At 70.7% G+C, this 87,295-nt stretch carries 70 protein-coding genes, 1 tRNA gene and 3 pseudogenes (1 of these 74 only partly in view); 34 read left to right on the forward strand and 40 right to left on the reverse strand.

Features of this window, described 5'->3' with window-relative positions:
- From ACZ4EF_RS17900 to ACZ4EF_RS17915, 4 genes are all read left to right on the forward strand, one after another.
- A protein-coding gene (locus ACZ4EF_RS17900; protein ID WP_401306004.1) for a cytochrome ubiquinol oxidase subunit I crosses the window boundary here: on the forward strand, positions 1 to 434 show its end. 1,069 nt of this gene lie to the left of the window's left edge; the window shows 434 of its 1,503 coding nt (coding positions 1,070–1,503); the start codon falls outside the window, past its left edge; its stop codon occupies positions 432 to 434.
- A 43-nt stretch (positions 435 to 477) separates the two neighbouring features.
- Entirely contained in the window at positions 478 to 1,488 is a 1,011-nt protein-coding gene (gene cydB, locus ACZ4EF_RS17905; RefSeq protein WP_401851274.1) for a cytochrome d ubiquinol oxidase subunit II, read from the forward strand.
- Positions 1,489 to 1,551: 63 nt separating this feature from the next.
- On the forward strand, positions 1,552 to 5,193 hold the full coding sequence (gene cydD / locus ACZ4EF_RS17910) for a thiol reductant ABC exporter subunit CydD (RefSeq protein WP_467505234.1): 3,642 nt from the start codon (positions 1,552 to 1,554) through the stop codon (positions 5,191 to 5,193).
- A 36-nt stretch (positions 5,194 to 5,229) separates the two neighbouring features.
- Positions 5,230 to 7,101 (forward strand): sensor histidine kinase, encoded by a 1,872-nt coding sequence (locus tag ACZ4EF_RS17915; RefSeq protein ID WP_467505236.1) that lies wholly within the window; start codon positions 5,230 to 5,232, stop codon positions 7,099 to 7,101.
- A gap of 37 nt (positions 7,102 to 7,138) precedes the next feature.
- On the opposite strand, the gene ACZ4EF_RS17920 is transcribed toward ACZ4EF_RS17915, so the two are convergent.
- Positions 7,139 to 8,050, reverse strand: a complete 912-nt coding sequence (locus ACZ4EF_RS17920; RefSeq protein WP_391042094.1) for an HAD family hydrolase — start codon at positions 8,048 to 8,050, stop codon at positions 7,139 to 7,141.
- 386 nt (positions 8,051 to 8,436) lie between these two features.
- The gene (locus ACZ4EF_RS17925) at positions 8,437 to 8,850 is read right to left on the reverse strand and encodes a DUF6344 domain-containing protein (RefSeq protein ID WP_467505238.1); all 414 of its coding nucleotides are present in this window, start codon (positions 8,848 to 8,850) and stop codon (positions 8,437 to 8,439) included.
- A 190-nt stretch (positions 8,851 to 9,040) separates the two neighbouring features.
- Between ACZ4EF_RS17925 and ACZ4EF_RS17930 the strand changes: the two genes are divergently transcribed.
- Entirely contained in the window at positions 9,041 to 9,952 is a 912-nt protein-coding gene (locus tag ACZ4EF_RS17930) for an amidohydrolase family protein (RefSeq protein WP_467505240.1), read from the forward strand.
- Here ACZ4EF_RS17930 and ACZ4EF_RS17935 read toward each other — a convergent pair.
- The 6 genes from ACZ4EF_RS17935 to ACZ4EF_RS17960 form a co-directional block, all read right to left on the reverse strand.
- On the reverse strand, positions 9,949 to 10,623 hold the full coding sequence (locus ACZ4EF_RS17935) for a TetR/AcrR family transcriptional regulator (protein ID WP_467505242.1): 675 nt from the start codon (positions 10,621 to 10,623) through the stop codon (positions 9,949 to 9,951). The two genes, ACZ4EF_RS17930 and ACZ4EF_RS17935, sit on opposite strands and share 4 nt — an antisense overlap.
- The gene (locus ACZ4EF_RS17940; protein WP_467505244.1) at positions 10,620 to 12,116 is read right to left on the reverse strand and encodes an MFS transporter; all 1,497 of its coding nucleotides are present in this window, start codon (positions 12,114 to 12,116) and stop codon (positions 10,620 to 10,622) included. The genes ACZ4EF_RS17935 and ACZ4EF_RS17940 overlap by 4 nt, the downstream gene beginning before the upstream one ends.
- A 224-nt stretch (positions 12,117 to 12,340) precedes the next feature.
- Entirely contained in the window at positions 12,341 to 13,207 is an 867-nt protein-coding gene (locus ACZ4EF_RS17945; RefSeq protein ID WP_467505381.1) for a TauD/TfdA dioxygenase family protein, read from the reverse strand.
- A 302-nt stretch (positions 13,208 to 13,509) separates the two neighbouring features.
- A complete protein-coding gene (locus ACZ4EF_RS17950; RefSeq protein WP_391043497.1) occupies positions 13,510 to 14,265 on the reverse strand; it encodes an ABC transporter ATP-binding protein in 756 nt (251 codons plus the stop codon).
- Positions 14,266 to 14,416: 151 nt separating this feature from the next.
- Positions 14,417 to 15,496: a taurine ABC transporter substrate-binding protein gene (locus ACZ4EF_RS17955; RefSeq protein ID WP_355336612.1), complete on the reverse strand. Its 1,080-nt coding sequence runs from the start codon at positions 15,494 to 15,496 to the stop codon at positions 14,417 to 14,419.
- Between the two features lie 156 nt (positions 15,497 to 15,652).
- Positions 15,653 to 16,414 carry an ABC transporter permease gene (locus ACZ4EF_RS17960; RefSeq protein ID WP_467505383.1) on the reverse strand — a complete coding sequence of 254 codons (762 nt, stop codon included), beginning with the start codon at positions 16,412 to 16,414 and terminating at the stop codon, positions 15,653 to 15,655.
- Between the two features lie 483 nt (positions 16,415 to 16,897).
- On the opposite strand from ACZ4EF_RS17960, the pseudogene ACZ4EF_RS17965 reads away from it, so the two are divergent.
- Positions 16,898 to 17,068: pseudogene (locus ACZ4EF_RS17965) on the forward strand (LLM class flavin-dependent oxidoreductase); the annotation flags it as partial.
- A gap of 69 nt (positions 17,069 to 17,137) precedes the next feature.
- Here the strand turns inward: ACZ4EF_RS17965 and ACZ4EF_RS17970 are convergent.
- The gene (locus tag ACZ4EF_RS17970) at positions 17,138 to 19,609 is read right to left on the reverse strand and encodes a tetratricopeptide repeat protein (RefSeq protein ID WP_467505246.1); all 2,472 of its coding nucleotides are present in this window, start codon (positions 19,607 to 19,609) and stop codon (positions 17,138 to 17,140) included.
- A gap of 254 nt (positions 19,610 to 19,863) precedes the next feature.
- Between ACZ4EF_RS17970 and ACZ4EF_RS17975 the strand changes: the two genes are divergently transcribed.
- The 3 genes and pseudogenes from ACZ4EF_RS17975 (at position 19,864) to ACZ4EF_RS17985 (ending at position 20,816) form a co-directional block, all read left to right on the forward strand.
- Positions 19,864 to 20,067 (forward strand): hypothetical protein, encoded by a 204-nt coding sequence (locus ACZ4EF_RS17975; RefSeq protein ID WP_467505248.1) that lies wholly within the window; start codon positions 19,864 to 19,866, stop codon positions 20,065 to 20,067.
- A 173-nt stretch (positions 20,068 to 20,240) separates the two neighbouring features.
- A pseudogene (locus ACZ4EF_RS17980) lies at positions 20,241 to 20,489 on the forward strand (LLM class flavin-dependent oxidoreductase); the annotation flags it as partial.
- A 147-nt stretch (positions 20,490 to 20,636) separates the two neighbouring features.
- The gene (locus ACZ4EF_RS17985) at positions 20,637 to 20,816 is read left to right on the forward strand and encodes an LIM domain-containing protein (protein WP_467505385.1); all 180 of its coding nucleotides are present in this window, start codon (positions 20,637 to 20,639) and stop codon (positions 20,814 to 20,816) included.
- Positions 20,817 to 20,856: 40 nt separating this feature from the next.
- On the opposite strand, the gene ACZ4EF_RS17990 is transcribed toward ACZ4EF_RS17985, so the two are convergent.
- Positions 20,857 to 22,476 carry an endonuclease NucS domain-containing protein gene (locus ACZ4EF_RS17990; protein WP_467505250.1) on the reverse strand — a complete coding sequence of 540 codons (1,620 nt, stop codon included), beginning with the start codon at positions 22,474 to 22,476 and terminating at the stop codon, positions 20,857 to 20,859.
- A gap of 190 nt (positions 22,477 to 22,666) precedes the next feature.
- Positions 22,667 to 23,794 carry a DUF4062 domain-containing protein gene (locus tag ACZ4EF_RS17995; RefSeq protein ID WP_467505252.1) on the reverse strand — a complete coding sequence of 376 codons (1,128 nt, stop codon included), beginning with the start codon at positions 23,792 to 23,794 and terminating at the stop codon, positions 22,667 to 22,669.
- Positions 23,795 to 23,860: 66 nt separating this feature from the next.
- On the opposite strand from ACZ4EF_RS17995, the gene ACZ4EF_RS18000 reads away from it, so the two are divergent.
- Positions 23,861 to 24,334 carry a hypothetical protein gene (locus tag ACZ4EF_RS18000; RefSeq protein ID WP_467505254.1) on the forward strand — a complete coding sequence of 158 codons (474 nt, stop codon included), beginning with the start codon at positions 23,861 to 23,863 and terminating at the stop codon, positions 24,332 to 24,334.
- Positions 24,335 to 24,501: 167 nt separating this feature from the next.
- Here the strand turns inward: ACZ4EF_RS18000 and ACZ4EF_RS18005 are convergent, their stop codons facing one another.
- From ACZ4EF_RS18005 to ACZ4EF_RS18020, 4 genes are all read right to left on the reverse strand, one after another.
- Positions 24,502 to 25,407 carry an LLM class flavin-dependent oxidoreductase gene (locus tag ACZ4EF_RS18005; RefSeq protein WP_467505256.1) on the reverse strand — a complete coding sequence of 302 codons (906 nt, stop codon included), beginning with the start codon at positions 25,405 to 25,407 and terminating at the stop codon, positions 24,502 to 24,504.
- 78 nt (positions 25,408 to 25,485) lie between these two features.
- Positions 25,486 to 27,033 (reverse strand): HsdM family class I SAM-dependent methyltransferase, encoded by a 1,548-nt coding sequence (locus ACZ4EF_RS18010; RefSeq protein WP_467505258.1) that lies wholly within the window; start codon positions 27,031 to 27,033, stop codon positions 25,486 to 25,488.
- Entirely contained in the window at positions 27,030 to 28,343 is a 1,314-nt protein-coding gene (locus ACZ4EF_RS18015; RefSeq protein WP_467505260.1) for a restriction endonuclease subunit S, read from the reverse strand. Before ACZ4EF_RS18015 ends, ACZ4EF_RS18010 begins: the two co-directional genes overlap by 4 nt.
- A gap of 158 nt (positions 28,344 to 28,501) precedes the next feature.
- Entirely contained in the window at positions 28,502 to 32,098 is a 3,597-nt protein-coding gene (locus ACZ4EF_RS18020; RefSeq protein ID WP_467505262.1) for a DEAD/DEAH box helicase family protein, read from the reverse strand.
- A gap of 327 nt (positions 32,099 to 32,425) precedes the next feature.
- Between ACZ4EF_RS18020 and ACZ4EF_RS18025 the strand changes: the two genes are divergently transcribed.
- Together ACZ4EF_RS18025 and ACZ4EF_RS18030 are read left to right on the forward strand one after the other, a co-directional pair.
- Positions 32,426 to 33,763, forward strand: coding sequence for a hypothetical protein (locus tag ACZ4EF_RS18025; RefSeq protein ID WP_467505264.1), 1,338 nt, complete (start codon positions 32,426 to 32,428; stop codon positions 33,761 to 33,763).
- A gap of 18 nt (positions 33,764 to 33,781) precedes the next feature.
- Positions 33,782 to 34,489: a 2'-5' RNA ligase family protein gene (locus tag ACZ4EF_RS18030; protein WP_401851838.1), complete on the forward strand. Its 708-nt coding sequence runs from the start codon at positions 33,782 to 33,784 to the stop codon at positions 34,487 to 34,489.
- On the opposite strand, the gene ACZ4EF_RS18035 is transcribed toward ACZ4EF_RS18030, so the two are convergent.
- The gene (locus ACZ4EF_RS18035; protein WP_467505266.1) at positions 34,479 to 34,946 is read right to left on the reverse strand and encodes an ATP-binding protein; all 468 of its coding nucleotides are present in this window, start codon (positions 34,944 to 34,946) and stop codon (positions 34,479 to 34,481) included. The genes ACZ4EF_RS18030 and ACZ4EF_RS18035 overlap by 11 nt on opposite strands.
- A gap of 282 nt (positions 34,947 to 35,228) precedes the next feature.
- Here ACZ4EF_RS18035 and ACZ4EF_RS18040 point away from each other — a divergent pair, with 282 nt between their 5' ends.
- The 10 genes from ACZ4EF_RS18040 to ACZ4EF_RS18085 all read left to right on the forward strand — a co-directional run bounded on the left by ACZ4EF_RS18040 (position 35,229) and on the right by ACZ4EF_RS18085 (position 45,676).
- Positions 35,229 to 35,915, forward strand: coding sequence for an HAD family hydrolase (locus ACZ4EF_RS18040; protein ID WP_467505387.1), 687 nt, complete (start codon positions 35,229 to 35,231; stop codon positions 35,913 to 35,915).
- Entirely contained in the window at positions 35,912 to 37,603 is a 1,692-nt protein-coding gene (locus tag ACZ4EF_RS18045) for a hypothetical protein (protein WP_467505268.1), read from the forward strand. The genes ACZ4EF_RS18040 and ACZ4EF_RS18045 overlap by 4 nt, the downstream gene beginning before the upstream one ends.
- Positions 37,600 to 38,550, forward strand: coding sequence for a thymidylate synthase (locus tag ACZ4EF_RS18050; protein WP_467505270.1), 951 nt, complete (start codon positions 37,600 to 37,602; stop codon positions 38,548 to 38,550). The genes ACZ4EF_RS18045 and ACZ4EF_RS18050 overlap by 4 nt, the downstream gene beginning before the upstream one ends.
- Positions 38,547 to 40,271: a carbamoyltransferase family protein gene (locus ACZ4EF_RS18055; RefSeq protein WP_467505272.1), complete on the forward strand. Its 1,725-nt coding sequence runs from the start codon at positions 38,547 to 38,549 to the stop codon at positions 40,269 to 40,271. The genes ACZ4EF_RS18050 and ACZ4EF_RS18055 overlap by 4 nt, the downstream gene beginning before the upstream one ends.
- Entirely contained in the window at positions 40,268 to 41,317 is a 1,050-nt protein-coding gene (locus tag ACZ4EF_RS18060) for a glycosyltransferase family protein (RefSeq protein ID WP_467505274.1), read from the forward strand. Before ACZ4EF_RS18055 ends, ACZ4EF_RS18060 begins: the two co-directional genes overlap by 4 nt.
- A gap of 45 nt (positions 41,318 to 41,362) precedes the next feature.
- Positions 41,363 to 41,878, forward strand: coding sequence for a P-loop NTPase family protein (locus ACZ4EF_RS18065; protein WP_467505276.1), 516 nt, complete (start codon positions 41,363 to 41,365; stop codon positions 41,876 to 41,878).
- 43 nt (positions 41,879 to 41,921) lie between these two features.
- The gene (locus ACZ4EF_RS18070; RefSeq protein ID WP_467505278.1) at positions 41,922 to 42,767 is read left to right on the forward strand and encodes a class I SAM-dependent methyltransferase; all 846 of its coding nucleotides are present in this window, start codon (positions 41,922 to 41,924) and stop codon (positions 42,765 to 42,767) included.
- Positions 42,764 to 43,540: a phosphotransferase gene (locus ACZ4EF_RS18075; RefSeq protein WP_467505280.1), complete on the forward strand. Its 777-nt coding sequence runs from the start codon at positions 42,764 to 42,766 to the stop codon at positions 43,538 to 43,540. Before ACZ4EF_RS18070 ends, ACZ4EF_RS18075 begins: the two co-directional genes overlap by 4 nt.
- A 147-nt stretch (positions 43,541 to 43,687) precedes the next feature.
- Entirely contained in the window at positions 43,688 to 44,686 is a 999-nt protein-coding gene (locus ACZ4EF_RS18080; RefSeq protein ID WP_467505282.1) for an NAD-dependent epimerase/dehydratase family protein, read from the forward strand.
- A 150-nt stretch (positions 44,687 to 44,836) separates the two neighbouring features.
- Positions 44,837 to 45,676 (forward strand): 3-deoxy-manno-octulosonate cytidylyltransferase, encoded by an 840-nt coding sequence (locus ACZ4EF_RS18085; protein WP_467505284.1) that lies wholly within the window; start codon positions 44,837 to 44,839, stop codon positions 45,674 to 45,676.
- Here the strand turns inward: ACZ4EF_RS18085 and ACZ4EF_RS18090 are convergent.
- The 6 genes from ACZ4EF_RS18090 to ACZ4EF_RS18115 all read right to left on the reverse strand — a co-directional run bounded on the left by ACZ4EF_RS18090 (position 45,622) and on the right by ACZ4EF_RS18115 (position 53,381).
- Positions 45,622 to 47,844 (reverse strand): mobilization protein, encoded by a 2,223-nt coding sequence (locus ACZ4EF_RS18090; protein ID WP_467505286.1) that lies wholly within the window; start codon positions 47,842 to 47,844, stop codon positions 45,622 to 45,624. The two genes, ACZ4EF_RS18085 and ACZ4EF_RS18090, sit on opposite strands and share 55 nt — an antisense overlap.
- Entirely contained in the window at positions 47,844 to 48,545 is a 702-nt protein-coding gene (locus ACZ4EF_RS18095) for a MobC domain-containing protein (protein ID WP_467505288.1), read from the reverse strand. Before ACZ4EF_RS18095 ends, ACZ4EF_RS18090 begins: the two co-directional genes overlap by 1 nt.
- Before the next feature lie 257 nt (positions 48,546 to 48,802).
- Positions 48,803 to 49,738, reverse strand: a complete 936-nt coding sequence (locus tag ACZ4EF_RS18100; protein ID WP_467505290.1) for a DUF2637 domain-containing protein — start codon at positions 49,736 to 49,738, stop codon at positions 48,803 to 48,805.
- Between the two features lie 207 nt (positions 49,739 to 49,945).
- Complete coding sequence (locus ACZ4EF_RS18105; RefSeq protein WP_467505292.1) at positions 49,946 to 50,887, reverse strand: hypothetical protein; 942 nt, start codon at positions 50,885 to 50,887, stop codon at positions 49,946 to 49,948.
- Between the two features lie 460 nt (positions 50,888 to 51,347).
- On the reverse strand, positions 51,348 to 51,536 hold the full coding sequence (locus tag ACZ4EF_RS18110) for a hypothetical protein (RefSeq protein ID WP_467505294.1): 189 nt from the start codon (positions 51,534 to 51,536) through the stop codon (positions 51,348 to 51,350).
- Positions 51,537 to 51,947: 411 nt separating this feature from the next.
- Positions 51,948 to 53,381, reverse strand: coding sequence for a recombinase family protein (locus tag ACZ4EF_RS18115; RefSeq protein ID WP_467505296.1), 1,434 nt, complete (start codon positions 53,379 to 53,381; stop codon positions 51,948 to 51,950).
- Between the two features lie 28 nt (positions 53,382 to 53,409).
- On the opposite strand from ACZ4EF_RS18115, the pseudogene ACZ4EF_RS18120 reads away from it, so the two are divergent.
- Positions 53,410 to 54,090, forward strand: a pseudogene (locus tag ACZ4EF_RS18120) (LLM class flavin-dependent oxidoreductase); the annotation flags it as partial.
- Positions 54,091 to 54,122: 32 nt separating this feature from the next.
- Here ACZ4EF_RS18120 and ACZ4EF_RS18125 read toward each other — a convergent pair.
- Positions 54,123 to 55,073: a MerR family transcriptional regulator gene (locus ACZ4EF_RS18125; RefSeq protein WP_391158902.1), complete on the reverse strand. Its 951-nt coding sequence runs from the start codon at positions 55,071 to 55,073 to the stop codon at positions 54,123 to 54,125.
- 28 nt (positions 55,074 to 55,101) lie between these two features.
- Positions 55,102 to 55,995, reverse strand: coding sequence for a metal-dependent hydrolase (locus tag ACZ4EF_RS18130; protein WP_391158904.1), 894 nt, complete (start codon positions 55,993 to 55,995; stop codon positions 55,102 to 55,104).
- Here ACZ4EF_RS18130 and ACZ4EF_RS18135 point away from each other — a divergent pair.
- Positions 55,994 to 56,125: a hypothetical protein gene (locus tag ACZ4EF_RS18135; RefSeq protein WP_467505299.1), complete on the forward strand. Its 132-nt coding sequence runs from the start codon at positions 55,994 to 55,996 to the stop codon at positions 56,123 to 56,125. The genes ACZ4EF_RS18130 and ACZ4EF_RS18135 overlap by 2 nt on opposite strands.
- A 13-nt stretch (positions 56,126 to 56,138) precedes the next feature.
- Here the strand turns inward: ACZ4EF_RS18135 and ACZ4EF_RS18140 are convergent, their stop codons facing one another.
- Positions 56,139 to 58,058, reverse strand: a complete 1,920-nt coding sequence (locus tag ACZ4EF_RS18140) for an SDR family oxidoreductase (RefSeq protein ID WP_467505301.1) — start codon at positions 58,056 to 58,058, stop codon at positions 56,139 to 56,141.
- Positions 58,055 to 59,098, reverse strand: a complete 1,044-nt coding sequence (locus tag ACZ4EF_RS18145; RefSeq protein WP_467505303.1) for a M24 family metallopeptidase — start codon at positions 59,096 to 59,098, stop codon at positions 58,055 to 58,057. The genes ACZ4EF_RS18140 and ACZ4EF_RS18145 overlap by 4 nt, the downstream gene beginning before the upstream one ends.
- A gap of 226 nt (positions 59,099 to 59,324) precedes the next feature.
- On the opposite strand from ACZ4EF_RS18145, the gene ACZ4EF_RS18150 reads away from it, so the two are divergent.
- The 5 genes from ACZ4EF_RS18150 to ACZ4EF_RS18170 all read left to right on the forward strand — a co-directional run bounded on the left by ACZ4EF_RS18150 (position 59,325) and on the right by ACZ4EF_RS18170 (position 63,921).
- Positions 59,325 to 60,398, forward strand: a complete 1,074-nt coding sequence (locus ACZ4EF_RS18150; protein WP_467505389.1) for an ABC transporter ATP-binding protein — start codon at positions 59,325 to 59,327, stop codon at positions 60,396 to 60,398.
- Positions 60,399 to 60,402: 4 nt separating this feature from the next.
- Positions 60,403 to 61,326 (forward strand): ABC-2 transporter permease, encoded by a 924-nt coding sequence (locus ACZ4EF_RS18155; protein ID WP_355336761.1) that lies wholly within the window; start codon positions 60,403 to 60,405, stop codon positions 61,324 to 61,326.
- Complete coding sequence (locus tag ACZ4EF_RS18160) at positions 61,323 to 62,240, forward strand: ABC transporter ATP-binding protein (protein ID WP_355336602.1); 918 nt, start codon at positions 61,323 to 61,325, stop codon at positions 62,238 to 62,240. The genes ACZ4EF_RS18155 and ACZ4EF_RS18160 overlap by 4 nt, the downstream gene beginning before the upstream one ends.
- Before the next feature lie 82 nt (positions 62,241 to 62,322).
- On the forward strand, positions 62,323 to 63,042 hold the full coding sequence (locus ACZ4EF_RS18165; protein ID WP_355336760.1) for an ABC transporter permease subunit: 720 nt from the start codon (positions 62,323 to 62,325) through the stop codon (positions 63,040 to 63,042).
- A 198-nt stretch (positions 63,043 to 63,240) separates the two neighbouring features.
- Positions 63,241 to 63,921 carry a rhomboid-like protein gene (locus ACZ4EF_RS18170; RefSeq protein WP_391158912.1) on the forward strand — a complete coding sequence of 227 codons (681 nt, stop codon included), beginning with the start codon at positions 63,241 to 63,243 and terminating at the stop codon, positions 63,919 to 63,921.
- Between the two features lie 82 nt (positions 63,922 to 64,003).
- On the opposite strand, the gene ACZ4EF_RS18175 is transcribed toward ACZ4EF_RS18170, so the two are convergent.
- From ACZ4EF_RS18175 to ACZ4EF_RS18215, 9 genes are all read right to left on the reverse strand, one after another.
- Positions 64,004 to 64,789, reverse strand: a complete 786-nt coding sequence (locus ACZ4EF_RS18175) for an HAD family hydrolase (RefSeq protein WP_391043506.1) — start codon at positions 64,787 to 64,789, stop codon at positions 64,004 to 64,006.
- Between the two features lie 164 nt (positions 64,790 to 64,953).
- Positions 64,954 to 66,240 carry a serine--tRNA ligase gene (serS, locus tag ACZ4EF_RS18180; RefSeq protein ID WP_355336600.1) on the reverse strand — a complete coding sequence of 429 codons (1,287 nt, stop codon included), beginning with the start codon at positions 66,238 to 66,240 and terminating at the stop codon, positions 64,954 to 64,956.
- 643 nt (positions 66,241 to 66,883) lie between these two features.
- Complete coding sequence (gene pheA, locus ACZ4EF_RS18185) at positions 66,884 to 67,813, reverse strand: prephenate dehydratase (protein WP_355336599.1); 930 nt, start codon at positions 67,811 to 67,813, stop codon at positions 66,884 to 66,886.
- Positions 67,814 to 67,892: 79 nt separating this feature from the next.
- The gene (gene efeB / locus ACZ4EF_RS18190) at positions 67,893 to 69,212 is read right to left on the reverse strand and encodes an iron uptake transporter deferrochelatase/peroxidase subunit (protein ID WP_467505392.1); all 1,320 of its coding nucleotides are present in this window, start codon (positions 69,210 to 69,212) and stop codon (positions 67,893 to 67,895) included.
- 41 nt (positions 69,213 to 69,253) lie between these two features.
- Entirely contained in the window at positions 69,254 to 71,302 is a 2,049-nt protein-coding gene (locus tag ACZ4EF_RS18195; RefSeq protein ID WP_467505306.1) for a copper resistance CopC/CopD family protein, read from the reverse strand.
- 68 nt (positions 71,303 to 71,370) lie between these two features.
- Positions 71,371 to 71,919, reverse strand: a complete 549-nt coding sequence (locus tag ACZ4EF_RS18200; protein ID WP_467505308.1) for a copper chaperone PCu(A)C — start codon at positions 71,917 to 71,919, stop codon at positions 71,371 to 71,373.
- A complete protein-coding gene (locus ACZ4EF_RS18205) occupies positions 71,916 to 72,662 on the reverse strand; it encodes an SCO family protein (protein WP_467505310.1) in 747 nt (248 codons plus the stop codon). The genes ACZ4EF_RS18200 and ACZ4EF_RS18205 overlap by 4 nt, the downstream gene beginning before the upstream one ends.
- Before the next feature lie 284 nt (positions 72,663 to 72,946).
- Positions 72,947 to 73,696, reverse strand: a complete 750-nt coding sequence (locus ACZ4EF_RS18210) for a YcnI family copper-binding membrane protein (protein ID WP_391042121.1) — start codon at positions 73,694 to 73,696, stop codon at positions 72,947 to 72,949.
- Between the two features lie 297 nt (positions 73,697 to 73,993).
- Positions 73,994 to 74,860, reverse strand: a complete 867-nt coding sequence (locus ACZ4EF_RS18215) for a hypothetical protein (RefSeq protein ID WP_355336594.1) — start codon at positions 74,858 to 74,860, stop codon at positions 73,994 to 73,996.
- 205 nt (positions 74,861 to 75,065) lie between these two features.
- Between ACZ4EF_RS18215 and ACZ4EF_RS18220 the strand changes: the two genes are divergently transcribed.
- Positions 75,066 to 75,509, forward strand: coding sequence for an ATP-binding protein (locus ACZ4EF_RS18220; protein WP_355336593.1), 444 nt, complete (start codon positions 75,066 to 75,068; stop codon positions 75,507 to 75,509).
- A 44-nt stretch (positions 75,510 to 75,553) separates the two neighbouring features.
- On the opposite strand, the gene ACZ4EF_RS18225 is transcribed toward ACZ4EF_RS18220, so the two are convergent.
- Together ACZ4EF_RS18225 and ACZ4EF_RS18230 are read right to left on the reverse strand one after the other, a co-directional pair.
- On the reverse strand, positions 75,554 to 76,966 hold the full coding sequence (locus ACZ4EF_RS18225; protein ID WP_355336757.1) for an aminopeptidase P family protein: 1,413 nt from the start codon (positions 76,964 to 76,966) through the stop codon (positions 75,554 to 75,556).
- Between the two features lie 450 nt (positions 76,967 to 77,416).
- Positions 77,417 to 79,318 carry a PP2C family protein-serine/threonine phosphatase gene (locus ACZ4EF_RS18230; RefSeq protein WP_467505313.1) on the reverse strand — a complete coding sequence of 634 codons (1,902 nt, stop codon included), beginning with the start codon at positions 79,316 to 79,318 and terminating at the stop codon, positions 77,417 to 77,419.
- A gap of 450 nt (positions 79,319 to 79,768) precedes the next feature.
- On the opposite strand from ACZ4EF_RS18230, the gene ACZ4EF_RS18235 reads away from it, so the two are divergent.
- Positions 79,769 to 80,482, forward strand: coding sequence for a bifunctional DNA primase/polymerase (locus tag ACZ4EF_RS18235; RefSeq protein ID WP_355336591.1), 714 nt, complete (start codon positions 79,769 to 79,771; stop codon positions 80,480 to 80,482).
- A gap of 203 nt (positions 80,483 to 80,685) precedes the next feature.
- Positions 80,686 to 80,961, forward strand: coding sequence for a hypothetical protein (locus ACZ4EF_RS18240; RefSeq protein WP_467505316.1), 276 nt, complete (start codon positions 80,686 to 80,688; stop codon positions 80,959 to 80,961).
- 922 nt (positions 80,962 to 81,883) lie between these two features.
- Here the strand turns inward: ACZ4EF_RS18240 and ACZ4EF_RS18245 are convergent.
- From ACZ4EF_RS18245 to ACZ4EF_RS18255, 3 genes are all read right to left on the reverse strand, one after another.
- Positions 81,884 to 82,846: a DUF5926 family protein gene (locus tag ACZ4EF_RS18245; RefSeq protein WP_188281531.1), complete on the reverse strand. Its 963-nt coding sequence runs from the start codon at positions 82,844 to 82,846 to the stop codon at positions 81,884 to 81,886.
- 190 nt (positions 82,847 to 83,036) lie between these two features.
- Entirely contained in the window at positions 83,037 to 83,891 is an 855-nt protein-coding gene (locus ACZ4EF_RS18250; protein WP_467505319.1) for an ATP-binding protein, read from the reverse strand.
- A 228-nt stretch (positions 83,892 to 84,119) separates the two neighbouring features.
- Positions 84,120 to 85,037 carry a glycerophosphodiester phosphodiesterase family protein gene (locus tag ACZ4EF_RS18255; RefSeq protein WP_467505321.1) on the reverse strand — a complete coding sequence of 306 codons (918 nt, stop codon included), beginning with the start codon at positions 85,035 to 85,037 and terminating at the stop codon, positions 84,120 to 84,122.
- Positions 85,038 to 85,226: 189 nt separating this feature from the next.
- On the opposite strand from ACZ4EF_RS18255, the gene ACZ4EF_RS18260 reads away from it, so the two are divergent.
- A complete protein-coding gene (locus ACZ4EF_RS18260) occupies positions 85,227 to 87,041 on the forward strand; it encodes a S1C family serine protease (protein WP_467505323.1) in 1,815 nt (604 codons plus the stop codon).
- Positions 87,042 to 87,077: 36 nt separating this feature from the next.
- Positions 87,078 to 87,164: transfer RNA gene (locus ACZ4EF_RS18265), tRNA-Ser, on the forward strand.
- Positions 87,165 to 87,295 lie beyond the last annotated feature (131 nt).

Below are 87,295 nucleotides of genomic sequence, written 5' to 3' on the forward strand. Positions count from 1 at the left end.
TCTGGCTCGCGCCCGCGCACCGCACGGGCGACGACGAGGTCCCGCACCTGATGCTCACCAGGAACGGGCAGATCGGCCCCCGGCTCACGCGCTGGTACTGGTGGATCGCCCTGTGGACCATGGCCTTCCCGCTGATCGCCAACTCCTGGGGCTGGATCTTCACCGAGACCGGCCGCCAGCCCTGGGTGGTCTACGGCGTGCTGCGCACCCGCGACGCGGTCTCCCCCACGGTCTCCACCGGCGAGGTCTTCACCTCCCTGATCGTCTTCACCCTCCTCTACGCGGCTCTCGCCGTCGTCGAGGTGCGGCTGCTCCTGAAGTACGCCAAGGCGGGGCCGCCGGAGCTCACCGACGACGACCGCCGCTCCCCCACCCGGATCGGCGGCGACGACGACGGCGCGGACGCCGACCGCCCGATGGCCTTCTCGTACTGAGCGTCCGTACCGACTGTTCCGTACCGACTGAGAGGAGTGCGACATGCATCTGCACGACGTCTGGTTCGTCCTCATCGCGGTCCTGTGGACCGGCTACTTCTTCCTTGAGGGCTTCGACTTCGGGATCGGCGTCCTGACCAAGCTGCTGGCCCGCGACCGTACCGAGAAGCGGGTCCTGATCAACACCATCGGCCCGGTCTGGGACGGCAACGAGGTGTGGCTGCTCACGGCGGGCGGCGCGACCTTCGCGGCCTTCCCCGACTGGTACGCCACCCTCTTCTCCGGCTTCTACCTGCCGCTGCTGATCATCCTGGTCTGCCTGATCGTGCGCGGCGTCGCCTTCGAGTACCGCGCCAAGCGCGACGACGAGCGCTGGCAGCGCAACTGGGAGAATGCGATCTTCTGGACCTCCCTGGTCCCGGCGCTGCTCTGGGGCGTCGCCTTCGCGAACATCGTGCGGGGCGTGAAGATCGACGCGAACAAGGAGTACGTCGGCAACTTCTGGGACCTGCTCAACGGGTACTCGATCCTCGGCGGACTCGTCACCCTGAGCCTCTTCACCTTCCACGGCGCCGTCTTCGCCTCGCTCAAGACCCTCGGCGACATCCGCGACCGGGCCCGCGCGCTGGCCACCCGCGTCGGCGTGCTCACCGCGCTCCTCGCGCTGGCCTTCCTGATCTGGACCCAGGCCGCGCACGGCGACGGCCGCAGCCTGCCCGCGCTGATCGTCGCCGTCGTCGCCCTGGTCGGGGCCCTCGGCGCCAATCTCGCGGGACGCGAGGGCTGGTCGTTCGCGCTGTCCGGCGTCACGGTCGCGGCGACCATCGCCATGTTCTTCCTGACGCTCTTCCCCGACGTCATGCCGTCCTCGCTGAACGACGCCTGGAGCCTGACCGTCACCAACGCCTCCTCCACGCCGTACACGCTGCGGATCATGACGTGGTGCGCGGGCATCGCCACGCCCCTCGTCCTGCTCTACCAGGGCTGGACGTACTGGGTCTTCCGCAAGCGCATCGGCACCCAGCACATCGCGGGCGCGGCGACCGGTCACTGACGCGACCGATCACTGAGGGCCGATCGCTGACAGCCGGTCACTGACCGAAGGGAGATGTTCCACGTGAAACCTGTCGATCCGCGACTGCTGCGGTACGCGCGTACGACCCGGGTCTTCCTCGCCGGGGCGGTGCTGCTCGGGCTGGCCGGGGCGGGGCTGATCATCGCCCAGGCGGTGCTGATCGCCGATGTGGTGGTCGGCGGGTTCCGGGACGGGGAGGGTGTCGGGGAGCTGCGCGGGACGCTCGCGTGGCTGGTGGCGGTCGCCGTCGGGCGGGCGCTGGTCGGCTGGCTCACCGAGCTGTGCGCGCACCGGGCGGGGGCGGCGGTGAAGTCGCAGCTGCGCGGGCAGCTGCTGGAGCGGGCCACCGCGCTGGGCCCCGGCTGGCTGACCGGGCGGCGCAGCGGTGAGCTGACCACGCTCGCCACCCGCGGGATCGACGCGCTGGACGACTACTTCTCGCGGTATCTGCCGCAACTCGGCCTCGCGGTGGTCGTGCCCGCGGTCGTGCTGGCCCGGATCGTCACCGCCGACTGGATCTCGGCCGCCACCATCGCGGTGACGCTGCCGCTGATCCCGCTGTTCATGGTGCTGGTCGGCTGGGCGACCCGCGAGCGGATGGACCGGCAGTGGAAGCTGCTGGCCCGGCTGTCCGGGCACTTCCTCGACGTCGTCGCGGGGCTGCCCACGCTCAAGGTCTTCGGCCGGGCCAAGGCGCAGGCCGACAACATCCGCGCCATCACCGGCGAGTACCGGCGGGCCACGCTCAAGACGCTGCGGATCGCGTTCCTGTCCTCCTTCGTCCTCGAACTGCTCGCCACCATTTCCGTCGCGCTGGTCGCGGTCGGGATCGGCATGCGGCTCGTCCACGGCGAGCTGTCCCTGCGGACGGGCCTGCTGGTGCTGATCCTCGCGCCCGAGGCGTATCTGCCGCTGCGGCAGGTGGGCGCGCAGTACCACGCGGCGGCCGAGGGGCTGGCGGCGGCGGAGCAGGTCTTCGAGGTGCTGGAGACCTCGCCGCGGACCGGGGCGGGTGCGGTACGGGGGCGGGCCGCCGCGCCGGATCCGCGGGGTGCCGCGATCACGGTCGAGGGGCTGGTCGTACGGGAGGGCGGGTCGCTGGCCGCGACGACGTTCACCCTCGCGCCGGGTGAGACGGTGGCCGTCACCGGGCCCAGCGGGGCCGGGAAGACGACCCTGCTCAACGCGCTGCTCGGCTTCGTTCCCGCCGCCGAGGGGCGGATTCTGGTCGGCGACACCGACCTCGCCGCGATCGACCCGGCCGACTGGCACCGCTGGATCGCCTGGGTCCCCCAGCACCCGCACCTGTTCGCCGGGACTGTCGCCGACAACGTACGGCTCGCCCGGCCCGACGCCGACGACGCCGCCGTACGTACCGCGCTCGCGGACGCCGACGCGCTCTCCTTCGTCTCCCCCGCCACCGTCCTCACCGAGGACGGCGCGAACCTCTCCGCGGGTCAGCGCCAGCGCATCGCCCTGGCCCGCGCCTTCCTCGCCGACCGCCCCCTGCTTCTCCTCGACGAGCCCACCGCCAACCTCGACGGCGCCACCGAGGCCGAGATCGTCACGACCCTCCACCGCCTCGCCGCCACCCGCACCGTCCTCCTCATCGCCCACCGCCCCGCGCTCCTCCCCCTCGCCACGAAAGTCCTCCCCCTCCGCCCGCCCCGCATCTCCGCCGTCGACGGCGACCCGACCGCGGCGGGGGACGGGGCGTCGGCGGCGACGGGCCGGGTGCCTGGCGGCACGGTGGTCTCCGCGGGGGACGTCACCCCGTCCGAGCCCACGCCTGTCGTGGCGGCGGCTCGCGCGGCGGCGACGGCGACGCCTGTGGTGGGGGATGGCGGGGTTCTCTGGCGGGTGGGGCTGCGGGTGCGGCGGGCGGCTGTGGGGGTGGTGGGGCGGTCCGGGCCGGAGGCGCTTCGCGTTCGTGGTGGCGGGGCGCGGGGGCGGTTCGTGGGGGCCGTCGGGCTGGGGGCGGCGGCGTTGCTGTCGGCTGTGGGGCTCATGGCGACGTCGGGGTGGCTGATCAGCCGGGCGTCGCAGCAGCCGCCGGTGCTGTATCTGATGGTGGCCGTGACGGCGACGCGGGCGTTCGGGATCGGGCGGGCCGTGTTCCGTTACGGCGAGCGGCTGGTGGCGCACGACGCGGTGTTCCGGGCGCTGGCCGGGGTGCGGGTGGCGGTGTTCCGGCGGCTGGAGCGGCTGGCGCCCGCGGGACTCGGCGGGACGCGCCGCGGTGACCTGCTCTCGCGCCTGGTCGCGGACGTGGACGCCGTCCAGGACCACTACCTGCGGTGGCTGCTGCCCGCGCTGACCGGCGGCCTCGTGTCCGTGGCGACCGCCGCCTTCACCGGCTGGCTGCTGCCCGCCGCCGGGCTGATCCTGGCCTGCGGGCTGCTCGCCGCGGGCGTGGCCGTCCCCGCGCTGTCGGCAGCCGTCGCCCGCCGCACCGAGGCGCGCCTCGCGCCCGCCAGGGGCGAACTGTCCGCCCGCGTCCTCGGCCTGTTCACCGGCACCGCCGAACTGACCGTGGCGGGCGCCCTCCCGCGCCGCCGCGCCGACGCCGCGCGCGCCGACCGTACGCTCACCCGGATCGCGGCCCGTTCGGCCGCCGCGACCGCGCTCGGCGCCGGACTGACCGCGCTGGTCAGCGGGGTGACGGTGACGGCGTGCGCGTACGTCGGCGTCCGGGCCGTCAGCGGCCACCACCTCCAGGGCGTCGCGCTGGCCGTGCTCGTGCTGACGCCGCTGGCCGCCTTCGAGGCCGTCGCCGGGATGCCGCTCGCGACCCAGCAGCGGCAGCGGAGCCGGCGCTCGGCGGCGCGGGTGAGCGAGGTGCTGGACGCGCCGCTGCCCGTACGCGAGCCGGAGCGGCCCGCGCCCCCGCCCGCGTCACCGTTCCCGCTGGTCGTACGGGAGGTGACGGCCCGCCACCCGGGCCAGGACGCACCGGCGCTGGACGGCGTCGGCCTCACCCTCACCGAGGGCCGCAGGATCGCGGTCGTCGGCGCCTCGGGCGCGGGCAAGACGACCCTCGCCCACGTACTGCTGCGGTTCCTGGACACCGAGTCGGGCACGTACACGCTGGCGGGGCAGGACGCGGCGGGCCTGGACGGCGACGACGTACGCCGCCTCGTCGGCCTGTGCGCCCAGGACGCGCACGTCTTCGACAGCACCGTCCGGGAGAATCTGCGGCTCGCCCGCCCCGGCGCGGACGACGGCGAACTCCGGGAGGCGCTGGCCGCCGCCCGGCTGGACATCGACCTGGACACCCTCGTCGGCGAACACGGCGCCCGGCTGTCCGGCGGCATGCGCCAGCGCCTGGCCCTGGCCCGCGCGCTGCTCGCCCGTTTCCCCGTCCTCGTCCTGGACGAGCCCGCGGAACACCTCGACCTGGCCACCGCCGACGCCCTGACCGCCGATCTGCTGGCCGCCACGCGCGGCCGTACGACGCTGCTGATCACCCACCGGCTGGCCGGTCTCGCGGGCGGCGCGGTCGACGAGATCGTGGTGCTGGAGCGGGGACGGGTCGTGCAGCGCGGCGGCTACGAGGAACTGGCGGCGGCCGAGGGGCCGTTCCGCCGCACCCTGGAGCGGGAACGGCTCGCGGACACGGCTCTGGCGGGGGCCACGGCCGCCGCCTCGGGACCGCGTTCGCTCGTGGGCACGGGCACCGCCTGACTTTCCCGGACATACGCCACCAAATAACCTCGGCTCATGGCCTCAGACAGCGAGACGCCCGGCGGGACGCCCGAGGAAGCGCGCCAGGAGACGGCCGGGGCGGCCCCGAACGACAAGGACGCCCCGGCCTACGCCCCGGCATACGTCCCGGCCTACGACGCGGCACCCCCCGCGGGACCGACCTCTTCCGGAGACGCTCCGGGCGACGGGGAGACCCCCGAGCCGACCACCCTCAGCTTCCAGGGCATCGCCTCCCAGATCACCGTCCGGCTGCCGGAACTGCTGGAAGCGGTCGTCTCGGTCGGCACCGGCATCGAGCTGCACACCACGCTGCGCCGCATCGTGGAGACGGCGGCCGAGCTGGCCGGGGCGCGTTACGCCGCGCTCGGCGTCCTCGACGCGGACGGCTCGGGACTCGCGGACTTCATCACGTACGGGATCAACGAGGCCGACGCCGAGCGGATGGGCGCACTGCCCGACGGCCACACCGGGCTGCTCGGCGAGCTGATCCGGCACCCGGTGCCGCTGCGGCTGGCCCACCTGTCGGACGACGCCCGCGCGGTGGGCCTGCCGCCCGGCCACCCGCCGATGAGCAGCTTCCTGGGCGTCCCGATCCGCGTCCACACCGAGATCTTCGGCAATCTCTACCTCACCGAGAAGCGTGGCGGCCGGCAGTTCACCGACGAGGACACCGCCATGCTGCGCATCCTCGCCATGGAGGCCGGGATCGCGATCGGCAACGCCCGGCAGTACGAGGCCACCCGGCAGCGCGAGCACTGGATCAGCGGCGCCGCCGCCGTCACCACGGCCCTGCTCACCGGGGACGGCACCAGCGACGCGCTCGACGTCGTCGCGGTGTGGGCCCGCAAGCTCGCCGAGTCCGCCGCCGCGCTGGTCATGCTGCCGAGCCTCGACGAGAACGGGGCCGGGGACGGCGGCCTCGAGGTCGTCGCGGCCTCCGCCGCCGAGCCGGCCGGCATGGTCGGCACCGTCATCCCGCCGCAGAATCCGATCGCGGCCCAACTCCTCAACGGCGAGGCCGTCTTCGTGGCGGACGCCGCCTCCGACCCGCGCACCACCACGCGGCTGGCGGAACGCTTCGGGCCGACCATGATGCTCCCGTTGCGGAGCAACGACCGTGTCATCGGCATCCTCGCGCTGCCGCGCGAGCCCGGCGGCCGTCCGTTCACCGAGGCCGAACGCGTACTGGCCACCCAGTTCGCCGCCCAGGCCGCGCTCGCCCTCGTCCTGGCCGACGTGCAGCGCGACCGCGAACGCCTCGCCGTCTACAAGGACCGCGACCGTATCGCCCGCGACCTGCACGACCTCGTCATCCAGCGGCTCTTCGCCACCGGCATGATGCTGGAGGGCGCGGGGCGCAGGGCCCGCACGCCCGAGGTGCGCGAGGGCATCGGCCACGCCGTCGACGAACTCGACGCCACCATCCAGGAGGTGCGCACCGCCGTCTACGCCCTCCAGCAGGCGCCCGACGACGCCCCCTCAGGACTGCGCGCCCGCGTCCTGCGCGAGGTCGGCACCGCCGCCGTCCCGCTCGGCTTCCAGCCGTCCGTACGTTTCATCGGACCGGTCGACGCGCTGGTGGGCGAGCCCACCGCCAAGAACCTCGTCGCGGCGCTGCGCGAAGTCCTCTCCAACGCCTTCCGGCACGCCCGCGCCTCGCGCATCGACATCACCCTCGACGCCACCGCCACCCTTCCCGGCGGCGGCGACGCGGTCCGCCTGACCGCCACCGACGACGGCGTCGGCATCCCCCCGGCCGGCCGCCGCAGCGGCCTGCGCAATCTCTCCCGCCGCGCCCAATCGCTGGGCGGATCGAGCCAGTTCGGGCCGGGCCCCGAGGGTGCGGGCACGACGGTGCGGTGGGAGGCGCCGCTGCGTACGGACTGACCGGGCGGTGCGGTGCGACTGGCCGTCCCCGTACAAGCTAGGGCCTGTCCGCGTGCCGGGCGGCGATGATCCGCTCGATGACGCGGGCGACCCCGTCGTCGTTGTTGGACTCGGTACGGTGCGTGGTCGTGGCCAGGACGCGGGGATGGGCGTTCGCGACGGCGTACGACGTACCGGCCCATCCGAGCATCGCGAGGTCGTTCGGCATGTCGCCGAAGGCGACGACCTCGGCGGCGGACACCCCGCGCTCGGCGCAACATCGCGCCAGCGTCGTGGCCTTGCTGACGCCCTCGCCGCTGATCTCCAGCAGCGCGCTGTCGCTGGACCGGGTGATCTCGCCGTGCTGTCCCGCCACGCTCAGCCCGATGGCGAGGAATTCGTCCGGGTCGATGGACGGGTGCTTGGCGAGCAGCTTCAGCAGCGGCTGGCGCGGGTCGCGCACGGCGAGCAGTTCCTCGATCGGGGCCGTGGGGCCGAAGTCCGGCTCGATGACGCGGGGGTAGTCCGGCTCGCGGTAGAAGGTGTCGGCGCGTTCGACGGCGAAGGTCGTGCCGGGCACGGCGGCGCGCAGCGCGTGCGCGACGGCGAGGGCGTCGTCCTCCGGCAGCGGGAACGCCTCGATCAACTCGCCTTTGTGCAGGTCCCAGACGGAGGCGCCGTTGGCCAGGATGGCCATGCCGTGCCCCGCGAGGTGGGCCGCGACGGTGTCCATCCAGCGTGCGGGGCGCCCGGTGACGAAGAAGACCTCGATGCCCGCGGCCTCGGCGTCGGCGAGCGCCGCGACCGTACGCGGGGACACCGTCTTGTCGTCGCGCAGCAGCGTGCCGTCCAGGTCGGTGGCGATCAGCCGCGGCGGAGGGGCGGTGTAGGAGGCGGCGGACGACACGTCCGCTGATCGATGCTGCCCGCTGGGCTCATTGGCTGAGGTCACGGGCCCATCCTTGCGCATCCTTGCCCCGCCCGCACAAAGGTGCGGATACCCGCTCAGCCGAGCCCGTTTCGGCCGCGATTCCGGCTTGATCCCATCGCTCCCGGGGGCGTCACAGGGGCGCGGGTCACGCGATCACGGCAGGGGTACGGGCTGACGGACTGGCAGCGGATACGGCTGACGGTACGACTGGCTGGTGCGGCCGCCGGCGCGGCTGCTGGTGCGGCTGCTGGTGCGACGAGGGTGAGCGCTGCGCTTGTGGGGCGCAGAAATCTGTGGGGTTGGTGCGGTGCTGGTCGTACAAGAAGCTTGTACGGAAGGGGAGTTCGTGCGGGGACTGCGTCCCGGAAGTTCCTGCGGGATCTCCGTGCGGGGACCACGTACGGGATCGTCGTACGCGGTCCGGCTCAGCGGACGAGCACCGCTTCGTCCGCGGTGCTGGTCAGGGCGTGGTCCGCGAGGGCCGGACTGGCGGGGTAGGGCAGGGCCTCGCCGGTGTCCGGGGCGATGCTGCGGGCGGAGGGGGAGGAGCCGTGCGCCTCGGCCCTGATGCGCTGCTTCATCGTGGGCGGCAGCGAGCGGCTGCTGGGGCGCGGGGCCGGCAGCAGTGCGGCGCAGGACGGTGTCCTGGTGGGTGTCGGCGTGGCGCGCGTACCGTTCGCCGCGGCGACGGCCGCGGCCGGGACGGTGGCGGCCTGGGCGGCGGCGGTGTGGACGCGGGCGGTGCGGGCCGGAGTGGCGAAGCCGAGCCCGGCGACGAGCTTGAGGAGCACGCCGACGAAGGCGCTCCAGAAGGCGGTGACGTTCTTGAAGACGTTCATGACCTCTCGATTCCTTGGTGCGGAAATCTGACTTCTCCGATCATGAGGAAGACGGCACGGAATCGTGGGAGCCGCACCCCGGATTCGCGGATATACACATAAACGCCACTCATTCGGACCAAGGGGGTCCTGTGAAGCCCCGCGCCGACGGGGCCGCGGCCGGTCCTGAGGCGCTGGATAAGGTGGCGGCGTGTCCCCTCCCGAGGAGCCGCCCCGGCGCGGCGAACAGGCCGAGGTCGCCGCGTTCCGCCAGGCCCTGGGCCTCGACGCCCTCATCGACGTGCACACCCACTTCATGCCCGAGCGCGTCATGGCCAAGGTGTGGGCGTACTTCGACGCGGCCGGTCCGCTCGTCGGCCGCGCCTGGCCGATCGCGTACCGCGAGGAGGAGCGGCGGCGTGTCGAGACCCTGCGCGGCTTCGGCGTCCGGGCCTTCACCTCGATGCTCTATCCGCACAAGCCCGGCATGGCGCGCTGGCTGAACGACTGGGCCGCCGAATTCGCCGCCCGCACCCCGGACTGCCTGCACACCGCGACGTTCTTCGCCGAGCCCGGCGCCCCCGACGACGTACGCCGCGCCCTCGCCCAGGGTGCGCGCGTCTTCAAGTGCCACCTCCAGGTCGGCGGCTACGACCCCAACGACCCGCTGCTCGACGACGTCTGGGGCCTGCTCGCCGACACCGGCGTTCCCGTCGTCACCCACTGCGGCTCCGGCCCGGTCCCCGGCCCCTTCACCGGCCCCGCCCCCGTCGCCGCCCTGCTCGCCAGGCATCCGCGGCTGCGGCTCGTCGTCGCCCACCTGGGAATGCCGGAGTACGAGGACTTCCTCGGCCTCGCCGAGCGGCACGAGCGGGTCCTGCTCGACACCACCATGGCCTTCACCGACTTCAGCGAGTCGGCCGCCCCCTTCCCGCCCGCGGCCCTGCCCCGCCTGTCCGCCCTCGCCGACCGCGTCCTGCTCGGCACGGACTTCCCCAACATCCCCTATTCCTACGCCCACGCCCTCCACGCCCTGGAATCCACCGGCCTCGGCGCCGCCTGGCTCCGCGCCGTCTGCCACGACAACGCCGCCCGCCTCTTCGCCCTCCCGGCCCTCCCCTAGCGGGCGGAGTCGGGGTCAGGGGCCGGGTCCGGGCTGGGGGCCGGGTCCGGGCCGGGTTCCGGGTCGGAGTCGGGGTCCGGGCTCGGGGCTTGGGGGGTCAGCATCTGGAGGAGGAGGGTGCGGAGCTCGGCGTCGGGGAGGGCGGGGAGGCGGGTGAAGGCGCCGGAGCCGCGGGCCAGGACGACGCCGATGAAGGCGGCGGCGATGAGTTCGGCGCGCAGGGCGGGGTCGGGGGTGCCCTCGGCGAGCAGGCGCCGGTGGAGGGGGTCCACGACACGGCGGTGCAGCTCCGCGCGGGTGGCCTGCTGACCGGCCGGGTCCTCGTGGGGGCGGACGGCGACCTGGTAGACGGGGTTGGGGCCGTGGCGCCGGGTGCGGTCGAGGATGGTCGCCAGACGGTCGGGGTCGAGGAGGTCGACGATGTCGTCCGGGCCGTCGTTGGTGCGCAGCGTGGCGATGTAGAGCTGGGCCTTGCCGCCGAAGTAGCGGGCGATCATCGCCGGATCGACTCCGGCGCGGCTCCCGATGGCCCGCGCGGTGGTGCGGTCGTACCCGTGCTCTGCGAACAGCTCGCCCGCGGCCTTCAGCAGGCGATCGCGGCTGCCCGCCGCGTCGCGCCGGTGCTGGGCCGCCCCGGCGGGCCGTTCGTCGGCCGGTGTCGTTCCACTCATTCCGCGGCCGTTCCGTCCAGTTCGTGGAGGTCGTCGTGTTCGCCGGGCCGCGCCCGCACCCGGGGGCTCGCCTGGGCCGCCACCGCGGGCCGTGCCGACGAACCGGGCCGTGCCGACGAACCGCGTCGGCGCCACGGCACGGCCACCGCCACCACGGCGGCGGCGAGCCAGACGCCGCAGCTCAGCAGCCCCACCGCACTGTACCCACCGGACGTGGGGAACGCCGCGCCTTCCGCGGTGTGCGCTTCGAGCACGGCCGCGCTCAGCGCGCTGCCGACCGCGTAACCGATGTAGCGCAGCACCTGGTTGAAGCTCATGGCGCTGCCCGTCTCGTGCGCGGGCACCGCACGGACGAGGAAGCCCGGCACGACCGCGAAGATGACCCCGACGCCGAGGCCCGCGACGAACATGACCGCCATGATCTGCGCCATGTTCCCGCGCCATGCGGTGAACAGGGCCATCGCGGCGAGCAGCACCAGGCAGCTCATCGGCAGGACCCGCTGGGGCGAGATCCGGCGGACCAGTACCGGGGTGAGCCGGTTGGCCAGGAAGCTGCCCAGGGAGAACGGCGTCAGGGCGAGACCGGCCACGACCACCGTCCGGCCCAGCCCGTACCCCGTGGTGGCGGGCGTCTGCACCAGCCTGGTGACGGTGGACAGCAGCAGGTACATGCCGACGCCCGCGAGCACCGCCGCGACGCTCGCGGTCAGCACCGCCCGGTCACGTACCAGCCGCAGTGTGACCAGCGGATGATCCGTACGCAGCTCCCACCACACCCAGCTCGCGAAGAGCAGGACGGACGCGGCGACCATGCCGTCCACGCGCGCCGAGGCCCAGCCCCAGCTCTCGCCCTCGCTGATCGCGACCAGCAGCGACGCGGTGGCCACGGCCAGCAGCACCGCGCCGACCCCGTCCAGCCGGACGCGGGCGCGATGCCGCGCGGCCGGGACGACCCACGCGGCGGCGGCGAGGCCGAGCACGCTGACGGCCACGCCGAACCAGTACGCCGCGCGGACGCCGCCGCCCTGCGCGATCAGACCGGTGAGCGGATAGCCCAGGCCCACCCCCGTCACGGCGGTGATCGACAGCAGGGCGATCACCGGAACGGCGCGGGCGGCGGGCAGTACGTCCCTGGCCACGGCGATGGTCAGCGGCGTGAGCCCGAGACCGATGCCCTGGAGGGCGCGGCCGACGAGCAGCGCGGCGAAGCCCAGGGGGAGCGCCGCCAGCACGCAGCCGACGACGACCAGCGCGAGGGTGCCGACGACGACGGTCCTGCGGTGCGGCCCGTCACCGAGCCGCCCCATCACGGGCGTGGCCACCGCCGCCACCAGCTGGGTGATCGTCAGCGACCACTGCGCGTCGGTTACGGACACGTGGTCCATCGAGGCGATGGACGGGATGAGCGGTGCCCCGAGGCTGCCGATCACGGCGGTGACCAGGCATATGAACGCCAGACAGGGCACCAGTGCCCGCGACCGTGCCGACTCCATCGTGCTCCTCGCGCCCGGGCCCTGAGGCACCGTGTGATGCGTGCGCCCGACAGGGGCGGACCGATGCCTACAGCCGATGTCTACATGTGATGTCTACACCTGATGATAAGCAGAGGTGATCGGCGTGATCAGCCCCGCCCCCGGGGTCCGGGGCCCGGGGGCGGGGGGCGGGGCGGGTTTGGTGCGGGCGGCGCGGGCCGGAGCGGACTTCCCGGTGCCGCCCGTCAGCCCACGGCTCCGGTTCCTGCTCCTACTCCTGCGACGGGGCCGACCGGCGTGTCCCCGCTCAACGTGATGCGGTGCATGACGCGGTGCTGGTCGCCGTAGTCGCGGTTGGCGTAGTGGGCGGTGCTGCGGTTGTCCCACAGGGCCACGTCACCGGCGCTCCACCGGTGGCGTACGAGGTGCTCGGGCTTGGTGAGGTGGGCGTAGAGGATGTCGAGCAGCCCCCGGCTCTCGTGGTCCGACACCCCGAGAACGTGCGAGGTGAAGCCCGGGTTGACGAAGAGCCCCTTGCGCCCGCTCTCGGGGTGCACCCGCACCACGGGGTGCTCCACCGGCTTCAGCTCGGTGTACTCCTCTCCCTCCCACACGTTCCCGCGGCCCTTCCTGCGCTGGGCCAGGTAGTACCCGAACTCGCGGGTGCCGTCGTGCACCGCCGTCAGCGAGTCGGCCCACGCCCGCAGCCCCGGCGACAGCGACTCGTAGGCGAGCTGGCTGTCGGCCCATGTCGTGTCGCCGCCGTTGGGCGGCAGCAGCACCGCGCGCAGTACGGAGATCGCCGGCGGGCGCCGTACGAACGTCACGTCCGTGTGCCAGACGTCCGCGAAGCCGTTGTCCTGGCTGTCGACGGCGTACACCTCGGGGGCCACGTCGCCGGAGTCGTGGATCGGGTGCCCGGTGGTGACCTCGCCCAGGCGGCGGCCGAACTCGATCTGCGCCGCGTCGTCGATGTCCTGGCCCCGGACGAAGAGCACCTTGTGCTCCACGAGGGCCGCCCTGATCGCGGTGACCTGGTCGTCGTCCAGCCGGCCGAGGTCGATGCCGTGGATCTCTGCGCCGAAGCGCGGGCCGAGCGGGGTGATCGGCAGACGGGACGCCGTTGACGACGGGGTCGCCCTCGGCGACGGGGACGACGGGGACGGCGTTGAGGACGGGGTCGCCCGTGACGACGGGGACGGCGTTGAGGACGGGGACGGCCTTGACGACGTCGTCGGACGGTCGGCGTCGGTTACGGCGGGCTGCTCGCTGGTGATGCTCACCTGTGGTTCCTCCTCTGTCGCGGATGGTGTGGGTGTCGCGGGTGCCGCGGGTGTCGCGGGTATCGCGGATGTCGTCGATACGGAGCGCGGGTGTCGTGGATGGAGAGGTCGTGAGGACCGGGGACCAGGGATCAGGCCGCCGCGGCCTTCACGGTGTGCGCGACCCGGGCGCGCAGCTCGGCGAATTCCTCGCTGTCGCGCAGCGCGTCGGCGTCGATGTCGCCGCGCGGCAGCGGGATCGGCAGGTCGAGGGCCACGGTGCCCGGCCCCTTGGTCAGCACCACGATGCGGGTGCCGAGGAAGACCGCCTCGTCCGCCGAGTGCGTGACGAAGACGGTGGTCCGCCCGGTCTGCGCGGTCACCAGGCGTACGTCCTCCTGGAGCCGTTCGCGGGTCAGCGCGTCGAGCGCCGCGAACGGCTCGTCCAGCAGGAACAGCGGGTGGTCGGCGGCCAGGGCGCGGGCGATGGCGACGCGCTGCTGCTGGCCGCCGGAGATCTCCCAGATCCGCCGCTTCTCGGTGCCCTCCAGGCCGACGCGCGCGAGGAGTTCCGCACGGCGCCGGGGCCACTGGTCCCGGTCGACCCCGGCGTAGCGCAGGGCCAGGTCGATGTTGCCCTTCACCGTGCGCCACGGGAAGAGCCGGGGCTGCTGGAACACCACGCCGGCCGCCTTGCCGGGCAGCGGCTCGACGCCCGACACCCGTACCGAGCCGTGGGCGGGCCGCTCGAATCCGGCGATCAGCCGCAGCAGCGTGCTCTTGCCGCAGCCGGACGCGCCGACGAGCACCAGGAACTCGCCCGCGGGCACGGTCAGATCGACCGGTCCCACGGCGGTGACCGCCTCCTCGCCCTTGCCGTACCGGTGGGTGACGCGGTCGAGCGCGATGACCCCGGCGGCGGGTGTGGCGTCGGCACGGTTGGTGTCGGAGCGGGGGGCGTCGGAGCGGGTGGTGTCGGCACGAGTGGCGTCGGCAGCCGCGGCAGCCTCGGGCCCGGTGGTCTTGTCGGCCGTCCGGCCAACGGTCCCGCTCGCCGTCTCACTTGAGGACATCGGGCAGCCCCTTCAGATACAGCGCCTTGCCGACGACGTCCTCGGACGGCGCGGCGTCGATCTGCTTCTGGTCGGCCAGGAACCGGGCGGTGCCGGTGAGATACGTCGCGAGCTTGCCCGGCTGCCCCTCCGTACCCAGCCACGCGGCGGAGGCGACCTCGTCGGGGGTGAGGAACACGCCCTGCGCGAGTTGCTTCCTGGCGTCGTCCGCGCTGATGTTCAGCTCGGCGGAGACGGCCTTGACCGTGCCCTCGGGGTCGGACTTGAGCAGCCCGAGCGCCTGCGCCTGCGCCTTGCGCCACACGTCGATCGCGTGCGGGTCCTTGGCGATCAGCGCGTCCGAGACCACGGCCAGGTCCAGCGTCGGCTTGCCGCCCGCGCTGATCTCCTTGCTGCTGATCAACTGCGTTCCGGTCTTGCGCAGTTCGTCCAGGGTTGGCAGCCACACATACGCGGCGTCGATGTCCCCCCGCTGCCACGCGGCGAGGATCGCCTGCGGCTGGAGGTCGACGAGCTTGACGTCCGACGCCTTGAGGCCCGCCGCGTCCAGCGCCGCCAGCAGGCTGTAGTGCGAGGTGGAGGCGAACGGCGTCGCGACCGTCTTCCCCTTGAGACCGGCCACATCGGATATGCCGGTGCTCTTGCGGGCCACCAACGCCTCGTTCTCGCCCGCGACATCGAGGATGAACGCGGCCTTGTACGGGATCGGCGAGGAGCCGGAGATCCCGCGCGCGAAGGGGCTGGAGCCGAGGGCGCCGATGTCGAGGGACTTGCCCAGGAACGCCTGGTTGACGCTGGCGCCCGAGTCGAACTTGATCCAGGTGATCTTGTAGTCCGGCAGCGCCTTCTCCAGCAGCTTGTGGTTCTTCACGAGCAAGTCGCCGCTGGGGAAGGCGAAGTAGCCGATGCGCAGCCGCTTGGAACCGCCGGACGAGCTGCCGCCGTCCGAGCCGCAGGCGGTGAGGGCGACGGAGGCCGCGGCGGCCAGCGCACCGCCGAGCAGCAGGCGGCGCGAGGGTCCTTGGGCGGCGGTGCCGACGGGAACTCGGTGCTTCCAGGCAGACATGGGGAGCCGTTTCTGTGCGAGGAGGGGACGGGCGGGGCGAAGGGCGTACGGGGTACCGGTTGCGGGTTGCGGGTTACGGGGGCCCGGAGCCGCGGGCTGCTCGCTGCTGGCTGCGAGGGACCGGGCCACGGACGGGGGCGGGCGGGCGGCCGGGAACTAGGAACGGCCGCGCCACGGCACGACGCTGCGCTCCAGCCACAGCAGCAGACCGTCGATGACGAGCCCCGAGACGCCGATGGTGAAGATGCCGACGAGCACCACCGGCGTGTTGTTGTAGTTGGCGGCGTCCTTGACCATGCCGCCGATGCCGGGCAGCCCGTTGACCAGCTCGGCGGCGACGAGGGAGGAGTACGTGACCCCGACCGCCAGCCGGACGCCGGTGAGGATCTCCGGCAGCGCCGACGGGGCGATGACGTCCCGCATGACGTCCCACCGCGACCCGCCGAGCGCGTGGGCCGCTTCGACAAGGCCGCGCGGCGCGGCGGCGACGGCCGCGGTGGTCGACACCGCCACGGGCGGGAAGGCGGCGATGGCCAGCAGGGTGATCTTCGGTTCCTCGTTGATGCCCAGCCAGATGATCAGCAGGGAGAAGTACGCCAGCGGCGGCAGCGTCCGCAGGAAGGTGATCCAGGGCTCGAACAGCGAGCGCACCCAGCCGACCGTGCCCATGAGCAGGCCGAACAGCACTCCGAGGGCGATGCCGATACCGCCGCCGATCGCGATGCGGCGCAGGCTGATGGCCAAGTGGTCGATGAGAGTGGTGCCGTTGTAGCCCCGCACGCCGTCGTGGGTCGTGGACACGTCGATGAACGCGTCCCACACCTTGGCGGGGGGCGGCACCAGCGTCTCGCTCCACTTCCCGCTCGCCGCCAGCAGTTGCCACAGCACGAGGAAGAGCAGGAGCGAGCCGAGCGGCAGCGCGAGACGGCGTACGCGCGCCCAGACGCCCTTCGCGCGAGGACGGCCGCGCCCCGGCGGCTCGGCCGGATCGGTCGGCTCGTCGGATATCGCGGCGGGACCGGCTTCTGGCAGGCGTGAGGTGGCGGACAACGGACTGCCTCCATGGGGGTGCCAGGGCAGGCGCGGTCGACGTCAAGCGACAGCGGCGACTGTCCCCGAGCGAGAGCAGAAGGGGAAAAGGGCAGAGCCGAACGCCCCACGACGGGGTGGGCTCAACGAAGTTCGGGAAAGGGGCCGCGCCGGGTCGAGGACCGAACGGCGGGCGGCGTCAGAGACGCGTGATCAGCGACAACACGAAACCGGGCGTCGGCACAGGTCGATGACCAGGCGTCGCACCAAAAGATCGTGATTCATGGGTCATATTTGTACAGCAGACCCGTCCCCGCACCAAGAGTCCGTCCACCCTCTGGTACAAACCCCTCCGCCCCGCCCCCCCCTGACGCGCCCGGCCTGGGGTTCGGGACCGCCTATACGTATGACCATCTGTCCTGGCGGAGCTTCCGGGACAAGCCGTGGTACGGCGCGGTGCCGACCCTGACCGCCGCCGCGGTCACCGCCCGGATGCGCCTGGGCACCCTGGTGACGTCGGCCAAGCCGCGTTCATGCATCACGAGCTGACCTTGGACTATTCGTCATCTGGGCACACCCGGACCGACGATCGGATGATCCGCAGAGAGCAACCTAATGCCGCACCACATACCGGAACCCGTAGAAGGTGATGCGCTCCAGTTCGTCGTATTGGCCGTCCAGGACCGATTCGTGCAGGGCGCGTTCCCATAGGGTGACGTCCGCGCCCCGGCAGCCTGTGATGTGCTCGGTTGCGGTCTCCTGGAGAAGCGACGGGATCTTGGTTGCCTCGGGTCGGCCCTGGGCCGCGTACGCCTCCTGCGCCTGCCGAAGCGCCGCAGTACCTGCTGCCGTGTCTCCCCGGACGAGGTGGGCACGGCCCAGAGTGAGCAGAGCGCCAGCCGCGACGACGGGGTCGCCGCCGTCTTCGGACAGCGCGAGCGCGCGGATCGCGCAGTCCAGGGCCGGTTCGGCGTAGCACTTGGGACAGACGGCGAGATAGAGAGCGGCGAGATCGGTCAGGATGATGAGCTGGCTGACCCGGTCCCCGCGTTCGAGGGCGATCCGCAGTGCATGGCACAAGTGCCAGATACCGCAGTTTCCATAGGTCACCGCGTTCCAGTCCATGAGGGTGAGCGCGAGGTTCACGTGCGCGTTCTGCTGTGTGTCGGTGCGGCTGCCGCGGGCACCGTGGCGGCTGGTGCTCAGCACGGAGAGCGCCGTCACCAATGTGTCGGCGGCCTCGGAGTGCCGACCGAGCTTGCGCTGTGCGTCGCCTAGGGCGACGAGCGCCTGAACCGCTCCCAGCTCGTCTCCTTGGGAGCGGCAGATGTCCAGGTCGGCCCGGTGGTTGGACGCGGCGTCGTAGTACCGGCCCAGCTGGAACTGGACGAGGCCCAGGTTGTGCAGCGCCCTGCCCCGGACGAGCTCATTCGGTGCGAGCAGCGCCGCGCGTTCCAGGTGGGGCAGCGCCTCGGCGGACCGATGATCCGCCCGGTAGGCGTTGCCGAGGTTCGAGGACGCCATGGCGAACTCGTACGCGCTCAGGTTGTGCGCCGCCTCCAGGGTCGCTTCGGCGGCGGCGGTCCACTCCCGGCCTAGTCTGCGGAACTCCCAGTACGTCGACATGTCGTTGGCCAGGTGCACCGCTTCGCGACGCCGGCCGTGTTCGCAGGCTGCCACCACAACCGCGGCGACAGCGCGGTGTTCGGTGTCCAGCCACTCGACCGCCTGACGCCGGTCCTTCGCGCGGCCCGTGTCCCGGGAGACGCTGCGGCAGGTCGCCGGGACGCGCCGCCTGTAGTGGTGCAGCATCCGGTCCAGAGCGGCCTCGTACTCCCCGGGCGCCACCTGTTCGGCCGCGTACAGGCGCAGGAGGTCGTGCGTGTCCCAGCGGCTGTCCGGCCGTCTGCGCAGCAGGTGGCGCCGGACCAGGTCTGCCAGCAGGCGATAGGTGTCCTGGGCGCTGCGGTCGAGACCGATGGCGGCCGTTTCCTGGCCGATGTCCGGGCCGGGCAGGGCGCCGATCAGTCGGAAAGCGCGTTGGGATGCGTCGGCGAGCCGGTCGAAGGACAGGTCGAACGCGGCGCGCACGGCCAGCGGACGGCCGTCGGCATCCACGTCGTCATAGCTGAGCAGGCCGAGCCGGGCGTGCGCCTGGGAGAGGGCCTCGGCCTGGGCGGCGAGTGAATGGTAGGGGTCGTCGCGCAGTTGTGCGGCGGTGATGCGCAGCGCCAGAGGCAGGAAACCGCACAGCTCGGCGATCCGGCGGGCGGCGCCGGGCTCGGCCGTCACCCGGTCGTCGGCGGGGCACGCCTGGCGCAGTGCACGATCCAGCATCAGGACCGACTCCTGCTCGGACAGCGAGTCGAGCCGGACGACACGGGCCGACGGGAGCGCCGAAAGCGTGTCGCGGGACGTGACGAGCAGCCGGTGCGGAGGATGAGGTACCAGTCCTGTCAGCTGCTTCGCGGACACGGCGTTGTCCAGCACCATCAGCACCGGCGGCCGTCCGGCGAGCAGGGAGCGCAAGGCCCCGGCCCGCTCCCTCGCCGGCGGCGGCGCCGCACGTCGACCCAGATCGCGCAGCAAGACCGCAGCGGCCCCAGCGGCGTCGAGGGAGGCATCCGGGCTGAAGCCGAGCAGGTCGACGAACAGCACCCCGCCGGAAAACCAGCCCGCCCGGCGGGCCCGGTCGGCGACGTGAACTGCCAGCGTGGTCTTGCCGATACCCGCCATGCCGGCGGCGACGAGCACAACCTCCGCCGGAGCGCCCGGCTCGAGCAAACCGAGGAGTTCGCTCACCTGGGCATCGCGCCCGGTGAAGTCCGCGATGTCTGCGGGCAGCGTCCGTGGGCTCACCGGCTTCCTGGGCGCGCCGGGTGGTTTCTTCCGGGGCCGACCGCCGCGCTTCTCGGCCGCCCGCTGATCGTTGGCATTCCTCAGCAGTTGGCTCCACGCGCCCTCGCTGCGCTTGGTGACCTGCGCGCCCCGCTCAGCGGCCATCTGCTGCAGCACGCCCACGAGCGTGAGGAAGACCGGCGAGCCGGACTTGGGCAGGCTCTGCCCGAGCAGCCAGGGATTCACCGTGGACAAACTGACACGATCGCCGAGCGCCTCGGTGCACCGCCTCACCAGCGCCTCCCGAGGAGGGCTGCCCGCCACTGCGTAGAGGCGCGCCACTTCGGCCAGAAGCCGCCCCGCCAGGTCCTCCGTCCCCGGTAATCGGGTTCCGCCCACACCCGCCTCCGGAAAACTCGGCTCACCGCAGTTGACCAGACTATTAGCGCTTCCCGCCCGCCCTCGCGCGTTGCCGGAAACCCGCCGTGGACCGGATAAAGATGCCTCCGCCCAACGACCACCCGGAGGCAGCCGTGCACTCGTCCCTGATCCCCCTGATCCCCCTGATCACCGTCCTCACCGGCGCCGCCCACGCCACGACCATCGCGATCGCTGCACTCACCTCGCTGGGCGCCCGCACCCCGCACCGCCGCCGCGACGCACGCAAGACCCTTCGCTTGCTGCTCCGGATACCCCGCCGGTAGCGGCGGGTCGGCGCTCCCGAGGGAAGAGGCTCGCGGCCGCCGAGGCCACTGGATACGACGACATGCCCAGAGGCCGTCGGGCAGCGACGAGTAGCAGACCCGCCCTGCAAGTGCTCCGCTACGAGGCACGCGGGAGGGCCGGGGGGGCTCCGGCCGGCCGTAAGCTCCCGAGCATGAGCTTGCGTTTGAGTGTTGTGATTCTGCCGATCTACCGCTGGGCCGCCGAGGGGCGGGAGGTGTGGCGGCGGGCCGAGGATCTGGGGTTCGGGACCGCCTATACGTATGACCATCTGTCCTGGCGGAGCTTCCGGGACAAGCCGTGGTACGGCGCGGTGCCGACGCTGACCGCTGCCGCCGCGGTCACCGGCCGGATGCGCCTGGGCACCCTGGTGACGTCGGTCAAGCCGCGTTCACGCATCACGGCCTGACCTGCATGAACGGCACCCAAGGTTAGAAGAAGCGATGTCCACCTCTCTGGGAATCACAACCTGCTGGACACATCCTGGGCTGCCGGCTTGCTACCGTGCTGGGACTGGGACGCGGCGGAGTTGGCGTGAGGAGAGAACGTGATGACAGTCATCTGCGAGGGGTGCGACGAACCGATCGAGAAGGACGGCAGTCGCGTCGACTTTAATGGGGAAGACTGGCACGAAGCCTGCTTTGAGGTCAGCGGTGGGCCGTCGTACTGCTGCGGAATCATGTACGACAACGGCGAGGACACTTGTCAGAGTTGTGGCGATCCGCTCTAACCGCTCGAGCTAGGTCAGCACGGACCAGCTCCGGCGAGAGCTAGACGACATGAATGACGGCGCGGTACTCCCGGGCTACCAGCTCTACTTCCTGGGAATGCCTGTTGAGGTACTGCCCAATTGAGACGATCTCCCCATCGGCCGCAATGCTTGCGTACGCCTGCGCGTACCCGCGAGGGTCCGTGTCCGAGGAGTAGGCGCGAGCACCCTGATCTTGGTGTATCCAGATACGGTGCTCGTCGGCCACCGTCGCCTCGGACCCAACGAGTCCGATCTTCTCCAGGAGCACGTAGTGCAGCCCCAGGAGATCCAAGAGCTCTCGGTCACGTTCCCACACGGTCCCCGCATACATGTTGCTCACCAGGAACAGCGGATCGCGGTACACGAGCCGTACCGCATCAGGCAACGGCATGCCTTGGCCGTTCCAGCACAGGGCGCCACGCACCGAGTGCCGTAGCCCGTGGCGGGGTACGGCCTCGCCCATGACCATGGGCAGTAGATTCTCCAGGCCATCTGGCCACCCATGGATGATTGTTTGCAGGAGGTCACAGGGGTTGTAGACGTGCAGTCCGACATCTCCCTCACCGACCTTCGGGCCCATTTCGTCAAGCCAGCCGGCCACCAGTGACTCCCACTCGTGGTTACCGGCCAGGCTCTGCCGAGCCTCCTGCCGGAATGCCTTCCAACGGCTGGCTACCTGCGGGCTAGCGGTGCCCGTGTACAGGATCTGGCTGTCTCCTCGTTCGTCTCCAGTAAGGAAGCGGAACAGGTCTTGCTCTTCGAAGGCGGCCGTGACGTCGTAGGCGCCGGTGCCTCGGAAGCCTTGGATGGCCCAGTTGGGGTCGTCGCGGAGATTCTTCAACAGCCCTGGCCGTGCGGACTCCATGTTCATTCCACGCAGCTTGCTGCGCGCAAGACGGTTGCAGATCTCACAGAGGGCCAGGTACTCCGCCTGATGTTCGTCAGCGAACGGCTCAGGCCCGTCGTAACCACCCAGGAGATCCGTTGCGGCGAGTTCCTCGTTCACCCGGCCGACCGCCAGGTACAGGCCGAAAGGCGCCGGAATGTAGTGCTTCTCCGCTACCCGGTCCAGATCCGCCGCCAACAGGTCGAGCGCCCCCAGCTCGTCCGCGACCTTGCTGATGATCCTCCAGCCCTGCTCACGCTGTTCCTCCGTGGCGAAGAAGAACAGGTTGTGGATGGGGGTGATGCGGGGTTCGAACGCCCGGGGCAGAAGATCCACCCGCTCAGTCCCGGTGGGGGCGCCGTTCCTGTCCAGGAGCAGCTGGTACCCGCGAAGATCATGACTCCAGTCACGCGCGGCGTGACTGACGGCGATCAGGAGCTCCTCCCAGTCATCCGGCATGGCAACGATCACTGCACGGATGCGGTCCGGCGCGAGATTCTTCTCCCGGCAGAGAAGCTCCGTGTACTTGTTGACCTCGTGCAGGGCTTGCCGCGCGCTGGACCGGGACCGCTTCAGCTCGATGACCACCCACATCTGATGGCGATCACGGGCCAGGATGTCGATACTGCCCCTGGTGCCGTGTGCGTTGGGCAGCGGGTACTCCTCGAGCTGGACCGGACGGAGCCCCGGCTCGATCAGCTCCAGGTTCCGCACGAGCGCGTTGCGTAGAGCGTTTTCAAGAGGCGGTCGCATGGCCGTAGGCTAAACCGTAGGACCGACAACGGCCTTACGGCCAGGCATGATTGGCGGTATTGCGCCCGTGGTCCGGTCTCCGAAGGGACCTCGGAGTCCGTCGGCCTCAGCCTCGCTAGACCGACTCGTGCAACCTGGCATACCGCAGAGACCATGAACCGTCAGCCCCACTGACACCACGCTTTGAACGTCAGTAGGCCGGCAGTTGCGCAAACAGCAGTCGGGAGAGGTCGCCGGCGACTTCGTCGGCGCCATTGTCCAGAGCTGCCAGGCTGACCGACTCATCCGGTTCGGTGCGTAGTACGCCGGCCGGACGGCCGGAGTTCAATGGTTGCATGCGATTCCGCGAGCGACGTGGGTCAAAGGTGTCGACGCTGACCCCCTCTGACGGCACACCGACTGCTACGACGACATGCCCATCCTGGATGATGCCCAAGGCTCCTGTCATTCGCAGCATTTCAGCGACCTGCTTCGGTAGAACTTCACGATCCAGGATCGATCCCATCCCGTCCTTTGGAAGCGTAGCCCTGGTGGAGATCTGGCCAGTCCTGTAGAGCCGCACTTCCTTGATCTCTCCGGCCTGGGACTTGTCCCAGGCTAGACGCCGTTCGTTTCCGATGCCGATACTGACAGCCACGTGATCCGTACCTCTGGAAGAGCTGAGTGCGGCGTCATTCTTGATGTATTCGGTCCCGCGCACCCGGTTCACCAACGAGTCGACGGACCGCTCCATTTCGCGAGCAGAATATCCGGGGTGATCCACAGGTAGCGTGTGGAGTTCCAGCAAAGAGCCTTGGGGGCTAGTAACCGGATGCGCTCCGTTGTCGTTCGCAATCCAGTGCAAGGTAGGTTTCTGGGTCAACCTTTTGAACTCGAGGGAAGACGGCTGCGACTCCAACTCGCGCAGCATCTGTGTGACCTTAGTAAGAAGGTCGACGCTGTTGGAGAAAGAGCCCCGGAACACGCCCGTAGCGTACGCTTCAACGCTACGCGTGAACTTGTGCTGATCTGGCTCGAACGTCACCCCGGCTTTCCGGTAAACGAGGCGTCGCATCCCCTTCTTCTGTGCGTGCACCCACTCGTCATGAGTGGCCGACTGCCCAGTCTCCGGGAACACATGACCGTAGTAGGGGCCCAGAAGGAGCAGGTATACATCTGCAGACTCCAGCGCGGCCAGGCACGCCTCTCTGCTGGGCGTGGCCTGGGCTGAGAAGTCCTCGAAGCGCACTGGCGTATGACCCAGCGCACTGATCAATCCGTGGAGGGAGTCTCGCTCTTCCTCCAGGCCCTTCCGCACGCTGCTGATGAAGACTCTCACGCTACGGTGTCTCCACTGGTAGAGGTTCGCCTGTGAACCAGGGCGGTCTCTGTACATGGTATCCGGATGCGTGTGGGGGCGGAGTTGATGGCCGGGATCTCAGAAGAGGCGATACGCGCTTACTGGAAGGAGCATCGGGAGCAGTTACGCCAGTGCGAGACCCAGCGCTCGATGTTGACGAACCTCCTGCTCGTCATCACAGCCGCTTTGAGCGCACTGATCGTGCAACAGCACTTCTCGCTGTACGTCACGCCCCTTTGTATTTTTGTCGTATTAATTGGGGTCTATGGTGCAGTGGCTGTATCGAAGTACTACGAGCGTGCCTCCTACCACCTGTCTCAGGCGCGAGCTCTGACCAGGGACCTAGTAGAGCGTGGAGTATTGGGCACTGACGAGAGGCTGGTGCAGGCGCGAGCGGATCACTACCTGGTCTTCCCCCGGATGCATCGCATCCGACTTCATCGGCTCTGGGTGATCCTGCACTTCAGCATCATGCTTTACGGACTGTCGTTGCTGTCCATATGCGTGGCCAAAGCCTGACTCGGTAATGACCAGGGATGCGCTGAGGTGAGTTCACGCGGTGGAGCGTGCTCCGCTTGTTGACCTAAGTTCACGAGTGGCCTGAGTGTTCGTCAGTCCGCTTGCCATGATCTATTCAGCGACTCACCCGCCGCCTCAGCCCGTACGACCGTGTCGTATGTCACCGATCAGGTGAGCTGGCCGGGGGCTTCGGTGGCGATGCTTTCGAAGGTGGCGTGGTCGTAGGCGAAGTCCGGCGAGTTGGGGATGGGCCAGTGGATGACGATCTCGGTGATGCCGGCTTCGGCGTGGCGGCCGGCGAAGTCCACAAAGGCGTCGACGGATTCGAACGGGGTTGCGCGGTCTGGGGTGAAGCCGGTGAGGAGGATCTTGGGGACGCTGTCGGGGTCGCGGGCGGCTTCGCGCAGGGCGGTGGAGAGGCGGTCGATCTGGCCGCGGACGGCGTCCAGGGACTCCTTGGCGGTGCCGGTCTCGTACAGAGCGGGGTCGCCAGTGGTCACCCACGCCTGGCCGTACTTCGCGGCGAGCTTCATGCCGCGCGGGCCGGTGGCGGCGACGGCGAATGGCAGGCGCGGAGACTGCACGCAGCCGGGGACGTTGCGGGCACCGACGGCTGAGTAGGAGTTGCCGTTAAAGGTGATGTCGCCCTGGAGCAGCAACCGGTCGAGGAGTTCCACGAACTCGGCGAAGCGGTCGGCGCGCTCCCTCGGCGTCCAAGGCTGCTGCCCGAGCACGACGGCGTCGAATCCGGTCCCGCCGGCCCCGATCCCGAGCGTCACCCGGCCGCCGCTGACGTCGTCGAGCGTCATCAACTCCTTGGCGAACGGCACGGGATGCCGGAAGTTAGGTGACGTAACGAGGGTTCCCAGCCGGATGCTGTCGGTCACACCGGCAGCGGCGGTCAGCGTCGGGATCGCCCCGAACCACGTCCGATCCCGGAAAGGCACCCGCCACGACAGGTGGTCGTAGGTGTAGGCGGCGTGGAAGCCCAGTTCCTCGGCTCCTTGCCACACCTTCCGCCCCTCGGCCCAGGGGTAGATGGGCAGGATCACGGTGCTCAGACGCAGACTCATGCCCGGGAGCTTACGGCTGCCTCATGGTGCCTGGCTGTGCATCGTGCTGCTGGGCGGGTCGCTCGACAGGAAGAACTGTCACTCGTCGATGGGCGACGCCGCTTCTTCGGTGTGTCCAGCCCTCGCCTGCTGAAGTGTCTCGGCGATGGCGGCAAACTCGTCCAGCGCGGCCTGGAGGTCTTCGACGATTTCGGCGGCCAGGACCTCGGGGGCGGGGAGGTTGTCGGCGTCGTCAAGGCTCGGGTCGCGGAGCCATGTGATGTCGAGGTTCGCCTTGTCGCGGGCGATCAGCTCGTCGTATGTGTACGCCTTGAACCGCTCGGTCTCTACGCGCTTGGAGCGGTCGTCATCGGGGCGGTAGCACTGCACAAAGTCCTCAAGGTGGGCCCGGGTGAGGGGAGTCTGCTTGAGAGTGAAGTGCTGGGCAGTACGGAGGTCGTAGACCCACAGCTTCTCGGTCCACGGCTGGTGGGGGCGAGCAGGCTTGCGCTCGAAGAACAGCACGTTCGCCTTGACGCCGCCCGCGTAAAAAATGCCGGTAGGCAGACGGAGCAGGGTGTGCACGTCGTACTCGTTGAGCAGGCGTCGGCGAATGGTCTCACCTGCGCCGCCCTCGAAGAGCACATTGTCTGGGACGACGACCGCAGCCCGGCCGTGGATCTCCAGCAGGGAGGCAATGTGCTGAACGAAATTGAGCTGCTTGTTGGTCGTGGTGACCCAGAAATCACGTCGCTCGTAGGCGATCGCCTCACGAGCGGCGGAGCCGTCGTCCCCGTACACAGTGATGGACGACTTCTTACCGAAGGGCGGATTGGCCAGGATCAGACTCGCCCGCTTGTCTGGCGGGGCGGCGAGGGCGTCCCGGGTGCGGACGAGGGCAGGTCCGGTGGGGTGGCCGATGCCGTGCAGGAAGAGGTTCATCGCGGCGAGGCGTGCGGTGTTGCGGACGAGTTCGGTGCCCCAGATGCCGCCGCTGCTGAGGTGTTGGCGCTGCTCTGGGGTGAGTCGGTTCCCGTACTCCTGGAAGATGTACTCGGCGGCAGACAGCAGGAAGCCTGCGGTACCGCAGGCGGGGTCAGTGATCGTGTCGTCTGGCGTCGGGCGTACGCAGTCGGTGATCGCCTGGATCAGCGGGCGTGGGGTGAAGTACTGGCCCGCACCGGACTTGACGTCCTCCGCGCCTCGGGATAGCAACTCCTCGTAGGCATCACCCTTGATGTCGGTCTTCTGACCCGACCACTCTTCCTTGTCGATCAGGTCCTTGACCAGGCGCTTGAGCTTGGCTGGGTCGTGGATGCGGTTCCGCGCTCCGTTGAAGATCAGGTGGAAGGTCGTGTCCTTGCGCTGATTGCCAAGATCTTCGAGAAGTGCGGCATACGCCATTTCGAGTGCGGCACCGTTGTTCTTCAGCAGCTCGGGCCACCCCCTGTTCTCCCATACCGGGCCCTCGGGCATGATCTGCTCGCGGAACATCGGCGGACGGGACTGCGCCTCGTGGGCCATCTTCAGGAACACGAGAAGTGTCAACTGCTCGACGTAGTCGATCGTAGAAACGCCGTCATCTCGGAGGACGTGGCAGTAGCTCCAGAGCTTGTCGACGAGCCGACGGGCCTCGGTCGTGGTCACGAGGGAAACTCCAAGTCGAGGGTGGGCTGGGCGGCGGAGGCTAGTGCAGGAGAATCGGTTGGAGGTGGTGCGGGTGTTTTCGGCGCCATTCCGGTGTCGGATTTGCGCCTGCGCTGTTCGGGCGTGTGTCGGAAGCTCTGATGCCGGGCCGTGGTCGCTCCCGCAGCTTCGTGCTCGGCCTGGATATGAGCGAGCAGCGTGTCTGCGGGCTCATTGGCCGGATCCTGGCGGACGAGGCGGCCGGCGAATGCTTCGGCAAGCAGGGAGCGACGGAGGATGGCACCTCGACGCTTACTGATCGACACGGTACGAGTGAGATGCCCGGCCTGTCGCTCAATAGTTGACCACTGATCGCATAGTGCCCGTTGGGTCGGCAGGTCTGGCAAAGGGATTTGAATTGTGCCAAGAATTCTCTGATTAACCTTGTGGATACCCGCTGTGGTATGTGCCTGGCTCTCAATCTGGTGCCTCACGGCCAGTGACGACCAAATGATGCGCAGAAAGTCAGGCAGAATCTTCGTGAGGTCGGGGCGCGCTCGAATCATGGTGTCAGGGTAGGCGACTGGAATTGGAGTATCAGCGACAAGCGACCCGCGGCCGACTAGAGAAACCGAACCATTGCCGCGAGAAATGAGGAAGTCGCCCTGTTGAACAAGGAATGGTTCTGCTTCGTTCTCCTCCCAGTCACCTTCTTTGTGTTGGCTAAGGTCAACGTGCGTGTCGGATAGGGCAGTGAGACGAAGTACAGGGAACCCGCTCGCTCGCGTCGGAACTGATCGCCCATTCGTTAGACCAGAAGCCAATACATCGCGCAGTTGGACTGGTTCGTGGGCCGACGTCATCCTGTGTAGCATCGCTTGGAGGTATCGTTCGATGCGGCGTATGCTGATCTCAAGTATTCCGTCGGCCGCAGTGAGGCGCGAAAGCTGCTCATCGAGCGCTGCTACAATGCGCGACTGCTCTTCCAGCGGCGGAACTGGAATCTTGATCTTTTTGAGTTCACCTCCGGAAATTCCCACTTGTCCCGCAGTGGTCTTCGCGTGCTGACGGACGCGAGCGCGAGTCTCATGCCAAGAGAACGCGTACGCCACAAAATCCGGCAGTACCACTTTTCGGTTGACTCGTACTCGGATAAGCTTGTCCGGGTAGGTCAGTATTGATGCGGCTTCGGGAACGGAAGCGCATGCGCCCACCAACTCTGCATTGCCGTTATAACGAGTAAAGAGTAGGTCCCCGGGCAGTACCAGACTGTCCCCGCTGCGGAGTTCTTCGGCAGACTGGCCGCTGTACCGGAGATCACTCAGGTCCAAGCGGAGAGGCCTGACTGCGCCGATGCGCAAGATAGGAACACCGTTAGGCTCAATACCCGGGCGAGAGACGAAGATACCGTTCCTGACGGACTCAGAGAATTCGTTTAGCGTCGCCCAAGCCCATCCCGTCGGCAACTCCGAAAGAATTCCGCCCTCGCTCACGCACCCAGCTCCCGTCCCATCTCATCCAAGATCTCAGCGGCGCGCTCGACTCCGAAGTCCCGCAGGAAGCCGTCCACGCCGCCGCGCTCGATGAAGGGTACGTCCTTGAGGTGGTCCGGCTCGATCGCCGCGTCGGTCGCGATCACGTCCACGATCCGGTCGAACCACCACGCCTGGTCCGACGTGAAGGCTGCGCCAGCTTGCTCCTGCTGGGCCCGCCATGCGGCGTACCGTTCCTCCACTAGAGCGCGGTAAGGACGTACTTCCTGGTCGAGCCCCAGCTCGTACCGCAGAAGCCCGATCAGGTCGACCACGCCGGCCGTGCCCCTCGGCCGCGCGCTCGCCTTGCCCAGCTGCACGTACGCGTCGTACAGCCGTGACGGTGTCCACTGGAACGGGGGACGCTCGATGCGGCGGGCGAGGTCGCGGAGGCGGCGGTAGACCTCCTTCGGGTCGCGGCGCTCGCTGAAGGCGATGTTGAACGCGGCGATCTCATCTTGGTGGTCCTTCAAGTACTGCTGCCAGGAGGTCACGCGGCGGATGGCCAGCTCGTCAGCCGTGATGCCGCGGGCCTCCAGTACGTCGTCCACGCTCACCTCGTCGATGACGATGTCGTGGGCCCGACGCATCGACATCAGCCTGTCGCGGAGCTCGCTGTTGGACGCGACCGGCTTCAGGGCTTCGAGCATGTCCTGGCGAATCTGCTCCTGGCCGCCGATACGGCGGGCCCGCTCCTGCTGGTCCGGGTCGACCGAGCGGACCAGGCCACCGACAATCTCCTGGAGCGGCTGGCCGGCGAGCTCTTCGATCTCCGTGCGCTCGTCGGGAGTGAGCTGGCGGTCGAGCCGGGCCAAGCGGCCCGCCAGCGTGGCGACCTCGTCCTCGGTCAGGGCGAGGCCGGCGGTCTTGGCCATCAGCCGGTCCAACGGGATCTTCCGCTCCGAGATGCGGTTGAGCGGGCGCGCGTCCACTCGGGGCGAGTCCGTGACGCCCACCGCGTCGACGATCACGAACCGTTCCTTCACTTCGGCATCAGGAGTGACCGCCTGAAACTCCGCCGCGTCGATGGTCCGCGAACCACGGCCCTTCATCTGCTCGAAGTAGGCCCAGCTCTTCACGTCGCGCAGGAAGAAGACGCACTCCAGCGGCGGGATGTCCGTCCCCGTAGCGATCATGTCCACTGTCACGGCGATGCGCAGTTCGGGGCTGTTGCGGAATGCCTTGATCAGCTCGGCCGGTCGCTTCGCCGCATGCGTGATCTTCGTACAGAAGTCGTCACCTCCGCTTTCGCCGAAGACCAGCCGCACCATCTGGACGATCTCGTCGGCGTGGTTGTCGTCCACGGCGAAGATCAGCGTCTTGGGTACGTGAGTACGGGCACGCTGCGCGTCTCCCTCGCCCAGCGGCGGGAAGATGTCCGTGAACAAATGCTTGCGGAAGGTCTCGATGACGGATTTCAGTTGCCCCTTGCTGATCACCTGTCGGCCCAGCTGGGACGCCTTCCACTCCAGGTCCTCCTCCAGTTCCTGGTAGCGCTCCCGCCGCGTCTTCCGCTCGCGCATGGGCACGACCGTTTCCGCGGGGATCGTGCCGCCGTTCTCGCCGAGCTCCGTACGGATGCGGAAGACGTCGAAGTCCACGTTGACACCGTCGGCGACGGCTTCCTCGTACGGGTACTCGCTGACCAGGTTCTGGAAGAAGAAACCGAAGGTTTGCGCGATGGGTGTGGCGGTCAGGCCGACGAGGTGGGCGTCGAAATACTCCAGTACCGCGCGCCACTTGCCGTAGATGGAGCGGTGACATTCGTCGATGACGATCATGTCGAAGGACTCCGGCGGCAAGTCCGGGTTGTAGCCGACCTCCACCGGTTCTTTGACGAGGTCGTAGCGGTCCAGGGCTTCTGTGTTGTCGTCGGCGCTCGGCACGGGGCGACCGGTCAGGGCGAGCCACATCCGTTGCACGGTGGAGACCACTACGTGCGCGGAGCCGAGGACGGTGTCTCCTCCGAGGCGCTGCACGACGTACAGCTCGGTGAATTTGCGACCGTCGTCCGGTGTGTCGTAGTTGTCGTACTCCGTGACGGCCTGGGTCCCGAGGTTGTTGCGGTCCACGAGGAACAGCACACGCTTGGCGCCTGCGTGCTTGAGCATTCGGTAGCTCTCACTGACCACCGTGCAGGTCTTGCCGGCGCCGGTCGCCATCTGGATCAGGGCGCGCGGGTCGTCCTTGGCCAGCGAGCGCTCCAGGCCGACGATCGCCTTCTCCTGCGCCGGTCGCAGCGGGCCGGGGTCGAGGAAGGTCTGCGGCAGGCGACGCATCCGGCCGCGCAAGGTGGGTGCGGAGGGGTCGGCCTCGGCTTCCTCGATCCAGCGCGCGATCGTGTCCGGACGGTGGACCGCGAAGACGTCCCGCGTGCGCGGAGTGGGGTCGAGCGCGTTGTGGAAACGGACGGTGTTGCCGTCTGCGACGTAGCGGAAGGGCAGGCTGGCCCGCCACGCGCTGAGCTGCTGGCTGCGCGTGAGACCGGTGGCGTACCGTGCGGCCTGATGCATGGCGGCCTCCAGGTCGGCGCCTTCCCGTTTCGCCTCTATAACGCCCGCCAGTCGCTGGTCGACGTAAAGGAGGTAGTCGGCGCGGCCAGCGGCTGTGGACACCTCGCGGACTGCGACGCCCCGACCAGCGAAGAGGTTCTTGGCGCTGTCGTCCTGGACGATCCAGCCCGCCTTCTCCAGGATCCGGTCGAGTTCCGTGCGTACCTGGGCCTCACTCATGGGCGGGCGAGCGGCCTTCTGGGCGTGCGCGATGAACTCGTCCCGCTTCGAGGCCCCGCCCAGCGGCTCGGCGACTGTTCGGTATTCCAGAGCTGGAGCCGTCAGCTCGGTGATCTGGTCGCTGAGTTCGGCGACCACGTCGTGCAGGGCGGCGCGCTCTGCTTCCGCCTTTGCGAGTTCGGCCTCAGCCTGCACCCGGGCTGCCTGCTCACGCTCCAGCCTGCTCTGCCGGCCGTCGTAGTTGAGCCGTGCCTCCTCCAGACGCCGGCGGTAGGCGTCGAGTTCGGTCCGGAGCTGTTCCAGCTCCTGTTGCTCGGCGGCGGTGACGGGTACGGGTGCGGCGGAGGGCGGCGCGGGCGCCAGGAAGACCCGGTGCGTGGTGTCCGAAGGAGTGAGGGAACGGTGCAGCCAGTCGCCGAGCCGGAAGCAAGCCTCCACGGCTTGGAGTGCGGCGCGAACGTTCGCGTAGTACTCGTGCATGGCCCGGTTGCCCGTGGTCCGGATCGCCTCGAACCAGGCGCGTACCTGAGGCACGAGAACACCGGCGCTGGTCAGAGCGTTGATCCGGTCGTACTGCTTGTTGCTGGGCACGGTGACGTTGACCAGCGTGAGCAGATGGCGGGCCATGACCTCGCCGAAGAGGCGGGACTTCATCATGGCCGCATGCGGGTCGGTGTGGATGTAAGACTCCGCCGCACAGCCCAGCGTCACCAGCAGAGGATCGTGCCCGATGAGGCAGCCGAAGTTGGCTGAGCTCGCCGCCAGCGAGGCGACCTTCTCCCCTTCGTCACCCTGTCCGAAGTTGGCCGACGACGTCACCATGCTGTTCCCCCAGCACCTCATTCGATGAGCAAAGCCTTACAGACTCTCATGGGAGGAACTCGTGGGCAAGGTACGGGCGTGGGTCAGTTTCGGTTACTCGGACCTGGGTCCACAGTTAGGACCTCACTCCGTGAGGTCCTAAGACCAGCTGCCCCACGCACTGGGCCGAGCGCTTGTACGGTTGTCTACCGCTGATTGCGATCAGCGTGCTACCTAGTGTTATGAGCGCTCGTCTCCCGTACTACACCATGCTTGTGACGGGTTCTGCTCTGAGGTCTCGCGTTCGCGTCGACCGCAAGTCTCCAATCCAAGGAGGAGGGCGCCCACATGCCGAGGGACACTCTGTTCCGGCGGAAGCTGCAGCAGCGGCACCTCACTGTGTATGAGGCGTTCGTCGCGCAGTTCCAGCGGGCCGCAAGGGAGTTGGCTGATCGCGAGGGCGATCCCCGGTTGGGGTCGCTCACGGTCTCGGCGCGGCAGTTCGATCGCTGGATGGGCGGGGAGTTGAGGGGGCTGCCGCACCCTGGGGCGTGTCGGGTGCTGGAGCGCATGCTCGGCAGCCGTGCCGATGAGCTGTTCGCCGGCTTACCTGGCGACGCGGCGAGCAGCAGGCCCTCCCTCGCCGCGATACCCCGACCGGCCGAGACGCACCCCGCAGTCCGCGACGACGAAGAGAGCGTCGTGGAGATCGTCGCCCGCACCCGGCAGCTCACGGCCAGCAACGCCGACGACCGCACGATCGCCTTCCTCGGCTCGTCGCTGGACGGCATTGTCGCGCGGTACGACCGCGAAGGGCCGAAGCCCCTCCGTGGGCAGGCGCGCTCGCTGCGGCAGCTCATACACACCCTCCTGGACGGCCACCAGCCGCCGCGCGTCCGGCAGGAGTTGTTCCGGCTAGCCGCGCGGGCCGCCGGCCTGCTGGGGTACATGGCCGTCAACCTGGGCGACTTCGTGCTTGCCGAGGCGTACGCGACGGAGGCGCAGGACCTCAGTCGGGCGATTGATGACATCGAGACCGAGGTATGGGCGCGGGGGACGCTGTCCTTCAGTTACTACTACGCGGGCCGATACGCAGCGGCGGACGCCTGCGCCGAGGCTGCGGTGGCTATGGCCCCCGGCAGTGCGCAGGCGATCCGGCTCCTGGTCAACGGCCGGGCACGCGCGCTCGGGAAGATGGGCGACCGCATGGCCGTGGAGCGGGCGATCGGCCAGGCGTTGGAGCTCTCGGCGCTGCACGACGTCGCGGCCGGGCTCACCCCGTGCATCTCCTTCGAGCCCTACGGGTATGCCCGCACAGTGGCGAACGCCGTCACGGCTCAGCTGTCCGCGGGCCAGGTCGAGGAGGTGCTCGCCACGGCTGAGCGGATCGATGACCTCGTGGAGGACTCGGACCCGTGGAGCCGTTCCCTCGTCCGACTCGACGTCGCCACGGCCCTGTTGCGGCAGCGTACGCCGGATGTCGACCGGGCGATGTCGCTGGGTCGGGAAGCACTGGCCTTCTGCTGTGATGCGCCGATCAGGTCGGTGTGGCAGCGGACTCGGGACCTCTACGACCAGGCCCGCGAATGGCAGGACCACCTGGCCGTAAGGGAGTATGGGGACGAACTCCGTACGTGGAGCTCCCAGCCCGCAGTTCTGGCGATGTCGCGTGCCGGGGCCTTGTAATCCGAAGGAGAACGCCGGGTGCATCTGCTCGCGTCCGACCCCGCCACGTTCCCGGTGGAGCCTCCCGGCGATCTGAACGACGCCCAGGCCATCACGGTCCACGACTGGGCCGCTTTCGACGCGCTCGACGAGATGACTGACCACTGGTCGCGGCCCGGCTGGTCGGACGGCACTCGGGCCTACTACTGGCTGCTCGCGTTCCGCGGCGTTCCAGAGCTCGACGACCTCGCACTCCGCTGCCAAGAGATCCTGTCGCCGCTCGGTCTTGACCCGGTCCCCGCTGACGGATTGCACGTGACACTGGTCAGAGTGGGTTCCCCCGACACCGTCGATTCCGTGCAGCTACGCCGACTCGCCGAGACAACTCGGACCAGGCTGCCTCGACGCTTCACTCTGCGAGCAGCTCCACTGGCGGGCTCACGGGGAGCGGTGCGGCTGACGCTCAGCCCATGGGAACCGCTGGTGAACCTGCATGCCGCGCTCGTCGCAGCCAACACCACGGTCGGTCTGCCGGTGAGGAAAACAACCGCCCGTTTCCGACCGCACCTCAGCCTCGCGTACAACAACCGCCGACGGGACGCCGCCCCCGTCATCGAGACGGTGGCCTCGCTGCGTTCCCTGCAAGCCGTCGAGCTCAGTGTCGCCAACGTGCAGCTCGTGGAGCTGCGCAGGTGCGGGGCGGAGTACCGGTGGGAGGTCCTGGAAAGCCTCCCGTTCACGGAGTAGGAGTTCGCCGGCCGTTGCCCAGGGCCATGACGGCCACGACCGCTTTCCCCCGGTCCGCGGACCGGACGAACCATTTCTCCGCGAGGACCTCAACGAGGTAGAGCCCGCGTCCGCTCTCCAACAGCTCACTTCCGCGAGTCGCTTCGGGTACGCGCACGGCTTCGGCATTCCGCCCAGCGTCGTGGACCCACACGACCGCCGTTTCCTCGTACACGTCCAGGTCCATCCGCACCGGGCCGCCGGGCGTGTGCTGGAGGGCGTTGGTGACCAGTTCGCACGCGACGACCACGGCGTCATCGATCTGCGGCTCCGGAGCACGCCCGCTGAGCGCTCGACGGACGAGGTCTCGCGCGAGACCTTGCGGCTCGTCGCAGGTGAGCAGTTCCAGGCGGTGGTGCTGGACGAGCCCGTCGCCGAGGTCATCGGTTGTGACGCGTCCAACTGTGGATCCAGGCACGGTCTCGTCTCGCTTCCGGTAGCACCGGTCGGGGCGTTCCAGCGTGCTACCCGAGGCCCGGCGTGCCCACGTCGGCGGTACGCCGTCCTGGCGCCATTTCGGTGTGCGGAAACGGCGTAGGAACGACGGCTCGACGGCGTACCGGCGCGCAACGCCGTCCGCGACCTTCTTCGTAGGCCGTCGTCGTGGCCTGAAGGTGCGCCAGCCGAATGGATGGCCACGCGCCACGCCGCAGACAGACCGTGTCCGCCCCGACCAGCACTCAGAAGGAGAACCGTGGTGATGACGCATGCCCCTGGGCCGGACCGGGGCGCTCCAGCGCCCTTACCCCTGCCCGTCTCTAAGCTCATTCTCTTCGACCTCGACGGAGTTCTCGTCGACACCCTTCCGGTGATGCGTTCCGCGTGGCAGGCGGTGTGTGCGCAGCATGGGATCGACATCCCGTTCCGCTCGTACGCAAAGCACTTGGGCCGCCCCTTCTCCGACATCATGGCGACGCTCGGCGTTCGACAGATCGAGGAAGTGGCGAGCACCTACGATGCCGTCTCGACGCGCGACGCCCACCTGGCACGGCCGTTCCCCGGCATCGAAGCCGCGCTGCACACCATCACGGCCGGTGGTCAACGAATCGGAGTGGTGACCTCGAAGCCCCTGGCGCGAGCCGTCCCCCTGCTGGAACGCCTCCGCTGTCCGTTCTCGGTCGTCCGCGCACCGGGACGAGAGCGGGGCAAGCCCGCCCCCGACACCCTGCTGGTAGCCCTCGTCGAGACAGGGACCGATCCGGCGGACGCGACCTACGTGGGTGATATGGCCGTGGACCAGGAGGCGGCCCGGCGCGGCGGCCTCCGCTACGTGCACGCGGGCTGGGGATACGGCGAGCCGACGGCGCCGGAGCCCCTTACGGCCCACGAGCCCGCCCAACTGTTCGGGCTGCTGCGCGATTCGCTCGCCCCTGAGGAAGCAGCGTGAGCATCACAGAGCAGGTAGACGCGCTGATGCTCGCCATGGAAGAGGAGTACGGCGACGTGGTCAGGACGCCCGGCGGCGTCAGTTGGCTGCACACCCATCACGTCCCGGTCCGTCGGCTGGTGACACGCGTGGTCAAGCGGCTGACGACCGAGGCCCTGGGCGACGACGGGACAGGCCACGAGCTGGTGGTCGCCCGTCACGACCCCGCGCTCGGCTATGTGACCTACCACGTCTCCGACGCGGGCGTGGCCTACCTCCTCGACCGCTCAGCGACAGCAGCGCCCGATGCGACAGAGGAATACCTGCCCGTTCGGACGCTGGCTGAGCAGCAGCATCCGCCGATCGCCCAGACGCCTGTGTGCGCGGTGTCCTGGTCGTCCCGCCATGTCGAGACGATGCTGCCCGTGTTGTCCGACCTCGCCCGTCGAGGTACCGCAAGCACCGTGCTGGATCTCGCCACGGACGCGAGTCACGCCGTTCCCAACCTGCGGCACTCGATGATCTCTGTTCTGCGGATGCCCCAGGAGTTGCTGGCCGCCAACGGCGGACCGCCCGCCCACGTCCTTCGTGAGGTGCGCAGCGAACGCACCACACGAGTCGGGCAACACGCGTTCTCCGTACGGAAACTGGCCGAACTCGCCATGCGCGTGCTGCTGCGCAGCGCGGACGCCACTCAGCCGTCCTGGGCGGCGGCGGTCAGGATCGAGAACTGGTTCGACTCCGTACTTTCGCGGCTGCGTCCTTCGGTCCTCTTGTGCAGCAACGACACGAGCCCGGCCGGTGCCCTCGCGGTTCGAGCGGCTGAGCGTGCGGGCGCCGACACGGTCTACGTCCAGCACGGGGCGTGGGTGGAGGGGCAGGTCGCCTGGCGGGCGCAGCACTGCCGGCACATCGCCGTCATGGGAACCCGCGACGTGATCACCGCGCGGTTGTGGACCCGACGAGCCGACGCCCAGGTCTACGTGGTCGGGCAGCCGCGTTTCGACGTCCTGGCCGACGTGGACCGGGTGGCCCACCGCCGCTACCTGGAGGAGGTCCTGTTGGACCAGGCGCGGGAGGTGCCACCGAAGATCTTGCTGTGGGCCTGCCAGCCATTCCGTGAGCAGAGGCTGCGCAGTCAGTTCGAGGTCATTACGGAGGGGCTGCGGCAAGCGGGGAGCGGATGGGGACTGGTGATCGCCCCGCACCCTGCCCAAGGCGCCGGTGCCTTCGGCCCACTGCTGGAAGCCGCCAACGGCACCGTGGCCCTGGCAGATCCGGCCGTCGGGGCTCGCGGCTGCCTGGCCGGTGCGGACGCCTTGATCTCCGCCTCCTCCACCTGCGGCATCGAGGCCGTCCTGCTGGACGTACCCGTACTGGAACTCATGCTGCCGGCGACGCGCACTCTCGGCCTCGCCGACCAGCGAGCCGCACTGCGGTGCTCCTCCGGTCGGGACATCGGCACGGCGCTGAGGTCCATCACCGAGTCGGGGTCGGCCCGGGTACTGGCGACCGCCAAACGCGCGATCTGCCATGAGGTCGGGGGCAGCGCCGCAGCCGTGGCGGACATCGTCGCCCAGGCGCTCCGCGAATTCACCGACGAAGAACAGCCTTTTCCCCACCCGATCACCCAGGCCGAGATGACCACTCCCGACGGGCCTGGCCAACCGACTCGGTCCGACACGGCACAAGGAGGTACAACCCGATGATCACGTTCGTAGCGGACAGCGTCGCCGAACTCTTCGCCGGCGCCCTCGGCGCCGCTCGCAAAGGCCAGCGCGTCAGCCCGAGGGGAATGGCGACGCGCGAAGTGCTCGACGTCGGCATACGGCTGACGAACCCGCGTGCGCGCCTCCTGCTCGCGTCTCCGACCCGCGTCCCGAATCCGGCCTTTGCCGTGGCCGAGACGGTGTGGATCCTGTCGGGCTCGGACGCACCGTGGATCTTCGACTTCAACGACCAGCTCGCCCAGTACGCCGACGACGGGATCCTGCGCGGCGCGTACGGGCCGCGGCTGCGTCGCTGGGGCGGTTCCGTCGACCAGTTGCGGCGCGTCGTCGAGATTCTCAAAGCGGACCCGGACTCCCGGCGAGCGCTGATCCAGCTCTACGACCCGGCCCGGGACGCGGCAGGCCACCGGGATGTGCCCTGCACCCTCGGTTTCCAGTTCCATCTGCGCCACGGCCGCTTGGACATGGCCACGTCCATGCGTGGCCAGGACGTCTGGATCGGCCTGCCGTACGACCTGTTCTTCTACACCACACTCCACGAACTCGTCGCGGGATGGCTCGGAGTGGAGACCGGTGACTACCGGCATCACGTCGGTTCGCTGCACGTCTACGAGCGCGACATGGAGCGTGCTGCGGCCATCACGTCCGTGACATCCCTGCCGGAGATGCCCGAACTCAGCATTGGCTGGGACGGGTTCGACGACCAGCTCGCCCGGGTCCGGGCCGGAGAAGCGACGGGCCACGCCGGATGGGACGCGATGGCCGCCACCATGCACAGCTATCGCCTGTGGAAGCAGGGGCACCGGGATGATGCGCGGCGTCATGCCGAGAAAATCGACGGGCCGCTCCACGCGTCCTTGGCGGCGTGGTACGCCAAGCTGGCTCCCGGTCCCGTCCGCCACGGGAACGAGGTGACGCGGCCGTGAGGCGATCACCGTCCGTGGTGCTGGGTATTTGCGCCTTCACCCACGACTCCGCCGCCGCGCTGTTGGTCGACGGCCGGCTCGTCGGCTTCGTGGAGGAGGAGCGCCTTTCCGGTGTCAAGCACACGAAGGAGTACCCCTCGCTCGCCGTCGACTGGCTGACGGCTGAGGCCAGCCTCGCTCCCGAGGACATCGACGTCGTGGCGTACAACTTCCAAGGCCCGCGCTACTTCGCCGCCGTCGCGGAAGCGCCCCGGTGGGCGCTGTCCTCGGCAACCCGGGCGCAGGCCCTCCCGCGCGCCGCCGGATTCGCCAAGGTCGGCGTACGGACGATGCGGCGCCTGCGGTCACTCGGCCACCGGTTCCCCCAGGCACGCGTCCACCCGGTACTCCACCACCGGGCCCACCAGCTCACGGCCTTCGCGGCGTCGGGCTGGGACGAGGCGGCCGTCCTGGTCGTCGACAGTCTCGGCGAGACGCAGACCACCACGATCGGCCGGGGCCGGTTGCACGCGGCCGGCCGGCCCGGCGTCGAAGTCCTCCAGGCGCTGCGCGACCCCGCCTCGCTCGGCTACGCGTACGGCGCGGTCACCGAACACCTGGGGTGGCGGCGCGGCGACGAGGAGGGCACGGTCATGGCCCTCGCTGCCCTTGGTGACCCGGCTCGTTTCCGCGACCTGTTCGAGCAGGCGATCCGCACCAGCGGCACCGGGTTCACCCTCGACCCCTCGATCTTCCCGTTGCGCGTACTCAGCTCGGGCCACGCGCGGACCTCGTCACGGTTCGCCGACTTGACGTGCCGACCGCGTGCGGCCGGCGGACCGGTCGAAGCCGTCCATCAGGACCTCGCTGCCGCCCTCCAGGAGCGCACTGATGAGGTCATGCTGCAGTTGGCCCGTCGTGCCCGAGCGCTGACGGGTTCGCGCCGGCTGTGCCTCGGCGGCGGCGTGGCCACGAATTGCGTCAGCGTCGGTCGGATCGTCGATGCCGGATTCTTCGAGGAGGTCTTCGTGCCGCCGGCCCCTGGCGATGCCGGTACGGCCCTGGGCGCCGCGATAGCCGGTCACGTGGACCGCAAGGGCACCGGTCCGCTCACCGGGATCGCCGGAGAGTGCTACCTCGGCCCGACGTTCTCGTACACCACGCTCGACCTCGGCCGGTGGCCGGCGCTGCACGAGCGCCGTATTCCCGGGGACCCCGGCGAGTTCCTGGCGGACCGACTCGCCGCAGGCGCCATCGTCGGCCTGTTCCAGGGCCGTGTTGAGGCCGGTCCACGTGCCTTGGGCAACCGCTCCATCCTCGCCTCACCACTCCAGGCGGGCGTGGTGGAGCGGCTGAACGCCACCGTGAAGTTCCGCGAGCCCTTCCGGCCCTTCGCGCCGATGGTCACCGAGGAGCGGGCCGACGAATTCTTCACCCTCGGTCAGCGGGCCCCCTTCATGTCGATGGCCTCCGGCGTCACCGAGGCGGCCCGAGAACGCATACCGGCGGTCGTGCACGCCAACGGCACAGCTCGGCTCCAGACGGTCAGCTCCGCGCAAAACCCCTTCATACACAGGGTGTTGGAGGCGTTCGGCCTACGGACGGGAGTCCCGGTGCTGATCAACACATCGCTGAACGTGAAGGGCCGGCCCATCTGCGGCACCCCTGACATGGCGCTCGGCTGCCTCGCCGGATCGGGTCTGGACGCCCTGCTGCTCGATGGGAGGTGGATAACCAAGTGAAGATCGGATACAGCTTCTGGGGCTTCCTCGGACCGGGGATCACCGACACCCCCGACGGCGGTCGCAGTCACCGCCGCCCCCTGATCGATGCCCTTCTCGCCCGGGACCACGAGGTCGTCTTCCTCCAGACCGACCGCGACCGTACCGAAGCCGGTGACGACCTCGGCGGCGCGTACTCTTTCGATGCCGTCGGCTTCCCGGACATCGACGTGCTCTTCCTCGAATGGCGTTGGCCTATCAAGGGCCGCAACACCACTCCTTGCGGCACCTCCGACCACACCTGCGACCTCCACCGCCAGGCCGATCTGCTCCGGCGGTACGCCCGACCGGGCGGCGCTCCGACCGTCATCTGGGACAAGGACCGCCAGCTGGGCGAGGACGACCCCTGGCGCCGCACCCCTGGTGTACAGGTGTGCGAGGCCGCACTCGTCCCCAGTCCCGGTTCCCGCCGACTGCTCTTCCCCGTGGACGACGTGCTCCTCGACGCGGCCGATCCCGTTGCGCTGGCGGCGCGTCCACGCCCGATCAGCCTCGGCTACGTGGGGAACCAGTACGACAGGGACGGCGCCTTCGACACGTTCTTCGCACCGGCGGCCCTGCACGTTCCCCACCAGGTCGCAGGCAAATGGCCGCGCACATCGGCATGGCCCCACGTCTCCTTCCTCGGGCGCGTCCCCTTCGCCGAAGTGGACCGTCTCTACGGGCGGTCGCTGGCAACGCTTCTTCTGCTGCCCGAGCGCTACGCCGCAGCCGGACAGATGACACAGCGGATCTTCGAGGCGGTGCTGGCCGGCTGCTTGCCACTCGCCCCGTCGAGCATCCGCAGCGTCGAAACGTTCGTTCCCCCGTCCCTGATCGTGCACGACGGCGACGACGTGACGCGTCGGATCAACGAGCTGCGCGCGAGCACTGGTGGCGCGGCGCACGTCGACCTCATCGCCGCATGCGTCGAACGGCTTGAGATCTTCCGGCTCAGTCACCAGGTCGCGGCACTGGAGGCGGTCCTGGCTGCGGCCTTGGACCGCGCGGAAGGGGCAACGCGGTGAGACTTGTCCTGCTCGGCTCGTCCAACCCCTCTACCGTGGAGCACCATGCAGAAGGTCGCCATCGTCGGCTGCGGAGGCAGCGGCAAATCCCACCTGGCCCGTCATCTCGGAGCGGCGCTGCGGGCCCCGGTGACGCACCTGGACGCGGTCTACTTCGACGACGAGTGGAACGCGCTCCCGGCGGAGAAGTTCGCCGCCGCCCAGCACACCCTCGTGGCCGAGTCGCGTTGGGTGATCGACGGCAACTACAACTCCACGCTGTCGATCCGGCTCGAAGCCTGCGACACCGTCGTGCTCATGGACGTGTCCACCCTCGCCGCTCTGTGGGGCATCGTCTCGCGGCAACTCCGACATGGAGCGGGTCACAAGGGAAACGGCGTCCACAACCGGGTCACGTGGGGCGTGATCAAGTACGTCGCTACCTACCGGCGCAAGATGAGGCCGCGCGTGCTGGCGAAGATCGAGGAGTTCGCTGTCGGCCACGCCGACGTAGTGCTGCTCACCGGTCGTCGACACGCAGGCCGATGGCTAAGCGAAGTCTCGGCCGACCACATGCGCTGACAATTCCCCGTACCGCCACCTACCGATCTGGGAGGTCAAGGCGGTGAACGGCTCCGACAACCCCTTCCTGGCTCCGTCCCTGGAGTCGCTGTACGGCGGCGCCGACCGCCTTGCCGCGCGTACGTCGGCGTTGGGCCTCGCGAAGGTCTCGGGTCGCTCCGTACCCGTCACCATCGCGCAGTTGGCCGTCGAGCACTCGTCGGCGGACACTCCCGTGCGCGTGGTGGCGGACATCGGCTGCGGTCGGGGAACGAGCAGCCAAGTCCTCGTCGAGCGGCTCTGCCCGAGTCGGCTGACCGCCGTCGACGCCTCACGCGCGATGGTCGCCACGGCGCGCGAACGGGTCGGCACGACCTCTGGCTCGAAGACCGACTTCGTACAGGCCGACTTCCATCACCTCCCGCTGAAGGCGGGCACGTACGACCTGGTCAGCGCTGCCTTCTGTCTCTACCATTCGTCCCGCCCTCCGCAGGTGCTCGCCGAGTTCGCACGTGTCCTCGGTCGCCGAGGGGTCGTGATCCTGGTGACGAAGAGCGCGGACAGTTACCGCGAACTGGACTCGCTCGTGGTCTCCGCCGGACTTGATCCGGACGCGCTTCACCGCGAGAGCCTCTACGCCGCGGCGCACAGCGGCAACATCGCTTCGCTGGCGGCCGACGCCTTCGATGTCTTGCACGTCGAGCACGAGGAGCACTGTTTCCGGTTCACGGACCTAGCCCACGTGGCCGCCTACCTTGCGACCAGTCCCAAGTACCACCTGCCGCCGGGCCTGAGCAGTGATGTGGAGGCCATCTCTGAGGCCCTCCGGCTCAGGCTTCCCGACGTCCCTGTGGCCGCCAGCTCGGTCGTCACCTACGTCGTCGCCCGTCCACCGAGAGTTCGCCGATGACAAGCCGATACACCAAGCGCTACACCAGTGCGGAGCGCTGCCAGACCGCCGTGCGCAACTACACCTGGCTTGCGCAGCATGCGGCTCCTCTGCTGCTGCCGGCTCTTCGTGCGGTCGGTCCCACCAGCCTTGTCTTCGAATTCATCGAGGGTCGGCACGCCGAGCCCGCGGACCTGCCCCGAATCGCAGCTCACATGGGAGACGTGCACGGAGCCGTCTGGGTGGACGACCTGCACCGCGCTCGGCTCGACGCTCCGCACACGCCCGGCCAGGGCGTGGCGCTGGCGGACTACCCAACGTCGCGCAGGCGGGCCTTGGCCGCACGCCACTCGGCCGGGTTCCTTCCGAGCGAGGCCGACCTCGACGCCGCCCAGGACCTCCTGACTTCCTCGCTCACCGGCCCCGCAGCCTTCTACAAGGACGCGAACCCCCGCAACTTCCTCATCACGGCGGACGCCATCGTCACGATCGACGTCGACGACCTCACCCTCGCACCCTTCGGCTACGACCTCGCCAAGCTGATCGTCACGCTCACCATGACGCACGGCCCACTCCCCACGACCGCTGTCCGCGAAGCCCTCGACCAGTACAACCGCGCCGCTTCCTCCCACCACGAAAGTCTCGGCCAGACGGACATGGAGCGGCTCGCCGTCTGCATGCGCCTGCACGGCATTCTCACCGCGCCGTACCTCGGCAGAGGCGGCTACCGGCACGGGATCCCGAGCTTCGGTGCTTCCCCTTCCCGTCACACGAAGCGCGAGGGCACCGAATGATCACCTCGGAGGTCGTCCTCCTACGACACGGCCAAGCGCAGTGGAACGTCGACGGCATGGTCTGCGGTCCGCGGACGTGCACCGCGCACGGACGCGCGCTTCTGAACCGCCTTGCCTGATTCTTACCTCACTCATCTGGAGGATGAGATGACCGGAACTGCCCGGCCCGGACCGCCGAGACGACACATCCGCCGCGCCGTGGTCACCGGCTCTGCCGGGTTCATCGGCTCCCACCTCGTGCGCGCGTTGTTGGAGCAAGGCACTACCGTCATCGGTGTCGACCGGCGCGACGAGACCAGCGACCAGTCGGCTGCCGCCAACCTGGCCCCGCTGATCGGCCAACCCGGCTTCGTGCCCGTGACCACTGACCTGCTGACCTGTGCCGTCGAACCGGTACTGCTCGATGCCGACGTCGTCTTCCACCTCGCCGGGATGCCGGGCGTCCGGCCGTCCTGGGGACCTCAGTTCAGCACCTACGTGCAGTGCAACATCCTCGCCGCACAACGCGTGATGGATGCCGCCACCCGGCTCGGTGTCCCGCGCGTCGTGGTGGCTTCCTCATCCAGCGTCTACGGCCCCACGGAGGCACAGGCAAGCCTGGAGACCGACCACCCGCACCCGGCGTCGCCGTACGCGGTCACCAAACTGGCCGAGGAGCAGCTCTGCCTCGCGCACGCGGCCCGGCCCGACTGCCACACCACCGTGTTGGCCCTCCGGTACTTCACCGTCTACGGGCCCCGGCAGCGCGCGGACATGTTCATCCACCGGGCGCTGTACGCGGCCTTCTCCGGCACCCCGCTCCGTGTCTACGGCGACGGGAACCAGCGGCGCGACTTCACTTACATCGATGACGCCGTGTCGGCCACGTTGGCCGCGGCAACAGCGTCGGACGACACCGGCGTGGTCAACGTCGGCGGTGGGACGAACGCCTCCCTCGCCGAGGTGATCCAGCTCGCCGAGCAGCTGACCGGCCGCACCGTCTCGGTCGAGTACTTCACCACCCGCAACGGAGACGTCCCCGTGACACGGGCCGACAGCTCGCGGGCACTCACCTACCTCGGGTGGAAGCCGACGGTCGACCTCGCAGCCGGTATGGGTGCGCAACTGCAGCACATTGCCCGTCGTATCGCCCGCCAAGCCGCCTGACGGAAAGCCCGGCGCCTCTTGACGGCGATCACCGACAGGGCCGCTTGGACAGTCGCTTCCGCCGGATCAACGACCGTCCCCGCTCAAGCGCCGGCGACGCCACTGGTCGTCGCACCCTCCTCCAGCCACCTCAGCAATAGGAGCCGCGCCATGCCCCCCGCACTACGCCAGCCGTCTCGGCCACGCCACATCGCGGTGGTTCCCTGTCGCTGGGGCGCCTCCAGGTTTCCCGGGAAACCTCTCGCACTCTTGGGCGGGTACCCGCTGCTGTGGCACGTCCACCAACGCTGCCTCGAAGCCCGCACCATCACCGAGGCCGTGGTGGCGACGGACGACGACCGCATCCGTGCGGCTTGTGACGATCTCGGCATTCGCTGCCTGATGACCGGCGAACACGCCACCGGGACTGACCGGGTAGCCGAATGCGTCCAGCATCTGGAGGCCGACGCCTTCATCAACGTCCAGGGCGACGAGCCCTTCATCAGCCCTGATGCCATCGACGCGGTGTCGCTGGCTCTGGCCGAATCGCCATCGGACTTGTTCGTCGTCAACGCCTGCGCGGAACTTCACGCGCCGGCAGCCGTGATCGACCGCAACGTCGTCAAGGCGGTCACGACCACGTCGGGCAATGCCCTGATGTTCTCCCGGCAGCCGCTCCCGTATCCCCGCGACGCCTACCCGACGTACCTTCGGCAACTCGGCCTGTACGGCTTCACCCCGGAGGCCCTGCGAACGTTTCGCTCCCTACCGCAGGGGCCGCTGGAAAGAGCCGAGGGCGTGGAGATGTTGCGCTTCATCGAGCACGGCTACGAAGTCCGAACGGTGCTCGTCGCCGATGAAGGCATAGCCGTGGACACGCCAGAGGATTTACGTCGGGCCAGCCAGGTGGAACAGGCACGGCAATCAGCCGCACCCCTTCCAACGGCCCTTCCGCCTTATCCGGCGGATTCGGGCGCGGACAGCTCCTGCCACTCCCCGTGGTCTTCGTAGGAGTCGAGCAGCTTGGCCTGGACTGGGACCGGGTAGTTCTCAAAGACGGCGATGTTCTGGAGGAAGTCGTCGCTGAGCGGGTCGACGGGCTTCTCGTACTCCGCCCCCCACTGAGCTGCGAAGACCGCTGCCCGCGCCTGGATCAGGGGGGCGAAGGAGCGGTCCAGCTTCAGGTCGTCGCAGGTCGATACGGCGAGGGCGTCGAGAGCCTCCAGGAAGGTCACCTCGTCTTGTACCGCCCAATAGATCTGGGCGACGAGCTCGTCCGTAGCGGCGCATATCCGGGCGCGCGTCTCGGGGTCGGTGAGCCAGATGGGTGCGCGGGCGTGGACCGCGGAGTTCACGTTGGTCACGGGCCGGGCGTCGTCGATGTTACTCATGCAGATCGTTCCTTTGCTGGGTGCGGTGGACGGCGTTGAGGTCAGCGGTGGTGGGGTCCTCCTCGGGGTTGTGACGAAGTGGTGGCGGGCGGTGGGGTGTGCTCCTGCGTTGGGGGGTTGGCGTGGTGGGCTGTTGTGCGCATGCGGGCTGCTGCCGCGCGGGGGTTGGGGATGGGTTGGTGGCCGAGGCGTTGGATGCGTAGGGCGAGGACGGTGGCGGGGCTGCGGGCGGTGTCGAGTTCGCGTTGGCGGGCTGCCTGGCGCAGGAGTTGGCGGGGGTCGTGTCCGCGTTGGGCGGCTTCGGTCAGGGCTCCGGCCAGGGCGGCCCACTGCGGATCGGCGGCGATGCGCGTGGCGTGCTCGGGTACGGCGGCGGCCAGGTCGCGGGCGAAGCCGTGTTCGGTGCCGGGTGGGGGGTGCGTGCTGGGTCAGGGCGGCGAGGGGGCGTTGTGCGGCGTGGGCGGCCGCCTGCTGGAGGTCGGTGACGGTCTGGCGGGCGGCGTCGGCTTGCTGTTGGTGGTGGCGTCGGGTGTGCCATTGCTGGATGAGCTGGACGGCGAAGATCGTTGCGGCCAGCGCGACGGCGATGGCGCCCTCGCCCGGGATGGTGCCGCTGGTGGCGAGGTAGACGAGGTCGCGGGTGGACTTGCGGAACTCGCGGGTGGCCTGGTGCTCCGCTTTGGCCTGGGAGACGGTGGCCCGCGCGAGAGCCCGTTCCGCCTCTCGGAGTTGCTGCCGTAGCTCGGGAGGGACCTTCCGGACGAGGACGGTAAGGCTTTCGTGGAAGGCGACGATGTGCGCCTGGGCGGAGCCGTCGTCTCCGGCGTCGTCGGCGAGGGCGGGGATGAGGTGGGTGTCGATGGCGTCGGCGTAGGCGAACAGCGGGTGTTCGGGGCGGGTGCGTCGTGCGGTCGGATGCTCTTCCGGGGCCGGGTTCGCGGCCAGGCGTTCGCTCACCTGGGGCCAGGACAGGTCCTTGGCCAGGTCGGAGGCGGCGAACCAGACGGGCTTGCCGTCCCTGTTGACGTCGCCGGGTCGGTTGACCTTGTAGCCGGCGATGTCTCCTGACTCGGTGAACCGGCGGATGTGGACGTTCACCCCGAGGCCGGTCTCCAGCAGGTCGAAGAACCCCTCGGGCGTGGTGGCATGGGCGAGAGCGGTGCGGATCTGTTCCCGCAGCCACTCTCGCGACGACTGCTCCCAGCCGTGCCGCTCCGCCTTGTACTTCTCTGCGCTGGAGGGCTGGCGGGAGGCGGTCCTGTCGCCGGACTTCAGGCGCCGCAGGCCGAGTTCGCGTTCCAGCTTGCGGCACTCGTCCTGGGCGCGCTGGGCTGCGCCGTGGTCTCGGGGCGCGCGGCCGTCCTCGCGTACGTAGGTGGCCATGATGTGGATGTGGTCGGCGGCGTGGCGGACCGCGATCCACCGGCAGGCCATCTCGTCGCCGTCAGGGGCGATTCCGGTGGCGTGCACGATCCGCCGTGCGACCTCGCCCCACTCCGCGTCGGACAGTTCGCGGTCGCCTGGCGCGGTACGTACCGGGCAGTGCCATACGTGCCCGCCCTTGCGTGAACGGCCCTCGGTGCGGTGCCGGTTGACCGGTACATCCAGCAGGTCGGCGAGCCGGGTGAGTGTCGCGTGCTCGTCGCGGCCGGGATCGGGCACGCCTCGGTCGAGCCAGGCTCCGACGAGATGCGGGTCGAGGTGCTCGTCCTGCTTGCCGGGACCGTAGAGGTAGCCGAGCAGGCCCCGGCTGTCGGAGCCCAGCTTCCGCTGGATGTCGGGGACCATCAGGCCGCGTCGTTCAGGCGCAGGGTCACCTCGTGGATCTCGGCCAGGATGTCGTCCAGCCGTGCCAGGGTGCCCTCGACCCGTTCCGGCTCCACGAGGACGCCCATGTGACCGTGCCGGACGAGCTGGTTGAGGTTGTTGCCCACCTTGCCGAGCGCGTACAGGGCGCGGCCGAGCTCTTCGCCGAGCGCCTGCAGGGCACGCTCGCGCGGGAGGAGGGCCGCGATGCGATTGGCGGCGACCGCGACCGCTGCGTCCGCGACGAAGCCGGAGAATGACGGCCCGCGTTCGGCGACCGCCTGCTCGACGATCGTTATCTCGGAGGCGGCGAACCGGGTGGAGCGGTGCCGATCACGCGGTTCAGCACCGCGTGGGCGCAGGCGCCTGGGCTTCATCGGACCGCTGTCGGGGTGATCGACGGACAGGCGCGGGCGGTCCAGGGCGGCGACGCCATCGTGGAGGAACACGGCGAGGGCGACGCGGTCGGCATCGGGATCGGCTTGGGCGTTGGGCTCGGGTGTGTTCAGCTGATCGGTGTCGGCGCGCGGCGTGACGAACGGCTGCGCGGACGTGAGCTTGTCCGAGTCGCAGCTGCCTCCGGCCGTGACGTCTAGGTCCGGCGCCCCCGCCGGACCCTCCTCCGCCACCCCCGCGGCGGAGGCACTCGCATCCGTGCCGCCAACGGTGGCACGGATGCCCAAGCTTGCTCCCCCGCAAGGCTGGGGGCTGGCTGCTCCGTTGCAGGTCAGTGTACTTGGCGGAGTGCGCTCCTCGCCTGCGTGATCGTTGGCGTCGTGGTGGCGGGACATGCGGTTCTCCGGGGTTCATCGAGCGTTACGGAGGCGGAGCACAGCGGCCGGGCGGGGGCGCGCGAGCGACGTTGCGGGGATCCCCGGCGCGGGGCGGGCCGTCCGGCCTCCGGCCGGGGGCAGCCGACGTCGGGCCGCCCCCGGCCGGTTCAGTCAGTGCCGGGGTGGGATCGGGCTTCGTCACTGGGCTGGAGCGACTTGAGTGCCTCGGCTACGCGCTCGTTTCCGGCCGAGATTCCTCGGGTTTCGATGGCCTGGCGGGCCATGGCGCGGGTGACCTGGCCGGAATCCGGATAGGTCTGGCTGATGATGTCGGCGAGCTGCTCGATCGACGCCTCCGCCTTGCGCCCGCCACGCCCGGTCCGCGAGGGCTCGCCGGAACTGCCGTTCGCCTGCTGGCCAGGGCTTTCCTCGTCGACCGGGGTGGACGCTTCAGCCTGGCCGGTGATGCCTGCTGCGTTCGGTTCTGTCCCGTGCACGGTTCCGGCCGCCGCGTCGGGCTCGACCGTGGGCCGCCGCGCCGAGTCGTCTGTCGAAGGAGTTGCCCGCTCCTCGGCCGGAATCATGGCCGGGGCCGCCGGAACCATGGTGGGAGTTCCGGCGGCCGTGCGGCGGCTGCTGCTCTGGCGGCCGATGAGGATGTGCATGTGCGTGGCTCCGGCCAGGGCAAGCGGTGCTATTGCCGACAGGACGGCCACGGTGTGATCGCCGAGGGTCAAGGTGCGGACGCCGGGCTGGTTGAGGCGGACGGCGTGCACGGCGTTAGCCCACAGGCTGGCCGCGGTGGCCGCGCCGAACAGGGTCCAGGCGTAGGCGCGGGCAGGCCAGGGCGCGTCGCGCAGGACGAGGAGGGCACGGACGCCGTATGCGATGAACCCGTCGACGACCAGCGGGAACAGGTAGGCCAGGTGCGGACGGATATGGACCGCGACGGCCATCTGCCGCAGGGCGTCGTACGACAGCGCGCCGCCGGCCAGGCCGAGCACGATCAGCGCGAGCGGATCCCACCAGGTCGTACGGCGGGCGGAGGCGGGCTCGACCGCCGGGACCGGGTGGGCAGGAGGCGGTGTTGCGGTGGTGCGCATGAAGGCTCCAGTCAGGGACGGGCTGATCACGGGGTGCCCCGGGGCATGCCGGAGGAAGGCAGGGGGGTGAGGGCGTACCTGGGGGTGTCGCCGCAGGTGAGCGCCGGGCAGTCGGTCGCTACCGGTGCCGAGCGGGGTGTGGACGTGGATACACGGCGGCTCGTCGACCGCTGCGTGCGGCGACGGTGGACGGTGCGCTGGTGGAGATCAGGCTCTGGAGGGAAGGAGCCCAGCCGCGTCGGCCTGAAGGGCGGCACGGACCCTGGCCCTGCCACGGGCAGAGACGCTCGCGCGTGCTCCTGTTTCGTTGGGGTCGTTGGCCAAGCCCGCGCAGGTGCGGCAGATCCCTTCGTGCGGGATCGGGCGGGCGCAGGTGCCGCACTCGGACCACCGGGGCTTGGCGGGGACGGCTGGTTCTGTTGCCGGGGGGAGCTTGCGGGTGAGGCGGTCGCGCAGGATCGCCGGGGCGCTGTGGACGCGGGCGGGCAACCCGCCGAGGAGCGCTTCGGCCAGGTCGCGCTGGCCGTAGCCGCGCTCCAGCCATGGGGTGACCAGCGGTGCCAGGGCCATGGCCTCGACCGTGCCGAGCCGCAGGCGCGGCTCGGGCCGCAACACTCGGAACAGCGTGGAGACCGCTTCGCCGACAGCGGCGTCGGCCGGACCTGTCGTGCCGATCCCGTCGGGCTGGATCATGGGCGGCTTCCCCCGCCCGCCCTCACCCGTTGCGGGACGGTCCTCGGCGGGACGTGACCGTTGCCCGGGGAGGGTGGGTTCTTTCCCACGGTCCTTTACAGGGTGGGCGGCACGCGCGCCGTCGGCCGATCGACCGGAGCCCGGACGTACGGCACTCGGTCCCACCTGCGGGGTGTCGTACACGTGGGCCTCGCTGACGAACGTGCCGTCGCCGCGCCGTACCCGCTCGACCCGGTAGTAACCGGCGGCGGTCAGCTCCCGCAGGGCCTTCGCCACGGTGAGGCGGCCCTGCGGGCTGGTGTCGGCCATCCGCCGACCGTCCTCCGACCAGCCATCGGGCCGGGAGAGGAGGTCGGCCAGCAGGCCGCGGGCGGTGTAGGACAGCCGCCGGTCTTGCAGCAGCGTGTTGGGCAGGACCGTGAAGCCGCGCGCATGGCGGCTACGATGAATTCGCATCAGGAGGTAGGACTCCTTGTGCCGGACCCCGGAGCGTTGGCGCGCTGCCGGGGTCACCCTATTAAGTTCGTCGGTGACAGAACGTACCACGCAAAGCAGGCCAAATCGCCCGGTGCGCGAAAGAAATTGATCACGCATCAGGCAGCAGGAGGTAGCCGGCACCGACGTCCGTTCACGCCGGTCAGCACTGCCGGGGCAGCGGCTCACCGAGGCTCCAACGGCCACACTTCCGGCGCTCTGGCTGACCGGCGGTGCAAGTGGCCGCTGCCGGGCGCACGAGGGCTGCGGAGGCGCGGCTCGCGACAGTCGAGACGTAGGCTGGTACACGGAACTTCCTCACTCGACGCCGTATCGCTGGCAGGCCAACGGCGTCGGGGTAGATCGTTTAGGGCGGTCGTCCGGGAGTCCTTTTGGCCCTTGGCGCTTCAACGCCAGGGGCCTCTCCCTTGTCCGGGCCTGTTCAGGCGGCCTGGACGTAGGTCGAGCGGGAGAGCAGGTCCGCGAGCCGGGCGGCGCTGCGAGGGCTGATCGTCGTGACGAAGCCGGCGCAGACGCGTTCCAGCGCGGCGTCCCGGGCCTCGTCCGTCACCAGGCGGCGACTGGGGGCAGTGGGCTGGGTCGCGGCAGGCCGCAGTTGGGGTTTGGGCATGGGTGTGTCCTCGGTGCGGCACGAGCTGGCAGGCCGTGTGCCGTGGGGATAGAGCGGGCGGGCGGTCGTCATGCGCTCCGGCGAGTGGTGCTCCAACACCACTGGGCCGGGGGCCGTCTGCCGGAGGTCTGGCATCCTCCGAGCGGCGGATGACAACAATGATCCGCAGAAAACGCGTTTTGCCTGACGGCATTTTCCGGGCTATAAGGCGGACCGGAACACCGCAGCTTCGGCTCGCCCTCTCCCTGCCCCCACCAGCTCCCGCATCCATCGCACGCCTCCTCGCTCGCCATCGACACGACTCGTCAGCAGGAGAAACCCGGTCCCCGAGCTCCCGCGCCGGAGCCGACAGTCCCACGCGATCGAGAGCTAGGTCAGGCCGGAAAACCGTGATAGAAGCCGCAGGCCGCGCTACAGCTTGTTCTGCTCGATGCTGATCCGGTCCCAGTCGAAGACACCGCTGGGCTTGGTCGATGCGTCGATGACGATTCCGGCGAAGAGAAAGCGCATCACTGCGTTGCGCCGCTCATCCGTCATGTCTTTGGCCTCCCATGCCTGGACCGCCCCAGGGCCGGTGAGCCCTTCCAGCAGCTTCATCGGCCGGACCACGAGGCGTCGCTGAGCCTTGGCGATGCGATCGGTGATCTCCTTGCGCATGCCGCGATACTCCGCCGTCGTGATCTCCTTCGCGGTCCACATCTGGTTCAGTTCGTCGAGCTGCTGCTGATCGGCCTCGACGGAACGGGAGGCCGCATCGGGCAAAGACGTGGAGGGGAGCTGGCCGGAGACGGTGAGCCTGCGCAGGAGATCGATGGCGGCGTCCGTGACGAAGCCCTCCAGCTTCACTGCGGCGATGCGTCGTACGCACGTCTTGTCGCCGTTCCGGCTGTGGCGAGTGCACAGATACGACGGCGCGGCGCCCACCTTCGTGCCGGACATGAGGGTGCCGCAGCGCCCGCACATCACCACACCACGCAGCAGGTAGAAGCGGCGCAGCTCCAGGTTGGTCTGGTGGATGGCGGACCGGTACTCCCGTCGGGTGCGGGTCTCCTGCCAGATGCCCGGCTCGATGATCGCGGGCCACTTGCCCGGACCGACCTCTTCGCCCTGGTGCATGCGGATGCCGGCGACGTGCCGCGAGTCGAGGAGAGCGCGGACGGTGCCCTGGGACCATTCCTTGCCGTAGACGGTCTTGATGCCGCGCTTGTGGAGGAGGAGCGCGATGGCGCTCGGGCTCCGACCCTTCAGGTAGAGGTCGAAGACCTCGCGGACGATCTCGGCCTCGTCCTCGCGGATGGTCATGCCGTCCGCCTCGTACCCGAGGCGACGCTTGCCGGAGTGCGGGAGGCCCGTCTCGGCCCGCTCCTTGAGGGCGGACTTCAAGCGGCGCGAGGTGTCGTCCGAGGAGCGGCAGGCGTGGGCGACCTCGATGCGCAGGATGAAGCGGTCGTCGGGGTCGGAGAGGTTCCGACGGTTGGCTTCGCCGTGGAGCAGGATCTGGTGGTCGTCCGAGACCTGGAGGAGCTCTTCGAGGTCTCGCGGCTGCCGCATGAGGCGGTCGGGGTGGTAGGCGATGATGTGCCGGAACTCCCGGCGGTGGGCGCTTTCGAGGAGCTGGTCCCAGCCCGGCCGCTTGCGGTTGCGGTGCCAGGCCGAGCGGCTGTTGTCCACGAAGACGTGGCTTGGATCGATGACCAGCCCACGACGCTCGGCGATCTCCCGGCAGATGCGCTCCTGGCGGTCGACGCCGGTCTGGTCGTCGTCGTCCGCCTGGGATATCCGGCAGTACAGAGCCGCTGGTTCACCTGGGGTTATTGTCGTCTCGTGTGCCTCGTGTCGCCGCATGGACCGAGTGTATGAACATGGATTGGGCTCGCCGAATTTCCGGCACCCGGTCACGCTCGCCAAGGACTTGATGACGCTCGACGACGTGAGCGAGGGGCGGGTGACGCTGGGGATCGGCGCCGGGGGGAGCGGGTTCGACGCGACGGCGCTGGGGCAGGAGCCGTGGTCGCCGCGGGAGCGGGCGGATCGGTTCGGGGAGTTCGTACGGCTGCTGGACCGGCTGTTGACGAACGGCCAGGTGTCGTACGAGGGGGAGTTCTACTCGGCGCACGAGGCGCGGACGATTCCGGGGTGTGTGCAGCGGCCGAGGATTCCGTTCGCGGTGGCGGCGACGGGACCGCGGGGGATGCGGCTGGCCGCGCGGTACGGGCAGGCGTGGGTGACGACGGGGGACCCGGCGCTGTACGAGACGGGGACGCCGGAGGAGTCGCTGGCGGCGGTACGCGGGCAGGTGGAACGGCTGGGTGCGGCGTGCGCGCAGGCCGGGCGGGACGTGCTGAAGGTGCCGAAGGTGATGCTGACCGGCTTCACCCCTGACCAGGGGCGCCCGCTGGAGTCGGTGGACGCCTTCGTGGACTTCGCCGGCCGCCACGCGGAGGCCGGGATCGACGAGATGGTCATCCACTGGCCCATCCCCGACAGCGACTTCGACACCGACCCAGCCGCCTTCGAGCGGATCGCCTTGGAGGCCCCCGCCCAACTGGCCTGATCCGCGCGCCGGGTGGTCAGTGCGTCGGGTGGTCAGCGCGCCGGGTCGTCGGGGCGCCGGTCGGTCAGGGCGTCCATGCGGCGGGCCGCGATCTCCCGGTCGGCGGCGGCCGTCACGAACTCCGGTACGTGGTCGGGCCCGACCAGCTCCCGGACCGCGGCGACCGTGGCCGCCGGGAGGGGCACCGGGACGTGCGAGGGCGGCTCGGCGGCCGGGCGCGGCGGCGGCGCGGGGAGCACGGCGTCGCCGAGGTGACGGCGTACGTGCTCGGTGGCGAGCATCCGCATGGCGCGTGCCAGCTCCGCGTCCACGGTCTGCTGGGCCAGCGGGCGCAGCCGCCGGACCAGGGCCGCAGCCTCCTCGGCCTCCTCGTCGGTCGGCGGGTGGCGCAGGAACCGCTCGAAGACGTACTCCGTGGTGAACTCCAGGAACCGCTCCGAGATGTGCTCGACCTGGACCCGCAGCTCCCGCAGATGGCCGGTGATCGCGGGCAGCGGCACACCGGCGGCGTGCAGCTCCGCGGCGACCGCCAGCTCCTGGGGGCTCGGTACGAGGAATTCCTCGTCGCTGCCCGGCACCGGCTCCAGGATGCCCAGTTGCAGGCCCTCCTCGACGGCCGTCAGATCCGCCGTCCCGCCGAACGCCTCGATCAGCTCGGCCAGGCTGATGCGCGCGGGCGTCTCGTCCGACCACGGCCGGTCCACCTCCCCGACCAGGCCGAGCACTCCGCCGAGGCCGGTGCCCGCGTCCCACGCCGCCAGCAGCTCCTTGATGCTGGCCAGCGTGTAGCCGCGCTCCAGGAGATCGGCGATCTGCCGCAGCCGGGCCAGATGCGTGTCGTCGTACACATTGGCCCGGCCGCGGCGCTCCGGCTTCGGGAGCAGCCCGCGGTCGGTGTAGGCGCGGATCGTACGGACCGTCGTCCCGCTCAGATGGGACAGGTCCTCGATCCGGTACGCGCGCTGCTCGGCGGCGGTGGTCACGCCCACACTCCTCCGTACTCCTCGGTGGTCAGGAGGCCGCGGTGCGGCCCGCCGGTCTTTCGCTGGCCCTGGCCGCGGGGGACATGGCCAGATACTCGACGGCCTTGCTCAGCGACCCCTCCTGTGACGGATGGTACGACCGGCGCAGGTACCTGGGCATCGCCCCGTTGAGCGCGGCCCAGGACGGCAGCAGGCCGCGGCGGGCGGCGGCGCGGTGGTTCCTGAACCGGTACTTGCCCTTGACCAGCCCCGGGTCGTGCCGCATCAGGTAGCGGGCCCCGACCACCCACAGATAGAACAGCGTCGGCCACGCGAACGCCATGCCCTCCGCGCGCCGCAGATACCGCCCCGCGCCGCCCCCGCCGACGTGCTGGTACATGTCGAACGCGACCGCCCGGTGCTCGACCTCCTCCGCGCCGTGCCAGCGCAGCAGGTCCAGCATCACCTCGTCGGTGTCCACCTCGTCCAGCGCGTCGGCGTCCAGGATCCAGTCGCCGAGGACGGCGGTGAAGTGCTCGATCGCCGCGATCAGCGACAGCCGGAACCGCAGCCACTCGCGCCGGGTGACCGGCGCGCCCCACGGCGGCTTCTCGCCGAGCAGCACGTCGAACATCCACTCCACGTGCTTGGTGTAGCCGCTGGTGTCGAGATTCTGCTCGGCCAGGTGCTCCAGCACATACGCGTGCTGCACGCTGTGGGTGGCCTCCTGGCCCATGAACCCCTTGACGTCCTTGAGCAGTTGCTCGTCGCTGACGTAGGGAAGCGCCTCCTTGAACACCTTCACGAACCACCGCTCCCCCGCGGGCAGCAGCAGATGCAGCACATTGATGACGTGCGTCGCGGTCGGCTCGCCCGGAATCCAGTGCAGAGGGGTCTGCTTCCAGTCGAACGTGACCCGGCGCGGCTTGATCGCGTAACTCATGGCGGTGCGTCCTCCTTCGGAGAAGATCGGCGGTGTCGGCGTGGGGATCGGTGTCGGTGTCGAGGCCGGTGTCGAGGCCGGTGCGGGGATCGGTGCTGCCGGCCTGGTGCCGGCCTGGTGCCGGTGGTGAGCTGGCGGCGGGGCTACAGCGGCGGGTCCACGCGGGCCAGCGCCCGCAGCGTCTTGGGGGAGAGCCGGGACAGCAGCCGCGCCCCGCGGGCCTCCGGCGTGACCGGGACGACCGCGGAGTCGCGCTCCACCGCCCGGACGATCGCGCGGGCGACCTTCTCCGGCGGGTAGTTGCGCAGCCCGTAGAGCCGGGCGGACCGCGCCCTGCGCCGCTCCTGCTCCTCCTCGCCGACGCCCGCGAACCGCGCGCTGCGGGTGATGGGCGTGTTGACCAGCCCCGGGCAGATCGCGCTCACCCCGATGCCGTGCGGCGCCAACTCCGCCCGCAGGCACTCGCTGAGCATCAGCACCGCCGCCTTCGACGTGCTGTACGCGGGCAGGGAGCGGGACGGCTGGAAAGCGGCGGCCGACGCGGTGTTGACGATGTGACCGCCCTGGCCGCGCTCCACCATCTGCCGGCCGAACAGGCGGCAGCCGTGGATGACGCCCCACAGATTGACGTCGAGCACCTGCTTCCAGTCCTCGGGTGTGGTGTCGAGGAAGGCGCCCGCCAGGCCGATCCCCGCGTTGTTCACCACCACGTCGGGGACGCCGTGGAGGCCGGCCGTGCGCTCGGCCAGTTCCTCCATCGCCTCGGCGTCCGACACGTCGACGGTCTCTGGCCACGCGTCGGGCGCGCCGATCAGCCGGGCCAACTCGGCGGTTCTGGCGGCGCCTTCCGCGTCCCGGTCCACCGCGACGATCCGGGCGCCCGCCTCCGCGAAGGCGAAGGCGGTGGCCCGGCCGATGCCGCTGGCCGCGCCGGTGACCAGCACCAGTTGGCCGCCGAACCGCTCCTTGGCGCCGGTCTCCGCCTTCCCGAGCACCGTCCCGCCCGCCCCGGTGACGGTCGAGGTCGCGGCCGGGACGGCGGGGCCGCCGTACTCGTGCGCCGTGACGAACTCGCCGATCCAGCGCGACAGTTGCTCGGGCCGGGAGCGCGGCACCCAGTGCTTGGCGGCCACGGTGCGCCGGGTCAGCCGGGGCACCCACTGCTCCAGGTCGTCGTAGAGCCGCTGCGACAAGAAGGCGTCGCCGGTCGGCGTGATGAGCTGCACGGGGACATGGGCGTACGCGTCGGTGCGCGGACTGCCCAGCCTGCGGCGGACGTTGTCCCGGTACAGCCAGGCGCCGTGCGCCGCGTCCTCGGGGAGCGAGGCGGTCGGGTAGCCGTCGGACGGCAGCTTCTCGGCGTGGGAGAGCAGCTTGGGCCACTGCTTGCCGAGCGCTCCGCGCCAGGCCAGCTCCGGCAACACCGGGGTGTGCAGCGCGTACACGTACCAGGACTTGGCCCCCTGGCCGACCACTTGGGCGACCCGGCGCGGGGTGGGGCGGCGCACCCGGCGCTTGATCCAGTGGCCGAAGTGGTCGAGCGACGGGCCCGAGATCGAGGTGAAGGAGGAGATCCGGCCCTCGGTCCCGCCGACCGTGACGAATTCCCAGCCCTGCACCGAACCCCAGTCGTGCCCGACCAGGTGCACCGGGCGGTCCGGGCTGACCGCGTCCGCCACCGCCAGGAAGTCCTCGGTGAGCTTCTCCAGCGTGAAGCCGCCCTTGAGCCGCGCCGGGGCGCTCGACCTGCCGTGCCCGCGCACGTCGTAGAGCACCACGTGGAAGCGGTCGGCGAGCAGCCCGGCCACCTCCAACCACACCTCTTTGCTGTCCGGGTAGCCGTGCACCAGCACCACCGTCGGCAGCGCCGCGTCCCCGTACTCGGCGACGCACAGCCGTACGCCGCCGCCCCCGGTCACGAACCGCTCCCGCGCCGCCGCGTCGGCCGCCCCGTCCCGCGCCTCCCCGTCCCGCACCGCTTCGCCCGGGCTCTCGCCGCCGCCCTCGCCCGGACCCGCGCCCTCATCCCGGTCGTCCCGCTCTTCCCACTGGTCCCGCGTCATGCCGCCACCCCCGTCCCAGTCCCCGTCCCCGAACCCGATTCCGTGCCCGTCCCCATCCGTGACCTCGACATCGATCCCGTCCTCGTGTCCGCGTCCGTCTCCCGCCAGCGCCTGACGTGCGGCAGGTCGTCGTCCAGCCAGTAGGCGTCGGTCTCCGTGACCACGAGGATCTCCTCGAACTTCGCGCCGGTGCCGCGGAATCCCACATGTGGCTCCACCGCCCACAGACCGGGGTATGGGGGGTGGTCGGACATGCGGTGCGGACTCCACAGCGGTGACCAGCCCTCGCGGTGTCCGTGCAGCGCGTCGGAGGCCAGCCCCTTCAGGCTCCGCGTGCCGAACCCGGCGATCCGCGGCGACCAGCGGCGCTCGCGCACCCGGTCGACCTTGTGGGCGATCACGCCGAAGGGATACGCGCGATGCCGGTTGGCGTACCCCTGCCTGACCATCAGCCGGTCGACGTCCTGGTAGACGGTGCGCAGCGGGCGCCGCTCGCGCACCCCGCGCAGGATCAGCTCGCGGTGCTCGCGCAGATCCGCCATCAGCCGTTCCTGCACCGGATTGGGGCCGAGTGAACCGGAGTAGCCGATGTCGGCGGTGCAGCCCGCGTATACAGGGGCCAGGTCGAGGATGAACGGCATGCCGGGTTCGAGCCGCCGCCCGGTCGGGAAGAACTGGAGCGGCACCTTGAAGCCGGTGAAGGCCGTACGGTCGCCGAACCAGGCGAAGGGCAGATGGAACCAGTCGCGGACCCCGCGCTCGCGCGCCCACACCCGCATCGCGTGCGCCGCGTCCCGCTCGGTCATCCCCGGCCGCAGCTCCGCCGCGACCGCCTCCGCGCACGCGTACGCCAGCCGCTGCACCTCACGGAACCCGTCGAACCCGTCGAGCCCGTCGACCTCACCGCGCCCGTCGCGTCCGTCGCGTCCGTTGAGCCGATCGTGTCCACCGAGCCCGTCGAGCCCGTCGTGTCCACCGACCCCGTCGCGTCGACCGCGCGCGTCACACCCGTCGCGCCCGCCGTCCCACCCCTCACCCATGGCCGCTCACCCCAGACCCCGCGCCGACATTCGAAAGCTGACAGCAATCAATGTGACATCGGCTCGTGGCAAGGTCAAGAGCCCCGCGACCCCCTGTGGATAACTCCCGGAGACCCCCCGACCCCTACGGGTGGTCAGCCCGCAGGAGTACCTCGATCGCGGCGGATCCGATCCTCGGGACGGACGCGGGACTGTCTCGCCCGCCACTACGGTCGGACACGTGACTGTGATCGCTACCGAAAGCCTGAGCAAGCGGTACCCGAGGGTGACCGCTCTTGACCGGCTGACCGTCGACATCACCCCCGGTGTGACCGGGCTGGTGGGTGCCAACGGCGCCGGGAAATCGACCCTGATCAAGATCCTGCTGGGACTGTCCCCGGCGACCGAGGGTCGTGCCGCCGTGCTCGGACTCGACGTGGCCACCAACGGCGCCGAGATCCGCGGCCTCGTCGGCTACATGCCCGAGCACGACTGCCTGCCGCCCGACGTCTCGGCGACCGAATTCGTCGTCCACATGGCCCGGATGTCGGGGCTGCCGCCGACCGCCGCGCGCGAGCGGACCGCCGACACGCTGCGCCACGTCGGCCTCTACGAGGAGCGGTACCGCCCGATGGGCGGCTACTCGACGGGCATGAAGCAGCGCGTCAAGCTCGCGCAGGCGCTGGTCCACGACCCGCAGCTCGTCCTGCTCGACGAGCCGACCAACGGCCTCGACCCGGCGGGCCGCGACGAGATGCTGGGCCTGATCCGCCGCGTGCACACCGACTTCGGCATCTCGGTGCTGGTCACCTCGCACCTGCTCGGCGAGCTGGAGCGCACCAGCGACCAAATCGTCGTCATCGACGGCGGAACACTGCTGCGCGCCTCCTCCACCAGCGACTTCACGCAGGCCACGGCGTCGCTCGCGGTCGAGGTCACCGACCGTGAGAAGGAGCTGCTGGCCGCGCTGACCGGCGCCGGGCTCACCGCCCAGGCCAAGGGCCACCTGCTGCACGTCGACATAGCGGACGACGCGACGTACGACACCGTCCGCGACGCCGTCGCCGCTCTCGGGGTCGGCCTGGTGCGCATGGAGCAGCGCCGCCACCGCATCGCCGAGCTGTTCACGGACGACGAGGACCTGACGTACGACGACCCGGACGACCCCGACCGCCCGGACCCCGACCCCCCGCACGACCAGGGCACCCGGCCCGACAAGAGCACTTCGGACGACACGAGCACCCCGCCCGGCAAGAGCACCCCGAGCACCCCGGACACCGCGACCCTGACCAAGGAAGGAGAAGGCCGTGACGCAGCCTGACACGGTGACGCCCGGCACGCCGAACCCCGGCCCCCCGGGCACCGGCACCGCCCCCGACGTCATCCACAACATCGGTTACCGCAAGTACACCGGCCCGCGCCTCGGCCGCGCCTACGCCCGGCGCTCCCTCTTCAGCCAGAGCCTGCGCGGCGCGTACGGCCTCGGCCGCAGCGCGAAGTCCAAGGTGCTGCCGATGATCCTGCTCGCCGCGATGTGCGCGCCCGCGCTGATCATGGTGGCGGTCGCGATCTTCACCAACATGACGAAGCTGCCGGTCGACTACACCCGTTACGCGGTGATCCTCCAGGCGGTCATCACCCTCTTCGTCGCCTCGCAGGCCCCGCAGTCGGTCTCCCGCGACCTGCGGTTCAAGACCACGCCGCTGTACTTCTCGCGGCCCATCGAGCGCGTCGACTACGTGGCCGCCAAATACGCGGCGCTCGCCACGGCGCTGTTCCTGCTGACCGCGCTGCCCCTGCTCATCCTCTACATCGGCGCGCTGCTGGCGAAGCTCAGCTTCGGCACCCAGACCGCCGGGTTCGCGAAGGGTCTGGTGTCCGTACTCCTGCTGTCGCTGCTCTTCGCGGGCATCGCGCTCGTCATCGCCGCGATCACCCCGCGCCGCGGCTTCGGCGTCGCCGCGATCATCGCGGTGTTCGTCATCACCTACGGCGCGGTCTCCAGCGTCCAGGGCGTCGCCTCCGTGCAGGAGAACTACGAGGTGATCGGGTGGCTCGGCCTCTTCTCGCCGATCACGCTGATCGACGGCTTCCAGACCTGGTTCCTCGGCGCGAGCTCGGCCTTCCCGCACGCCTCGGGACCGCCGGACGCGCTGGCCGGCATCGTCTACCTCCTGGCCGTCCTCACCATCATCACCGGCAGCTTCGGCCTCCTGATGCGCCGCTACCAGAAGGTCGGTCTCTCGTGACGACGATCAGCATCGACAACGTCTCGCGCTGGTTCGGCAACGTGGTGGCGGTCAACGACATCACCATGACGATCGGCCCCGGCGTCACCGGCCTGCTCGGCCCCAACGGCGCCGGAAAATCCACCCTCATCAACATGATGGCGGGCTTCCTGGCCCCCTCCACCGGCGCCGTCACCCTCGACGGGACGCCCATCTGGCGCAATGAGCAGTCGTACCGCGAGATCGGCATCGTGCCCGAGCGCGAGGCGATGTACGACTTCCTCACCGCCCGCGAGTTCGTGGTCGCCAACGCGGAGCTGCACGGCCTGCCCGACCCGGACGCCGCCGCCCGCCGGGCGCTGGCCACGGTCGAGATGGAGTACGCCCAGGACCGGCAGATCGACACGTACAGCAAGGGCATGCGGCAGCGCGCCAAGATGGCGTCCGCGCTGGTCCACGACCCGTCGGTGCTGCTGCTCGACGAGCCGTTCAACGGCATGGACCCCCGGCAGCGGCTGCACCTGATGGAGCTGCTGCGGCGGATGGGCGCCGAGGGCAGGACCGTCCTGTTCTCCTCGCACATCCTGGAGGAGGTCGAGCAGCTCGCCCACCACATCGAGGTCGTGGTGGCGGGGCGCCACGCGGCCTCCGGCGACTTCCGCAAGATCCGCCGCCTGATGACCGACCGCCCGCACCGCTATCTCGTACGGTCGAGCGACGACCGGCTACTCGCGTCCGTGCTGATCGCGCACGCGTCCACCGCCGCGATCGAGCTGGACTGGTCGGAGAAGGCGCTGCGCGTCCAGGCCATCGACTTCGCCGGATTCACCGAATTCCTGCCCCGGATCGCCCGCGACCACGGCATCCGGCTCTTCACCGTCTCGCCGTCCGACGAGTCCCTGGAGAGCGTCTTCTCCTACCTGGTCACGGCATAAGGAGCCGACACAGATGTCCGCCACACAGACCCCCGCGCCGCCGAGCGGCAGGGCCGCGGCCCCCGCCCGCTCAGGGCCCGCCGTGTTCCACCCCACCGTGGCCCGGCTCACCTACCGCGCGCTGCTCGGCCGCCGCCGCGCCCTGCTGCTCTTCGCGCTGCCGATGCTGCTGCTGATCATCTCCGTCGCGGTCCGCGCGCTGACCGGCGCGGACGACTCCACCGCCAACGACATCCTCCAGGGCTTCGCGCTCAGCGCGATGGTCCCGCTGGTCGGCGTCATCGCCGGCACCGGCGCCATCGGCCCGGAGATCGACGACGGCGCGATCGTCTACCTGCTGGCCAAGCCGATCAGACGGTCCACGATCGTGTCCACCAAGCTCATCGTGGCGATAGGCGTGGTCGCCGCCTTCTCCGCCATCCCCACCCTGCTCGCCGGATTCATCCTCAACGGCAACGGGCAGAACGTCGCGGTCGCCTTCGGGGTCGCCGCCGCCGTCGCGTCCGTCGCCTACGCGGCGATCTTCCTGATGCTCGGCGTCCTCACCCGGCACGCGGTGATCGTCGGCCTGGTCTACGCCCTGGTCTGGGAGTCCGTCATCGGCAATGTGGTGCCGGGCGCCAGGACCCTCAGCGTCCAGCAGTGGTCGCTCGCGGTCGCGCAGAAGCTCGGCCACGGCGGCATCGTCAGCTCCGACGTCGGTCTGCCGACGGCGATCGTGCTGCTCGCGGTGGTCACCGTCGGCACCACCTGGTTCGCCGGACACAAGCTGCGCACCCTCAAGCTCGCGGGTGAGGAGTAGGGACCGGGGTACGTCACCCGCAGGGAAGGGACCGGGGCCGAGGCACCGGCATGGAAGGGACCGGGGCCGAGGCACCGGCAGGGAAAAGACCACCCGCGGGAACGGGAACACGGTGTGACGGCGGCGCAAGCTGTGAATGCGGTGTCAATGGAAGGGAGCGAGTCGCAGCCCGGCTGTGATCGGTGAAGACTGGTCGCGATGGCCCCGGCTCACGAGTCCTCCACCGCCGCCCGCGAGCGCCGCCGCGTCACCCCGAGTGACGCGCGGCGCTTCGCCGCGCAGTGGATACGTGCCTCGCCCGGCACCCACATCTGGCTGCTGATCCTGATCATCACCAGCGGCATCGTCGCCGTCGTGTCGCCGCACGTCCGCTCGTATCTGCTGCACCACGTCAGCACCAACCTGGTCCAGCTGCGGCAGCACCCGCTGCGGGTGCTGTTCGCCAGCGCCCTGTGGATAGAGACGCCCTCGGGCCTCGTCCTCTACTTCTTCCTCTTCGAGCTGATCCACGCCCCGGCCGAACGTTGGCTCGGCACCTGGCGCTGGCTGGTCGTCGTCGCGACCGCGCACATCGGCGCGACGCTCGTCAGCGAGAAGGCCGTCATGTTCGGCATCAGGGACCAGCGGCTGCCGCGCTCCCTCGCGCACACCGTGGACATCGGGGTCAGCTACGGCCTCGCGGGCATCGTCGGCGTCCTCACGTATCTGGTGCCGCGCCCCTGGCGCTGGGGATATCTCCTCGGCGTGCTGGGCTTCTTCGGCTATCCGCTGCTCGGCGACGCGACCTACACCGACCTCGGCCACTTCACGGCCGCGCTGATCGGCCTGAGCTGTTACGCGATCACGCCGCCGGGGCGCGCCCGCGAGAAGACCGCCTGAGCGCCGCGCCCCCGCCGCGACCCCGCTGCGACCTAGCCCCGACACGCCCCGACCCGGCCTCCGGCACACCCGGCCGGGCCGTTCAGAACGGCCCGAAGAGCCGTTCCAGCACCACCGCGATGCCGTCCTCGTCGTTCGACAGCGTCACCTCGTCGGCGACCCGCCGCAGCTCCGGATGGGCGTTGGCCATCGCCACGCCGTACCCCGCCCAGGCGAACATCGGCAGGTCGTTGGGCATGTCACCGAAGGCGATCGTCTCGGCGGCCGTCACGCCGAGCCGCCGCGCGGCCAGCGAGAGCCCGGTCGCCTTGGTGAGGCCGAGCGGCAGCAGCTCCACGATGCCCTCGCCCGCCATCGTCACGCCCACCAGGTCACCGGCCACCTCGCGGGCGGCCCGCGCCAGACCGTCGTCCCCCAGCTCCGGGTGCTGTATGTACAGCTTGTTGATGGGCGCGGACCACAGCTCGGCCGGGTCGGACATGAGGATGACCGGCAGCTCGGGGTTGTACCGGTACCCCTCGCCGATCAGGACGTCGCCGGCCAGGCCGTCGCGGCTGGCCGCGAGGAACAGCGGGCCCACCTCGGCCTCGATCTTGGCCAGCGCGAGCCCGGCGAGCTGCCGGTCGAGGGTGACCGAGGTCAGCAGCCGGTGCGCGCCCGCGTCGTAGAGCTGCGCGCCCTGTCCGCAGACCGCCAGGCCCTCGTAACCGAGATCGTCCAGTACGTGCCGGGTCCACGGCACCGAGCGGCCGGTGACGATGATGTGCACCGCGCCCGCCGCCACCGTCGCGGCGAGCGCGTCCCTCGTCACCCGCGAGACGGTGTTGTCGCCGCGCAGCAGCGTCCCGTCCAGGTCGGTGGCGACCATCCGGTACGGAATCCGCGCCGCGTCGGTCGCGTCGGCGGCCGGAGCCCTGTGCGTGGCTCTGTCCGCGGCTCCGGTGACGGTTCCGGCGCCGGTCACGGCTTCGGCTCTGTCCGCGGCCCCCGCACCCGGTCCCGTACCGGCGAGGGCGCCGGCCTCCGACTCGCTCACTTGGCGCTGGACGTGACGGGCTCCAGCAGCTCCCGGCCGCCCAGGTACGGCCGCAGCACTTCCGGCACCCGTACGGAACCGTCCGCGAGCTGGTGGTTCTCCAGGATCGCCACGATCGTCCGCGGCACCGCGCACAGCGTGCCGTTCAGCGTGGCCAGCGGCCGGGTGCCCTTCTCGTCACGCAGCCGGATCGACAGGCGGCGGGACTGGTACTCGGTCGTGTTCGACGTCGAGGTCAGCTCGCGGTACTTGCCCTGCGTCGGGATCCACGCCTCGCAGTCGAACTTCCGCGACGCCGAGGAGCCCAGGTCGCCCGAGGCCAGCTCGATCACCTGGAACGGCAGCTCGAGCGCGGACAGCCACTGCTTCTCCCAGGCCAGCAGCCGCTGGTGCTCGGCCTCCGCGTCCTCCGGCGTGGTGTAGACGAACATCTCCACCTTGTCGAACTGGTGGACGCGGATGATGCCGCGGGTGTCCTTGCCGTACGAGCCCGCCTCGCGCCGGTAGCAGGGCGAGAAACCGGCGTAGCGCAGCGGCAGCTTGCCCGCGTCGATGATCTCGTCCATGTGGTACGCGGCGAGCGGGACCTCGGAGGTGCCGACCAGGTACAGGTCGTCCTTCTCCAGGTAGTAGACGTCGTCCTCGACCTGGCCGAGGTAGCCGGTGCCCGCCATCGCGGACGGCTTGACCAGGGTCGGAGTCAGGACGGGCGTGAAACCGGCGGCGGTGGCCTGCGCGACGGCCGCGTTGACCAGGGCCAGTTCGAGCAGGGCGCCGACACCGGTCAGGTAGTAGAAGCGCGAGCCGGACACCTTGGCGCCGCGGTCGACGTCGATGGCGCCGAGCAGTTCGCCCAGCTCCAGGTGGTCCTTGGGGGTGAAGCCCTCGGCGGCGAAGTCGCGCGGCGCGCCGTGCTGTTCGAGGACGACGAAGTCCTCCTCGCCGCCGATCGGCGCGTCCGGGTGGACGAGGTTGCCGAGCTGGAGCAGGAGCCGCTGGGCCTCTTCCGCCGCCTCGTGCTGCTCGGCGTCGGCGGCCTTGACGGCGGCCGACAGCTCGCCGGTCCGCTTGAGCAGCTCGGCCTTCTCCTCGCCCTGCGCCTTCGGGATCAGCTTGCCGAGCTGCTTCTGCTCGGCGCGCAGCTCGTCGAAGCGGGTACTGGACGACCTGCGCCGCTCGTCGGCGGAGAGGAGGGAGTCGACGAGCGCGACGTCCTCTCCACGGGCGCGCTGCGAGGCGCGCACACGGTCGGGGTCCTCACGAAGCAGACGAAGGTCAATCACGCGACCAGGTTACCGGGGAGCGGGCATCGGCCGCGACAACTTACGGACTTTATGGTGTGCTTTGTCCGCTTCGGGGGTAAAGCGAGGAAATTCCGTAAAGGGGAGAAAGGGGGGACGGTCAACCAAATTCGCCGCGTCCCTCCCCCGGGTCATCGCGCCTGTGGAGAACCGGAGTTGATCATCGCCGCCGGGGCTCCGGCGGGGCCTTCGCGGGCCTCGCGGGGGCCGTCCGGCCGAAAGTTATCCACAGGCTGCTGGGGATTTCCATTCTTTGTCCACAGGGTGTGGGGAAGATCTGTGGAGAAGGAGGGAGATCTTTCGACCGGGCTCGATGCTCGGCTATGGATTCCCCCTTCAAACCCGTTCCACACTCACTTTCGAGTGAGAAGTGTTCCCTCGGGAGAGTTGGTCGGGGGAATTGGGGTGACGAGGGGTGACCTGCCCCGCTGTGGACAGCGATGGTGTCTGTGTACAGATTTGTCGACTAGGTCGGGTTGCTGTGTCGACATGTCCCCAGTTACCCACAGGCTGCGCTCGAAGCCTGTGGATAACTTTTCCCCACGGTGGAAGAACACGCCCTGCCCGGTTCAGACCTGCCCGGTTCAGGCCCGCCCGCCTCAGGCCCGCCCGTCCAGCACCCGCCTCAGGCCCGCCCGTCCAGCGCCCGGTTCAGCCAGTCCGCCGCGTCCGTGAACTCCGAGTCCGTCGTTCCCCGCGCCACCCGCACCTCGACCTCGTCGGCCCGGGGGTACGAACCGAGGAAGCGGACGTTCAGGCAGCGGCGGCGCAGCCCCATCAGCGTCTCGCCGACCCGGCGGTCCGTGAGGTGACCCTCGGCGTCCACCGAGAAGCAGTACTGACCGAGGCCGCGACCGGTCGGCCGGGACTCGATCCGCATCAGGTTCACCCCGCGGATCGCGAACTCCTGGAGGAGTTCGAGCAGCGCGCCGGGGTGGTCGTCGCGCAGCCAGAACACCGCCGACGTCTTGTCCGCGCCGGTCGGCGCCGCCAGCCGCGCCGGACGCCCGACGAGCACGAAGCGCGTCGTCGCGTTCTGCGCGTCGCGGATGTCGGTGGCCAGCGGTTCGAGACCGTACGTCGGCGCCGCGAACTCGCCCGCGAAGGCGCCGTCGAAGCGGCCCTCCTGCACCAGCCGCGCGCCGTCCGCGTTCGACGCGGCCGACTCCCACACCGCGTCGGGCAGATTGCCCGACAGCCAGTTGCGCACCTGAGACTGCGCGGCCGGGTGCCCGGTCACCGTCTTCACGTCGGACAACGCGGTGCCCGGCCTGACCAGCAGCGCGAAGGCGATCGGCAGCAGCACCTCGCGGTAGATCATCAGCGGGTCGCCGAACGCCAGCTCGTCGAGCGTGGCGGTGATGCCGCCCTCGACGGAGTTCTCGATCGGGACCAGCGCACCGCCCGCCTCGCCGTTGCGCACCGCGTCGAGCGCCGCGGGCACCGACACCATCGGTACCAGCTCGCGCGTGGCGGCCTCGGGCAGCAGCCGCAGCGCGGCCTCGGTGAACGTGCCTTCGGGACCCAGATAGGTATAACGGCTCGCTGGCGACATGCGTTCAGCCTAATGGCCCGCACCGACCCGGAATGCCGGTCTGTTCATCAGCCCGGAACACCGCCACCAGATCGTGCGATCACCCTTCCAGCAGCCGCTGACCCACGTATTCTCCGGGCCCGCAGCCGCCCGGCACTGCGAAGAGTCCGCTCGCCTCGTGCCGCAGGAAGCGCGACAGGCCGTCGCCGCCGTCCAGCTTGCGCTGCACCGGCACGAAACCCTTGAGCGGATCGGCCTGCCAGGCCACGAAGAGCAGCCCGGCGTCCGGAGTCCCGTCCGTCCCGATGCCGTCGTGGTACGAGAACGCCCGCCGCAGCATGGCGGCGCCGCCGTTGGAGGCCGGGGCCGCGACCCGGACGTGCGCGTCGCCCGCGACGGCCAGGGCGCCGTCCGCCCCGACCTTCGCCAGGTCGACCGGCGTGGTCTCGGTGCCGCCTGACAGCGGCGCCCCGTCCGACTTGCGGCGCCCGATCACCTTCTCCTGCCGGGCCACCGACAGATGGTCCCAGGAGTCCAGCAGCATCCGGATGCGGCGGACGACGGCGTACGAACCGCCCGCCATCCAGGCCGGGGAGCCGGAGTCGGCGGAGCCGCCCGCCGGTACGAAGATCCGCTGATCGAAATCGGCGTCGGTCGGCTTCGGATTGTTGGTCCCGTCGATCTGGCCCATCAGATTGCGCCCGGTCATCGGGTGCGCGGTCGCGCCCGGCGTCCGGTTGAACCCGTTCATCTGCCAGCGCACCCCGGCGGTGTCCCGCGCCGCCTTCTGGAGCACGCGCAGCGCGTGGAAGGCGACCAGCGCGTCGTCCGCGCCGATCTGCACCCACAGATCGCCGTTGCTCCGCTTCGGGTCGAGGGCGTCGCCCGCGAAGTCCGGCAGCGGCGCCAGCGCCCCGGGCAACCGCCCGGTCAGCCCCGTACGGCCGAAGAAGGTCCGGCCGAAACCGAAGGTGACCGTCAGCGAGGACGGCCCGGCGTCGTACGCGATCTGATCGTCGTACGACGAGGGCAGCGCGTCCCGGCCCCCAGGCGAGGTGCCGCTCCGCGTCCCCGGCCGCGTCCCCGGCTGTGTTCCCGGTCGCGTCATCGTCCGTACCGCGTCCGACCAGCGGCGCAGCAGCGCGGCGGCGGCCTTGCGGTCCGCGCCCGGTACCAGGTCGAAGGCGACGAGGTGGCCGACGGCCTGCGCGGGCCCGACGATTCCCGCCTGCCGCGCGCCCTCGAAGGGGACGTACGCGGAACCGACCGTGCTCAGCGCGACCGGCTCGTCCCGCGCGGCCCGCGCGACGCCCGCACCGGCACCGCCGCCGACGACCAGTCCGGCCGCGCCCGCGGCCCCGGCCGTACCGAGCAGCCGCCGCCTGCTGAGCCCGGCGGGGGCCGCGTCCTCGGTCCGCACGGACTCCGCGGGCTTCACGTCTTCCGCCGAATCGGATGACTTCACGGGTTGACCTGCATGTTCCTCGTCTCCGTCACTTCGTCGATGTCCGAGGTGCGGACGGTGACGGCCACCTGCCAGGCGCCCGGCAGCGGCAGTTGGACGCCCGCCGCGGTCCAGTGGCCCACCGTCAGGTGCTGCAAGGGGACGTCGATGGGGCCGATCTTCTTGGCCGGCAGCGTGAACTGGAGGCGCACCTCCGGCACGTCCACCGAGCTGCCGGCGGGCGTGCTGAGGAAGAGGTGGACCTCGTTGGCGCCCGACCGGGCGGGGGAGACCGTCAGGCCCGCCGTGCCCTTGCCGTGGGGACCGCCGGTGTCGTACGGGATGGACAGGACGACCTCGGTCGGGGCCGTCGCGTTCCCGCCGCCGGTCGCCGCGGGCGGCGCCTTGAGGTCCTTCTGCTCCTCCGCGGCCCGGCCCGGCTGCGAGCCGGTCAGCATCGTGGTGACGGTCAGCAGGACGACGGCGATGCCGACCTCTATCAGGACCGAACGCCGGAGCCGGTTGCGCGCGGGATCCGCGTCGCGCACCTTCTTCGCCTTCGCCGAGTCCCGCGCGTCCTGCTGCCGCCGCAACTGCGCGGCCCGCGCCGGGTCCTCGGAGCCGGACCCCGTACCCGCCACGGCGGAATCCGAACCCGAACCCGAACCCGAGCCCGTACCGGAGCCCTTGCCCCTGGCGGAACCCGTACCGGACCCGGTACCGGACCCCGTACCCGACGTCGTACCGGCGGACGCGGCGGCCGGAGCCCCCACCGCGGACGCCACCGCCTCCGTCCGCGCCACCGGCGTCACCCCCAGCTCCCGCGTCCAGCGCCGCGAGAACCAGGCCACGCCGACCAGCGCGCACACCAGCCAGATCTTGATGAAGAGCAGCTGCCCGTAGTGGGTGTCGAAGAAGGCCGCCCAACTGCCCATCTGCCGCCACGCCTGGTACGTGCCGGTGCCGATCAGGGTCGTCACGGCGGTGAGCGCGATGAGGGAGAAGCGGCGCACGGCGTACGGCTCGACCGTACCGGCGGTGGAGCGGGCGAACAGCGCGGTCAGCAGGGTGATGAGCCCGCCCAGCCAGACCGCCATGGACAGCAGGTGGACGATGTCGACCGGCATCGCGACCTGCCGCTGGATGCCGACGGAGGCGTGCTCGGCCATCGCCCAGGTGGCGGCGATGCCGATCGCGACGACCGTGCCGCCGATGCCCAGACCCCAGGCCAGGTCGGCGCGTTCCTCCGGGTCCTCGCGCTTGGCGTAGCTGCCGAAGAGCACGGCGAGGAAGACGGCCGCCGCCGCGAGCAGCAGCAGCCGGGAGACGAGCGCCGCGCCCGGCCGGGTCTCCAGCACCGCGCGCATCACATCGGGGTCGACCGCGTCGCCGAGCCCGGTGCCGTTGGCGTACGGGCCGCGCAGCATCAGCAGCGCGATGGTGGCCGCGACCAGCGTCGCCCAGCCGCCCGCCGCGATCCGCCGCATGGGACGCAGCAGGGCGCCGCGCGGCCAGCACACGGACAGGAACACCGCGCTGCCGACCAGCAGCGCGAAACCGGCGTAGGCGAAGTAGCGGGCGATCCCGTAGAGCGTGGACGCCGCGCCGCCGCCCGCCGCCGCCGCGCCCGACAGGTCGACGCTGGTCTTGGAGGCCGCGCCGACCGAGAAGGTGAACGCCCCGGCCACCGGGTGGCTGTCCTGCGACACCGCCTTCCACGCCACGGTGTACGTGCCGTTGCCGATGCCCGGCCGCAGCCCGACGGTGGCCGTGGACCCGGAGTCCTTGCCGCTGTCGTGCTGCGGCCTGCCGACCGCCACGTCCTTGCCCTGCGGGTCGAGCACGCGCAGCGAGTCCGCCGACAGCAGCACGCCCTCCGAGAAGGTGAGCACCACGCGCTGCGGCGCGCTCTGCACGACCGAGCCGTCGGCCGGGTCGGTACGGAGCAGCGCCGCGTGCGCGGACGCGGGCGCAGCGACGCCGAGCAGCAGCGCGAGCAGCCCGCCGAGGCAGGCCGCGAGCGCCGCCAGCCGCCGCCCGCCGGTCTGGCGACGCGGTGGCCTCAAACGTGGCAACCGGGCGTTCTTCTTCGCTGCGGGCGCTGTGCGCGCTGGCGTCGCTGGGTTCACTGCGGTCAGCCCTTCGGGTCCGGGCGGTACGTCGTCGCCTCGACGGGCACGGTGACCGTGACCGTGGCGGGCGTGGCATGGGCGAAGTGGAGTCGCAGGGTGACTGTTTCACCGACCCGCGGCTTGTGGGTGAGGTTCTCCAGCATCATGTGGTCGCCCCCGGTGCCGAGGGTGAGGGTGCCGCCCGCCGGTACGGTCAGGGCCGTCACCTGGCGCATGGTGGTGCCGGTCGTGCTGTGCAGGGTGACGTGCGCGGCCAGCGGTGTGCTGACCGAGGTGAGTTCGGCGTCCCCGCCCCCGGCGTTGGCGACGGTGACGTACGCGGCGGCCTCGTCGGTCAGCAGCGGCTGCGGTATGTACCCGCCGCTCACCGACACTTTGCCGGGCCCGCTGCCCGACCCTTTGCCGGACGCCCTGCCGGACGCCCTGCCGGACGCCTTGTCTGACCCCGCGCCGGACCCGGACGATCCGTCGCTCAGCGCGACGCCCGCGCCGGTCGCCAGCGCCACCGCCGCGACACCGGCGACGGCGCCCAGCAGCGCGCGCCGCCTCACGGCGCCTCGCTCCTGACGATCTTCGGCAGGTCGGCCGCGAACTGCCCGGCCGTCGTCCCCGACATGTAGAGGACGTGCGCCTTGTCGTCCTTGGGCCAGAAGGCCAGCACCTCGGCGCCGTGCGTGACGGTGACGCTGCCGTCCTTCTCCTTGACCGGCGGGTCGATGCCGACGCCGACCGAGCGGGCCGCGGCCTGGATGGCGTCGAACCCACCGGTCAGTCCGATGAAGGACTTGTCCATCGCGCCGAGCCACGCCGTCAGCCGCGCAGGGGTGTCGCGCTCCGGGTCGGTGCTGACGAAGACGACCCGCAGCGCGTCCTGGTCGGCCTTCGGCAGCTTCGCCTTGGCCAGCGCCAGGTCGCTCATGGTCGTCGGGCAGACGTCGGGGCAGTGCGTGTAGCCGAAGAAGAGCAGCATCGGGTGGCCCGCGGTCTCCTTCACCAGGTCGTACGGCTTGCCCTGGTTGTCGGTCAGCACGAGCGCGGGCTTCGTGAACGGCGTGTCGAGCAGCGTGCCCGCCTTCTGCGGCGCTTCGGCGGACACCGCCGCCACATTGGCGTTCGCCGACGAGTCGCCGGAGCCGCCGCAGCCGGACAGCAGCAGCGCCCCCGCGACGGCGAGCGCGGCGGCCCCGGTCACGGCGGTGGTACGGGCACGGGTGCGGGTGCGCGTACGGGTCGTGCCGGTCGTGCCGGTCGTGCGCGGGGAAGCGGTCGTGCGGGTGGAGCGGGTGGTGCGCATGAAGGTGATGCCCCTTCAGTGGACGGGTGGTGCCGGGCGGCCACGGCTCGCGTGGCCGCCCAGCGGGAGTTCGGGTCGAACGGGACCGCGAGCGGTCCGGTGGAGCAGGTGGAGCAGGTGCTACAGGTGTAACCGGCGATCCGGCCGACACCGGTCGAGCGAGAACCGGCGCCGGCCGTCAGCCGGACAGCCGTCGGTCGGACCAGCCGGCGGTCGGACCAGCCGGCGGTCGGACCAGCCGTCGGCCGGAGCCGTCGGCCGGACCGGCCGTCAGGCGTCCGGCGTCAGGCCGACGGGTTGCGGCGGCGACCGGCGAAGACGCCGTAGCCGATCCCGATCGCGCCGACCACGATTCCGGCGACGCCCAGCGCACGGGCGGTCCCGTCGCTCGTGTCGGACGAGGCCGCCTGCGTACCGGCGGACGAGCCGCCGGACTTGGCGTCGGCGGCCGGGGTCGCCGTCACGCTCGGCGTGGCCGATGAGCCGTCGGAGGCCGCCGCCGCCGTCAGCTTCAGGGTCGGCGCCGGGTGCTGCGGCTCGGCCTGGCCCTCCTTCGGCACGTCGATCCAGCGCACGATGTCACCGTTGTCGTACGTCTGGAGCGTCTTGAAGACCAGCGCGTCGGTGGTGGCGGGCAGCGGCCCGAACGACACCGGGAACTGCTGGAACTGGCCCGGCGCGATCTTCCCGCCGCTCCACGTGATCTTCGTGACCGCCTCGTCGATGGTGCCGTCGTCCGACTTCAGCGGGGTCGCCAGCTTCGACTTCGTCACCTGCGCCGTCCAGCCGGGCACCGGCTGGATCGAGACCGAGGCGACCGGGTGGTCGGTGGGCAGATTGACCTCGACCTTCGTCGTGGACGCGCTGTCCTCCTCGTTCGGCACCTTGAAGGCGACCGTGCTGTAACTGCCCTGGGCCGCGCTGTTCGGCGTCACCGTGACATGCGCGAAGGCGGGCACGGCGGCCAGCAGGACGGTGGCACCGGCGAGGGCGGCGATGGTCGCGGCACGGCCGCGCATACGTGAGCTGCTCATTACGAGGGTGCTCCAGTTCTCCACAGGTCTGTGGAAAGTGGGCTGACGGTGGCATGGAACCGCGGACCACGGCGCGTCAGGCGCCCGCGGTCGGCGGAGGCGTGGGCGGACCCGCGCGCCACCGTCGCCGTGCTCCCTGGAAGGCGGCGTAAGTCCTATGGACCTATGCCGTATAAGTCCTATGGACCTACGTAGGACCGATGGACTCATCAGCCCAGTGAGGGCCTCTCAGGTCCGCAAGGACCTGCGAGGCCCCGGGGGCCTACGCCAAGGGGGAGTCGGCGGGGGTGCGTCGCGTCAGACCGCCGCGAGGCCGAACGGCGGCCCGCGCCTGGCCAGCGAGTGCCGCAGCAGCCACACCGTGCGGTGCCTGGCCGCCGTCGCGTCCGCGGTGCAGCGCCGCCGGGGCCGTACGCCCGCGGTCCCGGCCGCCTGCGCCGCGAGCGCGGACAGCAGCGCGTGGGCGCGGCGCAGTACGGCGGGCGAGAGCGCGGCCAACTCGGCGGCGCCGCGCACCGACAGCCGTATCAGCCGCCAGAGCGCCGCCTCGCCGCGCCGCAGCACCCAGCCCGCCACCACGGCGGCGAGCAGGTGGCCGAGGAACATCGGCAGGGAGCAGAAGGGCAGCGACATCACGGCGTGCGCGACGCTTCCCGTACCGCCCGCGGCCGTACCGCCGCTCATGTCCATGCCCGGGGTGTGCACGGGCGCGCCCATCGCGGACGGGTCGAGCCCCGCCTGCTGGACGACCCACTGCGCCTTCCGCGGGGTGAGCGGCGCCGCGGCCGTGCTCCCGCAGACCAGCCGGGCCGCGACGGCCAGCAGACCGCCGGAGCCGGACCCCGCGCCGCCGCCGTGCCCGGCGGCCGTCGTACTCGCGCACATCTGCCCGGCGTTGAAGACGCTGTGCAGCGCGAGCTGTCCGACGGCGAGGGCGGCGGCGATGCCGGGCAAGGTGCGTTCGCGCCCCGCGAGCGGCGCCACGACCGCGAAGACCGAGAGCCAGCCGACGACCAGCGCCCACACCGGCACCGTACGGCCGGACGCCATCGCGTGCCCGACCGCGGCCAGCACGACGCAGACCGCGGTGAACACCGCGGCCCGCAGCAGTCGCATTCCGGCGCCGGCGCGCACGGAGGGGACGGAGCCCCGCGTGGCAGTCATGACGGCGGTCATCTTCTCACCGCGCGCTCCGGGCGGATACGGCGGGTGTCCGGCTCGCGGGGGTGTGCGCGTGAAGTCCCCTTACACCCGTACGCCGGGCATGGGCATCCGCCGAATGAGCGATATCACGTCAACATCGCGCTTACGGGACGCTCTTCGCGGCAATACGTAACCTTATGTCGAGCCGCAGCCAGGAGGCTGGAGCATGAGCATCTGGTGGTCACTCCATTTGCGGCGCGAGGCTGCGAGCGTTCCGCTGGCCAGAAGGCTGCTGATCGGGACCATGGAGACGGCCGGAGTCGATCCGGACATCTCCTTCGACCTGGCGGTGGCCCTCTCGGAAGCGTGTGCCAACGCCGTCGAACACGCCGGATCCGGCACGGAGTACAGCGTCACCGCGCGGATCGACGGCGACCAGTGCCGTATCGAGGTCGCCGACTCCGGTCCCGGATTCCCCCGCGACCGCTTCCGCCACCCGGCCCGGCCGCTGAGCCCCAGGGGCCAGCATGCCGAGCACGGACGCGGACTCTTCCTCATCGAGGCGCTGGTGGACCACGTCCACTTCCAGAACCGGCCGGGTCACGGCACGGTCGTCTCCTTCGACAAGGTGCTCAAGTGGCGTGACGACGCCCTGCTGAAGGCGTCGTAGCGCCACTCGACTCCGGTTCCGGTGAGACCGGCCGGGACCGGTGTTCAGCCGCGCAGCCCCGCCATCCACGCCTCGACCTCGTCCGAGCGCCGCGGCAGCGCGTCCGACAGATTGCGGTTGCCGTCGTCCGTCACCAGGATGTCGTCCTCGATCCGGACGCCGATGCCCCGGTACTCCTCGGGCACCGACAGGTCGTCCGCCTGGAAGTACAGGCCGGGCTCGACCGTCAGCACCATGCCGGGCTCCAGGGTGGAGTCCACGTACGCCTCGGTCCGCGCGTGCGCGCAGTCGTGGACGTCCATGCCGAGCATGTGGCCGGTGCCGTGCAGCGTCCAGCGGCGCTGGAGGGCCAGTTCGAGCACCCGGTCGACCGGGCCTTCGAGCAGCCCCCACTCGACCAGCTTCTCGGCCAGCACGCGCTGCGACGCCTCGTGGAAGTCACGGAAGGCCGCGCCCGGCTTCACCGCGTCGATACCGGCCTGCTGGGACTCGTAGACCGCGTCGTAGACCTTGCGCTGGACCGGCGAAAAGCTGCCGCTGATCGGGAGGGTGCGGGTGACGTCCGCGGTGTACAGGTGGTGGGTCTCCACGCCCGCGTCGAGCAGCAGCAGGTCGCCGGAGCGGACCGGGCCGTCGTTGCGCACCCAGTGCAGGGTGGTGGCGTGCGGGCCCGCGGCGCAGATCGAGCCGTAGCCGACGTCGTTGCCCTCGACACGGGCGCGCAGGAAGAACGTTCCCTCGATGTACCGCTCCGAGGTGGCCTCCGCCTTGTCCAGGACCTTGACGACGTCCTCGAAGCCGCGCGCCGTCGAGTCGCACGCCCGCTGCAACTCGGCGATCTCGAATTCGTCCTTCACCGCACGCAGCGCGGACAGGAATTCGGTCAGCTCGGCGTCGCGCTCGGCCGTCACCTTGTCGGTGAGCGCCGCCTCGATACCCGCGTCGTGCCCGCGCACCACGCGGACCGGACCGGCCGCCTCGCGCAGCGTCTCCGCGGCCTTGCGGACGTCCCGGCACGGCATCCCGAGCAACTGCTCGGCCTCGGTGAGGCTGTGCCGCCGCCCGACCCACAGCTCGCCCTGGCCGTCCAGCCAGAATTCGCCGTTCTCCCGGTTGGAGCGCGGCAGCAGATACGCGGTCGCCGCGTGCCCGCCGCCCTTGCGCGGCTCCAGCACGAGGACGGCGTCCTGCGTCTGGTCACCGGTCAGATAGGCGTACTCGGTGGCCGCCCGGAAGGGGTACTCGGTGTCGTTGGAGCGGGTACGGAGATTGCCCGCCGGTACGACGATCCGCTCGCCGGGGAAGCGCTCGGACAGCGCGGCGCGGCGCGCGGCGGCGTACGCGGCCTGCGGCAGCGGGGCCAGGCCGTGCAGCTCCGTGTCGGCCCAGTCGGCCTTCATCACGGCCGCCAGCTCGTCGGAGACAGCCGGGTAGAGGCGGTTCTTGCGCTGCTTGATCGGCTTGTCGTCGCCGTCCGCCGCGTCGCCGTCCGCCGCGTCGCCGTCCGCCGTGGCCGCCGCGTCGGTGGCCGCTTCGACTGCCGCGTCCGTGGCCGCCTCGGCCGCCTTCACGGCCGTCCCCGTCGTCTCAGGAGTCTCGGGCGTCTCCTGTCCGACCCGCTCGACCTGCTCGTCCGGCTGTGCCTGGGCCTCGGCCACGTCCTGTCCTCCTCGCTGTCGTCGCCATAGCTGCCTGGAGGTCCCGCCGGGACCCGCTATGGACCTCTACGCATCGTATGTGCGCGCGGAAGAGGGCGTGCGGGGGGCATAGGTCCTGAATCGCTCACGAATCAGGACCGGGCGGACCGAAGCGGACGCGGGTGACCGCGGCCCGTCTCGCAGGGGCCCGTCTCTCAGCCGCCCGTCTCCCGCAGCCGCCCGTCTCTCCGTGCCCCGTCTCTCTCCGCCTCAGTCGAAACGGACGGCGAGCAGGACGACGTCCTCCACGCCCTCTGACCGGTCGAGGCCGTCGGGCAGGACGGCGTGCAGGATGTGGTCGACGAGACGGTCGGGGTCGTCGCGGGCCGGGCGCGGGGCGCTCTGCGCGGCGGCGTGCAGCCGGGCGAGCGCCCGGTCGGCGGACTCCCCCGTACGGTGCAGCAGCCCGTCCGTGAACAGCACCAGGGTCTCGCCGGGCCGCGCGTACAGCTCGACGCTGGGCGCCTCCCAGCAGCTGAGCATGTTCAGCGGCGCGGACAGCGACGTCTCGACGTACTCGCAGCGGCGGTCGCCGATCACCAGCGGCGGGCAGTGTCCCGCGCCCGCCAGGATCAGCTTGCGGCCGCCGGGGCCGCCCGCCGGGCGCGGGCCGCCGTTCGCCGCCTCCGCCTCCACGTACGCGAACAGCGCCGTCGCGGACCTGGCGGGCTCGGTGAGCCGCATCAGCAGTTCCAGGTCGGACAGGACCGCGACCGGGTCCTCGCCCTCCATCACCGCGTACGCGCGCAGGCTCGCGCGCAGCCGACCCATCGCGGCCACCGCGCCGGGGCCGCGCCCCGTCACCCCGCCGACGGCCAGGCCGAGCGCGCCCTCGGGCAGCGGCAGCGCGTCGTACCAGTCGCCGCCCCCGCGCGGATTCGTCCGGTGCCTGACCGCCAGCCGTACGCCGGGGACGCGCGGCAGCCGTTCCGGCAGCAGTTCCGCGGCCAGCGCCGCCGTGGTGTCCCGTGCGCGCCGCAGGTCGAGCACGCGTGCGGTGTGCTCGGCGGCGAAGCGCAGATACAGGCCCATCAGGCGGCGCTGCCGGTCGTCGGGTTCCGCGGGTTCGTCGTAGAACCACACGGCCGTGCCCAGCCTGCCGGCCGACTGCGCCGTCAGCCGCAGCGCGTAGCTCGCGCCGAGGCCGAGCTGGACGGCGACCTCGCGGTGCCGCCGGTCGAGGCCGGGTTCGTGCAGCAGGTCGGCGTGGACGCGTTCGCCGTCCGCGTCCCGCGCCGCCGATCCGTCCTTCGCCGCTGATCCGTCCTCTGCCCCCGATCCGTCCCGCGCTCCTGATCCGCTCGCGTCACTCGGCACGCCGGTGTCGGAGGCGGACGTACGGGGTACGGGCACGGTCTCGATCGTGCCGAGGTCGGCGTGGCCGAGGCCGAGGCCGACGGTGCGTTCGGGGCCGAGGCCGTCGGCCGGCTCCAGCGCGACCATGCCGCGGCGGGCGCCGACCAGGGTGGCCCCGGCGCGCAGCACCTCGTGCAGCGTGTCGTCCAGCGCGGTCGTACGGGCCAGCCGCTCGGTCAGCTCGTGCACCAGGGACAGGTCGCACACCCAGGAGGCCAGCCGGTCCTGCACGGCGGGGGAGCCGTACCGGTCACCGGCCGCTTGCTCCGGCGCCCGGGGACGGCCCGCACCGGGTACGGTCACGGGCTTGGCCGCGGGTTCGGCGGCCTGGTCGGTCACGGGCGCGGTCGCGGAACCGGTCGTGGAATCGGGTGCGGAACCGATCGTGGAACCGATCGTGGAATCGGCCGCCGGTTCCGTCACCGGTTCCGTCCTCGGTCCCGCCGGTTCCGTCGCGGGTGCGGGCGGAGCGGCGGGGGAGACGGCGGGGACCGCGGAGGCGGCCGTGACCTGCGCGGGGCCTCCCGCGGGGGACGCATTCTGCGCCGCCGCGGAAGGAGGTGGCTCTGTTCCGGCCACTTTTTTCATGTGAGCGGCGCTCATGGCCGGGGGCTTCCGGCCAGTCGCCAATGGATGGGGCATTCCGCGCTTTTCGTCCGCAAAGCGCGGCGCATCTGCATCAATAGCATCGCAAACCCCCATGTCGTGGCGCGTCGCTACCAAGGAACCCACTTGTACACGCACAATCGCGGGCATGTCCAGGATTGTCCTGGTAGACGGAGTGGCGTCGGGACGTGACCGGCGTCACGTGCCGTGGTGCGCCGGTGGCCTGGAGTAGCGGTCGGAGCGCCGCAGGTTGGCCAGAAAGAGCTACCCCCGTCTCATGCGCGCTGTCGACTGATCCCGGCCAACAGCGCGTCATATTTGCGGGTGATGGGTAGGAACCCGGAGTCCGGCTCAAGCGTCGTAGTACGTAAGCAATTGACAGCCGACCCCACCCCGAGTGGCGAGCGGGAGCTGCGCCCAACGGGATCCACGACTAGTGGCTCGCGATCGGGGCAAGTGAGCAAGCGCCATGCGCACGCCACCCACCGCCACGTTCCACGCTCGGCCGGCGGCGTGATGCGCTGCCTCGTGAACGGCGTGCTCGACAGATACGTGTGCAAGGGCAGATCCCTGGGCGTTAACGGAAAGGAACGAGCGCTGATGCGCGAGATCCTCGGAAGGCGACGCAAGCTCTCACTGCCGCGAAAGGGGCGGACCGCGTTGCGTGACGCGGCGCTCACCTATGCCGAGCAGTGGCAATGGCGTGTGGTGCCCGGTGTCGGATACGACAAACGCGGCACATGGCGGGCGACCGGTGCGCAGCCGTGCGCCTGCGCCCGCCCCAACTGCCCGGTGCCCGGCGCCCATCCGCACGAGCCGGGACTCCTGGCCGCCACCCGTGACCCGCGCATGGTGCGCTGGTGGTGGACGCGCAGGCCGGACGCGCCGGTGGTCCTCGCGACCGGCGACCGGGTGTCCGCGGCGAGCCTGCCCGCGGTGGCCGGCACGCGGGCGCTCGACGCGATCGAACGCCTCGGCGTACGGCTCGGCCCGGTGGTCGCCACCCCCACCCGGTACGTGATCCTCGTCGCGCCCTACTCGCTCGCCGAGCTGGGCGAACTCCTCGACAGCCAGGACTGGGTGCCGACGTCGCTGCGCTACCACGGCGACGGCGGATACGTGGCGCTGCCGCCGTCGAGCAGCAGCGCGGGGCAGCTCCGCTGGGTGCGGCCCCCGGTGCCCGAGGCGACGGGGCCCGACGCGCCGGTCGGGCTCGGCGGCGCCGCGCCGTGGCTGCCGCGGATCGGCGACCTCGTGGACGCCCTCGTCCGCGCGGGCCGGACCGCGCCGGACGGCGACCGGCTCACCTATTGATCCGCGTATTGATGCGCCGCGTTGACACCGCGCCTGTTCTGAACGCTGTTCAGGGCGGGCGCGGTGTCGTTCGCCGCGCGCTCTGTCACTCGTTCGGGTAGCCGAGGGCCCCGGCCCTGCGCTGAACGGCGCCTGATCGTTCCGAAGTCCCCGGTCCGCCCGCTACGTTCGGCGGACCGCAACCGTCGAGCGCAGGTGGGGTCGTGCCCGTGGAGCCGAAGTCGCAGCCGCAGCCGCAGCCGCATTCGCAGGCCGTTCAGCAGGTCGCGCAGGACCATGTGTCGGGGCTGCGCATGGTCGCCCTCGCGAGCGTCGCCGCCCTGGCCGTCGTCCTGCCGCTGGCCGCCGCCACGGACGGCCCCTCGGAACACCCGGGCCACGGCGGCCACTCCGGCCACGCGGGCCTCGGGGCCCCGCACGCCAGGACCACGTCCGTGGACGGTTACGGAATGCTTCCGCCGCCCGCCGAAGGCACCTGAACCGCTACCGACCGGTACGACGAAAAGCGTCGCCGTCGTCTCCCTCGCATGGCGAAAAGCGCCGTCCGGCGCCCCGCGGGCATGGAAACGCCCGGTCGCTGGCGACGGGGGATGCACCAGCGACCGGGCTGACCAAACGGTAACAAGACTTCGTCCGTTAGCAAATTCCCCGACGCCGACGGGGCGCCGATTAGCCGCGATTCAACGGGAGTTGTGACCGGAATCACGGCCTCCCCCTCCGCGCCGCCCCCACCCCCGCCGGCCGGTGGTCCGGGGGCGACCGGTTTGCCCCGTTGGGGCGGGTGGTGACGTGCGGGAGCGCCGTGGCTGGTGGCGCAGTTCCCCGCGCCCCTGAAAAGACCGGCCCCCCGCCCGGACGAAAGACGGTGCGCCCCGTGAGGGGCGCGGGGAACTGCGCGAGCAACCCACCACCGGCGGGTGGTCCGGGGGCGACCGGTTTGCCCTGCCGGGGCGGGTGGTGAGGTGCGGGAGCGCTTCGGCTGAGCGCGCAGTTCCCCGCGCCCCTTAGAGGATCGGTTCGCCGCCTGGGCGAAGGTGGGTGTGCCCCGTGAGGGGCGCGGGGAACTGCGCGGGTAACCCTCCACCGGCGGGTGGTCCGGGGGCGACGGGATTGCCCCGTTGGGGCGGGTGGTGAGGTGCGGGAGCGCCGTGGCTGGTGGCGCAGTTCCGCGCGCCCCTGAAAAGCGGGCCGTCCGTCCGCCTGGGCGAAGGTGGGTGTGCCCCGTCAGGGGCGCGGGGAACTGCGCGGCCCGCCCCCACCGGCGGGTGGTCCGGGGGCGACCGGAATGCCCCGCCGGGGCGGGTGGTGAGGTGCGGGAGCGCTTCGGCCGGGGTGACGGCTGCCCCCCCGTACGGCTGGAGGCCGTGGAATGGCTCGCCGCGAGGCGTAAGGCGGTCGGCGTCAGCTCAGGGTGATCTGGCGGTTGGTGAAGCCGCTGCGGGCACGCCGCTCGTCGGCGGTGAGGGGGCCGGACTTGGCAAGCGTCTCGGCCAGACGCTCGTTGAAGGCGGCGGCGGGCTTCTCCACCTCGTCGGCGCCCATGCCGACCGGCAGGTCCCACACCGGCACCACGAGCCCGTGCGCGCGGAAGGAGCCGACCAGCCGCGTACCGTCACCCAGCGACGACACCCCGGCGGCGTGCAGCCGGGCCAACGCGTCGAGCAACTCCTCCTCGGGGTGCGGCATGACCCACCGCAGGTGGTTCTTCTCCGGCGTCTCGCACCAGTACGCGGCGTCCACGCCGGTCAGCCGTACGGTCGGGATCGCCGCCTGGTTGGCCCGCTCCAGCGACGCGGCCACCTCGCCGGTCGCCGCGTCGGCGTCCTCCAGCCAGAACTCGAAGCCGCTGTGCACCTCGGGCGTGAAGGGCGCGTCGAGGTCCAGCACGTCCTGGAGGCGCGGCCCGTCCTGCGGCGGGCGGCGGCCGTCCACCGGATTGCCGGGCGCCGCGGTGAGCGCGCGCAGCAGCGTGTCGGCGAGGTCGCGGCTGACGTCACCGGACGCCGCCTCGTTCTGGAGGCCGAGCAGGACGGCCCCGGTGTCGCGGCGCAGTCCGGGCCACGCCATCGGCAGCACGGTGCCGAGCGTCACCGAAGGAACGCCGTCGGGCAGCGCGTCCTTGAGGGTGAGCGGGGCGGTCGCCGCCGGGACCAGCTCGCGCAGGGCGACCCAGTCGCACTCGCCGGGCAGCCCCTCGAACGGGCGGCGCACCAGCTCGGTCACCGCGTGCGACGCCTCGCGGCCGTGACACGCCTTGTACCGGCGGCCCGAGCCGCAGGGGCAGGGCTCGCGCGCGCCGACCACCGGGACCTCTCCGCTCGTCGGGACCTTCGTCTTCGTCGCGGTCGCGCGCTTCTTGGCCATGGCTCGGTCTCTCCCGTAACGGCGGTGTTCCGGCCGTGAGCCTAGCGCCCGGCGCGGTCGCCGCCGGACCACGGCGAGGCGTGCGGAGGGGGACTACCGGGGTGTCCTGCGTGCTGTAGTGCTGTGCCCCGCGCGGCCCGGTGCGGCTCTGTGCGGCCCGGCGCGCGGCCCTACGCCTGGGCCCGCGACCTCAGCCGCGTTCGTCGACCGCGCCGAAAGCCGTGTTCAGCGACCCGAGCGCGTCGAACGCTTCGATCGATTCGGCCAGGTCCATCGACATGCCCATCGGCAGGCCGCCGCCCGCACCGACGATCGGACTGATGCCCGTACCGCCGATTCCGCCGAGTCCGGCCCGCTGGCCGCGCGTGCCGCCCGTACCGCCCGTACCGCCCGCGATCACCGGGTCGTCGCGGCGCGCGTGCCGGGCGCGTACCGGAAGGACCGCCCAGACCGTCACCTCGCCGGGCGCGTCGTCGCGCACGCCCCAGCGCAGCGACAGGCTCCCGACGATGCCGAGGCCCCGGCCGCCGTGCGCGCTCAGGGAGGGGGTGGAGGGGCGTGGCCTGGTGGGGCCGCCGCCGTCGGTCACCTCGACCGCGAGGAGTCCGTCCGTGCCTATCGCCCACGCGGCGCGTATCCCGCACTCGCCGCAGTCGGCGCGGTCGCTGTCGGTACGGCCGCTGCCCGTACGGCCGCTGCCCGTACGGTCGCTGCCCGTACGTCCGCTGTCCGTCCGTGGGCTGTCGTGACGGCCGCCGGTCGTCCAGTCGTCGTTCACCGTACGGGGAGTGTCCCGGGCGGACCGTGCGCCACCGGCGTCACCGCCGCCCCCGGCCTCGTGCGTCTCCAAAGGACGCGCGTGCCGGAAGGAGTTGCTCAGCAGCTCCGACAGGATGAGGACGGCGTCGTCGATCACCGGCTCCGGCACGTCCTGCGCGCACAATTCGTTCCGCAGTTTCCGGCGCGCCACCGCGACGCCGGTCGGACCATGGGGCAGGGCCATGGTCGAGGACGTAGGCACCTCCTGCGCCACCATCAACGACACCCCCGAGACCTCCTTCACGCCCTTGCGCCACGGGATGGATGCCCTCTGCGACTCGGCCGGAAACAAGCCAACCGCGATCTATTGACGTACTCCGTACACATTCCCGACGCACAATTGCAGCCCGAACACGATACGAACGCGCCGGGGTACGCCCTGTGACGGCTGTCGCCTGGTGATGTCGGCTGCTCTGTGTTGACTCCTGCTGTGGCCTGCGGACATCTGTGAACTTCAACGACCCAGTTGGGACAGAACCGCACTCGGGCGGTTGGTGATGATGGAATCCACCCCGAGCCGTACGCACAACTCGACATCGGCGGGTTCGTCCACCGTCCAGACGTGGACGCGGTGCCCCGCCTGGCGCAAACGCGCCACGTATCCCGGATCGGCGCGCACGATCCGCATGCTCGGCCCCGCGATCCCGACGCCCGCCGGCAGCCACCCGCTCCAGCGCCGGGGGAGCGCGTGGCGCACCAGGAAGACGGTGGGTACCGCCGGCGCGGCCAGTCGTACCCGGCGCAGCGCCCCCGGCGAGAAGCTCATCACCCGCACCTGGGCGGGCTCCCCGCGCGCCGGGCGGTCCATACCGAAGTGCCGCAACAGGTCGAGCAGCCGCCGCTCGACCTGGCCCGACCACCGCGTCGGGTGCTTCGTCTCGATCGCCACCTCCAGGCGGCGGTCGGTGTCCGCGACCAGTTCCAGCAGGCGGCGCAGCGTGAGGACGCCGCTGCGTTCGCGTACGGCGTTTTCGTCCTCTTCTTTTACGCGTCCCGCGCGGGCACCTCTTATATGCGCGTCTTTCGCATGGGCGTCTCCTGGGTGACGGTCGCGGCTTCCGGCGCCGCCGGGTCCGCCGCGGCCGTCCTTCCACGAGCCGAAGTCCAGCGCGGCGAGGTCGGCCAGGGCGAGGGAGGAGACGGCGCCCCGGCCGTTCGACGTACGGTCCACCCGCCGGTCGTGGACGCACACCAGCTCGCCGTCCGAGGTCAGCCGGACGTCGCAGTCCAGGGCGTCGGCCCCGTCCTCGATGGCTTTCCGGTACGCGGCGAGCGTATGTTCTGGTACGTCCGCGGAGGCGCCTCTATGGGCGACGACCTGGACAGGTCGCCCGTCCGGAAACGCCTCCGGGACCGCGCGCGCGTAAGTCACCGTGTCATGGTGCCACCGTCTCCCCGGCGGCCCGGTAACACGGCCGTACGACGGGTACGCGAAGATGCACAGCTACCGCTTACGGCGGTCCGACACGCCGTGGGAAATGCTGTGTTCGGCCCACCACCTTGTTCCGCACCCGGTTCGGAATCCTGTTCAGAACCTGTCCCGACCCTGAGGAGAATCGCTGTGAGCACCGAGAACGAAGCCGGCTCCGGCTCGGCTGCGGAGTCGGCAGCGCCCGCGCCCGACGGTGCCTCGGCGGCCCAGGCCCCCGTACCTCCTGCCGCTCCGCCGCTCGCCCCGCCGCCCGCTCCTCCGACGGCCCCTCCGGCCGCCCCGCCCGCGCCCGCCGCTCCCCCGGCGTCCGCGGACGGCGAGTCGCGTACGGAGATCCTGCCGGAGGTACGGGACGCGGCTCCGGTGCCGCCCGCGGATCCGTACCGGGCCCCGGCCGACCCGTACTCGTCGCCGTCCTCCTCTTCTTCTTCCTCTTCGCCCGCGCCCGCGCCTTCGCCTTCGCCCGCGCCTTCGCCGTCGCCGTCGCCCTACGGTCCGCCGAGTGGGCCGCCTTCGCCGTACGGGACGCCGCCTGCCGCGGTGTTCGCGGCGGAGCAGCCGCCCGCGGGGCCGGGCGCGTTCGGTGCGTCGGGTGCGTCGGGTGCGTCGGGTACGTCGGGTACGGAGCAGGGCGCGGGGTCGGGCCACGGCGGGTCGGGCCACGGCGGGTCCGGCCACGGTGGCGGGCCGCACGACCCGTTCGCCGCGCCGTCGTCCCCCTACGGCGCGGCGAACGCGCCCGGTACCGGCCAGCCCGGCGGCCCCGGCGGTCTGCCGCCGGCCTGGGGCACGCACGTTCCCCCGCCGCCGAACGACGGCCGCAAGCGCCGCGGCGGCATCGGCGGCATGGTCGCCGCCGTCCTGGTGGCCGCGCTGGTCGCGGGCGGCGTCGGCGGAGGCGTCGGCTACGCGATCGCCGACCACAACGACAAGTCGAGCTCCACCTCCTCGACCACCGTCTCCGACTCCGGCAGCCAGAAGGCGTTCAACCGCGCCCCCACCTCGGTGGCGGGCATCGCCAACAAGGCGCTGCCGAGCGTCGTCACCATCAAGGCCAGCGGCAGCCAGGAGAGCGGCACCGGCACCGGTTTCGTCTACGACACCGAGGGCCACATCCTCACCAACAACCACGTGGTCGCCCCGGCGGCCAGCGGCGGCAAGCTCACCGTCACCTTCTCCAACGGCAAGACGTACGACGCGGCCGTCATCGGCCGCGCCCAGGGGTACGACGTGGCCGTCATCAAGCTGAAGAACGCGAGCGGCGTCAAGCTCACCCCGCTGCCGCTCGGCAACTCCGACCAGGCGCAGGTCGGTGACGCCACCATCGCCATCGGCGCTCCCTTCGGCCTCTCCGGCACGGTCACCACCGGCATCGTCAGCGCCGTCCACCGCCCCGTCGCCTCCAGCGACGGCCAGGGCAGCAGCGCCTCCTACATGAGCGCGATCCAGACCGACGCCTCGATCAACCCCGGCAACTCCGGCGGCCCCCTCCTCAACGCCAACGGCGCCGTCATCGGCATCAACTCCGCCATCCAGCCCGCGGGCAACAGCGACCCCGGCACCCAGGGCGGCAGCGTCGGCCTCGGCTTCGCCATCCCCATCAACCAGGCCAAGCGCGTCGCCGACCAGCTCATCAAGACCGGCCAGCCCGTCTACCCGGTGATCGGCGTCAGCCTCGACACCCAGTACCAGGGCGACGGCGCCAAGATCTCCACCGACTCCAACACCGCCATCACCTCCGGCGGCCCCGGCGCCAACGCCGGCCTCAAGCCCGGTGATGTCATCACCCGCTTCGACGACACCCTCATCGACAGCGGCCAGACCCTCATCGGCGAGATCTGGCAGCACTCCCCCGGCGACAAGGCCACCATCACCTACACCCGCAACGGCACCTCCCACACCACCACCGTCACCCTCGGCCAGCGCACCGGCGACAGCAACTAGCCCCCACCCACTAAGCTGTCCCCGCGCCCCGCGCCAGGAGGCTTGCCCGAGCGGCCTAAGGGAACGGTCTTGAAAACCGTCGTGGCAGCGATGTCACCGTGGGTTCAAATCCCACAGCCTCCGCGCAGCTAGCAATCACGCAGGTGGGGGGGGGGGGGGGGGGGGGGGGGGGGGGGGGGGGGGCGGGCGGGGGGGGGGGGGGGGGGGGTTGGCTTCCGGCTCCTATCTGCTCCCATGGCTACCGTGCCTGCCGG

The sequence above is a fragment of the Streptomyces sp. NPDC025721 genome, from assembly GCF_055558595.1.

Coding starts and splice junctions, on each gene's coding strand:
- cydB (WP_401851274.1), top strand. CDS start 478: ATGCATCTGCACGACGTCTGGTTCGTCCTCATCGCGGTCCTGTGGACC.
- ACZ4EF_RS17915 (WP_467505236.1), top strand. CDS start 5,230: ATGGCCTCAGACAGCGAGACGCCCGGCGGGACGCCCGAGGAAGCGCGC.
- ACZ4EF_RS17920 (WP_391042094.1), bottom strand. CDS start 8,050: ATGCGCAAGGATGGGCCCGTGACCTCAGCCAATGAGCCCAGCGGGCAG.
- ACZ4EF_RS17925 (WP_467505238.1), bottom strand. CDS start 8,850: ATGAACGTCTTCAAGAACGTCACCGCCTTCTGGAGCGCCTTCGTCGGC.
- ACZ4EF_RS17935 (WP_467505242.1), bottom strand. CDS start 10,623: ATGAGTGGAACGACACCGGCCGACGAACGGCCCGCCGGGGCGGCCCAG.
- ACZ4EF_RS17940 (WP_467505244.1), bottom strand. CDS start 12,116: ATGGAGTCGGCACGGTCGCGGGCACTGGTGCCCTGTCTGGCGTTCATA.
- ACZ4EF_RS17955 (WP_355336612.1), bottom strand. CDS start 15,496: ATGTCTGCCTGGAAGCACCGAGTTCCCGTCGGCACCGCCGCCCAAGGA.
- ACZ4EF_RS17975 (WP_467505248.1), top strand. CDS start 19,864: ATGCCTCCGCCCAACGACCACCCGGAGGCAGCCGTGCACTCGTCCCTG.
- ACZ4EF_RS17985 (WP_467505385.1), top strand. CDS start 20,637: ATGACAGTCATCTGCGAGGGGTGCGACGAACCGATCGAGAAGGACGGC.
- ACZ4EF_RS17990 (WP_467505250.1), bottom strand. CDS start 22,476: ATGCGACCGCCTCTTGAAAACGCTCTACGCAACGCGCTCGTGCGGAAC.
- ACZ4EF_RS18000 (WP_467505254.1), top strand. CDS start 23,861: ATGCGTGTGGGGGCGGAGTTGATGGCCGGGATCTCAGAAGAGGCGATA.
- ACZ4EF_RS18005 (WP_467505256.1), bottom strand. CDS start 25,407: ATGAGTCTGCGTCTGAGCACCGTGATCCTGCCCATCTACCCCTGGGCC.
- ACZ4EF_RS18020 (WP_467505262.1), bottom strand. CDS start 32,098: ATGGTGACGTCGTCGGCCAACTTCGGACAGGGTGACGAAGGGGAGAAG.
- ACZ4EF_RS18025 (WP_467505264.1), top strand. CDS start 32,426: ATGCCGAGGGACACTCTGTTCCGGCGGAAGCTGCAGCAGCGGCACCTC.
- ACZ4EF_RS18040 (WP_467505387.1), top strand. CDS start 35,229: ATGACGCATGCCCCTGGGCCGGACCGGGGCGCTCCAGCGCCCTTACCC.
- ACZ4EF_RS18050 (WP_467505270.1), top strand. CDS start 37,600: ATGATCACGTTCGTAGCGGACAGCGTCGCCGAACTCTTCGCCGGCGCC.
- ACZ4EF_RS18065 (WP_467505276.1), top strand. CDS start 41,363: ATGCAGAAGGTCGCCATCGTCGGCTGCGGAGGCAGCGGCAAATCCCAC.
- ACZ4EF_RS18075 (WP_467505280.1), top strand. CDS start 42,764: ATGACAAGCCGATACACCAAGCGCTACACCAGTGCGGAGCGCTGCCAG.
- ACZ4EF_RS18080 (WP_467505282.1), top strand. CDS start 43,688: ATGACCGGAACTGCCCGGCCCGGACCGCCGAGACGACACATCCGCCGC.
- ACZ4EF_RS18085 (WP_467505284.1), top strand. CDS start 44,837: ATGCCCCCCGCACTACGCCAGCCGTCTCGGCCACGCCACATCGCGGTG.
- ACZ4EF_RS18090 (WP_467505286.1), bottom strand. CDS start 47,844: ATGGTCCCCGACATCCAGCGGAAGCTGGGCTCCGACAGCCGGGGCCTG.
- ACZ4EF_RS18100 (WP_467505290.1), bottom strand. CDS start 49,738: ATGCGCACCACCGCAACACCGCCTCCTGCCCACCCGGTCCCGGCGGTC.
- ACZ4EF_RS18105 (WP_467505292.1), bottom strand. CDS start 50,887: ATGCGAATTCATCGTAGCCGCCATGCGCGCGGCTTCACGGTCCTGCCC.
- ACZ4EF_RS18110 (WP_467505294.1), bottom strand. CDS start 51,536: ATGCCCAAACCCCAACTGCGGCCTGCCGCGACCCAGCCCACTGCCCCC.
- ACZ4EF_RS18115 (WP_467505296.1), bottom strand. CDS start 53,381: ATGCGGCGACACGAGGCACACGAGACGACAATAACCCCAGGTGAACCA.
- ACZ4EF_RS18135 (WP_467505299.1), top strand. CDS start 55,994: ATGGCGGTGCGTCCTCCTTCGGAGAAGATCGGCGGTGTCGGCGTGGGG.
- ACZ4EF_RS18130 (WP_391158904.1), bottom strand. CDS start 55,995: ATGAGTTACGCGATCAAGCCGCGCCGGGTCACGTTCGACTGGAAGCAG.
- ACZ4EF_RS18140 (WP_467505301.1), bottom strand. CDS start 58,058: ATGACGCGGGACCAGTGGGAAGAGCGGGACGACCGGGATGAGGGCGCG.
- ACZ4EF_RS18145 (WP_467505303.1), bottom strand. CDS start 59,098: ATGGGTGAGGGGTGGGACGGCGGGCGCGACGGGTGTGACGCGCGCGGT.
- ACZ4EF_RS18170 (WP_391158912.1), top strand. CDS start 63,241: ATGGCCCCGGCTCACGAGTCCTCCACCGCCGCCCGCGAGCGCCGCCGC.
- ACZ4EF_RS18175 (WP_391043506.1), bottom strand. CDS start 64,789: ATGGTCGCCACCGACCTGGACGGGACGCTGCTGCGCGGCGACAACACC.
- pheA (WP_355336599.1), bottom strand. CDS start 67,813: ATGTCGCCAGCGAGCCGTTATACCTATCTGGGTCCCGAAGGCACGTTC.
- ACZ4EF_RS18205 (WP_467505310.1), bottom strand. CDS start 72,662: ATGCGCACCACCCGCTCCACCCGCACGACCGCTTCCCCGCGCACGACC.
- ACZ4EF_RS18210 (WP_391042121.1), bottom strand. CDS start 73,696: ATGAGCAGCTCACGTATGCGCGGCCGTGCCGCGACCATCGCCGCCCTC.
- ACZ4EF_RS18215 (WP_355336594.1), bottom strand. CDS start 74,860: ATGACTGCCACGCGGGGCTCCGTCCCCTCCGTGCGCGCCGGCGCCGGA.
- ACZ4EF_RS18220 (WP_355336593.1), top strand. CDS start 75,066: ATGAGCATCTGGTGGTCACTCCATTTGCGGCGCGAGGCTGCGAGCGTT.
- ACZ4EF_RS18230 (WP_467505313.1), bottom strand. CDS start 79,318: ATGCCCGCGATTGTGCGTGTACAAGTGGGTTCCTTGGTAGCGACGCGC.
- ACZ4EF_RS18235 (WP_355336591.1), top strand. CDS start 79,769: ATGCGCGAGATCCTCGGAAGGCGACGCAAGCTCTCACTGCCGCGAAAG.
- ACZ4EF_RS18245 (WP_188281531.1), bottom strand. CDS start 82,846: ATGGCCAAGAAGCGCGCGACCGCGACGAAGACGAAGGTCCCGACGAGC.